This window comes from Flavobacterium ovatum, assembly GCF_040703125.1.
In the GTDB taxonomy this organism is placed as follows: Bacteria; Bacteroidota; Bacteroidia; order Flavobacteriales; family Flavobacteriaceae; genus Flavobacterium; species Flavobacterium ovatum.
The window spans coordinates 3,671,371-3,786,713 of the sequence record NZ_CP160035.1; the positions used below are offsets into that span (position 1 = coordinate 3,671,371).

At 34.9% G+C, this 115,343-nt stretch carries 79 protein-coding genes and 1 tRNA gene (2 of these 80 only partly in view); 24 read left to right on the forward strand and 56 right to left on the reverse strand.

The features are described 5' to 3' along the window. The 9 genes from ABZP37_RS15305 to ABZP37_RS15345 all read left to right on the forward strand — a co-directional run. Positions 1–224, forward strand: the final stretch of a protein-coding gene (locus tag ABZP37_RS15305) for a response regulator transcription factor (RefSeq protein ID WP_366183962.1). It extends 457 nt beyond the left edge of the window; the window shows 224 of its 681 coding nt (coding positions 458–681); its start codon lies beyond the left edge, outside the window; its stop codon occupies positions 222–224. After that, on the forward strand, positions 221–1,582 hold the full coding sequence (locus tag ABZP37_RS15310; protein ID WP_366183963.1) for a HAMP domain-containing sensor histidine kinase: 1,362 nt from the start codon (positions 221–223) through the stop codon (positions 1,580–1,582). Before ABZP37_RS15305 ends, ABZP37_RS15310 begins: the two co-directional genes overlap by 4 nt. A 73-nt stretch (positions 1,583–1,655) precedes the next feature. Continuing rightward, positions 1,656–2,903, forward strand: coding sequence for a TolC family protein (locus ABZP37_RS15315; RefSeq protein WP_366183964.1), 1,248 nt, complete (start codon positions 1,656–1,658; stop codon positions 2,901–2,903). An 11-nt stretch (positions 2,904–2,914) separates the two neighbouring features. After that, complete coding sequence (locus ABZP37_RS15320) at positions 2,915–4,000, forward strand: efflux RND transporter periplasmic adaptor subunit (protein ID WP_366183965.1); 1,086 nt, start codon at positions 2,915–2,917, stop codon at positions 3,998–4,000. Between the two features lie 2 nt (positions 4,001–4,002). Beyond that, positions 4,003–5,274 carry a carbohydrate porin gene (locus tag ABZP37_RS15325; protein ID WP_366183966.1) on the forward strand — a complete coding sequence of 424 codons (1,272 nt, stop codon included), beginning with the start codon at positions 4,003–4,005 and terminating at the stop codon, positions 5,272–5,274. A 14-nt stretch (positions 5,275–5,288) separates the two neighbouring features. Then, positions 5,289–8,387 (forward strand): CusA/CzcA family heavy metal efflux RND transporter, encoded by a 3,099-nt coding sequence (locus ABZP37_RS15330; RefSeq protein WP_366183967.1) that lies wholly within the window; start codon positions 5,289–5,291, stop codon positions 8,385–8,387. 107 nt (positions 8,388–8,494) lie between these two features. After that, positions 8,495–8,968 (forward strand): DUF1801 domain-containing protein, encoded by a 474-nt coding sequence (locus ABZP37_RS15335; protein WP_366183968.1) that lies wholly within the window; start codon positions 8,495–8,497, stop codon positions 8,966–8,968. A gap of 10 nt (positions 8,969–8,978) precedes the next feature. After that, complete coding sequence (locus ABZP37_RS15340) at positions 8,979–9,518, forward strand: SRPBCC family protein (protein ID WP_366183969.1); 540 nt, start codon at positions 8,979–8,981, stop codon at positions 9,516–9,518. Between the two features lie 43 nt (positions 9,519–9,561). Beyond that, on the forward strand, positions 9,562–10,173 hold the full coding sequence (locus ABZP37_RS15345; protein WP_366183970.1) for a DUF2238 domain-containing protein: 612 nt from the start codon (positions 9,562–9,564) through the stop codon (positions 10,171–10,173). 64 nt (positions 10,174–10,237) lie between these two features. Here the strand turns inward: ABZP37_RS15345 and ABZP37_RS15350 are convergent, their stop codons facing one another. The 4 genes from ABZP37_RS15350 to ABZP37_RS15365 all read right to left on the reverse strand — a co-directional run bounded on the left by ABZP37_RS15350 (position 10,238) and on the right by ABZP37_RS15365 (position 14,043). Beyond that, positions 10,238–11,188, reverse strand: a complete 951-nt coding sequence (locus tag ABZP37_RS15350) for a phosphoribosylaminoimidazolesuccinocarboxamide synthase (protein ID WP_366183971.1) — start codon at positions 11,186–11,188, stop codon at positions 10,238–10,240. 115 nt (positions 11,189–11,303) lie between these two features. Beyond that, positions 11,304–12,125, reverse strand: a complete 822-nt coding sequence (locus ABZP37_RS15355; protein WP_366183972.1) for an HAD family hydrolase — start codon at positions 12,123–12,125, stop codon at positions 11,304–11,306. Positions 12,126–12,184: 59 nt separating this feature from the next. Further along, positions 12,185–13,000 carry an SDR family NAD(P)-dependent oxidoreductase gene (locus ABZP37_RS15360; RefSeq protein ID WP_366183973.1) on the reverse strand — a complete coding sequence of 272 codons (816 nt, stop codon included), beginning with the start codon at positions 12,998–13,000 and terminating at the stop codon, positions 12,185–12,187. 92 nt (positions 13,001–13,092) lie between these two features. After that, positions 13,093–14,043: a PhoH family protein gene (locus ABZP37_RS15365; protein ID WP_366183974.1), complete on the reverse strand. Its 951-nt coding sequence runs from the start codon at positions 14,041–14,043 to the stop codon at positions 13,093–13,095. 194 nt (positions 14,044–14,237) lie between these two features. Between ABZP37_RS15365 and ABZP37_RS15370 the strand changes: the two genes are divergently transcribed. The 4 genes from ABZP37_RS15370 to dnaN all read left to right on the forward strand — a co-directional run bounded on the left by ABZP37_RS15370 (position 14,238) and on the right by dnaN (position 18,732). Next, a complete protein-coding gene (locus ABZP37_RS15370; RefSeq protein ID WP_366183975.1) occupies positions 14,238–15,065 on the forward strand; it encodes an SAM-dependent chlorinase/fluorinase in 828 nt (275 codons plus the stop codon). 28 nt (positions 15,066–15,093) lie between these two features. Further along, positions 15,094–15,819, forward strand: coding sequence for a gliding motility-associated ABC transporter permease subunit GldF (gene gldF, locus ABZP37_RS15375; protein WP_366183976.1), 726 nt, complete (start codon positions 15,094–15,096; stop codon positions 15,817–15,819). After that, positions 15,819–17,504 (forward strand): gliding motility-associated ABC transporter substrate-binding protein GldG, encoded by a 1,686-nt coding sequence (gene gldG, locus ABZP37_RS15380; protein WP_366183977.1) that lies wholly within the window; start codon positions 15,819–15,821, stop codon positions 17,502–17,504. Before gldF ends, gldG begins: the two co-directional genes overlap by 1 nt. A 109-nt stretch (positions 17,505–17,613) precedes the next feature. Then, entirely contained in the window at positions 17,614–18,732 is a 1,119-nt protein-coding gene (gene dnaN, locus ABZP37_RS15385; protein ID WP_366183978.1) for a DNA polymerase III subunit beta, read from the forward strand. Positions 18,733–19,687: 955 nt separating this feature from the next. Here the strand turns inward: dnaN and ABZP37_RS15390 are convergent. Beyond that, the gene (locus ABZP37_RS15390) at positions 19,688–21,172 is read right to left on the reverse strand and encodes a sulfatase-like hydrolase/transferase (RefSeq protein WP_366183979.1); all 1,485 of its coding nucleotides are present in this window, start codon (positions 21,170–21,172) and stop codon (positions 19,688–19,690) included. 467 nt (positions 21,173–21,639) lie between these two features. Between ABZP37_RS15390 and ABZP37_RS15395 the strand changes: the two genes are divergently transcribed. Further along, positions 21,640–22,569 (forward strand): GDSL-type esterase/lipase family protein, encoded by a 930-nt coding sequence (locus ABZP37_RS15395; RefSeq protein ID WP_366183980.1) that lies wholly within the window; start codon positions 21,640–21,642, stop codon positions 22,567–22,569. Between the two features lie 311 nt (positions 22,570–22,880). Here ABZP37_RS15395 and ABZP37_RS15400 read toward each other — a convergent pair whose 3' ends face one another. Beyond that, positions 22,881–23,591 (reverse strand): hypothetical protein, encoded by a 711-nt coding sequence (locus tag ABZP37_RS15400; RefSeq protein ID WP_366183981.1) that lies wholly within the window; start codon positions 23,589–23,591, stop codon positions 22,881–22,883. Positions 23,592–23,989: 398 nt separating this feature from the next. Between ABZP37_RS15400 and ABZP37_RS15405 the strand changes: the two genes are divergently transcribed. The 6 genes from ABZP37_RS15405 (at position 23,990) to ABZP37_RS15430 (ending at position 29,794) form a co-directional block, all read left to right on the forward strand. Continuing rightward, entirely contained in the window at positions 23,990–24,376 is a 387-nt protein-coding gene (locus ABZP37_RS15405; RefSeq protein ID WP_366183982.1) for a RidA family protein, read from the forward strand. Between the two features lie 40 nt (positions 24,377–24,416). Beyond that, a complete protein-coding gene (locus tag ABZP37_RS15410) occupies positions 24,417–25,670 on the forward strand; it encodes a voltage-gated chloride channel family protein (RefSeq protein WP_366183983.1) in 1,254 nt (417 codons plus the stop codon). Positions 25,671–25,738: 68 nt separating this feature from the next. Continuing rightward, positions 25,739–26,761 carry a bifunctional oligoribonuclease/PAP phosphatase NrnA gene (locus ABZP37_RS15415; RefSeq protein ID WP_366183984.1) on the forward strand — a complete coding sequence of 341 codons (1,023 nt, stop codon included), beginning with the start codon at positions 25,739–25,741 and terminating at the stop codon, positions 26,759–26,761. Then, complete coding sequence (gldI, locus tag ABZP37_RS15420; protein WP_366183985.1) at positions 26,751–27,425, forward strand: gliding motility-associated peptidyl-prolyl isomerase GldI; 675 nt, start codon at positions 26,751–26,753, stop codon at positions 27,423–27,425. The genes ABZP37_RS15415 and gldI overlap by 11 nt, the downstream gene beginning before the upstream one ends. A 14-nt stretch (positions 27,426–27,439) precedes the next feature. After that, positions 27,440–28,549 (forward strand): peptidylprolyl isomerase, encoded by a 1,110-nt coding sequence (locus tag ABZP37_RS15425; protein WP_366183986.1) that lies wholly within the window; start codon positions 27,440–27,442, stop codon positions 28,547–28,549. 27 nt (positions 28,550–28,576) lie between these two features. Beyond that, positions 28,577–29,794, forward strand: coding sequence for a peptidylprolyl isomerase (locus tag ABZP37_RS15430; protein ID WP_366183987.1), 1,218 nt, complete (start codon positions 28,577–28,579; stop codon positions 29,792–29,794). A gap of 141 nt (positions 29,795–29,935) precedes the next feature. On the opposite strand, the gene ABZP37_RS15435 is transcribed toward ABZP37_RS15430, so the two are convergent. From ABZP37_RS15435 to ABZP37_RS15450, 4 genes are all read right to left on the reverse strand, one after another. Next, positions 29,936–30,011, reverse strand: a tRNA-His gene (locus tag ABZP37_RS15435). A 73-nt stretch (positions 30,012–30,084) separates the two neighbouring features. Beyond that, positions 30,085–30,801 carry a bacillithiol biosynthesis deacetylase BshB1 gene (gene bshB1 / locus ABZP37_RS15440; protein ID WP_366183988.1) on the reverse strand — a complete coding sequence of 239 codons (717 nt, stop codon included), beginning with the start codon at positions 30,799–30,801 and terminating at the stop codon, positions 30,085–30,087. Between the two features lie 63 nt (positions 30,802–30,864). Further along, a complete protein-coding gene (locus ABZP37_RS15445; RefSeq protein WP_366183989.1) occupies positions 30,865–31,932 on the reverse strand; it encodes an isochorismate synthase in 1,068 nt (355 codons plus the stop codon). A 39-nt stretch (positions 31,933–31,971) separates the two neighbouring features. Further along, a complete protein-coding gene (locus ABZP37_RS15450; RefSeq protein WP_366183990.1) occupies positions 31,972–32,403 on the reverse strand; it encodes a hotdog fold thioesterase in 432 nt (143 codons plus the stop codon). A 138-nt stretch (positions 32,404–32,541) separates the two neighbouring features. On the opposite strand from ABZP37_RS15450, the gene ABZP37_RS15455 reads away from it, so the two are divergent. Both ABZP37_RS15455 and purL read left to right on the forward strand, forming a co-directional pair. Then, complete coding sequence (locus ABZP37_RS15455) at positions 32,542–34,062, forward strand: hypothetical protein (protein ID WP_366183991.1); 1,521 nt, start codon at positions 32,542–32,544, stop codon at positions 34,060–34,062. A 77-nt stretch (positions 34,063–34,139) separates the two neighbouring features. Next, positions 34,140–37,805, forward strand: coding sequence for a phosphoribosylformylglycinamidine synthase (gene purL / locus ABZP37_RS15460; protein WP_366183992.1), 3,666 nt, complete (start codon positions 34,140–34,142; stop codon positions 37,803–37,805). A gap of 301 nt (positions 37,806–38,106) precedes the next feature. On the opposite strand, the gene ABZP37_RS15465 is transcribed toward purL, so the two are convergent. Further along, the gene (locus ABZP37_RS15465) at positions 38,107–38,943 is read right to left on the reverse strand and encodes an alpha/beta hydrolase (protein ID WP_366183993.1); all 837 of its coding nucleotides are present in this window, start codon (positions 38,941–38,943) and stop codon (positions 38,107–38,109) included. A gap of 330 nt (positions 38,944–39,273) precedes the next feature. Between ABZP37_RS15465 and ABZP37_RS15470 the strand changes: the two genes are divergently transcribed. Further along, on the forward strand, positions 39,274–39,468 hold the full coding sequence (locus tag ABZP37_RS15470) for a hypothetical protein (protein WP_366183994.1): 195 nt from the start codon (positions 39,274–39,276) through the stop codon (positions 39,466–39,468). 379 nt (positions 39,469–39,847) lie between these two features. Here ABZP37_RS15470 and ABZP37_RS15475 read toward each other — a convergent pair whose 3' ends face one another. The 7 genes from ABZP37_RS15475 to ABZP37_RS15505 all read right to left on the reverse strand — a co-directional run bounded on the left by ABZP37_RS15475 (position 39,848) and on the right by ABZP37_RS15505 (position 50,384). Beyond that, positions 39,848–40,309 (reverse strand): OsmC family protein, encoded by a 462-nt coding sequence (locus ABZP37_RS15475; protein WP_366183995.1) that lies wholly within the window; start codon positions 40,307–40,309, stop codon positions 39,848–39,850. A gap of 179 nt (positions 40,310–40,488) precedes the next feature. Beyond that, positions 40,489–41,931 carry an arylsulfatase gene (locus tag ABZP37_RS15480; RefSeq protein ID WP_366183996.1) on the reverse strand — a complete coding sequence of 481 codons (1,443 nt, stop codon included), beginning with the start codon at positions 41,929–41,931 and terminating at the stop codon, positions 40,489–40,491. Between the two features lie 21 nt (positions 41,932–41,952). Next, entirely contained in the window at positions 41,953–43,848 is a 1,896-nt protein-coding gene (locus ABZP37_RS15485; RefSeq protein WP_366183997.1) for a right-handed parallel beta-helix repeat-containing protein, read from the reverse strand. Positions 43,849–44,175: 327 nt separating this feature from the next. Beyond that, positions 44,176–45,324 (reverse strand): hypothetical protein, encoded by a 1,149-nt coding sequence (locus ABZP37_RS15490; RefSeq protein WP_366183998.1) that lies wholly within the window; start codon positions 45,322–45,324, stop codon positions 44,176–44,178. Positions 45,325–45,414: 90 nt separating this feature from the next. Continuing rightward, entirely contained in the window at positions 45,415–46,425 is a 1,011-nt protein-coding gene (locus tag ABZP37_RS15495; protein ID WP_366183999.1) for an FAD:protein FMN transferase, read from the reverse strand. A 398-nt stretch (positions 46,426–46,823) separates the two neighbouring features. Next, positions 46,824–48,764 carry an FAD-dependent oxidoreductase gene (locus tag ABZP37_RS15500; RefSeq protein ID WP_366184000.1) on the reverse strand — a complete coding sequence of 647 codons (1,941 nt, stop codon included), beginning with the start codon at positions 48,762–48,764 and terminating at the stop codon, positions 46,824–46,826. 18 nt (positions 48,765–48,782) lie between these two features. Beyond that, positions 48,783–50,384 (reverse strand): sulfatase, encoded by a 1,602-nt coding sequence (locus ABZP37_RS15505; protein WP_366184001.1) that lies wholly within the window; start codon positions 50,382–50,384, stop codon positions 48,783–48,785. Positions 50,385–50,556: 172 nt separating this feature from the next. On the opposite strand from ABZP37_RS15505, the gene ABZP37_RS15510 reads away from it, so the two are divergent. Further along, positions 50,557–52,173 (forward strand): hypothetical protein, encoded by a 1,617-nt coding sequence (locus tag ABZP37_RS15510; protein ID WP_366184002.1) that lies wholly within the window; start codon positions 50,557–50,559, stop codon positions 52,171–52,173. A 692-nt stretch (positions 52,174–52,865) separates the two neighbouring features. Here the strand turns inward: ABZP37_RS15510 and ABZP37_RS15515 are convergent. The 38 genes from ABZP37_RS15515 to ABZP37_RS15700 form a co-directional block, all read right to left on the reverse strand. After that, positions 52,866–54,896, reverse strand: coding sequence for a beta-L-arabinofuranosidase domain-containing protein (locus ABZP37_RS15515; RefSeq protein ID WP_366184003.1), 2,031 nt, complete (start codon positions 54,894–54,896; stop codon positions 52,866–52,868). Positions 54,897–54,928: 32 nt separating this feature from the next. Then, positions 54,929–55,945 carry an L-rhamnose/proton symporter RhaT gene (locus ABZP37_RS15520; protein ID WP_366184004.1) on the reverse strand — a complete coding sequence of 339 codons (1,017 nt, stop codon included), beginning with the start codon at positions 55,943–55,945 and terminating at the stop codon, positions 54,929–54,931. 30 nt (positions 55,946–55,975) lie between these two features. Further along, positions 55,976–57,430 carry an NAD-dependent succinate-semialdehyde dehydrogenase gene (locus ABZP37_RS15525; protein WP_366184005.1) on the reverse strand — a complete coding sequence of 485 codons (1,455 nt, stop codon included), beginning with the start codon at positions 57,428–57,430 and terminating at the stop codon, positions 55,976–55,978. Positions 57,431–57,446: 16 nt separating this feature from the next. After that, on the reverse strand, positions 57,447–58,601 hold the full coding sequence (locus tag ABZP37_RS15530; protein WP_366184006.1) for a mandelate racemase/muconate lactonizing enzyme family protein: 1,155 nt from the start codon (positions 58,599–58,601) through the stop codon (positions 57,447–57,449). Between the two features lie 129 nt (positions 58,602–58,730). Beyond that, on the reverse strand, positions 58,731–59,369 hold the full coding sequence (locus tag ABZP37_RS15535; protein ID WP_366184007.1) for a bifunctional 4-hydroxy-2-oxoglutarate aldolase/2-dehydro-3-deoxy-phosphogluconate aldolase: 639 nt from the start codon (positions 59,367–59,369) through the stop codon (positions 58,731–58,733). Positions 59,370–59,383: 14 nt separating this feature from the next. Beyond that, complete coding sequence (locus ABZP37_RS15540; protein ID WP_366184008.1) at positions 59,384–60,340, reverse strand: 2-dehydro-3-deoxygalactonokinase; 957 nt, start codon at positions 60,338–60,340, stop codon at positions 59,384–59,386. A gap of 397 nt (positions 60,341–60,737) precedes the next feature. After that, positions 60,738–63,971, reverse strand: coding sequence for a glycoside hydrolase family 2 TIM barrel-domain containing protein (locus ABZP37_RS15545; RefSeq protein ID WP_366184009.1), 3,234 nt, complete (start codon positions 63,969–63,971; stop codon positions 60,738–60,740). A 313-nt stretch (positions 63,972–64,284) separates the two neighbouring features. Beyond that, complete coding sequence (locus ABZP37_RS15550; RefSeq protein ID WP_366184010.1) at positions 64,285–64,638, reverse strand: hypothetical protein; 354 nt, start codon at positions 64,636–64,638, stop codon at positions 64,285–64,287. Between the two features lie 53 nt (positions 64,639–64,691). After that, positions 64,692–65,045: a hypothetical protein gene (locus ABZP37_RS15555; protein WP_366184011.1), complete on the reverse strand. Its 354-nt coding sequence runs from the start codon at positions 65,043–65,045 to the stop codon at positions 64,692–64,694. A gap of 36 nt (positions 65,046–65,081) precedes the next feature. Continuing rightward, a complete protein-coding gene (locus ABZP37_RS15560) occupies positions 65,082–66,089 on the reverse strand; it encodes a family 16 glycosylhydrolase (RefSeq protein ID WP_366184012.1) in 1,008 nt (335 codons plus the stop codon). Between the two features lie 2 nt (positions 66,090–66,091). Continuing rightward, the gene (locus ABZP37_RS15565) at positions 66,092–66,412 is read right to left on the reverse strand and encodes a hypothetical protein (protein WP_366184013.1); all 321 of its coding nucleotides are present in this window, start codon (positions 66,410–66,412) and stop codon (positions 66,092–66,094) included. Positions 66,413–66,429: 17 nt separating this feature from the next. Next, a complete protein-coding gene (locus ABZP37_RS15570; protein WP_366184014.1) occupies positions 66,430–67,878 on the reverse strand; it encodes a sulfatase-like hydrolase/transferase in 1,449 nt (482 codons plus the stop codon). 194 nt (positions 67,879–68,072) lie between these two features. Continuing rightward, a complete protein-coding gene (locus ABZP37_RS15575) occupies positions 68,073–69,071 on the reverse strand; it encodes a family 16 glycosylhydrolase (RefSeq protein ID WP_366184015.1) in 999 nt (332 codons plus the stop codon). A 267-nt stretch (positions 69,072–69,338) separates the two neighbouring features. Continuing rightward, the gene (locus tag ABZP37_RS15580; RefSeq protein WP_366184016.1) at positions 69,339–71,303 is read right to left on the reverse strand and encodes a sulfatase-like hydrolase/transferase; all 1,965 of its coding nucleotides are present in this window, start codon (positions 71,301–71,303) and stop codon (positions 69,339–69,341) included. 407 nt (positions 71,304–71,710) lie between these two features. Then, positions 71,711–72,568: an AraC family transcriptional regulator gene (locus tag ABZP37_RS15585; protein ID WP_366184017.1), complete on the reverse strand. Its 858-nt coding sequence runs from the start codon at positions 72,566–72,568 to the stop codon at positions 71,711–71,713. A 340-nt stretch (positions 72,569–72,908) separates the two neighbouring features. Further along, a complete protein-coding gene (locus ABZP37_RS15590) occupies positions 72,909–73,430 on the reverse strand; it encodes a hypothetical protein (protein ID WP_366184018.1) in 522 nt (173 codons plus the stop codon). Between the two features lie 17 nt (positions 73,431–73,447). Beyond that, positions 73,448–75,286, reverse strand: coding sequence for a RagB/SusD family nutrient uptake outer membrane protein (locus ABZP37_RS15595; RefSeq protein ID WP_366184019.1), 1,839 nt, complete (start codon positions 75,284–75,286; stop codon positions 73,448–73,450). An 11-nt stretch (positions 75,287–75,297) separates the two neighbouring features. Then, positions 75,298–78,423 (reverse strand): TonB-dependent receptor, encoded by a 3,126-nt coding sequence (locus ABZP37_RS15600; protein WP_366184020.1) that lies wholly within the window; start codon positions 78,421–78,423, stop codon positions 75,298–75,300. Between the two features lie 620 nt (positions 78,424–79,043). Beyond that, positions 79,044–81,128 (reverse strand): hypothetical protein, encoded by a 2,085-nt coding sequence (locus ABZP37_RS15605; protein ID WP_366184021.1) that lies wholly within the window; start codon positions 81,126–81,128, stop codon positions 79,044–79,046. Positions 81,129–81,324: 196 nt separating this feature from the next. Continuing rightward, positions 81,325–83,685 (reverse strand): glycoside hydrolase family 2 TIM barrel-domain containing protein, encoded by a 2,361-nt coding sequence (locus ABZP37_RS15610; RefSeq protein WP_366184022.1) that lies wholly within the window; start codon positions 83,683–83,685, stop codon positions 81,325–81,327. After that, positions 83,678–85,198, reverse strand: a complete 1,521-nt coding sequence (locus ABZP37_RS15615; RefSeq protein WP_366184023.1) for a sulfatase — start codon at positions 85,196–85,198, stop codon at positions 83,678–83,680. Before ABZP37_RS15615 ends, ABZP37_RS15610 begins: the two co-directional genes overlap by 8 nt. Before the next feature lie 9 nt (positions 85,199–85,207). Continuing rightward, positions 85,208–86,566, reverse strand: a complete 1,359-nt coding sequence (locus tag ABZP37_RS15620; RefSeq protein ID WP_366184024.1) for a sulfatase — start codon at positions 86,564–86,566, stop codon at positions 85,208–85,210. A 29-nt stretch (positions 86,567–86,595) separates the two neighbouring features. Further along, a complete protein-coding gene (locus tag ABZP37_RS15625; RefSeq protein ID WP_366184025.1) occupies positions 86,596–87,483 on the reverse strand; it encodes a sialate O-acetylesterase in 888 nt (295 codons plus the stop codon). 4 nt (positions 87,484–87,487) lie between these two features. After that, positions 87,488–89,071, reverse strand: a complete 1,584-nt coding sequence (locus tag ABZP37_RS15630; protein WP_366184026.1) for a sulfatase — start codon at positions 89,069–89,071, stop codon at positions 87,488–87,490. A 299-nt stretch (positions 89,072–89,370) separates the two neighbouring features. Further along, on the reverse strand, positions 89,371–90,288 hold the full coding sequence (locus ABZP37_RS15635) for an alpha/beta hydrolase (protein WP_366184027.1): 918 nt from the start codon (positions 90,286–90,288) through the stop codon (positions 89,371–89,373). Between the two features lie 11 nt (positions 90,289–90,299). Further along, on the reverse strand, positions 90,300–91,700 hold the full coding sequence (locus ABZP37_RS15640; RefSeq protein WP_366184028.1) for a sialate O-acetylesterase: 1,401 nt from the start codon (positions 91,698–91,700) through the stop codon (positions 90,300–90,302). A gap of 105 nt (positions 91,701–91,805) precedes the next feature. Next, complete coding sequence (locus ABZP37_RS15645) at positions 91,806–95,939, reverse strand: two-component regulator propeller domain-containing protein (protein ID WP_366184029.1); 4,134 nt, start codon at positions 95,937–95,939, stop codon at positions 91,806–91,808. A 175-nt stretch (positions 95,940–96,114) separates the two neighbouring features. Beyond that, on the reverse strand, positions 96,115–97,689 hold the full coding sequence (locus tag ABZP37_RS15650) for an arylsulfatase (protein ID WP_366184030.1): 1,575 nt from the start codon (positions 97,687–97,689) through the stop codon (positions 96,115–96,117). 466 nt (positions 97,690–98,155) lie between these two features. Next, complete coding sequence (locus tag ABZP37_RS15655; RefSeq protein ID WP_366184031.1) at positions 98,156–99,568, reverse strand: sulfatase; 1,413 nt, start codon at positions 99,566–99,568, stop codon at positions 98,156–98,158. Positions 99,569–99,777: 209 nt separating this feature from the next. Continuing rightward, the gene (locus ABZP37_RS15660; RefSeq protein WP_366184032.1) at positions 99,778–101,151 is read right to left on the reverse strand and encodes a sulfatase-like hydrolase/transferase; all 1,374 of its coding nucleotides are present in this window, start codon (positions 101,149–101,151) and stop codon (positions 99,778–99,780) included. Between the two features lie 426 nt (positions 101,152–101,577). Further along, complete coding sequence (locus ABZP37_RS15665) at positions 101,578–103,011, reverse strand: carbon starvation protein A (protein WP_366184033.1); 1,434 nt, start codon at positions 103,009–103,011, stop codon at positions 101,578–101,580. Positions 103,012–103,319: 308 nt separating this feature from the next. Further along, a complete protein-coding gene (locus tag ABZP37_RS15670) occupies positions 103,320–105,257 on the reverse strand; it encodes an FAD-dependent oxidoreductase (protein ID WP_366184034.1) in 1,938 nt (645 codons plus the stop codon). An 850-nt stretch (positions 105,258–106,107) separates the two neighbouring features. Beyond that, a complete protein-coding gene (locus ABZP37_RS15675; protein ID WP_366184035.1) occupies positions 106,108–107,520 on the reverse strand; it encodes a sulfatase in 1,413 nt (470 codons plus the stop codon). Positions 107,521–107,695: 175 nt separating this feature from the next. Beyond that, positions 107,696–109,501 (reverse strand): right-handed parallel beta-helix repeat-containing protein, encoded by a 1,806-nt coding sequence (locus tag ABZP37_RS15680; protein ID WP_366184036.1) that lies wholly within the window; start codon positions 109,499–109,501, stop codon positions 107,696–107,698. Positions 109,502–109,532: 31 nt separating this feature from the next. Further along, positions 109,533–111,011 carry a sulfatase gene (locus tag ABZP37_RS15685; RefSeq protein ID WP_366184037.1) on the reverse strand — a complete coding sequence of 493 codons (1,479 nt, stop codon included), beginning with the start codon at positions 111,009–111,011 and terminating at the stop codon, positions 109,533–109,535. Between the two features lie 724 nt (positions 111,012–111,735). Next, complete coding sequence (locus ABZP37_RS15690) at positions 111,736–113,007, reverse strand: sulfatase (protein ID WP_366184038.1); 1,272 nt, start codon at positions 113,005–113,007, stop codon at positions 111,736–111,738. Between the two features lie 146 nt (positions 113,008–113,153). After that, the gene (locus ABZP37_RS15695) at positions 113,154–114,689 is read right to left on the reverse strand and encodes an alpha-L-fucosidase (RefSeq protein WP_366184039.1); all 1,536 of its coding nucleotides are present in this window, start codon (positions 114,687–114,689) and stop codon (positions 113,154–113,156) included. Between the two features lie 68 nt (positions 114,690–114,757). Continuing rightward, positions 114,758–115,343, reverse strand: partial view of a family 43 glycosylhydrolase gene (locus ABZP37_RS15700; RefSeq protein WP_366184040.1) — the final stretch only. It continues 707 nt past the right edge of the window; 586 of the gene's 1,293 nt are visible here — the last part of the coding sequence; its start codon lies off the right edge, out of view; it ends in the stop codon at positions 114,758–114,760.

Sequence of the window (115,343 nt, forward strand, 5' to 3'; positions counted from 1 at the left end):
CACCCAAAGAATTCAAACTTATTTTGATGCTTGCCAATGCCAATGGAAAAGTACTATCTAAGGCAACGATTGCAGATCAACTTTGGGATTATCATATTGAAACCAACCAAAACACTATTGAAGTTTATATTAATTTTTTGAGAAAAAAAATAGATAAAGACCGCGAGATAAAACTCATACATACCAAAATTGGATATGGATATTACTTAAGTGAAACTGAATGACATTAAAAACTAGAATTTCTCTATTGGTAAGTATTTTATTTGCTGCTCTTTATGGAATAGCATGTGTTTTTATATTTGTTCTGGCTTCCAATTTTAGAGAAGAGGAATTTATAGACCGTCTTGAAGTAAAGGCGCTCAAAACCTTGAAGTTTTTATCTGACCATAAAAATCCAAACTATGAACTATTGCGTACAATAGACAATAATTCGGTTTATAAATTAAATGATGAAAAAACATTAATTTTTGATTCGAATTTTAAACTTATGTATAGCAATGTTGAAGGAAAAAAAATAGACTGGAATGGTGCTGATTTAAAATATTTAAAAGTTCACAAGTCTTTTTTAAAAAAACAGGGGCAAAATGAGTTTTATGGGATTTTTATAGATACCCATGCAAAAGATTACTATGTTTTGATCTCTGCAAATGACCGATATGGAAATCGTAAAATGGTATATCTACAATACATTTTAATAATTTCTTACTTTGCGTTTACTTTAATTTGTTGGTTACTTACTTCCTGGATGGTACATAAAGCAATACTACCATTGGGATTATTTCATCAAAAAATAAAAAAAATTAACGAAAACAATCTTGACACGCGAATTGAGTCCAAAAGCAGCAAAAACGAAATTGACTTAATTGCTAATGAATTCAATTTTATGATGGATCGAATTGAGCTATCCTATCAAGGTCAAAAGGATTTTACCGCTCATGCTTCTCATGAACTACGCACTCCTCTGTCTAGAATTACATCACAAATAGAAAATAAAATAAGTGATCAATCTACAACTGATGACGCAAAGAAATTCCTTTTGGTAATTCTATCAGATATGAATCATTTAACAGAATTAATTCATTCTCTATTAATTTTATCAAAAACAGAAATTAGTAGAACGGCTGAAAAAGAATTAATAAGGATAGACGAGGTTTTATTCAGCTCTATCGAAAAAATCAATAAATCTTATCCTGATTTTAAAATTTCTTTTGAAATTGAAGATAGTGAACATCTTGAAAATGCACTAGAAATAAGAGGAAATAGAAATTTACTCGACATAGCCTTAACTAATGTGCTTAAAAATGCTTGTGTTTATTCTACCAATAAACAGGCTGAAGTAATTATAAGTTGTGATGAAAAAAGTCTAATTATTTCGGTCTCAAATATTGGAAAAACCTTAAACAAAAAAGAACAACTACATCTTTTTCAGCCTTTTATGCGTGGCGAAAACGCAAATGGCACGACAGGGTTTGGACTTGGCTTAATTATCGTACAACGCATTTTGAACATTCATCAAGCTCAAATTCATTATAGTATTCCTAAGGAACATACCAACCTCTTTCAGATAAACTTCCGGTTTTAAGCCTTTTTTAAGCCTTGAATTAAGGTGTCTTAAAGTGGACTGACGCCATCTTTGTATCATAAAATAAGATACAATGAAAAAACAATTAGGACTCTTACTCCTACTCTTTGGTTTACAATGTCTGCAGGCTCAAACTTCACTTACGCTTAAGGAATGTGAAACTCAATTTTTGAAAAATAATTTAGTTTTACTTGCACAGCATTATAATATTGATGCGGCACAAGCATTAACTATTCAGGCTAAAATATGGGACAATCCAATTGTAAGCGCTGACTTAAATGCTTACAATCCTGAAGCTCAAAAATATTTTGACAATGGGAAGCAAGGTGCAAAAGCATTTAGTATTTCACAAATTATCTATTTGGGTGGCAAAAAAGCTAATGAAGTAAAATTATCCAAGGCTAATGAGCAAATTGCTGAAATAGAATTCAATGATTTACTTCGAAATCTTAAATTACAATTAAGAAAGAGTTTCTTCACTATCTATTACAATCTTAAGAAAATTGAAACTACAGATAAACAATTAGTTCATATTGAGGACTTGGTCACGTCATATTCTGCACAGGTGAAGAAAGGTAATTTACCCCTTAAAGACCTAATACGTTTACAATCTTTATATCTAAATTTTAAAAATGAAAGATTAGAGGTTCTCAGTACTAATTATGAAGAACAAGCCAATCTAAAATTATTATTAAACAAAGTAGAACGTGTTATTCCTGTATTAGAAAATTCAGAATTTGAAAAATACAATAAGGAAATGCTTTTTGATGTAAAAAACCTAAAGGATATCGCAGTTACTACAAGACCTGATTATTTGTTGAGCAAAAAGAATATCGAAGCCACTGAACTCAACATCAAATTACAAAAATCACTTGCCATACCAGATATAACATTAGGAGTAGGATATACTCAAAGAGGCGCTGCATTTGATAACCAAAAAAATATTACTCTCGCTATCCCGTTGCCTTTATGGAATAAAAACAAAGGAAATATTCAATATGCCAAGACTCTTTTTGAGCAATCAAAAACAGAACAAGAAAAAACTACTATTGAATTGGAAACTGAAATCATCATGAATATCAATAAATGGGCTGATGCAAGAAAGAGCTACAATCAAATAGGAATGAGTAATCCAGATGAATTTGAACAAGTGTACCAAGGTGTAGTCTCCAATTTTAAAAAAAGTAACCTTAGCATATTGGAGTTTACTGATTTTATGGAAAGCTATAATCAATCCATTATCCAATTGAATGAATTAAAGAAAAAAGTAGTTCTTTCAGCCGAAGAGCTTAATTGTACTATCAACAAAGATTTATTTTAAAACATTATAATATGAAGACACGTTTAATATTGGCCATAGGAATAGTTACCCTTACGTTCACAAGCTGCAAAAAAGAAGTCGAAAACCCCGAAGTAAATACCACTTTTGCATTAAGCGATAGCATGCTTAAAACTACAAAAACTGCTGCAGCTTCGACTGAAATCGTAAAAAATGAGTTGAGTTTTTATGGGAAAATTGTAGCCGACAACAACAAATCTATAGATGTATATCCGCTTGTTGGTGGTAATGTTCTAAAAGTGAATGTTGAGTTGGGTGATTATGTCAAAAAAGGACAAGTACTAGCCACCATACGAAGTACAGAAATTGCTGATTTTGAAAAACAAATGATTGATGCTAAAAGTGACTTGATGGTTGCCAAGAATAATCTAAAAGTTTCCAAAGACTTATTTGAAGGGAAATTAAATTCTGAAAGAGATGTTCTCCAAGCCAAAAGCGAAGTAGATAAATCCAACTCACAATTAAATCGAGTTCAAGAAATTTACAAAATTTACAACATAAAACCAGGTTCTATTTATGAAGTAACTGCTCCAATAAGTGGATTTATCATTCAAAAAAGTATAAATCAAGATATGTTACTGAGAAATGACAGATCTGAAAACATCTTTGATATAGCTGAGATTAGTGAAGTTTGGGCCATTGCAAATGTTAATGAAAGTGATATTGAAAAAGTTAAATTGGGGCAAAGTGCCTCAGTAACTACTTTAAGTTATCCAGATAAAATTTTCCATGGCAAAATTGATAAAATCTTTAATATCATAGACCCAGACACCAAAGCGATGAAAGCTAGGATAAAACTAGCCAATAGAAGCTTCTTACTAAAACCAGATATGAATGCAACTATCAAATTATCTTTTAACGAAGATAAATCTATGGTAGCAATCCCAAATTCGGCGGTTATATTTGACAAGAGCAAAAATTTTGTCATGATTTACAAAGACAGAAATAATATCGAAACCAGACAAGTAGAGGTTTACAGACAGGTTGGTGATACTACTTACATTTCGAGTGGACTAACTGATAGCGAAAAGGTTATTACTAAAAATCAATTATTTATTTACGATGCCTTAAACGATTAAACATGAAAATAGTTAATTCTCTATTTATACTCTACTGTTTCATTAGTACTACATTTTTATTTGCTCAAAATCCAAAGAATGACACTATTGAGAAATACAGTTTAAAGTACCAAATGACTTCAATTTACCAATACCATCCTGCTTTTAATGCTAAATATTCTGGAGATAATAGTTTGAAAAATGTTGAAGAAAGAGCATTGTCTCTGACCTCAACACTATATTTTGACCTGCCTGTTTGGAAAGGAGCGAAAATCAGTTTAAATCCTGAAATGTCTGGCGGAGAAGGTGTTTCGGGTGCTAAAGGACTAGGTGGATTTGCAAATGGAGAAACCTTTAGAATTGGTCAAACAAAACCAGTGGTATATATGGCTCGAATGTTATTAGAACAAAACTTTGATTTTGATAAATTACATAATTTAAAAATTGTCCTTGGAAAGTTTGGTTTGTCGGATTATTTTGATGGTAATAATTTTTGTCATGATCCCCGTACTCAGTTTTTGAACTGGTCACTTATGACTCAAGGAGCTTGGGATTATGCTGCCAATACAAGGGGGTATACTGATGGGATTTATGCTAATTACCAATTTAATAGCTGGCAAATAAGAGCCAGTATTGATGCTTTGCCAACGGTAGCCAACGGGCCAAATGTTTCGTTTAGCTTTAAGAATTCAAATGCTATAAACATTGAATTAGAAAAAGAAGTTCATTTTGCCAACAATGATACTTCAATTATAAAATTATTAGGTTTTAGGAATGTAGCTGCAATGGGGAATTACAATTTAACCAACACCATCTATATAGGACAACCCGATATTACATCGACCAGAGCAGATGGTAGAACTAAATACGGAATAGGCTTAAATGCAGAATATGGGCATGCTGACAAATGGGGTGCTTTTACAAGATTTAGTTATAATGATGGTAAAAATGAAACTTGGGCATTTACAGAGATTGACCAATCTGCAACATTAGGAATCAACTTAAAAGGAAAAATGTGGAACCGTCTAAATGATTTTGGAGGAATTGCATTAGCTTCAAATGGTCTTTCTGCTTCGCATCAAAAATACCAACAATTAGGAGGAAATGGATTTATGATTGGGGATGGGAACCTTAACTACGGTACAGAAAAAATTGCGGAAGCATTTTATTCTTTTGCTATTCCAAAAACCAATTTTACCCTTTCGCCAGATTATCAATACATCATAAATCCTGGGTATAACAAAGACCGTGGACCTGTGCAATTTTTATCATTACGTTTTCATACTGAATTCTAAATTCCCCTATCCTCATGAACAAATTCATTAAAAATATCATTGCTTTCTCTTTAAAGAATAAAGCTTTCACCTTCTTTTGGGTTGGATTACTTTCTGTAGCTGGTTTTATTGCATTTAAGAATATGCCTATAGAAGCATTCCCTGATGTAACCAATACTCAGATTATCATTGTAAACCAGTGGAATGGCCGTAGTGCCGAAGAAATTGAGCGTTTTGTAACCTCTCCAATTGAAATTTCGATGAACTCTGTTCAAAAGAAAACCAGTGTACGAAGCATTACGATGTTTGGTTTATCGGTAATCAAAATCATATTTGATGACGGTGTTGATGATGCTTTTGCACGTCAACAAGTCAATAATTTACTAAAAAACGTGTCTTTGCCTGATGGTGTAGATGTCGATGTACAACCTCCCTATGGACCAACAGGTGAAATCTTTAGATATGTGCTAAAAAGTAAAAATCGTGATTCCAGAGATTTATTAACTATTCAATCTTGGACAATAGACCGTCAATTACGAGCGATTCCTGGAGTGGCTGATTTAGTCGCTTTTGGTGGTCAAGAAAAAACGTATGAGGTAGGTGTTAATCCAGCAAAATTAGCGCAATACAACATTACACCTTTGCAAGTTTATGACGCCATAAATGGCAGTAACTTGAATGTAGGTGGTGATGTTATCGAAAAAAATGGCCAAGCCTATGTAGTGCGTGGAGTAGGTTTATTAAAATCAATTCAAGATATCGAAAACATTATAGTTGATGATGCTAATGGCAATCCTATTCTAATCAAAAATGTGGCCGATGTTTACGAAAGTGCAATGCCGCGAGTAGGTCAAGCAGGACTAGACGCTAATGACGATGTTGTAGAAGGGATTGTCGTAATGCGTAAAGGTGAAAATGCAAAAGAAGTTCTTGCCTTAGTAAAAGCAAAAATTGATGATTTGAATAACAACATCTTGCCAAAAGATGTAAAAATGGAGACTTTTTACGACCGTGACCGTTTGATGAATTTCACTACCGAAACCGTAATGCACAACTTGTTTGAAGGAATTGTGCTGGTTACTTGTATCGTTTTCCTATTTATGGCAGATTGGCGTACTACTTTTACGGTTTCTATTGTTATTCCGTTATCATTGCTTTTTGCTTTTTTATGTCTAAAGCTAATGGGCATGAGCGCCAATTTACTGAGTTTGGGAGCGGTGGATTTTGGTATTATCATCGATGGCGCCGTCGTAATGGTCGAAGGATTATTTGTAGTACTAGACAAAAAATCCCATGAAGTAGGTATGTACAAGTACAACAAATTGGCCAAAGGAAGTTTGATTAAACGAACAGGAACCGAAATGGGTAAAGCTATTTTCTTTTCAAAATTAATAATCATTACAGCCTTGCTACCTATCTTTTCTTTCCAAAAAGTAGAAGGAAAAATGTTCTCTCCCCTAGCCTACACCCTTGGATTTGCCTTGATTGGAGCTTTGCTATTTACACTAACATTAGTCCCTGTGCTTTCTCATATTTTATTGAATAAAAATGTGAAAGAAAAACACAATCCTTTTGTCAATTTCTGGGATAATTTGGTCGAAAAAGGATTTGGATGGACTTTTAAACATAAAGTAAAAGCATTGATGATTTCATTTATTTTATTAGTATCTGTTTTCTTTTCAGCGAGCTTCTTAGGAACGGAATTTTTACCGCAATTAAATGAAGGTGCTCTTTGGGTAGAAGCCAAATTACCAATGAGTACTAGCCTAACCGAAACTGTAAAAACTACGGCAGTACTTAGAAAAGAATTACAGTCTTTCCCCGAAGTAATTGGCGTTCTGTCCCAAGTAGGTCGTAGTAATGATGGAACAGATCCTAGTGGATTTTACTATGTGCAAATGCAAGTAAACTTAAAACCAAAAGAAGAGTGGACACGCAAAATTACAATGGACCAATTGGTGGATCAAATGGACAAGAAACTAACCAAACATCAAGGGATTGGTTATAATTATTCACAACCAATTATTGATAACGTTGCTGAGGCTGTTGCTGGAATAAATGCTTCTAATGCAGTAAAAATTTATGGTGACGATTTGGATGAACTAGATGAACTAGCCAACCAAGTAATCAGTAAAATCAAGGATGTTCCTGGTATCAAAGATGTAGGGATTTTGAGAAATGTTGGTCAACCTGAGCTAAGTGTAGTTTTGGATCGTGAAAAAATGGCTGCTTACGGCGTTACTCTAAAAGATGCACAAGCTGTTCTTGAATTGGCTTTTGGAGGAAAAACAGCTACCGAAAAATACGAAGGAGAAAAGAAATTTGATGTACGTGTGCGTTATGCCAAAGAATACCGTAAGGATGAAAAAGATATTAGCGAGTTAAAAGTACCTACAATCCGTGGCGCTAAGATTCCGTTAAAAGAAATATCTGAAGTTAAAACCGTTACAGGGCCAGCTTTTATTTATAGAGATAATACCAAACGTTTTATTGGAGTAAAATTCTCTGTGCGTGACCGAGATTTAGGAAGTACTATAGCCGACGCACAATCTAGAGTAAAAAAACTCAAAATGCCTACCGGATATAGTGTGGGTTGGACAGGAGAATTTGAGAATCAAGTGCGCGCCAGCGCCAGATTAGGTCAAGTGGTTCCCATAAGTTTGATTGGAATATTTGTTTTACTTTTTATCCTATTTGGAAATATTAAGGATTCCTTATTGGTTTTGGCAAATGTACCTTTTGCTATCATTGGCGGAATTATTGCGTTGCATTTAACTGGAATGAATTTCGGAATCTCCGCAGGAGTTGGTTTTATTGCTTTGTTAGGAATCTGTATTCAAAACGGGGTAATTCTAATATCTGAATTTCATCACAACCTTAAAGCAAAAATGACACTTGAGGAATCAATTTTTAAAGGGGTAAAAGCTCGTACAAGAGCAGTTGTAATGACGGCATTAATGGCTTCGATTGGCTTATTACCAGCAGCTATTTCTACAGGTATTGGATCTGAATCACAAAAACCATTGGCTATTGTAATCATCGGTGGCTTAGTGACAGCTACTATTTTGACATTATTGGTTTTCCCAATTATTTTTTGGGTATTCAATAGAAAAAAACATGCTCCTATAGTGTAATTAATTTAGTCCTAATCAAATACCGCCACTTTTTTAGCTAAAAGACCGCTGTTCAAAATCAAGAACAGCGGTTTTTTTTATTAAATTTACGTTATAAACCATTTTCCATGCAATCAAAAGCGCTAACAATTGATGACTATTTAATGGAGCTTCCTCAAGAAAGAAGGGAAGTGATGGTTAAACTTAGAGAAACTATTCTTGAACATTTACCCGATGGTTTTGTTGAAGAAATGAATTATGGAATGATAGGCTACGTTGTTCCACATCTATTATATCCTGAGGGATATCATTGTAATCCAAAACCCCCGTTACTTTTTGTAAATATTACCTCTCAAAAAAACTTTATCGCTCTGTATCACATGGGAATTTATGCTAATCCTGATCTTTTTGAATGGTTTGTTAGTGAATTTCCAAAATATTCAAATGCCAAACTAGATATGGGGAAAAGTTGCATTCGATTCAAGAAAGTGGATCAAATCCCTTTTGAATTAATCGCAGAATTAGTTCAGAAGATGACTGTTCAAAATTGGATAGCTTGCTATGAAATACAATTTAAAAATAAAACATTCAACAACCTTTAAATTAAAAAACATGAAAATCATCAAAAAAATTCTATTTGCGATATTGGCAATTATTGCAATTGCACTTATTGTTGCTCTCTTTATGCCTAAGGATTATGCTGTAGAAAGGGAAATTGTTATCAAGCAGCCAAAGGATTCTGTTTTTAATTACATAAAATATTTGAAAAACCAAGATGACTTCAGTGTCTGGGCTAGAATTGATCCTGATATGAAAAAAACTTTTTCTGGTGTTGATGGGACGGTTGGAGCTATTGCAGGATGGGAAAGCCAGAATGATAAAGTTGGCGTAGGTGAACAGGAAATAATAAAAATCACAGAAGGAGCTAGAATCGATTTTGAATTGCGCTTCAAAATTCCTTTTGAATCCAATGATAATGCCTATATGAGTACTGAAGCTATTACTGTTAATGAAACCAAAGTAAAATGGGGTTTCAAAGGAATTATGCCCTATCCCATGAATTTAATGTTTCCTTTGATGAATATGGAAGAAATGCTGGGCAAAGATTTACAGCAAGGATTAGATAATCTCAAAGTAGCACTGGAGAAATAACTATATTAGCAGCATTATCAATTATATCATGGTTAATTATTAGATGAAGAACCTATTTATAATGCTTTCCCTTTACTTTATCATATTAATTTGGTCAGCAATAAATCCGAAGGAAATATTTACTTGGTTTCTAGAAATAATACCTGCCATACTTGGGCTCATCATATTGGCTGTTACTTTCAAAAAATTTAGATTTACAGAGTTCACTTATTCTCTAATACTACTTCACTGCATCATACTGTTTATCGGAGGTCATTACACTTATGCAGAAGTTCCATTTTTTGAATATATCAAAGATGTATTTCAGCAAAGTCGAAATAATTATGACAAAGTTGGTCATTTTGCACAAGGATTCGTACCTGCCTTGATTACAAGGGAATTATTTATTAGAAAAAATGTAATCAACAATCAAAGCTTTTTCAACTTCATCATTGTATGTATTTGTCTCGCTATTAGTGCTGCTTACGAATGGATTGAATGGGGAGTTTCATTGGTTACTGGAGCAGGCGGAGATTCCTTTTTGGGTACACAGGGAGATATATGGGACACACAATCGGATATGCTTTTTGTTACGATTGGAGCTATTGTAGGATTGCTTATGTTTTCTAAAATTCAAGACAAACAAATAGCCGCAACTCTAAATATTTTGGTTTAATTCATAAAAAAGCCGCAACTCAATTGGAATTGCGGCTTTTACTTTTTACTGGAAAATTAATAAATTACTTAGCTAAATAAGCTAATACATTTTTTTCTATTCTTTCATTGATGTTAGAAATATCAGCCTTCACAAATTTCTCACCAAGGATATTTTCATATAACTCAATATATCTTTCAGATACTGTTTCAATATATTCTGTGGTCATTTCTGGAATTTGTTGTCCTTCTTTACCTTGAAAACCATTTTCGATCAACCAACGACGCACAAACTCTTTTGACAATTGTTTTTGCTCTTCATTTTTATTTTGTCTTTCTTGGTAACCTTGGGCGTAAAAATAACGCGAAGAATCTGGAGTATGAATTTCGTCAATCAAAACGATAACTCCTTCTTTTGTTTTACCAAATTCATATTTAGTATCAACCAAAATCAAACCTCTACTTGCAGCGATTTCTGTTCCTCTTTGAAACAAAGCACGCGTATATTTTTCTAATACGATATAATCTTCTTCTGTAACGATTCCGTTTGCCAAAATAGCTTCTCTCGAAATATCTGCATCGTGTTCTCCGTTATCTGCTTTTGTAGTAGGCGTAATAATTGGTTCTGGAAACTTATCGTTTTCTTTTAAACCTTCTGCCATAGGCACACCACAAATACTTCTTTTTCCTTCGGCATATTCACGAGAAGCATGTCCTGATAAATATCCACGAATTACCATTTCTACCTTGAAAGGCTCACACAAATGCCCTACAGCAACACTTGGATCTGGAGTAGCAATCAACCAGTTTGGTACAATATCAGCAGTCAATTCCATAAATTTAGTAGCGATTTGATTCAAAATTTGTCCTTTATAAGGAATTCCTTCTGGCAAAACTACATCAAAAGCTGAAAGTCTATCCGTTGCAACCATCACTAATAGATTGTCGTTGATATTGTAAACTTCTCTAACTTTACCTCTGTAAACCGATTTTTGATTTGGAAAATTAAAATTGGTCGTTGTTATTGTATTGCTCATTTGTAAAAATGTTGTGTTGTTTTTTGAAGGCACAAATTTAAGACTATTTTAGAAAGAAACACAAGAAATCCTTGATTGTTATTTGCAACTGTTCTTATGATTGGGGAAAATAATTCTAAATATTGTTATTCAAAATAGTATCAGCTAAAAAATGTGCCACACCATCTTCTGAATTAGCTGGTATAACTTGCAATTTCGATAATTTATTTTTTAAACTCTCCGGTGCATTTCCCATTATGAATCCTTTATTAGTAGCTATTAACATCTTTTCATCATTATAGCCATCACCAAAAGAAATGGCTTGATCAAAGCGATACTTTTCTATTTCTAAAATTTTGGCAATTGCTACACTTTTATCCACTGTGATATCCATAAATTCCAAACACCACGGCAAACTAAAAGCATGCGACAAAAGCTTGGAATGTTTTTCTAAAATCCGATCTTGTAATTCTACTAATTTTGAATGTTTTTCATGAGTGATAAACATTTTAATAGTACTTAAATCGGCAACGTTTTTATAATTAACGACTTCAGGCATATAATTCAAGGTAGGCTGAAAATCATTTATTTTTTCATTATATTTATTAGTCAGCCATACCGACTCTTTGTATAACACAATTGTAAATTCATCAGAAATTCCAATATCCAGAACAGATTTAACGGTAGCACTTGGTATATCGAATGAATAAAGTAATTCTTTTGCAGGCGAATGAATTCTAGCTCCGTTTGAAGTAACTAAATACACTGGAAAACCTAAAGGTTCTACAAGTGGCATTGCATCAAGGTGATGTCTGCCTGTTGCAACAATAATTAAATAATTCTTTTCGTGAAGTGCTCTAAAGATAGTTTTAGAATATTCAGATATTGCATGTGAAGGATTTAGCAAGGTTCCGTCTAGATCTGTAATAATCACTTTAATAGTATTCAATGCGCTCATCCTTTGTTGTTTGTTGCAAATTAATTCTATTCTACTTTGACTTGAAAACTAATTCTATTTTATTTAAAAATAGAACGACGTATCAATCGTGCAAATATTTGATAGCCTAATCTTTTTCGAATGATATTAAGAAAATTAGCATCAAATCCAATCGTATATCTTTTGAAATTTTTAGGTGGATTCTCTGCAATTTGGTACAATTCCTGAATTATAGAATTTTTTAAATCTGAATTTTTTATCGTCTTTTTAGCTAAAACTACACCAATTTTATTCATTAAATGTTCGTAAGACGGAATGGAAGATGTATTAGATTTGACTACATTTTTTTGAAAATTTGATGGTGTATTCCCAAACTGAACAGTTGCAACACTAATTTTAAAATCTATCAACTCATAAGCCATACATTCTGAAAAACTCTCTACGGCATGTTTTGTAGAATGATAAAAACTTCCTAATGGTAAATTTACTAATCCCGCAATAGAAGTTATATTTATGAATTGCCCTTTATTTTGTTTTCTAAAAACAGGAATAAAAGCACGGCAAACTTTGACAACACCCAACCAATTGATTTCTACGATTCGTTCAATCTCCTTATCCTCTGCTAATTCTACAAAACTTCTATATCCTACTCCTGCATTATTTATAACTAGGTCAATTTTTGAATACTGTAATAGAATTTCATTTTTGCATTTCTCTATACTTTCAGTAGAAGAAACATCTAAGACAAAACATTTAATATTGGCAATGTTATCAAATTCTTTTCCTTGTTCCAAGCATAGCATTGTAGCAATTATAGACCATCCTTGTTCAGCAAAATATAAAGCCGTTGCTTTACCAATTCCTCCACATGCTCCTGTTATCAATACTGTTTTCAACCTTTAATTCTTTATATTATAAATGCATTCAATAAAAACGACCTCAATGGAGGTCGTTTCAAAGATAATATTCCTATTTGTAATTTGATTATTTAATCTGTGTTTTCGGTATATTTATAAGCATCGATCACCTTTTTGACTAATTTATGTCTCACAATATCTCGATCATCAAGATAAATAATTCCAATACCTTCAATATCTTTTAAAACCAAAAGCGCTTCTTTCAAACCTGAAATAGTTCTTCTTGGTAAATCTACTTGTCCAGGATCTCCTGTAATCATGAATTTAGCACTTTTCCCCATTCGAGTCAAAAACATTTTCATTTGAGAATGAGTCGTATTTTGTGCTTCATCCAAAATTACAAAAGCGCTATCTAATGTTCGACCACGCATAAAGGCTAAGGGTGCAATTTGGATAATTCCCTTTGCAATATAATCTTCTAATTTTTCATTAGGAATCATATCACGCAAAGCATCATAAAGCGGTTGCATATAAGGGTCTAGCTTATCTTTCATGTCACCTGGAAGAAATCCTAAATTCTCACCTGCTTCTACAGCTGGACGTGTCAAAATAATACGTTTTACTTGTTTTTCTTTTAAAGCTTTGACAGCCATAGCAACTCCTGTATAGGTTTTACCCGTTCCGGCAGGCCCAACGGCAAAGACCATATCGTTTTTATTAATGGTATCTACCAATAATTGTTGATTGGGCGTCAATGCTTTGATCATTTTGCCACCTACGCCATGCACCAATATTTTGTCATTGATCGTAGTTCGTTTATCTTCTTCACCGTTTCCTAGAATAACGCGCTCAATTACATTATCATCAATATTATTGTACCTTGAAAAATGCAATAGAAGTCGTTGGAAACGTTTTTCAAATTCGTCTAAAATATCTTTTTCTCCAAAAGCCTTCAACGTTGTGCCTCTCGCCACAATTTTTAGTTTCGGGTAGTACTTTTTGATCATTTCAAGATGAGTGTCTTGAGCGCCCCAAAACTCTTTTGGTGCGATGTCTATGAGCTCGATGATTCTTTCGTTCAAATTGTTCCGTTTTAAATTAACATTAAGACAACTAATTTTCTAATACTCTAGGAAATAAATCTTAATCTATTTCCTAATTAAGTGGAATTTGTTTTTTGTTTTCTTGCGTTTTTGAGATTACTATTATTAGCTTTGCACTTCTCAAATTTAATAAAAATTAGTTTTAAAATCCACTAATAGTTATAAACAAAATTATGTCAATAATTACCCTTACTACCGATTATGGCTTGAAAGATCACTTTGTCGGTGCGTTGAAAGGGAAACTATTATCTGAATTTCCAGAAGTCACTATTATTGACCTTTCGCACGACATTGACCCATTCAACACATTTGAAGCAAGTTACGTTATAGGCGCAGCTTATTCGAGCTTTCCAAAAGGGACAGTGCACATCATCGGAGTCGATTTGGAACTAAATAAAGAGAACCAACATATAGCGATGCAATGGAACGATTCTTATTTTATTGCTGCCGACAACGGAATTTTAAGTTTGCTTTCGCAAAAAATTGTTCCGCAAAAAATTGTAGCAATCAATATCCACGACCGTTTGCCAAATGACGCCACCGATATGGATGTTTTTGTAAAAGTCGCTTGTCATATTGCTCGTGGTGGATCACTGAGTGTGGTTGGAAAAGAGATAACAGCTATCAAAGAAGTTACAGATTTGCAAGCAACTATATCTGCAGACAATAATTTACTACGAGGTCATGTTATCTATATTGATCACTTTGGCAATGTGGTTACAAATATTAGCAAAAAGCAATTTATCGAAGTTGCTAAAGGACGTCCGTATGAAATTGTGATGAAAACAAAAAACATCAAAACCATCTTACCTCGTTTCTCTGATATTGCTAATTCTGAGAAATATTCGATAAAAAACTATGAAGGAGAAAAATTAGCGATTTTCAACGAAGCTGGTTATCTCGAAATAGCGATTTTTCGAGGAAACCCCTACTCTGTTGGTTCTGCCAAGAGTTTATTGGGACTCAATTACAGAGATGTTATCACCATTGAATTTAAATAAAAACCGAATAAAAACAAATACAACATAAATGAAATCAATTGCATTACGAGAACTAAAATCCTTTTTTGGTTCGCCAATAGGATATTTGGTCATTGCACTTTTTCTTATTCTCAACGGATTGTTCCTTTGGGTTTTCGAAGGTGATTATAACATTCTCAGTTCAGGATTCGCAGATATGAGTCCGTTTTTTACTTTATCACCTTGGATATTACTTTTTCTAATCCCTGCAGTAACCATGAGAAGTTTCTCTGACGAAAAAAAACAAGGAACATTAGAATTATTATTGACCAAACCCTTATCAATTTGGGAAATCGTGAATGGAAAATTCTTAGGGGCTTTTCTTTTAATTCTAATTGCTATTATTCCCACTTTTATTTATGTGTTTGCTATTTCGAATTTGGGAGCACCTGAAGGAAACATCGACATGGGCAGCACGCTAGGTTCTTACTTTGGACTACTGTTTCTTATTGCCAGTTATTCAGCAATCGGAATCTTTACTTCTTCCTTGTCCGATAATCAAATTGTGGCATTTTTGATTGCTGTATTTGTATCCTTCTTTTTCTATTTTGGTTTTGATGGTATTGCAAGTCTAATTCCGTCTTTCTCGAACTTTATTAGCGCTATCGGAATGCAAGAACATTTTAAAAGCATGAGTCGAGGAGTTCTAGATACGCGAGATATTATTTATTTTGCTAGTATCACCACTGCCTTTTTATCATTTACCGTTTATAAACTTAAATCCGTTCAATTGTAATGGGGAATTCTCTAAATAAAAATAGCAAATCAGTATTGATTACCATCGCATTATTGTTGGTTTTGAATGCCGTGGGGAGTTTCTTTTTCCACCGATTTGATTTAACCAAGGACAGTCGCTACACACTTTCTGAAACTTCGCTTAAAATTGTTAACCAAGTCAACGAGCCTTTATATATCAAAGTATATATGCAAGGAGATCTGCCAGCAGAATTCAAGCGTTTACAGCAAGAAACCAAACAATTACTGGAAGAATTCCAAGCATACAACAAAAACATCAGCTTTGATTTTATCAATCCGTTGGAGAATGAAGATTCGAGCATGGACAACATCAAAGCGCTTTACACCAAAGGACTCACACCTGTAAACATAACGGTTGACGACAAAGGAAAACAATCCCAAGCCATGGTTTTTCCTTGGGCAATTGCTTATTACAAAAACAAAGAAGTCAACATACCGTTGCTAAAAAACATCATGGGAGCCTCTACCACTGAAAAAGTGATTGGTTCTGTGCAACATTTAGAATATTCGATTGCAGATGCATTGAATAAAGTTACGGTCGATAAACAAAAGAAAATTGCTGTAATCAAAGGAAACGGTGAATTGAAAGATATTATGATGGCTAAATTTCTTTTGCAAATAAGAGAAAGCTACCACATAGGCCCGTTTACCTTGGATTCGGTTTCCCAAAACCCTACCAATACTTTAGAAGCACTCAAAAAATACGATTTGGCAATCATTGCCAAACCTACCGAAACTTTTTCTGATGCTGAAAAACAGGTTCTAGACCAATTCATCATCAACGGCGGAAAAAGTCTGTGGTTAATAGACCAAGTAACTGCCGAAATGGACAGTTTGTACAATCCTGCTGGCGCTACGCTGGCCTATCCAAAAGATTTGGGATTGAATGATATGTTCTTTAAATATGGCTTCCGCATTAATCCCGATATTGTAAAAGACGAGCAAGGAAGCCCAATAAAACTAGCAACTGGCGAGCAAGGAAGCGCAACCCAATACCAAGATTTCAATTGGAAATTTGCTCCTTTGGTGTATCCAGAAAGTCATCATCCGATTGTAAAAAACTTGGGGGGAATCAAATTTGATTTTGCCAATCCAATCGATACTTTGAAAAACGGAATCAAGAAAACGGTTTTACTAGAATCGTCTAAATATTCGAAAAAAATCGGAACTCCTGTCGAAGTCAACCTCAATATGGTCAGCGAAGAAACGAGTCCAAATCACTACGTTAATTCGGGTAATATACCGCTTGGCGTTTTACTAGAAGGCGATTTCAAATCTGTTTTCCAAAACCGTGTCTTGCCTTTCGAGCAAAAAGATTTTAATGCAATCGGAAAACCCAACAAAATGATCGTTATTTCAGATGGCGATTTAATCAAAAACCAATTGGACAAAAACGGTTCTCCAGTCGAATTGGGCTTTGACCAACGTTCCGGAAATCTATACGACAACAAGGATTTTATGCTCAATTGTGTCAATTATTTATTGGATGACACAGGACTTATTAACATTCGGTCAAAAGATTTGGATTTGCCTTTATTGGACAAAAACAAAGTATTTGAGAATTACACACAAACACAACTCCTAACCATAGGACTTCCCCTTGTTATACTAGCTATTTTTGGTTTTCTGTTTACCTACATTCGAAAAAAGAAATACAGTAAATAGTGTTAATAAAAAATTTTCAATACTAAATTAGATTACGATATATTTGTAAAATGTATTCCATTTTTACAATGAATAATGAAATACTTACCAAAAAAATAAAACATAACAGATGAAATTTATAGTATCGAGTTCGTACTTATTAAAACAATTACAAGTTTTAGGAAGTGTTATCAACAGCAGTAATACCTTGCCAATTTTAGATAACTTCCTTTTTGAATTAGACAACAATGAATTAAACGTTTCTGCTTCGGATTTAGAAACAACCATGTCCGCTACTTTAGCTATTGATTCTACCAGTAAAGGAAGTGTTGCTGTACCAGCAAAATTACTTTTGGAAATCCTTAAAACTTTCCCTGAGCAACCGTTGACATTTACAGTTGAAGAAAACAGTACGATCGAAATTAGTTCTAACTCTGGGAAATACGCTTTAGCTTATGCACCAGGTGAAGAGTTCCCTAAATCAGTCAACCTAGACGAACCTTCAGTGACTCTAGTGCCAGCAGATGTTTTGGCGACTGCCATAAGCAAAACTATTTTTGCTGCTGGAAATGATGATTTACGTCCAGTAATGTCTGGTGTGTTTTTCCAATTTTCTCCAGAAGGATTGATATTTGTTGCAACAGACGCTCATAAATTAGTAAAATATGCTCGTACAGATGTAAAAGCATCTGAAGTAGCCGATTTTATTATGCCAAAGAAACCTTTGACAATCTTAAAAAATATCCTTTCGGCATCTGACGCAGAGGTAAAAATAGAATACAACGATTCAAATGCTACTTTCTCTTTTGACAACTACATCTTAATGTGTCGTTTGATTGACGGAAAATATCCAAACTACGAAGCGGTTATTCCAAAAGAAAATCCAAACAAATTGATGATTGACCGTTCTCAATTTTTGAGTTCTGTACGTCGTGTTGCGATTTTCTCAAACAAGACTACGCACCAAATTCGTTTGAAAATCGCTGGAGCAGAGTTGAACGTATCTGCAGAGGATATTGATTACTCTAACAAAGCCGAAGAAAGATTGACTTGTGACTATCAAGGTGACGATATGCAAATAGGATACAACTCTCGTTTCTTGACAGAGATGTTGACCAACCTACAATCAGACATGATTATGCTTGAAATGTCTTTGCCTAACAGAGCAGGAATTTTAACGCCGGTTGATGGTCTTGAAGAAGGTGAAACGGTTACTATGCTAGTAATGCCAGTAATGCTGAATAGTTAATTTAACCTAAAATTAATATTAATTTACTGTTTTATTGGGAATAATTTTGTTGGAACAATAATTATCCCTATCATTGTAGAACAAATGCGCTATTAACCAACCATTTTTTTATATTTAAAGAAACCGCTATTTCCTTAGGGATAAGCGGTTTTTTTTTTGTCTTAGTATTTCCTTGGTTCTGAGATTTGGTTGTAGCTTTTAAGCACCGTAAAACTCCTAAATTTCTTGTTTTGGGCGAGTCCCTCCGTAAAAACTTCGGGCCGGGCTATGCGTTACAAGTCCTCAACAAGTTCCGCTATCGCTCCACTTGTTTGCGGGCTTTCCTCTTCTATCCCTCACGCGGGACCATGGAATTAGTTGGATTTTAGCCTTTATTAAAAAGACGGAAAATACTTTAGTGGATGTTTTGATGTTTGAAGAAAAACGGTTAAACTTGTGGAAATTTAATAGTTGGTGGAAAACTCAACCTGGTGCTCGTTTGCAACGAGTACCTATTTACTTTAAAAACGAAAACATAGCATTTGCAATGCGGTTCAATACTCAACAAAAAATATCTCATTAAAACAACACAGCACATTTTATGGTAGCTAATTATCGGCAAACTATGCGTGCTTGTAGTTACGTGATTGCTTCCTTCGTCGCAATGACTTTGGCGAGTTTGTTTGCGCAATTGGACTTATATGCTCTTCTATTTCTTGCAGGGTTTAAAAACTTACTGCAAAGTGCAACTTCTCTTTTGCGTTTTAAAGGTAACGAAAAGCTTTTTTGCCTTTTGTGTTTAAAAAAACTTTGAGAGTCACTGCGTAACTTTAGATTCTTTCAGAATGAAAAATTGAGAAAATACTTTGACACTGGAAGATTGCGGCATGCTCAAAAAAACTTTATCACAAAAAAAAAGGGTACTCGAAACGGCTTACCGCTTTGAATACCCTTGTATAAAAGTAACAAATTGTCCTTATTTTGCTTTTTGCTCTTCCCACTCTATAGGAGACATTCTTAGTTTTTCAACTTCAAATGTGTCGTCAAAATTGGGTAACTGACCCGATTTCCAGTACTCCGCATCCTTTTGAGAATAGAACCATAAAGGTCTGATATGAGTTTTTGTCCATTTTTGAGTCTCGGTAATCATCTCTTGTACACGGCCTGGAAACTGACCTGCCATATCATGCTTTTCGCCTATATCTTTAGTGATATTAAACAACTGCCAAGGCTCGTTGGCCATTCGTACCAATTTCCAATCTTCTTTTCTAGCCGCCACATCAGTATATCCTTCACGGTAACGATATGCAAAAATCATTTCGTCTTTGTGCGGACTTGTATTGGCGGCCAAATCTGCCCAAATATTTTTTCCGCTTACTTTCTTCCCTTTAGGCAAATTGGTATTGGCAAGATGCGCAAAAGTTGGGTATAAATCCAAAGCCGAAACGGGGTGATCAAAACGAACACCAGCAGCGACTTTGTTTGGCCAATGCCAGAACATTGGTACACGGAAACCACCTTCAAAAGTATCTCCTTTGGTTCCTTTTAATGGGTAATTGTTGGCACCGTGGTCAAAATTACCACCATTATCACTCAAAAATACGATTAATGTATTTTCGTATTGGTTGGTTTCTTTCAAGCTTTTTACAATCTCACCCACTCCTCTATCTACAGCATACACCATAGCCGCGTAAGTTTGACGGTCTTTATCTTTGATATTTGCAAAAACCTTCATGTCTTCAGCTTTCGCTTCCAAAGGCACGTGAGGCGCATTGTAGGCTAGGTACATGAAAAACGGTTTTTTCTTCTTATTCGACTCCTTAATCACACGAATTGCTTCTCTAGAAAAAGCATCTGTGATGTATTCTGTTTCAACGACTTCTTTTGTGTTATGCAATAAAGGCGTGAAGTATACATTGATAGGATATGCTCCCGCTTTCTTTTGTTTTTCGTAATAGGGTTGAAAAAGGTTCGGAAAATATTTATGTCCACCTCCCAAGAAACCATAAAAATCGTCAAATCCACGGTTGTTCGGTTGAAATTCAGTATTGTCGCCAAGATGCCATTTCCCGATGCATGAGGTATAATAACCTGCATCGTGCATCATATTACTCATGTATGTTTCCTCTACAGGCACTCCGCTTGTAGTTGCTCTACCATCGTCACGCAAGTTGTAGGGTGCACCAATTTCCGATGGATAACGTCCAGTAAGCAAAGCCGCTCTACTTGGCCCACAAAAAGTGTGCGCTACATAAGCCGATGTCATAATAGTTCCTTCCTTGGCCAATTTATCCAACTCGGGCGTAATGATATCTGGAGAACCATTAAAACCAACGTCAGCATAACCTAAATCGTCACATAAGATGACCAAAATATTGGGTTTTGAAGTTGGTTTTACCTGCGCACCACATCCCGTAGCGAGCAAGACTATTAATCCCCCTAAAGCAAATTTAATTTTCATTTATTTTAATTTTGTATTAAACGATATTGCTGAGCTAGAAATAAATTATTTATAGGTCAACAACCCTATATCACAAAGTAACAACTATAAACAGCATTTTTCTATCTGTATATTACCTTTAAGTTAGCGAATTTTAACTGAAAGTAACCTAAAATTACGAATTCCAAATTAATTCCAGTATTCTATTTTGGGCGTGACCCGCAAAAAAACGGGTCGGACTCCCGCGCTTCGGGACGCTTCAAGTCCTCAACAAGTTCCGCTATCGCTCCACTTGTTTGCGGACTTTCCTCTTGATACTTCGGGGCTATCACTCACGCGGGACTTTGGAAATATTTGGATTTGGAATTTTATTTGGGATAATTCAAAGCCTAAAAATGAATTGAAACGATTTGGTCAAATGAAAAAAGTTGCATAAACTTGTCGATGAATAAGAGTTTTATTCAAAAACAACCAAAGCTACACCAACAATGACAATACTGAATAATTACAACAACAAAATGATTAGACTAACCGCACTACTGTTATTATCTTCAACCTTTTCGACCTTCGCGCAAGAAAACACTAAAGTTGACAACGACAAAAAATACATTGCTTTCCTAACGAATTCTATTGAAAACACCATCGTTAATAAAGAATCCCGAGCCATTTTTGTAAAGGAATCAAGAACTTATTGGCACAATCAAAAACTTGACTACAATTTGCATCCTGAGAATTACGCTAAAGCAATCTCTTTATACCATCAAAACCAACTGAAATTTAAACAGAACAAGGAACAAATAGACACTATCCGAAAGATTAGAATAAATAAAGCAGTTGAAAGTTTTCAGAACTTTGATGATAGAAATTCATTTCCCGAAAAATCAGTTTTATTTATAGGTAGCTCCAGTATTGCAGGCTGGAAAACGTCCCTTTCATTTCCTGAATTCCCCATCATAAACCGAGGAATTGGAGGCATGAATATGCTAGAAATAATTGAAAACTATGACCTACTTGTTAAAAAATATGCTCCATCAATTATCGCTATTTATTGTGACATTGATATTGAAAACGGTAAATCACCAAAAGAGTCGGTAGACGTTTTTATAGCATTAGTTCATAAAATTAAAAATGATTTCCCGAAAACAACTGTACTCCTACTTTCAATGAAACCAGTAATGATTGATGATTTTATAGGAAAAGATATTCGCAAGAATAAAATGGCTGCCAATAAACAACTTTTAAAATTTAGTATAAATGAAAAAAATGTAGATTTCATTGACCTTGCCTCACCCATGTTAAATCAAGATGATAAGTTAAAAACAGACATTTTCATTGAAGACGGCATGCACCTGAACGCATTAGGCTACACCATTTGGGACCCAATAATTAGAAAAAAAATAGTAGAACTTACTCGATAGATAGTAGTTATAATTTGAGATTCTTTCAGAATGACAAAGTTGGTGGATTTGGTTTATGCAATAGTACTTGTGATTTTCGTCTCATTGCAAGGCAAAGCCCGTCCTGATTTTTCGGGAAAGCCATCACGCAAACACCATCAAATGATGGAAAATTGGGCAGTGATGTAGCGAACGTGATTGCCGCGCTTCGCTACACAACTTAGCTGAGTTTGTTTACGCGACAGCACTTATATGAGTTTCTATTAGTCCTATGTTTTAAAAACTTTACGAGTCTCTGTGTTTTCCCTACTAATCTCTGCGAAACAAAAAACTTACTCCTTCACGATGATAAACTTCCCTTTCACCCCAGTATCCCAGTTTTCCCAAAAGTCGGAGCGCACTAATTTACCTGTGTCATCGTAAATTTGGAATTCAGCGGTGTTTCCTCCTAGAGCACCACGGTTTAAGGCTTCTAGTTCGAAAATATTAATTCCTTCCTTGAAGGTGATTTTAAACGTTTTGTATTCGTTTTGAAGTAGTAAACGACTTTCAACGTCTTGATTATTGAGTGTTGCTTTAATTAAATCGCCATCAATTTGTCCAAAATCACGGCATTTGATAATGAAGAACTTAGATTTCGTTCGGATATCTCCAAAATTGACATCTATTTTTACTAGTAATCTCGAATCTTCCTTCAAGCCTTGATTAACTAGGGAGCGATCTAAACTCTTACTTAATTTATCTTTTAAAACTTGACCAGGATCGTTAAAATCTGGTTTTTTTACCACCATCGAAAAAGGCTCTGGTTCAATTCCGTTAGAGTATGTAGCGTCTTCAGTAATGGGTTTTACATTTTTGGGATCTACTTTTGGAATAATAGCAAAAGGGTCTTTATTATCGGTTTTTATAGGCGCTGGCTGTTTTTTTGCAGTAGGCGATATTGTTTTGGGAGGAATTACCTTGAAGGTTTTGCCTAACTCAAACTGTGAATAACCCGTGGTGGTTATCCCCAACATAAAAATAAAAAAAAGAAGCTGCTTCATATCTTATTATTAATGACTCAATCTGTTGTTTTTTTTTTCAAAAATATAAACTCCAGTTATATAAATGGTATTTTGGACTTTACTTTAACTTTACTTTATTAACCTACTTGCTTAAAACATCTTATTTAAACACATTGAAAAATAGACTTCCTTTATCCTCTTTATCTATATTTTAGGTGTTTTACTCACACAGCAAACATAAGTCACTGTATGTTTAGCTACTGATTAAATTATTATTTTTTATTTCTAATATTTCATTAATCTGAGTATCCAAAAAAATGCCTTTTTTAAAACAAAATCGACCGTTTGTTATTTGACATTTTTTTATAAATTGCAAAAAATATACCAAAGTATATTTTAAAACATAACAGACTAATAATCAAGTCAAAACAAACAAAATGAAAAGAGAAAACATACTTACTGGTTCACCTTGGGAAGATAAAATGGGATATTGTCGTGCGGTACGCATAGGAAACATCATTGAAGTTTCGGGTACTGTAGCAATCATTGATGGCGATAAAGTAAAAGCAGACGATGCTCATGCGCAAACACTTAATATATTAGAAAGAGTTGAAAAAGTATTAGAAGATTTGAATGCTAGCATGAAAGATGTTATTCGTACTCGTATTTTTACTACTGATGTAAGTACTTTTGAAGCGGTTGCAACAGCTCACGCTACATTTTTCAAAGATATCAAACCAACTACTGGTTTTTACGGAATCAACCAATTGGTTGCTCCTGAATATTTGGTTGAAATTGAATTAACAGCTGTTCTTACTGAATAAACTAATCTTTAGACTTTCATTCGTACTTTAAAACAAATTAATGTTAGAAAAAGTCAATAATACACTGCCTATCATGTTCAAATGGATTTTCATTTGTGTTTTGATAGGCTTTTTTTCTGGTTCGACCTCCGCATTTTTCTTGGTTACCTTAGAATGGGTTACCCAAATTAGAATCCATAATTCTTGGATTATTTGGTTATTGCCTTTGGGTGGTTTAGTAATTGGACTAGGGTATCATTATTATGGAGCTTCTGTAGTCAAAGGGAATAATTTATTACTCGAAGAATACGATAAACCCACAAAATTGATTCCATTCAAAATGGCTCCTTTTGTGCTCTTTGGAACTTTAATCACGCACCTTTTTGGAGGTTCTGCGGGTCGTGAGGGAACAGCCGTACAAATGGGCGGTGCGATTGCCGATCAATTTAAAGTAATTTTCAACTTAGAGAATCAAGAGCGAAGAACGTTGATCGTCATGGGAATCAGTGCGGGTTTTGCATCTATTTTTGGAACACCTTTAGCAGGAGCTATTTTTGCTATTGAAGTATTGTATTGTAGCAAAATTAATTTAAAAACCGTTGTCCTTTCGTTTATCGTAGCATTTATAGCGCATTATACAGTGGAGCTTTGGGCGGTCCATCATACCCATTATAATATTCCAGAAACTCCTGCTTGGAACGGAATCATTTTATTATGGTGTTTATTAGCTAGTATTCTTTTTGGATTAGCCGCCATGACATTCTCTAGAACTACGCATTTTTGGGGACGAATATTTTCAAAATACGTTTCATATCCACCGTTTCGCCCTCTTATTGGAGGAACTATATTAGCAATAGCTATAGCCTTTTTGGACATTCAAAAATTCGTTGGATTGGGAGTTCCCGTGATCGTGGACGCATTTACTCACCCAAGTGAAAATTTTGATTTCTTATTAAAAATACTATTCACAGGCTTTACTTTAGGTTGTGGCTTTAAGGGTGGTGAAGTTACTCCGTTATTCTTTGTGGGTGCTACTTTAGGAAGTGCTTTGTCATTAGTGATTCCGCTTCCAATTGCTTTGTTAGCAGGAATGGGATTTGTAGCTGTTTTTTCAGGTGCAACCCATACTCCAATTGCCTGTACTGCAATGGGAATAGAACTTTTTGGACTTGAAAGTGGACTTTACATTGCTCTTGCTTGTGGTATTGCTTATTTAGTATCAGGCTCTGTTGGAATTTATAGTGCTCAAAACTCAAAAGGCACTAAATACCAATTGTATGAACGTTTTAAGAGAAAAAATTTCAAAATTTTATAATTTTTAAAATGATGTTAATTTTATAAACCATTCCTATTTTACATTAAAAAAATGTAAATTCGCACACTATGAAAATACAAGACATTCAAGCCATACAGCTATTATTAGCGACTCCAAAAAAAATTGCAATCATCCCACACCGTGGACCTGATGGAGACGCTATGGGTTCTACCCTAGCCTTATACCATTTTTTATTGAAATTCAATCACGAGCCTATTGTTATTGCCCCAAATGATTTTCCTGATTTTCTAGCTTGGTTACCAGGTTCTGAAACCGTTAAAATTTTCGAAAAAGACAAACAAAATTGTACTCGAATTCTAAACGATGCCGACTTAATTTTTACATTAGATTTCAATGCTTTACACCGTGTAGGTGATGAGATGGAGAAAGTTTTAGCTAGTTTAACAAAGACTTTTATCATGATTGATCATCATCAAAAACCAGATGATTATGCCGCTTATGTGTATTCTGACACCTCAATTGGATCAACTTGTGAGATGATTTTTAATTTTATTACATTATTAGATAAAAAAGAAGCCATTAATATTGAGATTGGAACCTGCATTTACACAGGAATCCTAACCGATTCAGGTTCCTTTAAATTCCCAGGAACAACTGGAAATACGCATAGAATCGTAGCTGAATTAATCGACTTAGGTGTACCAAACACTCAAATTCCAAATTTACTTTTTGATAATAGTTCTTACAGCCGTTTGCAATTACTGGGCAGAGCGTTGCAAAACATGAAAATTCTAGAAGTACATAAAGCTTCTTATACTACTTTAACACAAGAAGAATTAGATACTTTCAATTACATCAAAGGAGATACAGAAGGTATTGTAAATTATGGTTTGAGCATCAAAGGAATTCATTTGACCGCTATTTTCATCGAAAATAAGGAAGAGAAAATAATTAAGATTTCATTCCGTTCTCAAGGAGGTTTTGATGTAAATCAGTTCGCGAGAGACCATTTCAACGGAGGAGGACATCGGAACGCAGCTGGAGGAAAATCAGACGTTTCTATGCAAGAAACCATCAAGAAATTTGAATCAATTGTTAGCCAATTAAATAAGATACCACATGAAAATTAAGATAGTATTAGGAGTTGTTTTTTTATTACTATTGATGAGTTGTAAACACAATCAAGAAGTGCGACGACCTATTTCTCATTCTTCAGGGACTTTTATGAAAAAATCCATTGATAGAAATAAAAAGTTGGTAGCAGGCGAAGAGGAACAAATTAAAGCTATCATAAAAAAAGATACCAAAACTAAATACATTGCCTCCGATAAAGGTTATTGGTACAATTATAAAACCATAAATACTCTTGATACCATCACTCCTAAAAAAGGAGATGTTGTATTTTTTACTTATGAAATCAAAGATTTAAACGGCAAAATCATCTATTCGGAATTAGAATTAAGACCTCAAACCTATTATGTTGACAAACAAGATATCCTAATTGGATTGAGAGATGGAATCAAATTAATGCATCGAGGTGAAAAAGTAAATTTCTTATTTCCTTCCCATAAAACCTTCGGGTACCGTGGAGACACAAAAAAGATTGGTACAAATACTCCTTTATTAATCACTGTTAATCTTAGAGATTTCAAACCTGAAGAAGTGTACAAAAAAGAAACAGAAGCCAGAAAGATTGCTAATGAACTAGCTGTCAAAAACGCACTTAATGACAGTTCTAATTCATCTGAAAAAACAGGAATAAAAATTACTAAAAACCCAAAAGACAGTCTGTAAAACAACCAAAAACAATGAAAAGAAACATTTTATTTTTGCTGCTTATAATAGCTACTTGTATTTCTTGCAAAGAAGAGTACAGTAATTTACCTGATGGTTTATATGCCAAAATTGAAACTAACAAAGGAGAAATCATAGTCGAACTAAACTATACCAAAGCTCCAATCACTGTTGCTAACTTTGTAACATTAGCCGAAGGTAAAAACAAATTTGTCACCAATGATCACCTTAAAGACAGACCCTTTTACGATGGCTTAAAATTCCACCGTGTCATCAAAGATTTTATGATTCAAACGGGAGACCCATTAGGAACAGGTTCAGGCGATGCAGGTTACAAATTTAAAGACGAAATCACAGATTTGAAATTTGCTGACGCTGGAGTTTTAGCCATGGCTAATAATGGTCCAGCTACAAACAGTAGCCAATTTTTCATTACTCACCTTCCTACTCCATGGTTAGACGGAAAACACACTATTTTTGGTCATGTTGTTGATAAAGGAATGGATGCAGTAAACAAAATCGAACAGAATGATTATATTAATAAGATCACAATTATCCGTAAAGGGGAAGCTGCTAAAAAATTTAACGCTGAAAAAACTTTTTACGACTATTTCTCTATCGAAGCCGAAAATCAAAAGCAAAAACTAGCTAAAATTTCTGCTTATGATGCAAAATTCAAAGAAGTTAGATTAGATAAAACTAACTATTTCAATGCTTTAAAATCAAAAGCCACTAAAACTTCAACAGGGTTAAAATATGTAATTACAAAAAAATCTGGAGGTAAAAAACCATCCAAAGGAACTGATGTCTACATTCATTATGCAGGTTTTCTTGAAGATGGTAAGCTTTTTGATACCAGTATTGAAAACGTAGCACAAACTTTTGGAAAATTTGATCCAGCAAGAGCCGAAGCTAAGCAATATCTACCTATACCTTTTCAAGCGGGAAGAAAAGATGGCATGATTCCTGGTTTCATTGAAGGGCTTGAGAAATTATCATTTGGAGACAAAGCCGTTTTATTTATTCCGTCTCACTTAGCTTATGGAGCTGGAGGAGCTGGAGATGTAATTCCACCAAATGCCAATATCATTTTTGAAATTGAATTATTAGAAACCCAACCATAACACACAAAAGACTTTAAAACTATTACAATGAAATTAAAATTTTTATGCCTAGTTTTCTTGGGAATATTAAACCTCCAAGCACAAACAACAAAAAAAACAGTAGTAAGCACAAAAAAAACTACCACAGCAAAACCAGTTGCTAAAAAACCAGTAGTAACAGACGGGGTTTTTGCAACAATAAATACCCCTAAAGGAAATATTGTCCTTGAATTAGAATACAAAAAAACACCCGTTACTGTAGCCAATTTTATTTCTTTGGCCGAAGGAACAAACACATTTGTTAAGGATGAAAAACTGAAAGGAAAACCGTTTTTTAACGGATTAAAATTCCACAGAGTTATCAATGACTTCATGATTCAAACTGGAGACCCACAAGGAACAGGTGCTGGAGATCCTGGATTTGCTTTCAAAGATGAATTTGTTCCTGACTTAACATTTGATAAAGGAGGAATATTGGCAATGGCTAATTCTGGGCCTAAAACTAATGGAAGCCAATTTTTTATCACCCATAAAGAAACACCTTGGTTGAATCAAAAACACACTATTTTTGGCCATGTAACCCAAGGAATGGACGTTGTAAATACTATTACACAAAATGATATTATTACCAAAATAACAATTAGTAAAATTGGTGCTGAAGCTAAGAAATTTGATGCTGCAAAAGTATTTTCTGACTATTTCAACAACAAAGGAGAAGACGAAAAGAAACAAGCTTTAATTGACGAAGAAAACAGAAATAAAGAAATAGCAGCACAAGAAGAGCAAAAAAGGGCTTATTTTGAAAAATACGCACCAGTAATTGCTGCCAAGAAAGCATATATCAATGATGTCAAAACAAACGCAACTACCACACCTACTGGATTATCTTATAAAATCATCAATAAAGGAACTGGAGTAAAACCTACAGCAGGTTCAACAATCTATTTTCATTATGCTGGTTATTTAGAGGATGGAACTTTGTTTGACACAAGTTATGAAGAATTAAGCAAAGCTTATGGTCAACACAATCCTAATCGTGCGGCTCAAAATGGATACCAACCTTTTCCTTATGAAGTAGGCAAAAAAGACAGCATGATTCCTGGTTTTATGGAGGCAATGGACCTATTGACTATAGGAGAGAAAATGATCGCTATAATCCCTTCAAAATTGGCTTATGGTGAAAGTGGTGCTGGCGGAGTAATTCCACCCAATGCAACGCTTATTTTTGAAATTGAAATGTTTCAAAACAAACCTGAAGTAAAATAATATTTCTGTTTATAAAAAAACTCCCATGATTTCATTATTAATGAAACCATGGGAGTTTTTTTACACCCTTAAATTAGGGCAGAAAATGTTCACTTAAGTCCACAAAAAAAGCCTTGAATTTCTTCAAGGCTTTTACTTTCTGGGTGGAAGACGGGACTCGAACCCGCGACACTCGGTACCACAAACCGATACTCTAACCAACTGAGCTACAACCACCATTTGTATTGCGGTGGCAAAGATACAACTTAACTTCAGTTCTGCAAACGTTTTTCTAAAAAAAATAGAAAAAATTACATCAAATCCCCTAAGCTATTGACTGCCAAATACCTTTCTACCGTAAAACCTTCCGCATGTTCTACGCCTGCTAACCTTCCTAGGTCTCTAGAGCGATAACTAATACTTTCTAAAAAGGTTTTGGAGCTTATTGGAGACTCTGGTTCTTTTGAATTCGGGTCGTAAAATTGTGATTTATACGCCAAGATAGAGGCTTCTTTCATTTTGTTAAAACCTGTGATATCTACAACAAAATCAGGTACAATGTTTTTCCATTGAATATAATGATAGACTAATTTAGGCCTCCAAGCACCTTGTACCTTACCATCTACTTCGCTTTCGATCATTCTTAATCCCGATAAGAAACAAGCATCTGAAACTAATTTACTTCCTTTTGCATGATCTATATGTCGGTCATCAATCGCATTACACAACACAATTTCTGGTTGGTACTTGCGAATCATTTTAATAACTTCCAATTGGTGTTTTTCATCATTAACAAAAAAGCCATCACGCATTTCTAAATTTTCACGTACAGCAACACCCAAAACTTTGGCGGCAGCCGCAGCTTCTTGATCCCGAATCTCAGCCGTACCACGTGTTCCTAATTCGCCTCTTGTTAAATCTACAATACCAACTGTTTTCCCAAGTGATATCTCTTTTAAAATTGTTCCTGAACATCCTAATTCCACATCGTCAGGATGAGCGCCAAAGGCTAATATGTCTAATTTCATTTTTTTTATTTTTATTCCCAACAATCATTGGAAACCATTCTAACTAATTACTTTTTACAATCATCACAAAACTTTCTTCATAGTCTGTGCTTTATTTACACTTTCATTCCACTCTTTTTCAGGATTACTATCTTTAGTAATTCCGCATCCTATATACAAATGCGCCTGTTTTTCTTTTATTTGCATACAACGTAAGTTCACATACAGATCAGACTTCGCTCGATGTTTATCAAATTCTTTTACATTTAATTCTCCCAGAAAGCCAGTATAGTAACTTCTATCATACCCTTCATGGGTTAATATAAAATCTTTAGCTACTTTTTTGGGGAGACCGCAAACCGCAGGCGTTGGATGTAAAACTTCCACTACTTGATTCAAGTTTGACTGTTTGTTAATCACTCCCTCAATGTCGGTAATAATGTGTAGTAAATTACCTGCTTGTAAAGTATAGGGGCTTGAAATAGCTATTTCTGAAGTTATATTCTTTAAGTTTTCTAGTATAAAATCAGTTACAATCTGTTGCTCTTCCTTTTCTTTTTGGTTCCAAATTGCATTTTCAACATCATCTCCTATCTTAGTACCCGCCAAAGCCATGGTGTAAAACCGATCTTTATTGGCTTTCAATAATCGTTCTGGGGTTGCCCCCATCCACAACCCAATTTTAGGATGAAACCAACAATAGCAGAAACCAGTGGGGTAATTTTCAATCAATTTCTTAAATACTTTAACCAAATCAAAATTAGGCACAGATACAATCTCTTCCCGCGACAAAACAACTTTATTAAAAACACCTTGACTTATTGCATCGATCCCTTTCTGAACTAATGCTTCAAAACGTGCTTTCTCTAAGGGGTTTTCATCATTGTCCCTATCTATTCCTGAGTTCAGAGAAGCATCATACAAAGGCATCCTTGTTTCCCATTTAACTGATTCCTCTTTAGGTATTAAAATCATTTGACTCCCTTCAAACGGTGCAAAAACGAAGCCACGCTCTTTAAAATTCTCTGCAAAATACAAATGATCATTCTTTTGAAAAAAACCAATTAATTTTTTCTTGTTTGGTTTTTTAAAAATTACGAATGGCAAATGTTGTGCTTCTTGCTGTTTCACTTTTATAAAAAAATCAATCATACATTATCTATTAAATGAAAAATTAATAAAGTTTACTTTTTATTTCGTGTTATTTCTATCTAAAACAATATTAGACAATTTACACAATGAAATCAAATTTCCGCTTTCATCTGTAATTTTTATCTCCCATAGATGTATCGTTCTACCCCTATGAATAATTCTTGCTGTACCATAAACAAACCCTTCACGAATACTTTTAAGATGATTCGCAGAAATTTCGATTCCTCTGACTTCTTGCTCTTTAGTATTAATAAATAAATGTGAAGCAGTACTTCCTACACTCTCAGCCAATGCTACTGAAGCACCACCATGTAGCAACCCCATAGGTTGATGCACTCTGGAATCTACAAACATTCTAGCTACTAAAAACCCCTCGGCAACATCAACATATTCGATACCCAATGTTTCCATCAATGTGTTTTTGGTAATGGCATTACAAGCTGCTAATGCCTTTTCTTTATCAAATATCATGGTATTTTATTTAATGATTGTAAAAATAAGTAAAACTAAAGTAGCAAATTAACAAATAGATTTGGATTTCAATCCTAAAAAGTAAAAATCATATCTAAATAGATTTAGTTTTTTCTATTTTTACAAAAAACTAAATCAATGCGTCAATTTACCTTTTTAGTATTAGTTGGAATATTCATCTCTATTTGCTCTTGTCGTTCCGATTTTGAAACGGTGGCTAGTAATGGAGATTTAGCTTTTTCTAAAGATACTATTTTTCTCGATACGGTTTTTTCAACCATTGGTTCAAGTACCTACACTTTAAAAGTATATAATAACTCTAAAAATGACGTTAACATTCCAACTATAAAATTAGGTGAAAGATTAAATTCTAAATACCGAATGACAGTGGATGGCATGACTGGAAAGCAAGGAAAAGAATTTGAAAATATCACTCTTTTAGCCAAAGACAGCATCTATATTTTTATTGAAACTACAGCTACAACTGCAGACGCTAACCCCACCGATTTTCTATACACTGATAACATCGAGTTTGATAGCGGTACAAACCAACAAAAAATCGCCTTAGTAACCTTAATTAAAGATGCCGTATTTTTATATCCTCAAAAACTCAACAATGGTACTACCGAAACAGTGACTCTTGATGGAGAAGAAACTTATGGTTTTTTTCTAAATGAAAATGATCCTATCAATGGTAACGAACTTAAATTTACCAATCAAAAACCATACGTGATTTATGGTTATGCCACTGTTCCAGAAGGTAAAACCGTCACTTTTGACGCTGGCGCACGTGTTCATTTTCACGCAAATTCAGGGCTAATTATCTCCAAAGATGCCACTTTAAAAATCAACGGAACTACATCAACCACAGAAACACTCGAAGGAGAAGTAATTTTTGAAGGAGACCGTCTAGAACCTTTATACTCTGATATTCCTGGGCAATGGGGAACAATTTGGCTAAGAAATGAAACCAAAAATAACAGCATCAATCATCTAACGCTTAAGAATGCAACAGTAGGTTTACTGATTGAAAACAATCTAGTGACTACGATGCCAATCAAAAATACCCAAATTTATGATTGCACGAATTATGGGATTTTAGCTAAAAACGCGAAAATTGAGGGAGAGAACATCGTGATCAATTCCTCAGGCGTAGCCAGTTTAGCTTGTAATTATGGCGGAGATTACAAATTTACACATTGTACTTTTAACAACAATTGGAACGGAAACAGTCCAACTTCTGTTAGTGTAAACAACTTTGAATTAGGTGAGACACCCGAAGCAAAAAACCTAACAAAGGCAACCTTCAACAACTGTATTATCTATGGTTCGTATTCAAATCATCTGAGTTTAAGCAAAAAAGACGGGGCCACTTTTGAATATATTTTCAACAATTGTTTGATTAAATCCTCTGATTCATCAACCAATCCGTTATATAAAATCACGACTGACCCAGTACATTACAATGCTATTATTTTAAATAAAGACCCTGGATTTTACAAACCAACTTTTAACAATTTCAATATTGACAATAGTTCTAGCGCTTTCGCAAAAGGAAATACTACTTATTTAATCCCAATGGATATTAATGGTGCAACGCGAACTTTACCACCCGATCTAGGCGCTTATCAAAGCAAAGATTTTCCTAAAAAATTATAAAAATACTTTTGTTTTGATTCTTGCCGTTACTACTTTTTTAAACTAAATTTGCACCGTAATTCATCAAATACAATACAATGATTCATTTCTTTGAAAACCAAAGCAAAACCGTTTTTACCGTACAAACGCATCCCGACACTTCGGGAGAAATTTCGGCTCAAGACATATCAAAATTAAACTGGCTTTTTGCAGATGCAAATAAAATAGAAAAATCCGCATTGACGGATTTTTTTGTTGGTCCTCGTGCAACGATGATCACACCGTGGAGTACCAATGCTGTCGAAATTACTCAGAACATGGGGATTACTGGAATCATCAGAATTGAAGAATTCCAACCATCAACCCTTGACTTTAATGATTTTGACCCTATGTTGTCTCAAAAATATTTTGAATTAAATCAAGATATTTTCACCATCAACGTCGAGCCAGAAGGAATTTTAGAAATTGATGATATTGCAGCTTACAACAAACAAGAAGGTTTGGCTTTGAGCCCAGAAGAAGAAGGTTATTTGAATGATTTAGCTACTAAATTAAATCGAAAACTAACGGATTCAGAAATTTTTGCTTTCTCACAAGCGAATTCAGAGCACTGTCGTCACAAAATTTTCAACGGAACTTTTGTAATTGATGGCGAAGAAAAAGAAACGTCTCTTTTCAAATTAATTAAGAAAACATCACAGGAATTTCCTGGAGGAATTGTTTCCGCATACAAAGACAATGTGGCTTTTGTAAAAGGTCCAAAAGTGCAACAATTTGCACCAAAAACTGCCGACAAAGCCGATTTTTATGAAACTAAAGATTTTGACTCTGTTATTTCGTTAAAAGCAGAAACACACAATTTTCCAACCACTGTAGAGCCTTTCAATGGTGCTGCAACCGGAGCTGGAGGTGAAATTCGTGACCGTTTAGCAGGTGGACAAGGTTCATTACCTTTAGCAGGAACGGCTGTTTACATGACATCATACTCACGCCTTGAAGAAAACCGTCCTTGGGAAGATGCTATGACCGAAAGAAAATGGTTGTACCAAACACCAATGGATATTTTAATCAAAGCATCCAACGGAGCATCTGATTTTGGAAATAAATTTGGACAACCGTTAATTACAGGTTCTGTGCTTACTTTCGAACATGAAGAAGACGCTCGCAAGTTAGGTTTCGACAAAGTCATCATGCAAGCAGGTGGAATTGGATACGGAAAACTAGAACAAGCAATCAAACATAAACCACAAGTAGGCGACAAAATAGTTATTCTTGGTGGAGAAAATTATAGAATTGGAATGGGTGGAGCTGCGGTTTCTTCTGCAGATACAGGTGCTTTTAGTACTGGTATCGAGTTGAACGCGATTCAACGTTCGAATCCAGAAATGCAAAAACGTGCTGCCAACGCTATTCGTGGTATGGTAGAAAGCGACATCAACCCTATCGTATCGATTCACGATCATGGTGCTGGTGGACACTTAAACTGTCTATCTGAACTAGTAGAAGATACTGGAGGTTTAATCGACCTTGACAAATTGCCTGTTGGTGACCCTACCCTTTCGGCTAAGGAAATTATCGGGAATGAATCTCAGGAAAGAATGGGATTGGTCATTGGTAAAAAAGATATTGACATTTTGCAACGAATTGCAGACCGTGAACGTTCGCCAATGTACCAAGTGGGTGATGTAACCGATGATCACCGTTTTACATTCGAATCAAAAACTACCGGTGCAAAACCTATGGATTATGCCTTGGAAGATTTCTTCGGAAGTTCACCAAAAGTGGTGATTACAGACAAAACAATTGATAGAAAATATACTGAACTTGAATATAGCGTAAGAAACATTTCTACTTACCTAGAGCAAGTATTGCAATTGGAAGCTGTTGCTTGTAAAGACTGGTTGACAAACAAAGTGGACCGTTGTGTTACAGGAAAAGTTGCCAAACAACAATGTGTTGGTCCATTGCAATTGCCATTGAACAACTGTGGTGTAATGGCTTTGGATTATTTAGGTAAAGAAGGAATTGCAACTTCAATAGGGCACTCTCCTATCGCTGCTTTGATTGACCCTGTAGCTGGAAGTAGAACTGCCATTGCAGAATCACTTTCGAATATTGTATGGGCGCCTATCAAAGATGGTTTGGACGGAATATCACTTTCGGCAAACTGGATGTGGGCTTGTAAAAACGAAGGGGAAGACGCTCGCTTATACGAAGCTGTAAAAGGTTGTTCTGACTTTGCAATCGAATTGGGAATCAATATTCCGACTGGAAAAGATTCGCTTTCTATGAAACAAAAATATCCTAATGATGAAGTAATTGCACCGGGAACGGTAATTATTTCGGCAGCTGGAAATTGTACCGATATTAAAAAAGTGGTAGAACCTGTTTTACAAAAAGACGGTGGCTCTATTTACTACATCAACTTATCACAAGACGACTTCAAATTGGGAGGTTCTTCTTTTGCACAAACCTTGAACAAAATTGGAACTGAAGTACCAACTATCAAAGACGCTGCTTTCTTCAAAAAAGCATTCAACAGCTTACAAGAATTAATTGGTGACAACCAAATTCTAGCAGGTCACGATATCGGAAGTGGTGGTTTGATTACAACTTTATTGGAAATGTGTTTTGCAGATGTGAACTTAGGAGCAAAAATTGACTTCTCCGTTTTCGCTGAAAAAGACATCATCAAATACCTTTTTGCCGAAAATATCGCAGTGGTTTTCCAAGTCAAAAATGATGCTACTGCCGAAGCGCTATTGAATAAAAACGGTGTGGAGTTCTTCAAATTAGGAACAGCAACTACAAACGGAATTTTAGATTTCGGTCCTTGTGGATTAGACATTGCGAAATACAGAGACATCTGGTTCAAAACTTCTTTCCTTTTAGATCAAAAACAAACTAAAAACGGAACGGCGCAAGCACGTTTTGACAATTATAAAAACCAAGTATTAAAATACACTTTCCCTGCGCATTTCACAGGAAAGAAACCAGTAATCGACGGGTCAAAACCACGTCCTATTGCAGCAGTAATTCGTGAAAAAGGAAGTAATTCTGAACGTGAATTTGCAAACGCAATGTATTTAGCGGGATTTGATGTAAAGGACATTCACATGACCGACTTGATTTCAGGTCGCGAAAATTTGGAAGACATTCAATTCATTGGTGTTGTTGGAGGTTTCTCTAATTCAGATGTTTTGGGTTCTGCTAAAGGTTGGGCGGGTGCTTTCTTGTACAACGAAAAAGCAAATTCTGCCTTGAAAAACTTCTTCAAAAGAGAAGACACCCTTTCAGTAGGGATTTGCAACGGTTGTCAATTGTTTATGGAATTGGAATTAATCAATCCAGAACACGAAGTACACGGAAAAATGCTGCACAACGACAGTCATAAACATGAGAGTATCTTTACCTCGGTTACGGTAAACGAAAACAAATCGGTAATGTTATCGAGTTTGGCAGGAAGCACTTTGGGTGTTTGGGTATCACATGGAGAAGGGAAATTCAATTTGCCTTTAGCCGAAGAAAACTATAACATCGTTGGTACTTACGGTTATGACAGCTACCCAGCCAATCCAAACGGGTCTGACTATAACACTGCAATGCTATGCGACACAACAGGTCGTCACTTGGTGATGATGCCTCACATTGAGCGCTCTACTTTCCAATGGAACTGGGCAAACTATCCAGCCGATAGAAACGACGAAGTTTCGCCTTGGCATGAAGCCTTTGTTAATGCTAGAAAATGGATTGAAAACAAATAATTTCAAGATTCAAAAATACGAAAGCGGTAAATTTAGGTTTACCGCTTTTTTTTGTGGCTATAATAAAAATTTGGGCGTGCCTCCATCCCCAAAAAAGAGCTACGTTGTTTGCGCTAAGAGGCTCTTTTTCGGGCATGCAGTCGGGCTGTACGCTATATCTTTTTGGTCAGGCAAAAAAGCCTAACCAAAAAGGATGTCGCTCCCATCCCTCACGCAAATTGGGATAGAATTGAATATTGGTTTTTGAAAAGGCAATGACATGATAAAACTTTTTGTAAATCTCTGCTAAAACAATATCACTTTACTTCCCGTGAAGCTTCATAAAATCTATCACCTCATCAAAACGATCGCTCCAAGGCCAGAAATACTGAGTTGCCATTGGAACATGTTTTTTATTCAAATAGATTGGAGTTACTTTCGGTTGAAAAGGATGTAAAGCTTCCAGAAAACGATCATTAGTCACTTTTATAGACGGATAGGTTTTCTCTCCCATATAAATCAATAAAGGAGGCGTATTTTTATCTATAAAATAAATAGGAGAAGCAGCTTTCCAAACTTCTGGATTTTTGGTCCAGGTTGCTATGTAGTCATGCTCTTCTGTTGGTAGATTTTCTTGTAGATAATAATGCATATCCAATCCTGCAGCATCATTGAGTATGATTCCCGAAATTGTTTTTGGGTCAATTCCATATTTAGGATTCATAACCGCAAGTGCTGCTAAGTGCCCGCCTGCTGAATGTCCAGTTATAAAAATTTGTTTGGGATTTCCTTTGTATTCCTGGGCATTGGCTTGCACCCATTTAATGACAGCTGCAATTTGTTGGGTCATTTCTTCATAACTAGCGGCTGGGCTTAACGTATAATCCGGAATAACGGTAACAACACCTTTACTAGCAAAATTACGTCCCATCAAATCGTAGGTGCCTTTTCGACCGCTGTTCCAGTAACCTCCATGAACAAAAATTAAAACTGGAGCATCACTCTTTATCTTTCTTGGTATAAAAACATTTAGCTTGGGTGAACTAATTTCTGTAGTTACTGAAGAAGTCAAATAAGACTTGTCTTTTACTTTTATGGAACTGCAACTCACAACTAAAAATGTAAAAACTAATACTAGGAAAACAAAAAAATGACGCATATTTTTTTATTACAAATATATTAATTTAATAGCGCATTGGCTTTAAGGCAAATTAAACACTATCGCAAAAATTAATCAAAAAAGAAATAATTTCAAAGTGACAGTAATTACGCTTCGAGCGATAGAAGTCAAGGAAGTAATGAGAGCTCTAAAGTACAACCTTCCTGTTTTTTCAGATGAACAGCGCAAGTTGCGTCTCTATGTAAATTATTGTAAATTAATTATGTGCGCAAAAACACCTATTTAAAATCATACAACTATTAAAGCTAATTCTATAAGACAAACCACTATATAAAACGTAACTTTATCATAACTTAAAAACGTATAGCCATGAACTCACAGAATCAGAATCCGCAAAAACCTAATCAAAAAGGTTCAGATCATAGAAGTGATATGAGAAAACACGAATATAAAGACTTTGAAGATGTATTAAAAAACGATAAAAATTATGATGAAGATACTCAAAAATTTAAAGGAGAGAAGCCCGACTGGGATGATCAATTAAACAATGAAGAAAAGAAATAAATATATTAAACAAAACGTCTTATTTTAGTCAAGTAAGACGTTTTGTTTTACTAAGAGCACTCTCTAAAAAAGTATATCAGTTGAAAACTCAGTACTTCTAGTATATATATGGAGTATTTATTCAAAGTAATTTCCTTATTTTTAATGGATATTGGTCATTATTTTGCTACTCCTTTTAAAATAAAAAAAAAGATTTCAGAACCTTATGATCTATAGGTAAAGCTAATTTATCCGGTTTTTTTTATGTAGGTTTTCGATTAAATTTGTGGTGTAAATGATTTTCTCATTTCAATTGGACAGTCAAAAAAAGTAGTAAGGTACTCCGTTGATAAATCAGGTAACATATATATTCCATTATACGAATTGTCGACAAAAAACTTCACTCTCCCACTTCGCAATGTGCTTCGTGTACTATTGAAAAATTACAAGAATTGGCAATAAAACACAACTCATTTGCTTTGGTATGCAACTCATTCGCCAATGCTATTTTATCTTTCTGAAGAATGATAACCTTGGGAAACAACTTTACTTCTATAAATCTACCTGAACCATTTTCGATCACTTCTAATGTCGCTTCGGCAGTATCTGAATAAGAGACAACGTCAATTCCGTTTTGGCTACATACATACAAATAGGACATCATATGACAAGAAACGACACTACTTAACAATAAATCTTCGGGATTGAATAAACTCGGATCTCCCTTAAATACTTTGGCTGCCGAAACATTCAAAATTTCCTTACCTTCGATAGCAATAGTGTGGTTCTTTACAAACCTGGTCGTTTCTTTTTTATACGAAAACCAGTTTAATTTGGCTTTAAAAAGATGTTTGAATGACATAAATTATAGTTATAACTGATTACCCAAAATTAGTGTTTTTTTTGCCGCTGATTGAAAGTTTAATTTCCGACTTCCTTACCTTGAAATTTCTAAATCTGTATTCTATAAAACAAAAACGACCCCGAAGGCCAAAGCCAACAGGATCGTTTTAAAGAAACCAAACTACTAATTTCTAACTTTTATTTGAATGGGAACAAAGGAGAATCCGTATGTTCATTCTTCATGATTGCCAACATTTCGTCCACAATTTTTGGGTTGTCCTTCGCTAAATTCTTTGTTTCAGCTTGATCATTAGCTAAATTGTATAATTCAAACTCTGGTTTGTCTTTTTTAGCAATATCATAAATAACCCCTTTCCAATTCCCTAAACGAACAGCTTTACGACCACCTGCTTGTGGAAATTCCCAATACATATAAGGGTGTTGCTTTTGATCTTTTGTACCCAAAAAAGTAGGTAATAATGAAACGCCATCGGTAACTCCAATTTTCTTTTCACCAACGATCGCTGCAAAGGTTGGTTTCATATCCCAAAATGCCGAAATAACATCTGAGGTTATTCCTGCTTTAATTTTATTTGGCCAAACGGCAATAAACGGAGCGCGAATTCCACCTTCGTATAAATCTCTTTTTACCCCTCTTAAACCAGCAGTTCCGTTAAAGAAATCTGGATCTGCTCCCCCTTCATTTGCTGGACCGTTATCACTTGTAAAAATCACTAAAGTATTATCAGCGATTCCTAATTCATCCAATTTGGCCATGATTTCACCAACATAAATATCCAAACGAGTTACCATTGTGGCATAAACAGCGTGCGGTGCCAACTGTGAAGCATATTTCGTTTCATCAATATTTGGTCCATAATCAGACAAATAATTGTGAGGTAATTTAAAAGGTTTGTCTTCTTTAAACTTCCCTTTGAACTTATTAAAGACAGCATCTTCTGGCGAAATGATTTCTGCATGTGGTAATACAAACGGCACATAAGCAAAGAATGGCTTCTTTTTGTTTTTAGTAATAAAATCCAAAGTTGCTTTCTGAATTTCATCAGGTGCGTACGTTACTTTCTGTATGTAATCATTTCCTTTCAAGAATACTTTTTCTTTATTGTGCCATAAATAAGGGGGGAAATAACGGTGTGCTTTACGTTGACAATTATAACCATAAAACTCATCAAAACCTTGATTCAATGGATCTCCTTCTGAATCTATAAACCCTAATCCCCATTTTCCAAAAGCGCCCGTGGTGTAACCTGCATTCTTGAATACATCGCCAATCGTCACTACACTCCCGTCCATTGCTACTTGCCCTTCAAGATCTTCACCTCTTTCTACATTTCCTCTTATCGAAGTATGTCCTGTATGCTGACCAGTAATCAAAGTAGAACGTGAGGGTGCACAAACCGCAGAACCGCTATAATGCTGCGTAAATTTGATTCCTCTAGCCGCTAGTTTATCAATATTGGGTGTGTCAAATTTCTTTTGTCCATAACAACTTAAATCTCCAATACCCAAATCATCTGCCAAAATATAAATAACATTCGGTTTAGATTTACTTTGTGCCTGCGTTGTAACATTTGCGACAGATAGTGTCGCAATCGCAATCATTTGTAATAAAATTTTCATTCTATTTTAGTTTTTAGTTCACTATTTAAATTTCAAACCTGGAACAGATCCATCTGTTCTCAAAATCTCTTTGGCTTTGCCTTGGTATTTATTTTTTTCGAAAATGATATTCTTTGATGTTTTAATCGAAAAAGCTGGATTCTCAGGAAACAAGATTTTATAGGTTCCCGAATTGGTAATCGTATTTCCAGTAAATTTCAGCCCATCTGTATTATTGACTTCCAGTATCCAGTTATCAAAATGGTTGATTTTATTATCTGCGATTACAATATTTTTGAAGGCAATATTATGACTTTCATCATCGGTTTCAAAACGAATAATTCCACGATTCAATCCACTAATATTACAATCTTGGAAGGTATTGTTTCGAATAGTCAAATCCAATGCACTTCCTGATTCGTACCAATAACCACTTTCTACAGGAACTAAAATCGCTTCCATTTCGGTACTAAAAGTACAGTTCTCCACCACAATTTTTCGTGGAGTCGAAAGCAATAATCCTCTCGCTCTGTTTCTTGTAATAATACAATTTTGAACCAATAATTCTGGATAGGCAGTAAGATTTTCAATATAATCCCCCACTTTTAAACTTGCAGGTACTTTTTCATTAAACGTAATAATCTGGTAACGACTATTGATTTTTTCGATAGATTTCAATGTCAGCTTTCCATATTCAAAAAAAGAATGATGCAAGTTCACCAATCCAATTTCATCATTGGGAACCCCAATACTAAAACCTTGTTGTTGGTAATGTCCCACTTTAATTCCGATTCTATTATCTCCCAAAAGGTCAACAACTTCTTGATACGTACCATGTACATTTACCGCATCGTCTAGTTGATTATTGAAGGTACTATTCTTGATTTCGATTTTTCCTCTACAGCCTACAAAGTGTGTAGCATCGGCCGTGGTCGAAATAATTCTACCGTTTGATGGCGTAATATTAAAGTCATCCAAAGTGATATTCTCACTGTTTTCGACAATAATTCCCATTCCACCAGCATGATGTACATCCACATTTGTAGCTACAAAATTCTTAGTAGAAACGACATGGAACGCAGGTGCCAAACGGTTTTCTCCCTGTTCCCCCTTCATAGTCATGATATTTCCAATTTCAGGAATTTTTTTGGTATGTCCAGAGACTCTAACCAATCCTGGTTTTAATTGTACCGTAGTCAATTTATCCTCCATTCCTACTCTAGAATTCTCTGGAGATCTAGGATCAACTGCATATTTATGTTTAATGTCTTTAACTCCATTTTGAAGTTTTGTTCTCGTTCTCGTAGTCAATGAAGTATAGGATTCGGTGTCATAAGTAACCCCTTTTGTTTTCGGGTCAAACAGGATCGATTGCCCTATACTGTGCTCATAATAATCCTTAATAAAAACCAACTGACCATTTCTTATTTCATAGGGATACTCATTTGAAATTTGCATATCAAAAGTCTTTTTAGCAACATCATTTGCAACAACCAAACCTTCACTATGAAAAGCCATTCCCCAGTCAATAGACAGATTTACAATCTTAATATTCTCTGAGTTCTCAACAGAAAACGGAATAATAATTCCATGAAAAATAAACGTAGAACCCTGACCATCAATAGTCACATTTTTCATATTGAATATCGGGAAAGCCGTTTTGGCCAAACCATTATTATGATTAGATAACTCCGCATATATTTCGAACCCTTTATCAGGGTAGAAATGATAGGTTCCTTTTTCAAATTTTATTTCAGAAAAAGGATTGTTTTTTGCTGCCATAAACTGTGCTAAAACTACTGGCGTAGCATCAGCAGCGATACTACTATCAAAGTAAAGGGAATTTCCTTTTCTAGTTTGACTTGTACCCATTAATGAAAAGGTAACTACAAAAAGAAAAACTAAGGATGTTGCAAATAATGAATTCTGCTTAATCATAAAATCTGAGGTTAATTTATAGAATTGTAAAGATTTAACAATACCATACAAAACATGTGTTCATCAGTAAATATGTTGTCTCTTATAGTACAAAAGGTATTTTCTAAATACAAAAACAGGAAACACAACCAAAATCAGCTTCATTTTCCTCTTTCAATTTACAAATTAAAAGAGACTATTTCTAATTATTAATCCGAAAGCAACCACATGATCTTAATTTGGGCGTGCCCCGCTAAAAAACGCAGGTCGGGCATTCCGCTATATCTTTTTAGTCTGGCAAAAAAGCCAGCCCAAAAAGGATACCGCTCCAATCCCTCACGTAAAACCCTACAAACGTTCCCCATTTTTTTTCTGGAAAAGATCCAGTTGCGCTTTTTGACCTTCAGTTACTATTTTATTTTGTAGAAAATAATAAGACGAACGAGCCAATAAAAACTGTGCATGGTCTAATAATTTGACCGTGTTCTCAATGGCATTGGTGGAAAGTGGTTTTTGTTTGTCTAATATTCGAAACAGCAATTGCAACTCTTGAAAAGAATCAACAGCCGCTAATTGGTTGGTAGCCCATTCAAAATAAGGAACCGAATCAGGTTTCACAAAATCAAGTAACGAACTCAAAAAAATCACTCGATAAGATTTGTCCGAGCTAACATATAGTTTCTTGATAGCATCAAAATAAACGTCCGAAGGGGCTTTTTCGATATAATCCATCAACAGCCTTGACAACGACGGAACATTGCCTATTTCTTGCAAAACCACCGAAACAGTTTTGGGGTCATAAGCCTTTCTGTTGATCAATTCATTAATGATAAAACGACGGTACTTTTCATTTTCCTGACGCAAGGATTGCACCAAGGTTTCGGTTGCTAGTTCTTTGGCGGTTTGTTTTCTTATTACCTCAAAAATCTCACCATTGGCCCAATGCCAAAGCGTGCAACTCGTCCAGGCTGCTCCTTTGACAATCGAATTTTCATCAATGCCAGAAGTTGCTCCTGTGGCGCCATCAAGTTCAATTAATCCTTCGCTTCCGTGAGCAGCAAGATGCCTTTGGTTTTGATAATATTCTTTCAAACCGGAATCTCTATCCGCCAATATTTTGTCTAGCTTTTTATAGTCGGCTTCAGTAAACGAAATTCCATCTGTCTTTTCTAATACAATGCCTTTGGCCATTTCATACCGATTGTAGAATCCTAATTTGTCCCAAAACAAGCGTACTTGCACTATTTTGCATTTATGATCCAAACAAATCACCGATTCGACATCCATATAATACTGAAACGCCAAACCGTTTGCATCTTGCAATTCAATCAATTTGCCTTTTTGTTTTTCGGTAAAACTCAGTCCTTCGTGAATAATCGCAATATCGTGTACGATTTCCTTAGTGATAGGCGTTTGCGCACGCAAAGCCACTCCTAGTAAAACAAAAAGGAATATAAAAAATGATTTACAAGAAGTATAACTGTTAGTTTGAAACATATTTAAAAGGGTATTGCGAATGATTTTTTAAAATTAGAATAGAAATTTGCTGTCTTTGTCTGTACTCATATATAAAATGTCTCTTTCTATTCAATATTCATTTTTATCTATAAAAGAATAAAAACCTGTTGTAGCTGTATCTTTCACCACGCCATTTTCATCTTTGTAAATAAAATAAGACTCTAACTTCTTTCTTTTCGAAACAAATTGAAACGCTTTTTTCAATCCCATTGCCATTAGCGCATTGTCATAACCATCGGCCGTAATAGCATCTGGGGCAAAAACGGTCACACTTATCAAATCATTCTGAATAGGATAACCTGTTTTTGGATTCATTAAGTGAGCGATTTTTTTTCCTTTGTTTTCATAGAATTTCTGATAATTCCCAGAGGTCGTAATCGCACCTTCTGGAATGCTAACTATTTTTTGATAGGATTTTGGCAAATGCTCGTGATTTGTTGGCGATTCAATTCCGATTTTCATTAACTCGCCACTGGGTTGTCGTTTACCTTTTATTCGAATCTCACCACCTATTTCGACCAAATAATTTACTATTTTCTTTTGTTCCAAAAAATCAGCGACCACATCTACAGAATAACCTTGCGCAATACCGTTGACATCAATTCTTATTTTCAGGTTTTTCTTCCAAAGTGAATTGCCTTTTATTTTCAAAAGATTAGTGCCTATGTTTTGCTGCACTTCTTTTATCAATTCCACATTTGGCTCTGTTGGAACAATTCCTTTTTTTCCAAAACCCCAAGCTTCCATTAATGGCAAAACGGTAATATCAAACAATCCATCGGTATCCTGATAAATTTCCTGAGAACGCTGGATTACATTTTTAAAATGCGAATCCATAAGTACGCAATCATTCGAATTATTGAATTGACTGATCAAAGATTGCTGATCATAAATCGACAATGAGGCATCTATTCGATTAAAAATACTATCCAATTGACTTTCATTCACGCTACTTTCCTGCGCATAGTAGGTAACAGAATAGGTCGTGCCTTGCGTAAACCCATTAATCTGGTATTTGTTCCAGACTACTTGCGAGCTTGGAGGAAACAAAAGAGCGATTATGAGGTTTATAAAAATCATGTTTTAAAATTATGGATTCTTTATATAAGACTTTGCATTCTAATAAAAGTTTAAGATGAAGACTAACTGCAAACACAGATTTCACAAATTATAGAAATCGCAGCAATTTTCACAGCAATATAAATCAATGCTCTAAATAATTTTTGGCACACGTCAGTTCGAGTGCTTTTTCATCCAAATGCGATAGCTTTTGGATAAAAAAGTGTATCGAGAACTTTTGCGGAAACAAGACGCCTTCTCGATACATTTTTATTCCGTTTCACTACATAAAAACACTCGAACTGACGGATTCGAGAATAAACGCTGCTCACATTCCAATCCATGTGTACTCTGAAAGTGAAACGCCTTTTTTATGCGCAAAGTAAGATCTATGAATCTATGTGTTTCAAAAAAACATCCTAAGCATAGCAACGAACTTCAAACAGCTTCACCGTTTTCTTTCCATAGGTTTCTTTCAGTTTTAATCGAATAGCCGTTGTTTTAACGCTATCAAATTTGAACTTAATCAATCGCCTTTTATTATTATCTAATGTTCCCAATTTAATCCAAGAACCGTTTACTCTTGCTTCCAAATCGGCTGCTTTCAACATTTCTTCTGGAACTGTATTGGTGTAAATTTTATCATGACGCTGGTCTTTTCGCATCATAATATTTCGTTTCACATTGGTATCGCACTTAATTTCAACTGTGGATAAATCAATTGGATTTTCCCATTCCATTTGCAGCTCGGCATTGAGTCCGTCTGATTCCCAATGATGAATTTTGTTATTGATATCACGAGACCAACCATTATTCAACAATTTGGCATCACCTGAAAGTGTTGAAGAAGCAAATATTAAACTTGCTTTTTTGGCCAAATCTAGTGCGTCATTTGCAGGACGCATCGGAATAAAAGCATCGTCTCGCAACAATTGCTCTTGTAATTCATTTATAAACTTATTCGAAATATCTCGTGGACTTACGTTTTTCTGTACACAAATAGTAGCAGCTGTTCCCACCGCTTGTCCCATCAAAGCGCAAGTTGCCATAATGCGTGAGGACGAAAGTGCAATATGCGTTTGACTCACGTTACGACCTGCAAATAGTAGATTATCAATATTTTTTGAATATAAAGAACGAAACGGAACTTCATAAATTTCTGTAAAATCTTCGTGAAAATAACTTGGCGGCTCCGATGGATTTTCGATTCCACCCGGATTGTGTTCGTCTAATGACCAACCTCCAAAAGCGATGGCATCTTCAAAATGTTTGTGCCCTGTCATATCTGTTTCAGACAAAATATGATCACCTATAAAACGACGAGATTCTCTACGACCCGGCAACGTTCCTACCCAATCCAATGCGTAGTTTATAGACTCCGGATGATTACCAGAATTTTTTATGTAATCCCAAACACCGTGTAAATAGCCCATTAATTTATGGCGATTGATTTCTTGGTCAGCAATAATATCGTGCTCGCTTCCTACTTCTACCCACCAAATGCCTTCATCAAACCCTTTGATGTATCTTTTTTTATGAGCAATTTCGGCTTTGTACCGAATGGCGTAAGAAGGTGGAGAATAAGGCATAGGTTTTCCCATATCTTTGGACGACATCAATATCGAAGCTCCCATTTGCCAACCATCGGCTACTTTTGGCGCATATTTTTCACCAAATTCAGACGATGCTTCACGACCAGTACGGTATTCTGCTCCTGCAGTTGCTGCCAATAAACCATCACCAGAACAATCAATAAAAATTGGAGCTTTAATAGTAATCTCCGTTTCGGTATTGGATTGCCAGCAACGGGCACTTTTTATCTTATTTCCAGACATTTTTGCTTCTACCGCTTGGGTGTTCAGCATTAATTCTAAATTGGGTTCTCGTACCACAAAATCATACATCACATGATCAAAAACAGGAAACGAAGCTTGCGGATTATCAAAGCGGTTGAGCAATAATAATTCTTCTATAATTCCGGTTTCACGTTCTGGCAAGCCACCCTTTAGATGGTTTACACCGTTCAAATGCACTCGGATTTCACTAGAAGCATTACCTCCCAAAACCGAACGGTCTTGCACTAATACTGTTTTGGCTCCATTACGAGCTGCAGCAACTGCGGCACAAATACCAGCAGCACCACCGCCAAGAACAACCACATCAAATTCTTTGGTTATTTTGCGTTGGGGTTTTATTTTTTTTCCACTCCCTACGTCTAGCCAATTGTCTTTTTTTCTATCGCCTAAATCATCTACTTGCAAGGGGCTTTCTGTTGGAGTTGCACTAACTCCTAGCGGAATTAATGCCGCAGCCGCAATAGCACCTTGTGTTCCTTTGGTTAAAAAATCTCTTCTTTTCATAATCGTAGTTTGGTTAATTTATTTTGCTTGGTTTCCTTTCCAACCTTTTTCAAATTGTTTCAAAAGTTGGTTTACTTCTTTAGGATTTGCAGTAGCAATGTTGACTGTTTCTGTTGGATCTTTTTTATGATCGTACAATTCTACATACAAGGGTTTTTCTTTGGGATGTTTCGTGTCTTTCCAAACAATTAGTCTGTACCGTTGGGTTCTCATGGTATATCCCATTAAGTCATTTTCGAATAATTCTCTATTCCATTTTTCCTTTTGCTGGTCTATTATTCTTTGCTCCACTTTCTCGATCAAAGGTTCAAAAAAAGTTTGTCGCATTCCGTCACGCAAAGGATAAGCTCCCCATTCGCGCAAAGCGGGATCCGGAAACTGACTAAAAGCAGCCGCTTTCCATTTTTTATTCGGTTGTTTCAACAAGGGAACAAAACTTTGTCCTTCTACGTGTTTTGGTGTTTCAATTCCGGCCAATTCACATAAAGTAGGATACATATCTACCAATTCAACCAAAGCTTCGGAGGTTTTCCCTCTACTTCCTTTCGGCATATCGGGTGTCCAAATCATAAGTGGTACTCTAGTGGCAATTTCATAATCGGTTGCTTTTCCCCAAATACCCATTTCGCCCAAATGCCAACCGTGGTCACTCCACACAATAATAATGGTGTTGTCACGAACACCTGCATCCTCCAATGCACCAATCATTTTTCCGATTTGCGCATCTACATAACTCACACAGGCTAGGTAAGCATGTTTTAATTTGATAGCTTGTTCCGGACTTATATCCCCTTCTTTCGGAATATCATAACGGGTTCGCAATTCAAAAGAAGCATGCAATCCCATCGCAGCACCATCTTTTGGTCCGTTAACTTGTGTACTCAGATGAATGTTTTTTTCATCATACAAATCCCAGTATTTCTTAGGAGCAGTCCAGTTCAAATGCGGTTTATGAAATCCCAAACCTAAAAAGAAAGGTTTGTCTTTGTTCTTAACTAGCTCTTTTAACTGTCCAATAGCTAGATTGGTATTAAATCCATCTCCATAACCATCATCTGGAACATCCGCAAACTCATAAGCAGGACCACTACCCAAACCTAATTTCGCTTGGGCGCCATACTTTTCAGTCATATCCTTAAGATTTTTTTTCGACAACGCTATGTTTTCAGCCAACTGATAACCACCTGGTCCTCTTTCTTTGCTTGGAGGAATACTCCACGATAGCTGATCGTCTAGATCGCCGTGATGAAATATTTTACCAAAATAAACAGTTTCGTATCCATTGTTCTTAAATTGCTGTGGAAGCGTAATCACATCGGCATTCGCTTCCCTGAATTTGATATAATTATGAAAAACACCACTTGTTTCAGGTCGATAACCTGTTAATAAACTAGCCCGTGAAGGTCCACAAATGGCTTGCTGACAATAGGCTTTATTAAACAACAAACCTTGAGTTGCCAAATGATCTAAATTTGGACTAATAGCCTCATCAGAACCATAGCAACCTAGTTCTGGTCGGAGGTCGTCTATACCTATAAATAAAATGTTTGGTTTTTGTTGTGCCTTTATCGTAATCGAAAAGCAACATGAAAAAGTAAAAAGTAAAACAGCTAATTTCATTTAGGTTATAATTAAAAATGGTTGTTAATGCATTACAAAACTACACACAACCATACCATTTTCATAAAAAAAATGGCTTACAAAAACTTAACATCAAGCAATTTTAAGCTAAAAAAATATTAACTTATGACTTATTTTGTAATTTCGCCAAACAACCAACAAAACCTTATTTATGAAGACCTTAAGTAGTATTAAAAACCAATACATCTATCTTTATATTACATTACTTACCATTTTCAATAACCTTACATGGGTAAATGCACAACAATTTAAAAGCTATACTGCAGAAGGATTAATTAGCTATCAATCGAATCCCAAAAATGCGATTGATTTACTAAAAAAGAAACATAAAGAAGCACTTATAAAGAAAGATACCAGCCTTATCATTAAAACTTTAATTTCATTAAGTGCTGCGGATCGAGCAGGTTTAGCCTACAGAGATTCTTTTGTCAATTCTGGAGAAGCATTGTTTATTGCTCAGGAATTCAAAAACCCTTTATTGATTGCCAAAGCGCATGAAGAGTTTGGTACCCTTCATTTTCTGTTCAAACAAGATGAAGAAGCTGGAGAACATTTTAAGAAAGCACATGACTATTATTCAAAAGTTAATGTGAAAGATTCGGCTAGTCATGTTCAATTGTATCGTTCTCATTACAATTTGGCGATGTATTATCAGCGAATAAAAAATGTATCGGAACTAAAAAAACAAATTGCAATTTGTGAATCACTAGCTAAGAAATTTAAAATTGATCCGATTTATAAATTGTACTTGGATGAAAAAGTAGTTTCCGAATTGGAATTTAATTCGCAATTTAAAGAAGCTTTGGACTTACTTGTGAACCTCTGCAACCGTATGGACGCTTTGAAAGCCAACGGACAACTAGGCGTTACAGACAATAGCTTTTTTATGATTTTGTATTGTAGAACGGCTATTAATTATGAGCGACAAAACAATCATTCAGCAGCTAAGAACTATTTCGAAAAAGCCCTCCAAATAAAAGATAGCAATGGTGAGAACACCTTTTACCGTTCTTTTATCTTTTTACGTTATGCTGATTTGTTATCTAAAATGAACGATTATAAAAATGCTTACCTCAATTTGCAAGAATCTAAATTGATAAACGATACTTATCTGAACCCTAGAAATGAAGATACTCAAGGTTTTTTGACTATTAAAAACAGGTATAAAGATCAGTTGCAAAACAAAAATAACCAACTTCGAGATCAAAATTTAAAAATAGAAAAACAGAATCAAGCTTTGTTTCGTTTCCGATTTTTCTTTTTTGGAATTATTCTAGTTGCTATCATCTTAGGATTGATTTTTCGTAGCAAATTGAGAACTATAAAACATCAAAAAGAGGAGCAAATCACCAAAAAACAAATCGAACTTAAAAATAAGGAACTGACTGCCAATATGCTTCAATTAATCGAAAAGGAAGAAATCATTCAGACCTTGAAATCCCATCTTGAAAATGCAACTACTGACAACAATACCAAAAAAGTGATTCAGCAACTCGAAAAAAATTCGGTTAGTTTATGGGATTCTTTCAACAATCAGTTTATGGAACTGAACGAGCATTTCTACGATAGACTTCAAGAACAATCACCTGATTTAAGCGCTGCAGACTTAAAAGTATGTGCTTTGATCAAGCTGAACTTTTCGGGCAAAGAAATGGCTCATTTATTAGGGATTTCGCTAGGGAGCGTACATGTTGCTCGCCATAGATTGCGCAAAAAGATGAACTTGGAGCGGGATATTAATTTGACCAATTTTATTAATTCCATTTAGAACTTTTCACCGCAAAGACGCTAAGGCGCAAGGTTTTAAAATAGTAAGTTTCCTAGCAGGCTTTTTGGAACACGGATTAGAGAAATTGTAGGGATTTTAATCCAAATAAAATTTACTATTAAAACTATACTCAAAACACTTTTTGGCACACGTCAGTTCTAGTGGTTTTGTCTTCAAATGCGATAGCTTTTGGAGATAAAAGTAGATCGAGAACTTTAGCTGAAATAATACGACTTCTCGATACATTTTTATTCCGTTTCACTACATAAAAAGACTACCATTGACTTTTTACATTAAATAATTAATTTACAAATACTTAAAAAAACACACCCATAACCCCTCTCAAGAAGGGAACTAAAAGTATAAACATATAAATAACTTCATTTTATATTACGTTTTTTGAAAAAAAATCATACCTCAAAGTGACGAACTCGTTATTCATAATTTCAATTTATAAGCTAATCTTTAGTTCCTTTGAATGTGGTACACTATTTTTTTGCGTGAGGGATAGAAATGGAAAGCCCGCAAACAAGTGTAGCGATAGCGGAACTTGTTGAGGACTTGTAATGTATAGCCCGACCCGTAGTTTTTACGGAGGGTCACGCCCAAAATAGTATAAGGATATGCAAAAAAAAACGTTGACAGTATTGCTACTATCAACGTTTTAAAAGTTAAACCAACTTTAAAAAATCTTATTTCCAGATAATTGGTAAGAAAACTGACATTTCAGAATCACCTCTGTTTGACCAAGTGTAATACGGTACTAAAGAAACTTTAGTGCTTTCTAAAACTGGTTTTGAAACTGCGTGATACATATCATTTGATTCTTTGTCTTTACGAATCATCATGTCTGCGGTGATAGAAGTAACTCCGCCTAATAATTCCGGACGGTATTTTACGTCAAATTTATTGTCTCCAGAAAGATAAACATCCAAGATACTTGTTCCTTTTGGTAAATCTGTAGATTCAGCACAGTAAACAACTGGACCTCTTTTTACAGCTACTTGGTTACGAACTTCTTCGATACGTCCGTTACCTTCCATGTACGTAACTTCCATTGGCATTTCAAGAGTAACTACGTCACCTTTTTTCCATTTTCTGTCAATTTTAGCAAATTCACCTGCTACAACTTCAACACCTGCATCAGCACCATTTACCATTACTTTACTTCCTTTGGCCCAATTTGGAATACGTAACAACATTTCGAATGCTCCTTTTTTACATTCGTTAACGGTCAACTTTACATTACCATCCCAAGGATAGTTGGATACTTGCTCTAATTTTAATTTAGAACCATCTACCAGTTTAGTATCCAAAATATTTCCACCATATAAATTCACAGAAACACCATTGTCAGATAAGCTATACGCCCATCCTGATACTTGTGCAATTGTACGCACTAAGTTTGGAGGACAACAGAAACACTCTAAGTACGATTGGCGTTCTGGGTATTCTGTATTCATTTTGGTGTAATCTCTAGAACCATGAATTTTACGCAATGGGTTTGAATAATAATATTTATCCCCTGCAAGGTTAATTCCTGAAAGTGCACTATTGAACAATACATTTTCGATTACATCGGCATATTTTGACTTTCCGTTCAATCCCATCATACGGTAACTGAACATGGAGTTACAAATATTAGCACAAGTTTCGTTGTAGGCTGTCATATTTGGCATCATGTATTCGTCGATGAAACCTTCTTCAATCATTTGTCTGTTAGTCGAAGCTCCGTAGTGCGTTTGGCCTACCGCTCCAGTAACATACATTTTCTTTTCGGTAACATTTTCCCAAAGTCTGTCTAAGGCATCAACTAATGCTTTTTCACCTGTTTCTGCAGCTACATCGGCAGCACCAGCATAGTAATACAATGCCAATACGGCGTGTCCTACTGCTTCTGTAGATTTACGTAAAGGTGTATATTCTTGAACCATGTCTCCTACTGGATATCCTTTGGTAGTTGAGTTCTCTTCGATTCCATTAGTACCTCTACGGTTGATAAATTTCTCTGCTAATTCTAAGTATTTTTTATCTTTTGTAGTACGATACAATTCTACTAACCCCATGATTTGAGTTTGGTTGAATCCAAAACGAGCATATTGTTTCGTGTCTTGAAAGAAAACAGAATACAAATTGTCTGCATGCTTTACAGCAATATCCAAGAAGTTTCTTTTTCCTGTAACTCTGTAATGAATACAAGCACTGGTGTACAAGTGACCACTGTTATACATTTCGTGGTACTTACGATTTTCGAAAGGATCAATCTTATTATCGCTTAATTGAATCGTTGTTTGTAAATATCCATTTGGCATTTGTGCTTTTGCAATAATCGCAATGATATCATCCAATTGCTTTAGAATTTTTGGATCTTTGTTTTGTGCATACACATAAGAAGATGCTTCCATCCACTTGTAAAAATCACCATCATGCCAAGCAAAACCTTTGTGCTTTCCTTTCTCCAGACCAGCGGTATATTTGAAGTTATTCAAACCATGACCTACGTCTCCCATCAAAACTTCACCCATATAAGGCAACATTTTATCTTCACAAATTTTAAATTTATCTGCCCAAAAACCTTTGGTCCAATGACAATCTCCGATGTTTATACTCTTTAACTTTACGTTTGGACTGTTTGTATTATCAACGATTCCTTTGTTTTGAGCAAAAGAAACAGATGACAACAAAATAGCACCAAATACTATTGCTGTTTTTTTCATTTTCATATACTTAATTTTTATACGGATTTTTACGAATCCTAATTATTTAACGTTCCAGAATACCCTGTAATAATTACGGCGATGATCAATACAAACACCCCAAATAATAGGATTTTAAAAGGTTTTTTAGCGCCTTCCCATTCGTTGTTGGTATAAGCCCAAACATTACCCACAATAAGTGATAATCCAAGCATTATAGGCCAAGCGATAATTTTACCAATATCCCCCATTAATGTAGCACCTTGTCCATAAATCCCAAGAGCTCCAAACCATAATAATGCAGCACCTATTGACCATAAATAAGCTTTATTAGCATTAGGTGTAGAGAAAGAGTTCCAAGTATTATTTTTAGCTAATAAAAACAAAGAATAGCCTGCATTTACTACAAAACCACCCCATAAAACTACTACCCAAATAGCTAAACTACCGTTACGAGCAATAGCTCCAGATGCTTCAGCTAATTTACCAATAGATTCCCCTTTACCAAAACCAATAGCCAATGCAGCAGATAATAAACCACTTAAAACCGCGATTATTAAACCCGCAGTAAGATTTACTTTCTCTGTATTTTCGTCTGCATGTGTCAATTTATCTTTTTGAATACCTGCATAAGCGGTAATAGCAATCGCTACTAACATGATTAGTACTCCAACCATGATATAAGGAAAAGAAGGCTTGTCAGTTTCACCAGCATTCATAAACAAAGGAATTAAAGCTCCGGCTGCAGAACAAACACCCATCACGATTCCGTAGGTTAATGAAATACCAATATAAGGCACACTTTTACCAAAAAGAATTCCACCTATCCCCCATAATCCACCATAAATCATGGCTTCAATAATAACGTCTGAAGGAGCGCTAGTTACCACTTCAAACAAATCTGGCACAACCAAATACGCCCATGTAGTAGGAAGAATAATTAATGCAAATGTAGAGTGTACTAGCCACCAAGCTTCCCATTTAAGAGGAGCCATAAATTTCATTCCTAGTCCAAAAGAACCTTGAAAAATACTTGCAAAAATGACAAGTAAAAAAGATAACGTTAATGTATCCATTATGTATAATTAGTTAATAGTTAATTTTAATTAAAGTGCGGTTGACACTCTTTTCTTTACTAAATAGTCTTCTAAGGCTAAGTGCGAACAATCATGTCCGATACCGCTATTTTTAATTCCACCGTGAGGCAAGTAAATAGCATACTTCACACCATTGATCTGAATTTCTCCAAAATCTAAATCCTCAGTAAAACGTTGAATTCTTTTATGGTTATTTGTAAAAATGTAAGATGCTAATCCGTATTCAGTATCATTAGCCAAAGCTAAAACTTCATCATCTGATTCGAAACTCATAATTCCAGCTACTGGTCCAAAAGTCTCTTCTTTAAACAAACGAGAATCAGTTGTGATTCCTGAAACTACAGTTGGTTCCATCCAGTTTCCTTTTTCTGGAAAACCAGCAGGTATTTTTCCTCCGTATTCTAATTTAGCTCCTTTACTTACGGCATCTGCAACTAAATCAAACATTCTGTCTCTGTCTCTACGTGCCACTACTGGTCCCATATCTACAGTTTCATTTGGATCGATACTAAAACCTAATTTTATTTTAGAAGCTCTTTCGATATAAGCCGCTAAGAATTTATCATAAATATTTTTGTGAACAAAAATTCTGTTGGCCGCCACACATATTTGTCCTGAGTTACCAAATTTCAATCCAATCGCTAAATTAAGCGCTGTATCAAAATCAGCATCTTCAAACACAATAAACGGAGCATTTCCACCCAATTCCATTCCTAATCTCTTGATAGATGTTGTACTATCTGCAATGATTTTCTTCCCTGTTGCCGTAGAACCAATCATGGTTAAAACCGCTGGAATAGTACTCGTTGTCATAGTTGTCGCTACTTCAGCAGAAGGCCCCGCTAAAATATTAACCACACCTGCAGGAAAATCAATGCTGTGTAAAATTTCCCCAATCAAATAAGAGGATAAAGGCGACATTTCAGATGGTTTGATAATCAAAGAACATCCAGCAGCTAGTGCAGGTCCGATTTTGAAACCTACATTCAACAAAGGGAAATTCCAAGCTAAATAAGCAACAGCTACACCAGCTGGTTGCTCTATCATTTTATGTGTATGTGTTTTTTCGTAATCTGGAATTTGCTCTTCTCTACGGTTTTTCATAGCAGCAGGATACCATTCCAAAGCATTGGTAATCGCTTCAATATCTTCAGCTGAACCTGCATAAGTTTTTCCCATTTCATGAACCATAGCCGAGCGTAATTCCGCTTCTCTATCAAGAATAGCAGTTCTTAATTTGGTCATCCAAACTGTTCTTTCAGCTAATGATAATTTAGACCAATATTTAAAACCTTTTTGAGCAGCAATTAATGCTTTCTCAGCATCTGCTTTTCCTGCCAATGCAATTTGAGCAATAGATTCGCCAGTAGCTGGACAAATTACATCTCCTTTTTTTCCACTTTCAGCATCAACTAACTGACCGTCAATATATAATTTCTTATATCCAAAATTTTGTGTATTCATGGTATTTATTTTTTATTTACAGGGTTAACTTAACTCTGTCTTTTGTAATTGCATACTCTCTTAGAACGTCTTCATCAACATCAATTCCTAAACCTGGACGATTAGGAACCTCGATATAACCATCTTTCATGACAATTGAAGGAAAAGTTAACTTTTCTCTAAGTCCATTTTCAGTTTGATCGAATTCCATCAAGAAATTAGGTCTATACATTCTTCCTGGTATGCATTCTAAATTAGCAATAAAATGCATTGCAACGTGAATTCCTATAGCTGTCCCCCAAGTATGAGGTACAATTTCCACACCATTAGCAGTTGCTAAAGCCGCAATACGTTTTGCTTCAGTAAGTCCACCACTAGAACAAATGTCCGGCTGCAAAATATCCACAGATTTGTTCTGAATCAATTGTTGGAAACCAAAACGCAAGTACTCACACTCTCCTCCTGAAATTGGAATAGAAGTTTTTTGTCTCAATTCATTATACTGACCATAAAATTCTGGTGAAATTGGCTCTTCAAACCACGAAATATCATAAGGCTCAATCAATCTACACAATTCAATAGCTTCTCTCAACGTATAAGCGTGATTAGAATCTACCATCAATTGAATATCAGGACCAATGATTTCACGCATCTTTTTAACATTTGCAACGTCTGCTTTGATCCCTAGACCTACCTTCATTTTCATTGCTTTAAAACCTTGAGAGATATACAATCTCGCTTCGGCTTCAAAATCTTTACCTGGATTTTCATGACAAGTGAAATACAAGCCCGTTGCATACGGTTGAATTTTAGTTCTATGTGCTCCACCTAACAAAGTAGAAACAGATTGCCCTAAAATCTTTCCTTTCAAATCCCAAATCGCAATATCAATTGCACTCATCGAAGCTACTAAAATTCCTCTTCTTGCATAATCTAAAGTCCTGCGGTACATTCCGCTCCAAATCACTTCATTTTCTAAAGGATTTTGACCAATAACCATTGGTTTTAAGAATTCAATTCCAGCTTCTAAAACAGCTGCTGGACCATACCCTTCTCCCCAACCATGAGTTCCGTCAGAACAGGTTATTTTTACAACACAGATACATCTTTCGGAATACTCCCATTGTGAAAAGAAAAAGCTTTGGGAAAGCACATCTTTCAATACAAACGTTTCAATTTTTTCAATTACCATTTTATCTCTTTATTTAAAAAAAAAACAGCAAAACACTGCTTTTATATTTGATTAATTCATGTCTAATAAGTAAAATTAAACCAATACTACATTTTTATTAGTACTAACTTACCCAATAACAAGCTTATGTTATCTAATCGCATTTACCTTATCACAAATCGCCTTAAAGTGTTCATATAAAGCATCATAATTCTTAGCTTCGATAAGTTTTTTATCAAACAATGAACCTCCCATACCTACCCCAATGGCACCAGCTTGAAAAAAGGATTGTATGTTATTTACATCAACTCCACCTGTAGGTAATAATTTGATCGTGTCTAGTGGCCCCAAAATGTCTTTCACATACCCTGATCCTAATTGTGTTGCTGGAAAAATCTTAACTGCTGTAGCTCCCAATTTATTTGCATTGTAAATCTCCAGAGGTGTAAAAGCACCCGGAAAAATTGGAATATTGCGTTCGCTACAATACTTCATCACCTCGATATCCATAATTGGAGTTACGATAAAGGTTGCCCCTGCATCCAAAGCCATCATCAAGTCGGCCAATGTACATACAGTACCAGCACCTACATTAATTTCCGGATGACTCTCAGCTACCGCTTTAATAATTTCACAAGCATTATCTGAGTTCATCGTAATTTCAAGCGTTGTCAAACCTGCTTTTTTATAATGAGGTAATATCTCTTCAATTACTTCCAAAGAAATATTTCTTATAATACCAACAATTGGCATTTTCTCAAACAATTCTGTTTTATAATTAGTTCCCATTTTTTTTTTTAGTTTTATAGTTGGTTTTTTATAATATTCCATTGTCCTTTCACAACCGATAAATCCACAACGGTACTCTTTATGATTTTAGTTTTGGATTCTAATCCTAAAATTTCAATTGCTTTATGGTACAGTTCAAAAAGTTTCCCCCCTGCACATAATTTTATGTAATCACATTCCAATTCGCGCAATGATTGTAATTCCTCACCAATCATAAGCCCACTCAAATAGTAGTAATTCTCAACATTGGTTTTCTCTTTGAATAAGTTATTGGTACGTACTTTAAAAAGCGTATTAAGCAACGATTTCCCTTCCATTGCTTTTTGAACTCCTTGTTCGAAGGCGTTCAAAACTGACTCATCAAAATCTGTTTTTTCAATTGAAGCTTTTAAAATAGTGTTTTCAGAGATTACACTAAAAACTTCTCCAGTCATAAAGGTAAAAAAATTGGTAATTACACCTTTTTCGCACAACACATGCTTACTATGTGTTCCTGGCGTTATAAAAACGATTGATTGATTTACATCTTCTTCATTCACCAAACCAATAATCTCCACTTCCTCCCCACGAATTACATCTGAATCAGATTTAACTCCAGAAATCAATTGAATTGTATTCGGAATAATATCAGATTGTATTGTTTCTATATACAATGTTTTTCCGTCCGTTTTAAAAGGTAAATCAGCATACGGAAGCTCTCTTAAACCAATACTAGAAGATGCCATTCCAGAAATTACAATCGTAACATCACTACTGATATTAGTTACAAAAAAAGCTAATTGTTTTTTTAAAAAGTTCAAGAAATACGTTTCTTTATCGCCTCCAAAATCCAACCATTCGTTATAAATAGTTTTAATCCCTTTTGGCGAAACAACTTCCTCAACAATCTTTAGACTTGGAACCTCTACTAGTCTCAAACGTAGATTTGTAGTTCCCCAATCAACACTCACAAAAGTTTTAATACTTGTCATTTTTAATCCGATTAATAGATTCTTACAAATTTAATTGGAGTCTCTAATTTTTTGTATTCAAAATTTACCAATTAATAGACCATATTTACCCTAAACAAAGACAGAGAACACAATCTAAGATAAAATAAGACTAAAATCTCGTTTTAAAATCCAAAAACAATAGTCCTGTTTTGGGCGTATCCCGCTAAAATTCCGAATTATCGAAAGCGGGTCAGGCTATTCCTTTCAATCTTTTTTCGGGACAAAAAAGTCCAAAAAAAGGATTTCCTCCCGACGCTTCAGGAATATCCTTCGCTTTATACCAGTAAGATACAACAATACACTTCACAAAAAAAATCCACCCAATAAAGGAGTGGATTTTGACAATTTTAAAACTAAAAACAACTTACTCTAACAACTATTTTCTCAATGAACTCAAGTAGAATTCAAAATTATATTTTCCTGATTTTAAATCATATTCCGGCAATCTATTAGACAACGTACCTCCCAATGATAATTGAACCAAATCCAAATTCAAAGTATAAAACCCTTGCGGTTTTAAATCATACGGATGTCTAGCTTTATCAATGTTATCTGCTGCAAATTTCCAAATAGAGAAACCAAACAATGGACTTCCTGTAATTTGCAATCCTGCATTTCCTTTATCGGCAGAAAGCTTTAACCATCTGGTATCAGTACGATTTCCGTTTTCCTGAGGGAAAATATAATTATAAAAAATACCATCTGTTTTCAAACTATACTCATCAACTTCAGCTGAACGCTTGCGATCACTATAACTTTCCCAAGGTCCATTACCGTAATAAGTAGTGTTTTTATAAGTATCAGAAACCCCCATGGTTACTCCAAAACGGATTAAGTTAGGCAAGGAAGCATCTGCATCCATTACTACATTTACTTTGACTGTTCCGTCATTGGAAATCGTATAAATTTTATTTAAACTTAATTTTTTATCTATAGCTTGTCTCACAACAACTTGTATTCCTTGCGCTTCTTCGGTAACATTTACCGCATTCGTTTTAAGCAAACTATTAACCGTTGACCAAAAGCTTTTTGATTGTCCAAAAGGTTTTGAATTGGCGCCTCTAATATCATTATCAACTACAGGTCTAGTAAAATTCAATTGTAAAGGAGCCGCCATTTGCTCCTCACCTTTTATGGTGTAAGATGTTAGATTCCCGTTTTCTTTAGCAATTACAACCACTACATCTTTCGAACTAAGCCTAACTTCTGCTGCTGTTTCAGAAACCGAAACTTTATCTTTTGAAGCAGAAACGATTGTTGTTATCGCTTTTTTAGCTTGCAATTCAATTTGATTACTGGCTACTTCAAATCCTTTCTCTGCCCATAAACGATTTGTTTTCTCATGCATACTCATTCGAATCCAATAATCAGAACGGTCATCAAACTTGATATTCTTTATAGGTAAATTCACTGTCTTCGATGCTCCTGCCTCCAATTCTACTTGCGGTAAAACCCCAGATTGTATGGTCTTTCCGTTTTCTGAAACTTCCCAACGAATCTCATACTGGTCTAAGTTTGAAAACGAAAAACGGTTGATTACACGTATTGAAGATTGTTTCAAATTTGCCACTTCAAAAACCACAGGTTGAAAAACATATTTCGCTTCAAAAGCATGTGGATTTGGACTTAAATCTGGTGCAAAAACTCCATTGATACAGAAGTTTCCATCATTTGGCACATCACCAAAATCACCTCCATAAGCATAATACTGTTCTCCTTTGGCATTTTTAGCTACAATACCTTGGTCTTTCATGTCCCAAATAAAACCACCAATTAAGTTGGGTCTTGCTCTTATTTGATCCCACATATCAGCAATTCCACCCATAGAGTTCCCCATTGCGTGCATGTATTCACACATAATAATTGGACGTGTAATATGTGCGTTCTCAGACATATTAACCAATTGAGCCAAATCTGGATACATTCTACTCAATACATCTACATAATTTTTATCATCAGGATTAGCGTATGTATCCCATTTATTGATTTCATTCGCCACTCCTTCAACATATTGAGGATCTTCTGGATCTCCCTGTGCACCTTCATAATGTATGAAACGAGAAGGATCAAAATCCTTAACCCATCCTGCTGCTGCCGCAAATGCCGGACCTGTTCCACTTTCGTTACCTAAAGACCATGAAATTATCGAAGGATTATTTTTATCTCTTTCGACCATACGAATGACTCTTGTCAAAATAGGTGCTGCCCAAGTAGGTTGTTGTGGAATATAACTTCCTAAGTGATGCGCTTCTATATTCGCCTCGTCCATTACGTACAAACCGTATTCGTTACATAATTCGTAGAAATAAGGGTCATTAGGATAATGGGAAGTTCGCACTGCATTAAAGTTGAAACGCTTTAAGGTTTCAATATCTTTACGCAAATCTTCATGACTTAGAGCCTTTCCTTTGGTTGGGTGATGATCATGACGATTCACTCCCATAATTTTCACGACTTTACCATTAATAAGTAATTCGTTCTTTTTACTAAACTCAACTTTTCTAAAACCTACTTTTTGACTACGTGATTCCACTACTTCTCCATTTGCATTGGTTACATTAAAAACTAATTTATACAAATAAGGATCTTCTGCAGACCATTTTCGAGGTGATTTAATAGTAGCTTCCATAAAAGCAAACTTGGTAATATCTCTAGCCGGCCATCTTTCTTTGTACACTTTTTCAAGATCTACAGAAAGAGGTGCAGGCAATACTTTATTATTTTCCGCATCATATAATTCGGCCGAAATTTTATACCCTTTTAGTTTTACCTCATCCTCTTTGACCCATAACAAAGGGCGGATTTCGAGCTTTGCATCTTGGTAATTTACATCCAATTTTGTTTTAACAAAAAAGTCATTCAAGGCGATCTTAGGTTGCGCCATCAAGAACACTTCACGATGAATACCGCTCAAGCGCCACATATCTTGGTCTTCTAAATAACTTCCGTCGCTATAACGAAATACTTGAAGCGCTACACGATTTTTACCAGCTTTTAAATATTTTGTAATATCAAATTCGGCTGCCAAGCAACTTCCTTGACTGTACCCTACTTCTTGACCGTTTACCCATAAGTAAAACGCTGAAGTAACGCCTCCAAAATGCAGAATAACCGATTGGTCTTTCCAGTCTGTGGGAACTTCAAAATCTCTATAATAACTTCCTACTGGATTGTCTCTATAAATTTTTGGAGGCAATGGAGGTTGTGGTCCTCTCCAATCGTATTTTAAACTAGAATCTAAAATGTTTGGCGTAAACGGATACACGATATTGGTATAGATAGCTTGACCATATCCTTTCATTTCCCAGTTTGAAGGAACTTCAATATCATTCCAATTAGAATTTCCATTGTAGTTGGCTCCCATAAAATCTGTTGGACGATTTTCTGATTTATCAACAAAATTAAATTTCCAGGTACCGTTTAAGGACTTTAAGCGAGATTTATCTCTATTGCCTTCTAATGCGTCTTTTTCATTTTTGTATGAATACGTTGGAACACGGGACTGCATTTTATTCTTTTCAAATACCAATTCATTTTCCCAATCATTTTGAGAAATAATCAATTGTGAAAACAACATTAAAAAACCAAAAAAAAGAAAACCTCTTTTCATATCAATAAAATTTAATAACAATTAAAAGACAACACTAAACCTTTTTATCTCGATTCCTATATAATAACACAAGAAACAAAAAATACTTAAGGCTAGCTAACAAAATTATATCAAATAAAATCAATTACTTATTTATTTATTATCCTACACTTGCTCAATCTTACCCTTAGTAAAACTTAATAATAGATTACTGCTGACAAAAAACAACTCAAACACAACAACTGTAAATATCAAATACAAAAAAACCAGTATTGTCATGATAACAATACTGGTTTTCAACAAATAAAATAAAATTTTACAAATAGAAACTTTATTAAATACTACTTAGTTCTTCACGCATTCTTTCAAAAAATGGTTTAAGCTCACTCGCTGATTTCCCTGTGATTTTAGAAAACTCAGAGTTAAAAGCACCATTTACTTCATTCATTTTTTCTTTCTTATCATCTGCAGAAATTTCGCCACTTTTTGCTTTACCAATTACATCCATAAAGTTTGTGATATAGGTATTTCTAGCGTTTAAAAGTTCTTTAGATTTTGATGCATCCAATTTAAACTCTGTTGTTGCAGCGTCTACAAAATACTTAATCTTCTTCTCTTGTGATTTGTTTTGAGCAAAAACTCCTGAAAACGAAACCATCATCATCAATACTAATACAATTTTTTTCATCTTTTTTAATTTTAAAGTTAGTTATTATAGTTAATTATTTATTTTTTGAAACACTAAAACCCTTTAAGTTCTTCACGAATTCTATCATTAAACGGTTTTAATTCGTCCCAAGTTTTCCCTGTTAGCTCATTGAAGTATTTATTAAATTTATTGTTTACTTCACTTAATTGTGTCTTTTTTTGGTCTTCAGAAATCTCACCATTTTTTGCGGCACTAAATGCTTTTTGATAATCATTAAAATAGGCTGTACGATTATCCAAAAGTTCCTTTGTTTGATTTTTGTTCAAACCAAATTCTTTTTGAGCTGCATCAACAAAATAGTTAATTTTTTTCATTTGATACTTGTCTTGACCAAATGACATTGATACTGTAAAGAATACTAATAACGTTAAAATAATTTGTTTCATGATTTGTCAATTTTATTGTTAAAAATTCAAACTGGCTTATTTACTTTTCTTTTGCCAAACACGTACATACTCGATTTCAAAATCAACAACTCCATCGTCTTTTTTACCTTCTGGACTATTTAATTCCAAATCTTCTTTAGAATCTGGAACTCCATGCCAAGGAAAAGTTTCTTGATCTAACCAAATTGATAGTGGTTTTGTAGCAACATATCCTTTTTCAAATCCTTTTTCCTTTGCCCATGCATCAATTTTTTCTTTTGAAGCTTCAGTAAAAAGTTTTCCGTCAATAAAATATTTAATGCCGTTTTCGTCCCATTCTACTCCATAGGTATGGAAAGCATCCGCTACTCTAAAGTCTAAAATATGATGTTCTGTATAAACACTATTATTCCCTTTAAGAGTCCAATCATGAATAGACCACCACAATTCTTTATCTAGCTTTAACTTATTAGGTTGTCTATGATCACCAAAATGCTCAAACATATCCAACTCTAAACCTTTTCCCATTGCCCAAAAAGCACTGGTAATTTCAGCATCAGCAGCTTTACTTTTGATTTCCATATAACCATATTGAAAAAATTTACGTCCAATTAAACAAGCTGTTGTAAGATTTTCAAATTTACTTCTAGTATTATCCTTACCCCATGGTTTGTCTGGCTCTTGACTAAATGGAAAATTAGGTTCCCATCGTGTTTCAAGCATTAATTTACCGTTTTCCAATCTATAGTTATTTCCCGAAAATTGAGATGGCGCACGACCAATCCAAACTTTCTTATTTGGCAAATCAGGGTGTTTGTAAACTGGTTTCCCGTTTTCAAACTTCCCAACTACATACCATTTTTCTTCATTTAAGGTTGGCGCGTCAAATTCATCACTTACCTCTGTATTCAAAACCCATTTTCCAGTATTTGTTGGATCTGAAAGGGGTAATACTGCAGTTGATAATTTTCCTTTATTCTCTTTCTTACTATTGGAAACGTTTGTTTGTGCTTCCAAATGCAAAAAAGAAATTAACGCTAAACCTACACTTATATATTTTTTCATATTTACTCTCTAACTTCCATAAATTCAACTGGAGAACCGTTATGCACAATAAATGCTACACGAACGCCATCAGCAGGAGAAAAAGTCTCCACCAATATTTCTTTTCCCTCTAGAGCTTCTTCCATATTATCTACCAAATAGGCTACGTGAGGAATGGTACGCATCATTTCTGGCATGGGGCTATCAGCGTCAAATTTGACCCATTCTACTCCGTATTCATCTTTTGAAAAATCAGTGAAATGAATTTTTCCTGGCTCATAAAAACCATCCCAATTTTTCTCTTCTGTAGTAGGAATTCCGATGTGACTAAATGCGTATTTCATGTTTTTTGGTTTTTTGATTAATTATCTAATTTGAATGCTTTATCGTAGTTTGGCATGTTGGTATCTTTCCACATTTTTTCTACTTTATCGTTGTCATACCAAAGTGGTGTTATGTGTGATTCACTCCATTTTTGAGTTTCTTTTACCATTTTCTTCACTACATCTGGATACTGAGCACTTAAATCTTTGGTTTCGGAAACGTCATTTCGAACATCAAACAATTTCCATTTGTTGTTTCCTGCTTTGACGATTTTAAAGTCCTCTTTTCTTGCTGAAACATCAGAGAATCCGCTTCTGTAACGTACTGCATAAATCATATCGTCTTTATGAGTATTTTTTCCTGATAAGAAATTTGCCCATATATCTTTACCGTCAAGAATCTTACCTTTTGGAACTACACCACCAGCTAAATGAGCAAAAGTTGGATAAAAGTCGATTGCCGACACTGCATAATCAAATCTTTTTCCTGCTGGAACGTTCTTTGGCCAATGAAAGAACATTGGAACTCTATAACCTCCTTCGTAAACATCTCCTTTAGTTCCTTTTAAGGGGAAGTTGTTGGCCGCATGTTCAATATTCCCACCGTTATCACTCAAGAAAATGATTAGGGTGTTTTCAAATTGTTTGTTTTCTTTTAAAGTTTTAACAATCTCGCCAACTCCTCTATCCACAGCATAAACCATGGCAGCATAGGTTCTTCTATCTTCGTTTTTGATGTTTGCAAAAAGTTTCAAATCTTCTTCTTTAGCTTCAAGAGGTACGTGAGGCGCATTATATGCTAGGTACATAAAGAAAGGTTTTTTCTTTTCTTTTGCTACTTTTAATACACGAACAGCTTCTCTAGAAAGTGCATCAGTCATGTATTCTGTTTCTTCAACTTCTGTATTATTATGTAATAAAGGTGTTAAATAAGCATGAATATGTTTGTTTCCGTTTTTAACTTGAGCATCATATTGTGCTTTGTATTCTGCTGGAAAATATTTGTGTCCTCCACCAAGAAAACCATAAAAATCATCAAATCCTCTATTGTTTGGCTGAAACTCTGAACCATAACCTAAGTGCCATTTTCCAATTGCACTAGTGTAATAGCCCGCATCATGCATCACATTACTAATGAAGGTTTCCTTTACCGGAATTCCATCCTGTAAATTCATCCCTACATCAGGTAAATTATAAGGAGCTCCAATTTCATGCGGATAACGCCCCGTCATCAATGCAGTTCTAGAAGGGCCGCAAAAAGGATGCGCCACGTATGCAGAAGAAAATATAGTTCCTGCTTTGGCTAATTTATCCAATTCGGGCGTAATAATATCTTTCGAACCATTAAAACCTACATCAGCATAACCTAAATCATCAGCAAGTATTACCAAAATATTAGGCTTAGCTGTTTGCGCCATTGCTGGCAAAGCTGAAAGCAACAATAGTCCTGCTACTGCAATTTTTGTATAAATAAATCCTTTTTTCATATTAGTTTGTAGTTGAATAATTAGTTTATAGTTAGTTTTTGGTTTGTTTTGACAACTTTAATTTCTTTAAGACTAAAAGCTACACTACAAATTAAATAAAATATTAGACTTCAAAACGAGTGTTTTTTACCCTATACAAACGTTATTTTATCTTTAACAAATCTTTACGAGGGTAATATAAGACTAATGGATACTTATTTTTTTTTTTGCCAAAGTCTAAAATATTCGATTTCAAAATCTACTTTACCCGTTCCTCCCACTTCCTCTTTCGTGTCTGGAACACCATGCCAAGGAAAAGTTTCTTGGTCGAACCAAATTTTTATTGGTTTTGTAATAACAAAATTTTCATTAACGCCATTTCCTCCCTTTTGATAAAACACATCATCATAGGCATTAATCGTAGTTCTAGAAACATCTCTAAACAACTTACCGTCAATATAAATCTTAACTCCATCAACACTCCATTCAAATCCGTATACATGAAAAGCGGCTGCTACTCTAAATCCTAAATCATGGCTTTCAGTATAGGTTGTATTACCACCACCAGCTGAAGTCCAATCATGAATAGACCACCAAAGCTCACGTTCTTTACCAGCTGCTTCTTTACTAGGCTGCTTGTGATCCCCAAACATTTCAAAAAAATCAAATTCAGTTTTCCCTCCAAGGGACCAAAAGGAACTAGTAACTTCACAATCCGCAGCTTTTGACTTTACTTCCATATAACCATAAGTAAATTCATTTTTAGAAATAATTGCTGCTGTAGTTATATTTTCAAATTTCGTGCCATTGTCTAATTTTGTCGAAAAATTAAAAGTCGGATCCCATCTGGTTTCTAATTTTAATTTTCCGTTTTCAAGCCGAACATTATTCGTTGAAAATTGAGATGGAGCACGACCAATAAAATTAGACTGATACACTCCTTCAGTACCTTGAATAAACCATTTATCCTGATTTAATACAGTCGCTTCAAATTCATCACTCAACTCCCCGTTCAAAACCCATTCACCAGCATTTAATTGATCGGACAAAGGCAATTGCGGATTAACATCCACAGGAGGAACTATCACAGGGGAAACAACTACAATTGGCTCTATCACTTTTTCATCTTCTTTAGAAGAACTACATCCAACGAAATTAGTAACGAATACTCCCAAAGACAATAACAAAAAGGATTTACTTAAACTCTGAATCATATTATATTTTTTATTAAAAATCACCTCAATCGTTTCTTTACATAAACAAGCACACTACTAATCAACAAAAAACCTACTATTCTATTAAACAGTATTTTACAAAAAAAACAGCCCACAAAAAAAGAAAAATAAAGGATTGATTTAATATGGAAAATTACCCAAAAATGAGTCAATTTTATCTTTAAAGTTTAATAGACTAATTGTTTTACAAAAAAAGGCAGTCTGAGAACAATTCTTAGACTACCTTTTTCAATTATTAAAATGACTTTATACTTTAATTATTTTTTCAACCGATATTTTACTGTCAGCCCTTATTCTTAATATATAGTTTCCAGTGGGTAAATTTGAAATATCAATACGTGGTTTGTCTTTATTGGTACCCCTAATTTTTCGCACAACTTTACCCGACATCGATAAAATTTCGAGTTCTAATTTATTAATAGGCTGATCAAAGTCTAAATTCAAATAATCCATTGTAGGATTAGGATACAATTTATAATTAGATTTTTTAATATCGTTAAGTCCAAGCATCAACTCTGAACTTTCAAACAGTCTATCATAACCCGGTAATACTCCATCATCCCATGAAGCTTGGTGTGGATGACCGGTGGGACCATCTGGACCATCATCACCATCGTTATCATACCAAGCAGGTTTCACATCCTTGAATTCTTTTACCCATGCCACAGCTTGATCTAATAATTTTTGTATAATATCCTCCGCATTAGCTTCTGTTCTTCTTACATCGTTTGTTTCTCCTGGGTCATTTACAATATTGAATAATTTCCATTTTCCACTCCCACCTGTTTTGACAATTTTCCAAGGGTAGGACATTATTGCTCCATTATGAAACCCGTTTTGAGGCCTCATGATATAAAGAGCCTGTCCATCTGGTCTAACATCAGTGCCTAAAAGTAAACTAGGCATAATGTCTTTTCCATCAATGGTCTTTGCACTAGGTACTGTTGCTCCTGCAAGATTTACTATCGTAGGATATAAGTCTAATGAACTTACTTGAAAATTATAGATCGCTGGAGTTGTAATCTTATTTGGCCAGTGTACAAACATTGGTACTTTATGACCTCCTTCAAGTACACTTCCTTTCAAAGCAGCAAGCGGAAAGTTCACGGCACCTTTACTATAGGTATAACCACCATTGTCACTCAAAAATATAATAACCGTATTGTTATACACATCCATATCTTTCTTTAACTCGGTCACTACTTTACCAATATTAGTATCCATATTAGTCACCATCGTTGCATAAGTGATACGATCTTGCACAAATTCTTCTATTTTAGCTGCACGGGCAGTAGGGTCAGTAATCTTCGTTACAGGGTTGGACTCTGTTATATAAGTACTATTTCTAACTAAATTTTCAAAATCGGGATTGTCTTGCTTGAATTGAGCAATTTCATTCGCAGGTGCTTCAAGAGGTGTATGAGGTGCATTATAAGCTAAATATATAAAAAATGGATTAGGTTTATTCGCATTTGCACCAATGTAAGAAATAGCATCATTAGTAAGCACATCTGTCAAATAATCTTCATTTTCAACATTGCTAAATTCATTTCGATCGACATAATTTCTATTTCGTTGCAATGGATCTTGGTATTCATTAGTTGTCGGATTACTACCTCCAAGTCTTCTATAAAAAAGATCTTCATAACCGCTTTCAAAATAGCCTTTTCCTCCACCTAAAAATCCAAAAAAGTAATCAAACCCCCTATCCAATGGCTGATACAATCCTTCGGAAAATCCTAAATGCCATTTACCAAATGCTGCTGTATTGTATAATTTATTACCTGCAGCATCTTTCTGAATTAATTGAGAAAAAAAAGTTTCATTGGTAGGAATTCCTAAAGTAGAGGTAATATCATTAGGCAAATTGTATTGAGCTCCTATCCTATGTGGATACATCCCAGTTAATAATGCAGCCCTACTAGGACCACAAAATGGATGTCCTACGTGAGCATTTTTACAGATAATACCTGCGTTAGCCAAAGCATCAATATTAGGAGTTGGTATAATCCCTCTATCCGCAGGGAATGGCTCGCTATTAGTAGCACGATTAAAACCTACATCTCCATAACCTAAATCATCCGCTAGAATTACTATAATATTAGGTTTTGTTGCTTTGGTTTCAACAATTTTGGAAGTTTGAGCATAATTGTTTCCTGTTATTAACAGGACAAATAATGATTTAAAAATGGTTGGTAAACTTTTCTTCATTTTATTGGTTTTAATTAATAGTCGACTATAGTAACAAAAATTGTATCTCCATGAATATTCAAAATAATGTTCCTTAAAAAATCTTTAAACGACACTAAAACGACATTAAACACCTGACATACAGAAAGTAGAGATGATCACATTATAAACTCTCAAAACAATTTTATAAGGAGATCAAAATGATTAAATATGTAAATTACAAATTCTTATATTACAAATTTAACGAATAAAGCTACTTAAATACCCCTAAATATTACCCCTCACTAACTCTAATGTAACTAACCGGAATAAAATAAAGCATCCTAAAACAGATATTAGTCGCTTCCATCTACTTTTACAAAAAGAATGAGACAAAAAAAAGAGGCTAAAATTAGCCTCTTTACTTCTTAAAATATTTATAATAATTACTACAAACTGAATTTATAACTTTTTGGAGTACTACCCATAATGTGTTTGAATTGTTTGTTGAAATTAGTAATAGACTTATACCCTACCATGTGACTAACTTCAGACACTGGCAAATTTTCTTGAACCAATAATCGGGAAGCATTACGAATACGAACTTCATTTAAAAACTCAGTAAACGATTTATTTGTCATTTTTTTAAAAAAACGACAAAAAGAATTGGTTGTCATACAAGCAATATCAGCTACATGAGTCAAACTAATATAATCCGCATAATTATCTGAAATGAATTTAATAACAGTATCCAGCCTTCCAGAATCATCCGTCGCCAATTGACTCATATCTGATGAAGATAGAACTTCTCTTTCACCAGCCAATGACAATCTTCGCAATAAGTCCAATAACTTAATCGACTGCTCTGCAGGAGATAAATCCACAATATCAATTAGATCAGCGTGTACATTTTCACTCACGTTTTTACCAAAAGAAACACCAAATTTAGACTGCTCTAATAGATGATTAATACTTGAAAATTCAGGATTATTAAACGTTCCTTCTCCTAAGAAGTTCTTAGTGAATTTTAAAATAATTGTTTTAACATGTGCATCTTCATCCTCGTCATAATAAGAAGGATCGTTACGCCAAAGATGAGGTAAAAAAGGACCTACTAGTACTAAATCCCCCGGTAAAAAATGAGAAACATTATCCCCCACAAACCGCACACCACTACTCTCAGATATGTACAAAAGTTCGTATTGTGAATGATAATGCCAAAAAGAATCTTTACACGGCACCAACTGTGCTCTGATGTTCAATCGAGCATTCACAAAGCTATCTGTATTTTTTAAAACTAATTTCATAAAAACATTGGTACTATATTACTAATAGAACATTGCATACTATTAACTTATCAATAATTATTCCAAAAAAAACATTAACATTGACTATCTAGATAAAAAGAAAATCATATTAACGAAAACTCAAAGTTAAACAATTAAGATATTTAAAGCCCTACAAAATACAAAATAGAATGCATTTTTCCTTTTAAAATTTATTAAAAAATACACATATCATAATTTACAGCTAAGTATATCAAAAAAATCAGATGTTTCAACTGTAGCATTCTATAAAAAAAAGAGGCTACTCCAAATAAATGGAATAGCCTCAAAAAACTAACTACAAAAAATCTTTATTAATTCATTAAGGAACGATGGTAGTAACCGCCTTAATTTGGAAAACTTGTTCAAAAACCCATACACCGTCTATCAATACTGCATCCACTGGGATAGACCCATTATAAGTTACTTTTTCCTTAAAAGTGTTCCTTAAAGTTATGGTATAATCTCCAACTGTTGGAAACAAAATAAAAACAGTTGTATCCGTTGTTGACAAACCTTTTGAAGCATCAATATAAGGGGTTAAATCATTAACTGTTCCTGTGGTACCACTAGCATTTTTAAAGCCTGGCAATAAAAAACTTGCTCCAGTACTAATTTTCCATTCGTGAGTCAATGCACCCTGTGAAAGATCATAAATAGATATTGCCTTACCTGCTACGATTTGCGTTGGTGCAGGTGTATAAGTTGGTGTTGTAACTTTTAATGCGTTACTAGCATACCAAGTAACATCTGAGTAATTTGGCGTGCCCGTTATTGGGTCTTGATCACAACTTGTAAAAAAGAAACCAATAGCAACTATTACTATTATTAGTATTTTTTTCATCTTAATTTATTTTTATATTATTTAAGTATATTCGGATTTCTATTCAGCTCACTATTAGGTATAGGTAAATAGTCATTAGTAACAGGTTTACCAAGGGATATAATATAACGATCTCTAGGTATAGTGAATTCATTTGGAATTTCAGTTGTACCAGTACCTGGAGCATTTAAAACAGACGCATTAGTTTTAGTTGCTGTACCACCTGTTGATTTAGTATAGGTGAAAGTTTTAACATAGTACTTTGTCGCTGCTAACTCTTCGAAACGAGATCTTAATTTACCCCATCTTCGTAAATCTGAAAAACGAGAAGAACATCCTTCCGCAGATAACTCTAACGGTTTATCCACAAACATTAGTTGATTCATTAAAACAGTTGGATTTGTAAAATCTTTTGAAATATCGTACGTTTTACCAGCGAACTCGCCCATACCTGCAGGTCCTAATAATACTAGTCCCCAACGCTCACGTATTTTATTTATTAATTTTAATGCCCCTGGAACATCTCCTGTTTTAATCAAAACCTCCGCTTGCATTAAATATACTTCGGACAATCTATTAACAACAACATTCTTAGATGATTTTTGACTTCCATAAGGAAGTGAATTCTCTCCGCTATAACCAGTTTGATCTGTATTTAAATATTTTTTATAAAGACTGACATTCCCAAAAAACGAACCCGCAGTAGATGCTATTGGATTTAAACCTAGATTCAAACTTGGAGATGCAGAATTTGGAGCAGCTGCTTCTATACCATTTGCAAATTTATAAACAGGAGTTTCCAAATCTTCTGCAAGAATCACCATTGCCGAAGCTCTTAAAGGTACCCCTCGAAGGTTAGCAGGTTGAATAACCCCTCCTTTGTAATTTCTACTATCTAATAAATCCATTTTCTCTGTTTTATAAGCATAAGCTACCCAAGCTGGTGGAGAAAACATATTATTTGTACTAATTGATAAAAACCCTAATCTGTTAGTTGTTGATTCTTCATCAAAAAGACCTAAATCTGATCTAACAGCAACATCATAAATCACTTCAAAAATAGACTCTTTGTTGAATTCCCCAGCAGTTGTAAACATTTTTGACATATCTCTTTCTAAACTATAATTAGAATTTCCAATCACTAGATTAAAATTAAACTTAGCCAAATTAAGATCATCTCCCTCATTCAAATAACTAGTTCCTAAAATTGTAGCCGCAGTTGCTTGATTTACGTGTCCTTTTTCGGCATTGATACCTGGAAGTAAATTATCTACTGCATATTGTAAATCTTTTCTAAAAAACTCAATGACTTTAGCAGAAGGTGATACTGATGCAAAAAAATCATCCTTAGTTACAGGTGTATGATCTACAATAATTACATTACCATTATTATATGAATTATGTAAATAAAAGTGGAATAACCCTCTAAAAAAACGAGCCTCCGCCATCTGTTGCTTCCAACGAACAGGCTCAGATGTAGCTTGAATTCTATTCAGCGCTTCAATCACTTGATTTGCTCTGTAAATTCCTTTGTAACAACCGTCCCATTTTTGAAATACAGCTTTAACATCACCATCAAAATCTTGAGTCCAAAATTTAACTGATTGATCTCCTACAGATGCATTTGCGTAAGGGCGCGTAGCAGCATAATACCCCATATCTGAACGCACCGTTTCTTCTCTTACATTAAATATTGTTGTATTTAATAAAGTTACATAAAGTGCCGTAACACCTTGATTAGTCTCATCTAGATTCTTCCAATAAGAAGCAGATGTGGTAAAATTTGGATTTACCTCAGTCAAGTCTGGATTGCAAGAGCTTAATGAAAGCCCTGCAACTAAAACTAATGATATATATTTATAAAAATTTTTTTTCATCACTAAATAATTTAAAAATTAAAATTCAATCCTACTAAATACGATTTAACAAAAGGGTAATTACCTTTATCCAAACCTCTTCTGATTACATTACCACCTACTTCAGGATCATAACCTGTATAATTAGTAAATGTGAATAAATTCTGTCCTGTCAAATAAATTCTTAATTTATCAATCCCCATTTCTTTCAGCCTTTTTTTAGATAGACTATAACCCAAAGTTATATTTCTAATCCTTAAATAAGAACCATCTTCAATGAACAAATCAGATATTGGTAAATAATTATCATGCGTTAAAAAAGTACCTCTATACGCTGGAAGCGTTCCTGTTGGGTTTATAGCTGAGTAAGAATTTAATAATTCAGTACTTCGACCTAAACCAATCGCAGTTGCTCTAGAACCATTAACAATCTCCTGACCTAAAGCAGCATACGTATTAACATAAAAATCAAAATTATTATAATTTAAACTTAAATTGTACCCTATTTCAAATTTAGGTAAACCACTACCACCATAAACTCTATCTTGATCATCAATTTTTTTATCATTATTTTGATCGATATAAATTAAATCACCCATTTTAGCTCCAGGTACTATTAATTGATAAGCAGCTAATTTTTCTGGAGTATTAGCAATACCATTTGTTTTTCTGATGAAAAAAGCACCCGCTTCATATCCTTGCGCTATTGCAGTAATACTAGTTAAGGTAGAGTTAGCACCAGCTCCTGGAACAATTCCAGAATCAGTTGTTAGACTATAAGGAGTATCAGTAGCTGTATTAGTTACAACATTTTGATTAGTAGTAAAAGTTCCATTCATTCTGTAACTAACTTTACCTATTTTATCGCGGTAACCCACTGCTAATTCAAATCCTTTGTTTGTCATATTTCCAACATTCAAAACAACCTGATTATTATTAGAAAGTGGTCTTACAGAACCACCAGCACCATTTGAAGTATCATTGAATCCTGCTGAACCAGGAAGAGATAATTGAAACAACATATCGTTTTTATTTGTTTCATAGTATTCCGCACTAATGGTCAATTTATTTTTAAAAAAGCCTAAATCAATTCCGAAGTTCTTTTGAACTGATGTTTCCCATTTTACATCTGGATTTCCTATGGCATTCTGAATTGAAGCAGTAGAATTAGTAGCAAAAGGATATACAAAATCTCTATAAATTGTATTAGTATAAGAGTAATCATCAAAAGATTGATTTCCTACAGTACCATTACTTATTCTGACTTTAAAGTTGTTGATTACATTACTCAATGGTTTAAAAAACTCCTCATCGGACACATTCCATGCAGCAGAAACAGAAGGAAATAATCCCCAACGATTTTGAGGTGCAAAACGAGAAGAACCATCTCTACGAATACTAGAGCTTATCAAATAGCGACCTTTGTAGTCGTATTGCATTCTACCAATATAACCGGCTAATCTTGTAACGTAATCAGGTCCAGACGTAATATTTGCTACACCAGTGGTACCGTTAAAAACTTCAATGTCATTATCAACAACTGTTCTTTTGTTTGCCGTAAATTGAGTATTGTCATAACGCTCTCTTGAAGTTGCTAGCGTTAAAGTCAAATGATGATCTTTATTAATTCTTGTTTCATAATTTAAAGAAGCATCCCAATTGACAGAAGTACGTCTCTGATCTTGATTTTCAACATAACTAGATATTGGATTATTAACCGCTACCCCAGTTTGTGCATTAACAAATGTTTGAAAAGGGATAAATCGAGTACGATTAGAATAAAAATCGTTAAAACCTGCTCTAGTAGTAAAGTTCAAACCTTTTAGTAATTCATAACCTAAGCTTATATTACCAAAAGACCTAGTTGATTTAGTTAAATCTTTTATATTTAAACTATTTACAATACTAGTATTTGTATTTTGATCCGCACCACCAAAAGTATCTACTTGATCAGCATTTATGTCTAATAGAGGTTGTGTAGGTTGGTAACGAATTAATTGTTGAATAGTATTAGCTGCTCCTCTATTATTAGATTCCTTTGTTATACCTATTCCTAAATCAATCGTCAGTTTATTCTTTTTATAATTCACATTTGATCTAGTATTAAAACGATTGAAATTAGATTTTAAAATAACTCCGTTTCTATCATAAAAACCAGCGACCATTGAATATTTTAAATCAGAAGATCCACCACTAACATTTACGTTATAATTTTGCGTAAAAGCATTATCTATAAATAATAATCTTGATATATCATTATCATATTGAAATCTGTCTGGACTATTGGTAAAATTTGAAATACCTATAGCATTATCTTTTGTTCCGTCATTTCTTTGAAGCAACACATCCGTATACGTTTGATCCTTTGCATTAAGTAATGGAATTGCCGAACCTAAACGATCAAAACTACGACTTGCATCCATTCTAACACTCATAGAACCAGCCTTCCCTTTTTTGGTAGTAATCAAAATTACACCTGCAGCACCACGAGTACCGTAAATAGCTGCTGATGCTGCATCTTTCAATACATCAATAGTCTCCACTTCACTTGGCGCAATCCCAGGATCACCTTCTTGAGGAATACCATCGACAACATACAATGGAGTATTAGCACCAATAATAGAGGTCACCCCTCTAATTAAGATTTCAGAAGGCGTTCCTGGCTCACCTGAACTCACCACGTTGACACCAGAAATCTGACCTTGTAATGCGTTACCCAAATCAGATGTTACGATGTTTGCTAAATCCTCTGCTTTAACACTCGCAACTGCACCAGTAATTTCTTTCTTCTTTTGAGTACCGTATCCAATTACTACCACCTCAGAAAGATCTTGAGCAACTGATTTCATTTTTACTGTCATTCCTTTGCCAGCCTTCATGTTGACTGTTCTCATCCCTACATAAGTAAAGATCAACAAATCGCCTTCATTTGCCTTAATCGCAAATTTACCATCAAAATCAGTTGCTGTTCCTTTAGTCGCTCCCTTTACAACAATTGAAACTCCTGGAATAGGAAAGCCGTCTTCGTCTCCAACTACTTTTCCTTGTACAACGCCAACTTGGGCATGTGCCGCAACATTAAAAAATAATGTTAGTAGCGTAAGAAACAAAAAACGCCCTAATACATTTTTTTGTTTAATAATTTCTCTAATTTTCATTTGGTTAATTTTAGTTTATTTTAATTCCTACTTTCAATTCAATTCTAAATCTTATTCAAATTTTGCGACTTTAGTTTATTTTTTCTTAAAAAAGTTTTCACCCCTCACACAAAAAAAAGTCTTATCACTAAACAACATTTAGTTTTCACTATTACTAACAGTTCAATGTACTGTTAGTGTATTCTCATTAACCTGATTTGTTTTTAATTTTATTCATATAATTGAGTTTAGTTTGGTTTAATAATTATCAGCTCCATAATACCATTTTCACAAATGTTCTACTCAGTTAATATACTGTCAATAAATTAACAGTTATTAAATGGCCTCCTGTATATTTACAATCAAAAAAAAAGACAAACAAGAGTAAGAACCTTAACAAAAACACACATTCATTGTTATATCAAAAAAAATATTTAGCCATTTTTACGATGTCCATAAAATAACTAAAGAACGATTATACAAATTAAGCCCAATAAGTAAAATAGTATTCTACCAAAATTACCCTCTATTAACACTTTTTTACCTTTAAATTACAAATTAAATAACATTTGACATAAGGCAAAAAAAATGCTACACCCCAAACTAGAGATGTAGCATTTATATTTTTGATGTTTTATTGATTAATTTTTATAACTAACTTGAAAACTTCCTTTAGTTATTTTTCCGCTTTTATAAGTTACTTGGTAACCAAAACCTGGTATTTCTAGTCCCTCTTTAGTTTTTTGCATTACTGGCCCTAAGTTAGCGATCACTTCTGTCCCTGATGAAAATTTTGATTTTTGAAGGTTAAAATCAGGACTTAAATATTCGTGTGATACCAATTCAGCAAAAAACGTTTCTTTATTTACTGGACTCACTACTTCGTTGGCCATTTTTATCATGCCTTTCATTCCATCAAACTCATAAGGCGAAAAGAAAATAGTACTACCTATTCCAAAAAGCATGTTACGGAGCGATTTCACTGCAAAATCACCATTTTCAGAAATTTGATTGTCTGGATCTTGTATTTTCCCAAAAACACCAATCGCATCATGAAACACCAAATTAAACAAAGGTGCTCTGTGCGAAATTTGATCCAAACTAGAATTCAAATAGGTCATTCCTTCAAACATATCAAAATACGGAATGTATTGTTGTTGACCGTGTTCTGTTCCGTTTACTAAACCTTTAGAATCAAGGTATTTTGCTAAATTATAATACCCTGTATTGTCTTCGTCTGCAAAATATGAAAAAGAAATATCCGTAATATCTGCCTGTAGACCCAAGGCTGCAATTTCTTTATCTAAACTTTTTTGCGCCAAAGCCAATTGTTTATTTTGATCAATATTTGCCCAACGACTTCCTGTGTTTTTCAATTTACCTTTATCATCTGTAGCAAACAATCCCGTGTCAAATTTAGGATCATTTTCCAATGTTGCCGAATATGCATGATAGGAAGAATACAAATAGCCGTACTTTTTGGTCAAATCAACTGCTTCTTTCAAACCTGAAACGCCACCTAAGTTTTCATTGATAGGCCAACAGTTCGGAACAAAATTAGAGAAAACTCCCCAAGCATGAAAAAAGGCCTTATCTACTTTTAACTCGTCGTGAGTCGTTTTGATCATTTCTGATAATTCCTTGAAAGTAAAAGTCATTCCTGGCATTTCTACATAATGTGGATATGCACCATAAACTCCCATATAAATAGCACCTGCCAACTTGTTAACATTCGGATCTCTTTTGGCTTTATCCTCCAATGACACAAAAAAGCCTCTCTTGATCGCTTCTTTTCGATACACTTTTGCCATATCTACATAAGTCCCTTTTGGAATAAATTGGTAACTCATTATTTTGGCTTGTTTCTCTTTTTTTAGATTCCAAATAGGTTCTAAATAAGCAATTCGCTTATTAGGAGACATCTTCCCCTCAGCATTATATAGGTACTGGCCATTGTTGTTGATGTTGTAAAACATCTTTGGTCTAGAAGCCTCATCTACTATTCCAATAACTGCTGATTTTTCATTATATGTTCCCCACCAAGGCATAGACAAACCAGATGCATTGAACAAATCTAAAGAACCCGATGATTTTGCCGTATAAGTAGCATCATCCCACATACAAAAAGACCCACCATTCATAGGGAAAATATAGGAAGGACAGATAACACCTTGTTTTTGCGGAATTACTGCTGCACCTTTATCTACATCTGTTTCCAAACTAAACGCTCTGGCTGGATATCTTAAATCTGCTAATTTGTATTTTCCTCCTTTACAAGATAGCACCTCGACATCTAACTTTGCCATGGTAGGATCAAGACGTAATTCAGTTTCTATAGTTATTCCTTCAAGTGTCTGGTCATCCAAAACTGGATTTGCAAACGAAATTGTCACGACTTGATTTGATTTCTTAACTACAGTAATAGTTTTACTTTTCGAAATATTCAACGATTCTGATTTACCATTGACCGTTACACCTAGAGTTCCTGCAGCTTGTTCCCACGGATCAGGATTCCACAATTGACCAGACATTTTCTCTAGAACTGAAAAACAACCGTTTTTCTCGTCCACAGTTACTTTTATCCATTTATTTTCTAAAACTATTGCCGCTACTTTCACTTTGACAACAACTTCGCTCTTCCCTCCAGAAAAACTAGAAAACAGCAATATACCAAATGCCGCAACCATTAGTCTCATCCCATTAATCATTTTATTATTTTTTCTCATATCCAAGTCTAATTTTTACAATTTAATCTAATACATAAAAGTAGCTAATGCTCAATTAATAGCAACAGTTAATTTTACCCTTGTTTTACTCATTTTTACCTTTTTGCTTTAAAACTATAAAGTAAAAAAAGCAGCAATAAATTTATATTTATCACTGCTTTTTTAAAATAACCAACACTACTATATTTTCATTCACCTACTTTATAGGCTTTAAACAGGACTTTCCTTTTAAGTTAGCACTCACTCCTTCAAAGGTTACCTTTCCGTTTTTGGAACCAATTCTCACCAAAGCAGTTGCAATTCCTGCCTCAGCTTTTATTTCCCCAACGTTCATTAACTGAGCATCACCTTTAATAGAAAAATTGATTTTATCTTCGAAAGTAGGAACCACAGTTCCATTTTTATCTACTGCAGCGATGTACACAAAAACAACATCATTTACATTAGCTTGTGGTTTTTTTCCGCTTTCGTCTATCCAAATTTTTAATTTTTGAGCCGTTTCTGGCGTTTTCACAAATGCTTTCGCTACTTGTTTCTTACTGATATAACCTACAGCCTTCAACTCGCCTGCTTGAAAAGATGGAATTTTAAACGTAAACGGTGCGTGACTGATTTTGGTTGTATTCTTATTTACATCTGGCTTTTGCAAACCAAGGCTTTGCCCATTTAAGAACAATTCGACTTGATCGCAATTGCTAAAAACCTTTACATTCAAATCAGAATCGGTATTCCAGTAACTAGCGATTTTCAATTCTACTTTTTCATTTGGATTTCTTTGACTTGCATAAAAATCAAATCCAAATTTTGGCAATCTAAAGATATCCATAATTCCCGAAGACTCAATTTCATCATGGTACCCACGGTTGTAATCATACATTACCCAGTATCCATCGCCCATCACGCCTTTTTCTAAATTGTCATTATGCGATTCTTGAAGATTATAGGCTTGTTGCAACAATGCTTTTTCGCCTTCTGCTCTTAAGTGACGGCTAGATTTTTCAAGACGCATTCCTTTTGGCATTTTGTCTTGATTCAATCCTCCATTGGACGAATAATACTCCCAATCTCCGTATTCTGAAACAAAATAAGGTTTGTTAGTATGATTTTCATCACCGTGCAAAATACGGTGTTGTCTCGATTGAAAATAAATATCATATACTTCTGGCATCCATCCGCATGAAAAAGCTTGACTTCCTGGATATTCCTCATGTACTCTTCTATCTAATTCTTTCATGAAGAAAATTGGCATTTTAGTTTCGTTCAATGAAACTTCCCAAGAAACAACCGATGGATGGTTGCGGTCTCTTCGAATTAAATCGGTAGCTGCAGTATAACAGAAATTTCTAAAAGCATCTGTATCTGCATAATATTGCCATCCTAGAATAGCATCAACAACAAAGATTCCTAACTCATCACAAGCTGCTAAAAAGGCAGGTGATTGTGGGTAATGTGACAAACGAATACAATTAAAACCTGCATCCTTAATCTTTTTTGCATCACGATATTGTGCATTATCAGATAAAGCATAGCCCACAAATGGATATTCTTGATGACGGTTCACTCCTCTTAAAAAGGTTTTTTCGCCATTTACATAAAGTAGGTTGTCCTTAAATTCTATAGAACGAATTCCGAAGGTGGTTGTCTCAACATCTTTCAACTGCCCGTTTACCAAAACTTTTGTTTCTAACTGGTATAAATTGGGTTCCGCTGGAGACCATAATTTAGCATTGTTAATGCGAATCAAAGCATTCGTTTCTACCGATTTATTTGAAGCTACAGCATTGCTAACAGATTTATTTTCTGCAACTTTTTTTCCTTTATAAAAAACGGTTTGCACGCATTCAATATTTTGTGAAGCATTGGTTTCATTCACCAAATCAGTTTTTATAGCTACAGTACTTACGGCAGTAGAAACTTCAGGAAAAGTGATAAATATACCTCCCCCTGCAATTTTATTAGCCAATAATGGATGCGAGATATATACTTTCTCTTTATAAGTGATCGAAGTACCACGATACAAACCACCGTACATATTAAAGTCTAATATTTTTAATGGTTTTGGCCCAGAAACTACATTGTCTGTATTATCTAGTTTTACAGCAATAGTATTATTTTGACCCACTTTTACAAATGAAGTCGCATCTATAACCACTGGCATATACCCACCTAAATGATCTGCTGCCAATTTTCCATTGATCCAAACTTGCGCATGATTCATGGCACCTTCCAGCTCAATGATTACTTTTTTATCATTGTATTGTGCGGGCACTTCAAATTGTTTTCTGTACCAACAAATCCCTTGCCACTGGTCATTTACTACCAAGGGTTCGATATTTGCCGTATGTGGCAAACTCACTTTTTCCCAACTCGCATCATTGAAATCTGCTTTTGTTAAAGCTTCATCGGAATTGGTCTTTGTATTAATTTTTGAAAATTTCCAATCGTGATTGAAATTCAATTTTACGGTTGGCGATTTTTGTGCCATTGCAACACTAGTTACCAATAGGAAAGCACCTATTACCGACTGTTTTATAGTATTTAAAATAAACTTACTCATCTGACTTTTTGGTTTTTTTTGTTTGTTTATTGGCTGATCTATATTCTTTAGTTATTGTTTTTAAACCAATTTCTACACCATTTTGCATTTGTTGGTATAACTCTGGTTTATCTTTTTTAACCCATTCTAAAACTTGAACTGCATCTGCTTCTTCTGGTTCGTAAACATCACTTACAGGTTTCATTTTTTTATCGTACCAAAGTGTTTTTTTACGTAACTTCTTTAGAACTTTAGTATATTTTGAATCGAAAGCTAAATTGTGCAACTCCTCTGGATCTTTTTCTAAATTGTACAATTCCTCAACAGGTTTAGTTGGTGCAAAGAATTGTTTTTGAACTTCATTCAATTTTCCTTCTTCGTTTAACTTCCGCATGATATGCACTGCGGGTCTGTAAAACTCTAGATACGCTTGATGTGCATCATAGGGGATTTCAGGTTTGTCGTTTCGAATGTATTTCCATTTATCAGAAGTTATCGCTCTAGATTTCTCTAGAATTTCGTCCCATAAATCACGGGCTGCATACACATAATCATTTTTAAATCCTTTTTCCAAGATTGATTTTCCAGTCATAAAAGAGGGTACTTTTACACCTGCTAAATCTAAAACTGTTGCCGTAATATCTACTGATGAAACAATCTCTTTACTCACATGCGGTCCTGTGTAATTTTTAGGATAGTGAATTATAAACGGAATACGTAATCCTGGATCTTCCAGATATCCTTTTCCTTTAATGTTGCATCTACCATTGTCTCCAATAAAAATAACGATGGTATTATCTGCCAATCCTTTAGCTTCTAATTCTTTAAAAATCATTCCGACTTCATTATCAAGAAATTCGATTTGATCCAAATATTTAGCCCAGTCCAAACGTATCGCTGGTTCGTCTGCTAGATACGATGGCAATTTCACTTTGGCTGGATCTACAGGATGTTTCGATTTGGCTCTTACTTCATTCCACCAATCTCCTCTATGGCTGGCAAGCAACTGGATTTGGGCAAAAAATGGTTTTCCGTCATTTTCGAAAGTATCGTATTTATCGAATAAACCGAATTGCGTTTTTCCATCCCAGGGACCAATTTGTTCCGATTTGAAATTCATGTCTGTTTTACGACCTAATCCCATCACAGCATGATGTCCCAAAATCGTGGTATATCCTGCATCACGCAACAATGCGGTAAAGGGTTTGTATCTTGAATCCAAAGGAACTTCACGATTGCTACGGTGGTGTTGTGCATTTATTTTTAGCTGGTGCGTTCCTACCATCATTGACGACCGACTTGGCGAACAAATAGGATTGGTTACAAAACAATTATCATAACGGACTCCTTCGGCAGCCATTTTATTAAGGTTTGGTGTTTTTACAGCTTCCATACCGTAACATTCCAAATCTATACTCATGTCCTCGGCCATAAGCCAAATAATGTTGGGTCTTTTAATCTCTTTCTGGGCTATAGCAGACACCGTCAATAAAGACACGACTGCAAGAGCTATTGTTTTTCTTAAATTCATCATTTTTTGAAATTATTTTTTATTGAAAGCAGGAACCGCTTTTTTCTCCCATTTTGCTATATCTTTTTTCAATTTGTCAGCTTGTTTTAATTCGATAGTAATCAAATCTTTTTGTTCTGACATATCATTTTTGATATTGAACAATTGAAATTTACCACTATGGTATTTAACCAATTTCCAGTCTCCTGCAATAACGGCAGCATATTGATCCTCATAACTACGGAAGAAATACAAGCTTCTATCCTCTTTAAATTTTTCGCCTTTTACAATTGGCAACAAACTTTTACCGTTTACCTGTTTGTCTTTACACACTTTTCCTCCAGCGATATCCACTAAAGTTGGAAAAACATCTGTCGTTTGAATTGGAATAGCAGAACTCGTATTGGCTTTGGTTACTCCAGGATAATACATTAAAAATGGAACCCTTGCTCCACCTTCACCTAGAGTATTCCCACCCGTTTTTCCACCGCTCAAAGGAGCATTGCTAAAAAACCCACCTTGATCTGATGTGAAAATAATTACTGTATTGTCTGCAATTCCTTTTTCAATAAGTGCTTTCCTAACTCTCCCTACTGATTCATCAACTGCAGAAATCATTGCAGCATATTCAGCATCTTTTCCTTTTAAACCTTCTTTTTTATATTGTTCCACCCAGTCTTTTCTACCAATTTGTGGCCCATGCACATCATAGTGAAAGTACGATAGCATAAATGGTTTGTCATTTTTATAGTTCGAAATAAAATCTATTGCTTTATTAGCCAAAACTGTTTCTAAATACAAATCGCTTTTATCAAAACTAGCAAGCGGATTTACATCTTTGAAAAATGGTGGATAATAATTCTTTGGGTGTCCATAATTACAAACACCATACTCTTCATCAAATCCTTGTTTAGTTGGAAAATATCTAGCGTCACCTAAATGCCATTTCCCTAAGAAAAAGTTGTAATACCCTAATTCTTTCAACCTTTCGGCATAAGTGATTTCCTTAAGTGGCAACATATTAATCGATGGCATTTGCACAGGATCATTAGGCCATAGACTAAAATCATTTATAGAATTCCCTTTGTCGTCAAAATCAATTCCGTTACCATCATCAACATGTCTTACCATCTGGAAACGTACTGGTTCTCTACCTGTCAAAATAGATGCTCTACTAGGACTACAAGTGGGCGTAGCGATATAAGCACGACTAAAATCCATTCCGTCTTTTCGCAATTGATCAATATTGGGTGTGTGGAATTTTGCATTGCGATATCCAACATCTGCCCAGCCTAAGTCATCCACAAAAAAGAGGACTACATTTGGTTTCTTTTGTCCAAAACTGGTTTGCAATGCCATCAAAAACACTAAAGCAACAATTGATTTTTTCATTTTATTATCTCTTAATTATTCTATTTCTTTTATTGTAATTTTAGTAATGCTTCTGCAAAAGCATTCCCTAATCGGTATTGTCCTTCGGCATTGTAATGCACATTATCCGAATGTTTTGGGTAATCATCAAAAGGTTTATCAGCTATTGTTTTTATAGTCACTACTTTTTTCAAAAGCTTGTTGCTATTCAATTGTGCTGTACGAACGGTTTCTGGTCCAGCAGGAAAATTTCCGTAGTGTGAATTGATTTGTCCCAACACAAAAGGCATGTCTTTTACATTCAAATCAGTACGAACACGGTTGATCAGATTGACCAAATTAGTTTCATAACTCAAAGCCGAAACTTCTTTGGCAGCATCATTTTCACCTTGCATCCATCCCATTCCGATAATTTTATAAGTATTGCCTTGACTTTCGATTCTTTTTATATTTTGCTTGACGTCATCAATAAAGTTAGCATATAATTTTAAGTCTCTTTTGAAACCCTCTGCTTCTACTTCATCCGTTTTTTCGGCAGTCCAATCGGGATTCCAAGCTCCGTATAAGGCAGTTCCACCTTGCGCTGTTTTGATTAGTAAAAACTTTTCTTTTGGGAATTTTTCAGCCAGTACAGTTCCAATCATTAATTCTGGACCAAAAGCTTCTTCAAAACCATATTTTGTCTTGTGCCCTTTCGATAAATAAAAGGATAATGGTGTTGGTGTTTTTCCAGCATTACTTATTTGAACACGGTCTTTAACTTTATATAAACGCTCTTTTACTGCAGCATCCAAAGCTGTAAAATCACCCGCTCCAGCCATATTCGATTGTCCTGCAAGCAACACTATGCTTATAGTCTCTTTTGCAACTTGCGCTTTTGCATTTCCAAAACTGAAAAGCAAAACAAGAATTACCAAAAATTGATGCGTTTTTTTCATCTTCTTATTTTTTATCCATCATATCCATATCAACATCTTCTTGATTGATTCTTTTTGGATCTTTTAATTTCCCACTCATATAATCATTATATAAATTTTGGTTGTCACCAAAATATTTATAATGATCAAAAACATCCCCTTTACCTACAATTCTTGGGTCATGCTCTTTGATTAATCTCTTGGTCAATTCTTTGTTCATCTTCGCCAACAATTTTGAATATTGTCCTTCTGAGGCTAAGTTAGTGACACAATAAGGATCTTTCTTGATGTCATACAATTCATAATCACCTCGCTTACCAAAATTCAAATCCCAAAATTTCATGATTCCGTCTTTTCTTCGAGACTCCAAAACAGCTGTTTTTGTTGGACTCGAATCACAATTCAAATACCCCAATTCTGGATTCCCAACTGGCCATCTGTCAATTTTAAAATTGTGTAAGTATAAATAACCGTTTTTGATAATTCCGCGCACTGGATAACCTTCGTCATTAGGTCTTCCTACATCATGACGTTCTTTCCCTACCAATTGGTAATTACGTTTTTTGTTTACTATTCCTGATTTATTCGAAAATAAAATATCAGTCAAACTTTTACCTGACAATTTTTCCATTCCAGATTTCTTCTGAGAAATTCCTGCCAATTCCATATACGTTGGAGCAAAATCAATAAAACTCACCAAATCATCTACTACACGACCCGGACTTTTAATTCCGTTTGGCCACATAATTGCTAGTGGCATGTGGTTTGAATATTCATAAACCTGTCCTTTTACACGTGGAAAAGGCATACCGTTGTCTGAAGTTACGATTACGATTGTGTTTTCAAGTTCACCCATTTCTTGTAATTTGTTCAACATATTTTGAAGATGTTTATCAAAATATTCAACTTCAAAAGCGTAGTCCAACATATCATTACGTACGTCTTCATTATCAGGCCAAAAGGCAGGCACTTCATTGATTTCGTCAATGGTTTTCCCTCCAACCTTAGCACCCGAACGAAATTCGTAAGCACGGTGTGGTTCTTTACCTCCGTACCAAAAACAAAATGGCTCCCCTTTTGGTCTCGCTTTCAAGAAAGCTTCAAAATTTTTGGTGTAATCTATATTTGCAATTCCTTTAGTAGGTGGTTTCAATTTAAATTCATTGTACTCAGGCCCTGTCAAATCGCGGTCTTTCCCGTTGATTTGTCCTTGGTTTCCTGGGCCCCAACCTTTGCCTGTAAAACCGACAAAAAATCCGTTTTCAGCCAAAACATCCGAATAGGTTTTGAATTTTGTTGGGAAATCTGGAGAATGGTTTGCTGCTTCTTCTAGCTGCCAGCTGTTACGTCCTGTGATAATACAAGAGCGTGATGGCGCACATTTTCCATTTGGAGTATAGGCATTATTGAATAAAACACCGTTTTTAGCTACTTGATCGAATGCTGGAGTTTTTACCCATTTGCATCCGTAAGCGCTAAAGTGTTTCCAACCTGCATCATCTGCAATTGCAAATAAAATATTAGGTCTCTTGGTTATTTTTTCTTGAGCCAAAGTGATTTGACCAAAACCAAGAAAAGAAATGATTGCAATTAAAAATAGTTTTTTCATTTTATAGTAAATATAGTTGTCAATTTAGTTTAACAAATTTTAAAAATTTATCGGGTTTTGTTGTCTCTTCCCGTATTTGAATCGTCTCTCTGAGTAAATAATGCTGTTATTAAGGCTTAATCACTTACAAATCTCAGATCAAATACAATTTCAAACGAGTTTCTAGCATTATTCATTTGCTACTTTAATGTCCTTCTCGACGATTATAACTTTAGAAAAAAGCACAGAAATACTAAAGACATTAAAAAAACATTTTTAGCATCTTGAATTTTTCCGAAAAATCGTATATATATTTCCGCCTACGGAATCATCTTATTTCCTTCAAGCCAAGTAATCATCGAGTCAAACCAAGAAGCTTTAGTCGTTTTATTATTCAATCCAAAGCCATGACCGCCTGCTTGGTAAATATGCAATTCACCCTTAACTCCTTCTTGAATTAATTTGGAATAAAACAACATACTATTTTGATAAGGAACCGCTTTATCATCTGCAGCATGAGCTAGAAACGTTATTGGAGTTTCGTTGGTAACCTGCAACTCATTCGAATATAATTTCACCAAATCATCAGATGGACTGTTTCCAATAAGGTGAGTTCTAGTTCCTTTATGTTGAAATTCACCAAAAGAAATTACAGGATAAACCAAAACCATAAAGTCTGGTCGTAAACTGGTATTCTTAGGATTATCTATCACCACTTGATTGAAATGTGTTCCTGCCGTAGAAGCCAGATGTCCTCCTGCCGAGAAGCCCATAATTCCCACTTTTGTGCCATCAACATGATGTTCCGAAGCGTTTTCACGAATCATTTTTAGTGCTTGTTGTGCATCTTGCAAAGGACCAATTGTTTTATCAATCATAATTTGGTCAGATGGCAAACGGTATTTTAAGATAAAAGCGGTTATTCCGTTTTCATTTAGTTTTTCTGCTATCGAATATCCTTCGTTTGTCATCGAAACAATTCCGTATCCACCTCCAGGGCAAATCAATACTGCTGTTCCGTTAGCTTTATTCTTCTTGGGATAAAACACTAACATTTCGGGATCGGTGATGTTTTTTATTCGAATATTTCCATCTGTTCCAGTTTCAGCGCTTTCCTTATAATCGGTAGCTACTTTGCTATTTGGGACAACGTCCTTATACAATTTTATTATTTTGTTTTGTCCCATCATGCAAAAAAACGAAAATATCAATGATAAAGTACAGTATGTTTTTTTCATGTTTTTAAATTTTATTTCTCCCAATTATCTGTTCTAAACGAAGAAGCAGGTAGTCCTGCCGTATTAAATAAACTTGCTGTAAGGAAGTTATTCCAAGCATAACGCACTGCTACTGGTTTTGTAATGGTCTCGCTCCATACTTCTAAATTCCCTTTGACGATCTTTGCTTTTGCAGGATAAAAAACTTTATTTTCTCCTGCTATTTCAAAATTCTCAATATCTCTAGAAGGTGAAAACAATCCGTTTTGTGCGTAATCAAAAGCTAAGTAAACTTTTCCCTCCTTAATCCCCATACTCTTGTAAACAGGTCCTGAAAATTCAATTCCATTCATTTTATAGGTCTTGGCCAATGACCAATAAGCCAATCGTTCTCCTATTTTCTGTTTTTCGGCGGGATGTATGCTGTGTTCTTCACCAGCATCCAAGCTTACTGCCATACCCGTATTCTTAGTATTCAACATCGTTTTCAACTGAGTTTCTCTCAAAAAAGCTGAATTAATTTCTTTCGAATAAATGTAGGGAGCTATTTGCACAAAATAAAATGGCATATCTGCTTGCTGGAATGCCGTTCTCCAATTGCCAATCATAGCCGAAAATAATTTCTCGTAATTTTGATATCTATTTTTGTTGTTTTCACCTTGATACCAGATCACCCCTTTGATCCCAAAAGGTAGCAAAGGATGAATCATTCCGTTGTATAATCCAGATGGTGAACCTTGATTTAAATTTCCCTTAGTCACTGCAAGATTCATGTCTGGAAAATTACTAGCAAGTGTTTCCTTTGAAGTCCAACCTTCCGCAGGCGTTCCTCCCCAACTACTACAAATCAATCCTACAGGGACTTTTAGGGTTTCTTGAAGTATCTTTCCATAAAAATAGGCTACGGCACTTACATTTGGTGTCGTTGCAGGCGATGCTATTTCCCATTTCCCTCCGGCTATTTTATCTATTGGCTCAACACCCAATTGTCTTTTTACATCAAAATAACGCAATTGCGAATTGGCACTTTTTAGAATAAAATCATTGCTATTATTAATCGGTTGTCCAGTGAAACCTTTCATTGGCATCTCCATATTAGATTGACCAGAGCACAACCAAACTTCACCCAACAAAACATCTTTTAAAACTATTTTTTGAGACCCAGTAACGTTTAACAAATAAGGCCCACCTGCTTTTATCGTTTTAATCTTTACCTGCCAATGTCCCTTTTTGTCTGAAGTAGTTTTAGCTACTTGTCCCCAACTAGATTGGATCGAAATAGAAGTATTGGGTCTATCAATCCCCCATACGGCCACATCTGAATTTTGTTGTAATACCATATTATCACCAAATATTTCAGCTAATTTTGTTTGACTATACATTGGCAAACAACAAACGAATAATATAAATTGAACAAAAAATATTTTTTTCATTGCGGTTTATTTGTTTTTCAAAGAAACTATTTTCTTTTTTTGGTTAATGAACTGAATTTATCTTTTTAGCGTATAATTTTACCCTTCTTTCTCATGGTAATTGCTTTAGGTGTTTTTATCTGAATATTTATTGACCATTTCAGCAGCATATTTCCCTGGTGTTACCTCGTATTTTTCTTTGAATAATTTACTGAAATGCGTTCGACTCTTAAAGCCAGTCATCATATACACCTCATTGACCGACAACTTTCCTTCGACTAAAAATTCTGCTGCTTTTTTCAAACGATAAACTTTAAGTAATTCAAAAGGAGTGCAGTTGGTCATGGTTTTTACTTTTTGGTAAAAGTGCGTTCTATTCAAATATAAATCTTTAGCAAAATGGTCTAAATCTAAATCTTGATTATCTAAATTTTCAGCCATTAAACTATACAGTTTTTCCAGAAACACTTTGTCATTGCTGTTATCCTTAGTATTTAATGTCAATGGAAGTTCAATTTGGAAACGTTCCCTCAATTGTTTTCTATTGCGTAAAATAGACTCAATAGTAGTAATTAAAAATTGCATATTGAACGGTTTTTGAATATAGGCATCAGCTCCGTCAATCAAACCTTTTACTTGATCGTCAATAGTAGTACAAGCGGTCAACAAAACCACTGGAATATGACTAGTTTTTATATCTGATTTAATACGCTTGCATAAATCAAATCCATTCAATTCAGGCATTAATACATCACTCAGAACCAAATCTGGCCAACTATTATCTAAGACATCCAAAAGTTCTTTCCCATTCACGAAAACTTCAACATTCATAAACTTGGATAGCGTGGTAGAAATATAATTTCTTAAATCCGGATTATCCTCCGCAATAAAAATTTTAGCATCGGCAAACGTACTATCAAATTGTAACGACTGATAATCTACAGTATTAATTGATAAATTTTCTTTGACTGATTTTTCTGCTTTTAATACTTCTTTTTCAATTTGTTCCTGGTCTTCTGTGTACTCAGTATGAACAATAGGCAACTTCATCTTGATACTTGTTCCAATACCTACTTCACTTTCAGCATTGATGTAGCCGTAGTGCATTTCGACCAATTGTTTTGAAAATGCCAATCCTATTCCTGAACCTCCAATATAGATGTTTTCTTTTTTCTTAGATTGATAAAAACGTTCAAAAATATGAGGCAAATCCTCAGTATCAATTCCTTTTCCTTTGTCAATTACTGAAATAAATAAATCGTTATCTGCAGTATGATATTCGATACGAATAGAGTCATTTTCTTTGGTGTACTTGAAAGCGTTAGTTAACAAATTATTGAAAATTTTCTCTAATTTATCTTTATCTGCATAAACATATATTTTATCGCTTACTCCTGGACCCTCAATAATTTTATGCTCCATTTGGGCTAAAAACTGATATTCTGAAATCAATTCATTTATAAAATCATCAAAACTAAAGTAGGAATAATTCATTTTCAGCAAATTAGCATCTGCTTTTTGAAAATCATGAACCTGATCTAGAAGTTTAGCAATCTTGTGTGATTGTTTTTGAACAATTTTAAGAGTATTACCTACATCGGGATTGTTTTTAAAACGTTCATAAAGCGTTTCTACCGGTCCAGATATGAGTGTTAAAGGCGTTTTTATTTCGTGCGAAATATTGCTAAAGAAACGCAGTTTGGCTGCATTAATTTCTTTTACATTGTTTTTCTCCAATTGTTCTATTTCAATGTTGTGATTCAAAGCTTGCATCCTAACAACAAAAAACACAATTAAAACACCTAAAGCAAGAAATAATAAAACATACAGAAAGTACGCTATTGAAGTTTTCCAAAAAGGTGGTTTAATGGTAATTTTGAGCGTTTTGGATTGCGTCCACTTATTCAAAGTATTGGATGCTTTTACATTCAAAATATAATCCCCAGGAGGCAATCCATTAAAATAAATATTACGTTGATCTGAAGGGATTTCTATCCAGTCCTTATTAATAGGTGATAATTGATATTTTATGAAATGATTATTTTGAGAGGAAAAATGCAAAGATGTAACTCCAATTGAAAATACATTTTCATTATATTTTAGCGATAATTCGTCTAAATCACTAAGACGTTTGTCCATTACCACTCTATCATTAAGCGTGTCTCCTGCTCTAATACTACTATTGAAAACCTTTAATTCTCCAAACTCTAATAGGGGTAATTTTTCTGAACTTGGCAAATCTTCAGGATCAAAATAACAAAAACCATCAAAACCACCTAAAACTAGCAAACCATTATTCATTTTGGCATACCCGTAATTGAAATCTTCAAAAGGCAAACCATCCGATGTACTAAACTTCTGAAAACGTTGTTCAACTATATTAAATTTATTTAAACCGATGTTGGTGGTTACCCACAATGATTTTTTGCCATCGTAGATAATGCTTTTGACAACATTATTAGAGAGTCCTTGCTTCTCCGAAAAGGAAACAAAAGTAGGTTCTTTATCGCTATTGAGTACTTTACAAATTCCACCACGCTCTGTTCCTAACCATAATTCCTTATTTGGTAATCTTACAATTGAGGTAACAAAACTACTAGAAATGGAGTTTTTGTTATTTTTATCATTGGTAAAACGTTCAATTTTGGCTTTATTTAGTGATTTATTTTTGGAAAAATCAATTCGAAACAAACCATCAGCATTCGTTCCAATCCATAGGAAGTTTTTATACAATGGATCTGGATAAATAGATCGTACTAATGAAATTTTATTATTCTTAAAAAAAGGATTTTCATTTATTTTTTCGACCTTGATGACTTCTTGATTTTTATTCAAATTTAATCTATAAAAATCGTCAGCCCCACCTATTAATATATTTCCAGAAGCATCCTCAATAATTAGTCTTATAGCATCGTTAGAAAAATTTAATGTGTCAGAAGAAAACATTAACTCTAATTTGGTCGTATTTTGTCGTACTCTAAACAATCCCTTTCTAGCTATTTTGAACCATAAATTCTTTTTGGAATCAAGATAAACAGCTCCAACTGAGTTAAGATCACCCTTGTCTAAATTAAAAGGCAGAGGCTCAAATTTATTAGTTTTTGTGTTAAATAAACTTAGTCCGCCCTGTATCGTTGAAATATAAACTCTATTGTCATCAATTGGACTAACACTCAAAATTTCATTTGAAGTTAATCCATAGGCTTGGCTCTTACTTTTATTATAATGTTTAAAAGGATTTTCGTTTAAATCAAATTTAAAAACACCTTTATTGAAACTCCCAACCCAACAACTATTTTTTAAGGGAGTCACACAACTCACTCTTAACAAACTGGGAGACAGATTAAAATCTGTAACCGTATAGTCTTTTTTATCAACCAATAAAGAAGCATTGTTTATTCGAACAAACCCTTCTTTGGATGTCCCTAACCACAAATTATTAAATCGGTCAACTGCTGCTACTACAAATTCATATTTGCTTAAATCGGTATGGGAAATTTTAAAAAAAGACGATTGTCTATCCGCTTTATAATTTATAATTGCAATACCTTTTTCCAGGGTTACAAGGAGTTTATTCTGTTCTAGCTTTACTATTGATTTACTAAAAGTGATCCTAGAACCCAAAACTTTTTGAAATTTTTTAGTCGAAATATTAAAGGTAATTAAGCCGACAGAAGTAGCAAAAATGTAGTTATCATTGTCTAATGCAATTCCGTCAAAAAAAGACACATTTGCACTTTCCTTTTTAAAAACTGGTATGTATTGGTGGTTAAAACTATAATCATCATTAAAAACTAAAATACCTTTGCGTTCCGTTGCACAAACTACTATTTTTTTTGTGGTATTAAAAAGTACCTTTCTAATGATAGGGCCAGTTGTTCCTTTTTTAAATAAATTATTAGAAAATAGTGTCGTGAATTTTTCTTTGGTATAAGTATAAATAGAAATTCCTTCATCAGTTCCTATCCAAAGATTTCCTTTTTTATCTTCTGCTAAAGTTCGGATTCTATTGTTGACCAAAACCTCTTTATCTACAGAGTTTTTAAAAACTGAAAAATCATATCCATCATAACGGTTTAACCCATCATAAGTACCAATCCAAATGTATCCTTTTGAATCTTCCAATATAGCAGTAACTCCGTTATGGGCTAAACCATTTGAAATTGAAATATTTTTGGAATAGGATAACTTATCCTTTTGCGCAATTACATTTGTTGCAAAGAGGAAAAGTAAAATAAATTTTATGATTTTATAAAACATCTGGTTCAATAGTGTGGTTAGTCTCTTGGTAACGGTAAATATAATGAAAATGAATTTATGACAGTTTGTAATTAAATAAGAAAAAGGACTACAATAGAACATAAAAAAAGCAACTCTCTTCAAGTACTTTACTTTTAGAGAGTTGCTTATTATAAATTAAATCTTTTATATGTAATTATTGCAATTTAAGTTCCTGCACATTTTGGTAATCACTTCCTCTTAATTTTTCAAAAGTTTCTTTCATCTCTTTCAATTTATCTGGAAATTGCTTGGCAACATTATTTTGTTGTCCAATGTCTTTTCTAGTATTGTACAACTGATAATCATTATCAGGTCCCATTTCGATATTTACCTCAGTATTCATTTTTGAAGCCCCTTTGTATGGAGGAATCATTATCCAGTCACCTTTGCGCAATAATGTTTTTGCATTAGCTTCTAATACTAAAGCCTTACGTCCTACAGTGCCTTTACCTAGCAATTCATTCATTAGGTTTTGACTATCGCTTAACTTTGTTTCTTTACTTCCTACCATGGAAGCTAAAGAAGCTAATAAATCCATTTGACAAACTATAGCATCAGAAGTCCCTGGTTTGATTTGTCCTTTCCAGTACGTCACAAAAGGCACTCTTGTTCCACCATCAAACAAACTATATTTTCCACCACGTAAAGCTCCTGCTGGTCTGTGTGTTCCTAGTTTCTCTACAGCATCATCATAATATCCGTCATTTAAAACAGGACCATTGTCACTAGAAAGTACTATTAAGGTATTTTCTAACAATCCTTCAGCCTCTAATTTCTTCATTAATTCACCAACACACCAGTCAGCCTCAACGATTACATCTCCTCTTGGTCCTAAACCAGAAGCACCGACAAATCTAGGACTTGGTGTACGTGGAACGTGTGGTTGTTGTAATGCATAATACAAGAAAAATGGTTTGCTTTTATGAGATCCAATATATTTTTTGGCATCGTCTAAAAAAGTATCGGCCATATCTTCATCTTTCCATTTTGCTGCTGTACCGCCTTTCATATATCCAATTCTAGGAATTCCATTTACAATACTTTGATTGTGTCCATGGTGCCATTTCATTTTCAATAATTCTGGATTTTCAGTTGCTGTTGGCTCTCCCGCAAAATTCTTTTTGTAATCAACTTGAATAGGATCTTTTGGATCAAGTCCCACTACTTTTCCGTCACGAATGTAAACTGTAGGAACTCTATCTTGAGTCGCAGCCATAATAAAACTATAGTCAAAACCAACTTCGTTTGGTCCTGGGCTAATGTGTTTGTTCCAGTCTACATCACCGGTACCTAAACCTAAATGCCATTTACCAACAATTCCTGTATCATAGCCTTCTGCTCTCAACATTTTTGGAATCGTCATTTGCTCTGTATCAATCAACAACGGAGCTGTACCTGGAAGAATCTTAGCATCTGAATTACGCCAAGGATACGTACCCGTCAATAATCCATATCTACTAGGTGTACAAGTTGCCGATGTAGCATAACCGCTGGTAAACACAATTCCGCCATTGGCCAATTTATCAATATTCGGCGTTTTTATTCCAGTTGCTCCATACACTCCTAAATCTCCGTAACCTAAATCATCTGCATAGATAAAAATTATGTTTGGTTTTGCTTTCACAACACTTTCGGTGTGTTTTTTGGGAGTACTTCCACATCCAATAAAGGCAAAAACCGCCATTAAAGCAACAGGGAATTTCAAAGCGCTAATTCTGTTAGTCATCATTTTAATATTTATTTAGTTATTCAGTTCATTTAATTTTTAATAAAATCTAAACAGATTTTGTAGGGTATTACAATATTACAACAATTAAAAAAACTTTTTAAAGTCAAAAAATCTATTCAGTATCACATATGTCTTTTTTACAAAAAACCACAAAACAACTATTGTCATGTTTTTTTAGACTTAAAAAGTCTCACGAAGTTTAATCGATTTTTTCATCAAATTAATTTTTAATCAGTTTAAAATTGGCTATTTCATTACCTCTTTTAATCTTCACAAATAAACTCCCTCCTGATATTTTTTTAGTTCTAAAAGCTATTTTTTCTTTGATAATAGTACTTCCATACGTGTCTAATTAAAGTATTAAATAGTCTAGGCCCATACTTCTATCTTGCGGTATTTGTACTGAAATAGTAAAAAAAAATACCGATCTATGTCAAACTATTTAAAATCCTGTTATTGATAATCTTTATTTTTTAACTTTAGCTAAAACAGCTTCCAATTCCTTTCTAAAATTTGAAACAACCGTTGTATTAGCCTTATCTTTTGCAATATTCTTCCATTCCATAGGATCTATTCGATGATCGTATAGCTCTTCAAAACCGTCACTGTATTTGATATAACGATAGTTTTCATTTCGCAACGAATGGATATTATCATTCTTAGAAGTCAAAGCCATGTTTTTCCAATCCCCTTTGGAATTAGTCAATACACTTTTAAAACTATTACCATCTAAATCTGCTTTTGCTGGTAAATTGCATAAATCTAAAAGTGTCGGATATACGTCAATTAGTGACACAATTTTGGCACTTACGCCTTTGTTTCCATTTCGTGGGTCAAAAATCAATAAAGGTGTTTTGGCTGATTCTTCCCAAACCGTACTTTTTGTCCAATGCGTTTTTTCCCCCAAATGCCAACCATGGTCTCCCATGATTACAACGATTGTATTTTTATTGAAAGCACTTGTTTCTAAATTGTCTAACAAATGCCCTACGCAAGCGTCAGCATACGATAAATTAGCCAAATAGGCTCTTACCGCTTCTTTCCATTGGTTCTTTTTTACAATTTCTTCATGAAGACTTGTAAAAGCAATCTTTTTACCCATTGGTCCAACATCATCCAAATCATTCGCAATCACCTCTGGTATCTTGATATCATCGATATTGTACATATCAAAGAATTTTTGTGGTGCATACCAAGGCAAGTGCGGACGGAATATTCCACAAGCCAAAAAGAAAGGCTTGTCGTGTTTTTCTTTTAAAAATCGAGCCGCATAATCGGCTGATTTCCAATCTGCTGTTTTTTCGATCGCTACATCAACTCCTTTCCAGTCAAAGGTTCTAGTAATGTGACTGTCCTCATTCAGATAGCTAAAATCGAGTCCGTGAGTAAACTTATCTTTTTCATCAGGAAAAGTAGAACCCAATCCTCCTTTGTCTTCCATTTCAAAAGAACCTGGATCACTCCCTGGTTTAGGTTTAGTTCCTGTTCCTCTCGGACTATGGAAAATTTTTCCTGCTGCTGCTGTTGTATAACCATTTTTATAGAAATACTGTGGTAAGGTCACCACATTTTTATACGCTGGTATATCCCTAAAAACTTCACTATTACCATAAACGCCTGTTCGAGCAGGCAAATAACCCGTTAGTAAACTAGTTCGTGAAGGATTACACAAAGGAGCCGAACAGTAGGCATTTTTAAAAATTACTGATTTCTTAGCAAATTTATCTATGTTTGGAGTGATTGCTTGAGGGTTTCCTCCAAAAGCCCCTACCCAATCATTCATATCATCGACCATGATCAACAAAACATTAGGTTTTTCCTGAGACGAGGCAACAGTATACTGCAATAGCATTGCAAACACAAGTAGTTTTAATTTCATCTTAAAGTGATATTTGGTTTAGTTTTAGTTTCAGTCTACCAAAATAAAGGAAAAACTAAAGAATGTTTGTCTTTATCCATTCATCAAATGTCTTTTGGGGTAAATAAACAATTGTAGCCCTAAAATCTTCACTGGTAAAATGAAAAGCTTGTGTAAATCATTTTAAGCAGTGAAAAAAAAACCATAAACTAAAGTGTAAAGAGTAGTCGTTACTTAAAAATTCCACCTGAAAAAGGATAATGTTCAATTACTACACTTTCTTTCTTCAAGATGGCATTCATTTCTTTTACGATCTCAGGATATTGTCCTGAAACATCCTTTTTTTCAAACGTATCTTTAGACAAATCATACAATTCTGTTTTGTTTGAATCAGCAACACGAACCGCTTTCCAATTCCCCATTCTTGCTGCTTGTTTAAATCCTTTGGCAGCTGCTCCTTCTTGAATTTCCCAATAAAAATGGTCGTGTTGTGGTTGTTTCTTTCCTAATAAAGTAGGTAAGAACGAAACCCCATCAGATTGTTTAGGGGTTTTCACACCTGCGATTTCGGCGATTGTCGGCATGATATCATAAAAAGCTGCTGGTTGATGCGTTTGTGAACCCGCTTTTACTTTTCCTTTCCAATAAACCATGGCCGGTACTCGAATACCTCCTTCATGTAAATCGCGTTTATGTCCTTTTAAACCTGCTGCACTATCAAAAAAGTTATTATCATGGCCGTTTTCACTTTGAGGCCCATTATCGCTAGTAAAAATGATAAAAGTATTGTCTAGTTCGCCTGTTTGCTTTAGTAAATCAAACAATCTCTTGATTTGAGCATCCAGCATGGTGATACGTGCGGCATGTGTACGCTCAATTTCTGGCCAACCTTTGTCAGCATACATTTCGTTATGTTTTACCAAAAATTCATGAGCATGAGGTGTTCTGTACGACATGTAAAGGAAAAACGGCTTGTCTTTTTGTTTTTTATTTTTTAAATAATCCAAAGCAAAATTGGTTCGAAATTCATCCAAACAAGAGTATTTTGTATAATCGTATGTAATTGAATCTTGGTCGTTATTTACCCAATGAATGCGTTCATCAATTTCGTTTCCTTTACTTGATTTGCCCCATTGTTCTTGAACGGCGTAATCAAACCCTCGTCCTTTTGCCCAAGTGGACATATCTTCAGCAACACCCAAATGCCATTTCCCGATCATGGCCGATTGGTAACCACCAGATTTCAACATCTCAGCGATGGTTATTTCCGATTTTTTTAATGGCACACGATCCCATTTATCAGGATATTGTCCTTTGTTTCCACGAATGCTCAAATGGCCTGTATGTATGCCCGTCATCAAACTCGCACGAGAAGGCGAACAAACGGCAGTTCCTGTATAAAAATCAGTAAAACTCATTCCTTGGCTATAAAAATAATCCAAAAAAGGCGTTTTTATTTCTTTCTGTCCGTAAGCACCTAGTTCACCATAACCCAAATCATCTGCTAAAAGAATGATAATATTGGGCTTTTGGGTCTTTTGTGCCAATGTGCTATTGAAACTCAAAAAAGGGATTACAAGAGCAACAATTAGTATTTTTTTCAAAATAGATGTGGTTTAGTTAATGCTTAATTATGATTTCCAAAAGAATGACAATATCCAATAGTTAATGTGCTTATCAGTAAAAGGATTGTATTTTGGAGTAAAAAAAACACCAAGTAGACGAATCTACTTCGCATTTTTTGACTAACTCAAAACTTGGGTTTTCTTTATTAATAAAATTATTTTTGAAGTAAAGCAAGGAGATTTTCTCGTCAACTTTGTAGCAGTAAACCACACCTTCCAATTCAGATTTTCACAAGGCATTTGCGCCTTTAAATTAGACAGTTTTTAATACCAAAATGCTATTTTATTCGATACAAAAAGCTGACCTATAATTTTTTAACTTACAGATATTTATTAATTAAACATGTATTAGTAAAAGCAATATTTATAACAACAGTTTAATTTCACTTAAAACACGTTAATAAATTAAACATTCTTATCTTTTGAAACACCCTCTTTTTTCGAAAGAACAAACCAAATTGATAATAGCAACGCAACTACAATTCCTGTGCAATAAGATAAAGTATAATCCAATTGAAACCCTTCGGGAGCTACCAAAATATAGGTTACCACAACAGCAGTCATAAATGCTGCAGGGGCTAACACAAACCAAGCGGTCTTTCCTTCTTTTTTAATATAAACTGCGGCTGCCCAAAGTACCACCGTTGCCAACACTTGATTGGACCAACCAAAATACCTCCAAATAATTGCAAAATCTATATTGGTCAACGCAATAGCAATGGCAAAAATCGGAATCGAAACCATCAATCGTTGGCTTAACTTTTTTTGATCTAATTGCAGCGAATCGGCAATGGTTAATCGAGCGCTTCTGAAAGCAGTATCACCCGATGTTATTGGTGCTGCCACCACTCCAAAAATGGCCAGAATACCACCCACTTTTCCTAGCATGGTATTGCAAATGATATTTACCACCCAAGCGGCATTATGACCTTCCTCGGCCATAGTCGCTCCTAGTTCTTTTACACCACCAAAAAAAGCCATAGCCACGGCAGCCCAAATCAAAGCTACAATTCCCTCGGTAATCATAGCGCCAAAAAACACTTTTTTTCCATGCGCCTCATTGGTGATGCAACGTGCCATCATAGGCGATTGCGTGGCGTGAAAACCAGAAATCGCACCGCAAGCTATCGTAATAAACAATAATGGAAACAGCGGATAATCAACAGGATTGCTGTGCATGTTTCTGAAAGTATCAGTAGTGATTTCGGGAATCGTATAGCCTTCTAAAAGTAAAGCTCCAAACAAACCAACGGCCATGATTAATAGTGATAATCCAAACAAGGGATAAATTTTCCCGATTAATTTATCGATCGGTAATATGGTCGCAAGCAAATAATAAATAAAGATAATGACAATAAGTATTGAAGTATCTGTACCTGTTAATTCTTGTAAAATCGTGGCGGGTCCAACTACAAAAACGACTCCTACTAAAATTAATAAAAGCACTGCAAACACACGCATGAATTGCTTAACCGACTTCCCTAAATATACTCCTACAATCTCTGGAATCGAATCTCCGCCATGACGTACTGATAACATTCCGGACAAATAATCATGAACCGATCCCGCAAAAATACTACCAAAAACGATCCATAAAAACGCAACTGGTCCCCACAGCGCTCCTGCAATGGCCCCAAAAATAGGCCCCAATCCTGCAATATTCAAAAACTGAATTAAAAAGATTTTTCCCAACTTTAGCGGAACAAAATCTACGCCGTCTTCTTTGCTGATTGCTGGCGTTTCTCGACTGGAGTCGGCACCAAACTTTCTTTCGACATAATTACCGTAGATAAAATAGCCCGCCACCAAAATCAGAATACTAATTAGAAAACTTATCATATTATTTTATTGTTAGAACTATTTTGGGTTATGTACTTTATTTTCGTCAGTTCGAGTGCTTGTAATTCAAAATGCGACAGTTTTTGGAATCACAAGTGTATCGAGAACCATTGTTAAAATCTATAACGAGTTCTCGATACGCTTTTATTCCGCTACGCTTCATAAAAACACTCGAACTGACGGTAAACGACAAACGTCAGTTCGAGTGCTTTTACATCCAAATGCGATAGCTTTTGGAGGTAAAAGTGTAGCGAGAACCTTTGATGGGATCGACAACACAATCTAACCATCAAAAATCACTTATTTTATTAAGAATAACAACGAATCTCAAACATTTTCACGTTTTTGGCACCATGAGTATCTGCTAATTTCAATCGAACTGCAGTTGTTGACACTTCTGGGAATTGTGTTTTCACCAAACGGGTTTTGTTATTAGTTACTTTCGCTACTTCTACCCATTTTCCGCTTACACGTGCTTCAACAGTAAAATTCTTTATTAATTCTGGCGGAACACCTGAAACCTGACCCAATTCTGTCGCTTTATCTGGATTTTTATGCATCATGATACGGCGCTGCAAATTGGTATCAAACTTCATTTCGACTTTCGTCAATTTTATAGGACTGTCCCATTCTAGTTGCAATTCGGCATTCAGTCCGTCAGATTGCCAGTGGTGAATTTTTTCCACTTCGTCCCTACCCACACCATCCAATAACAATTTGGCATCACCAGAAGTCGTCGAAGAGGCAAAAATCAAACTTGCTTTCTTTGCCCAATCGTACAAATCATTCGCAGGACGATTGGGGAAATATGAATCATCACGAAGCAATTGCTCTTGTAATTCGGTAATATGATTGGTTGCTAATTTTCGAGGCGTAATTCCTTTATTGATGCAAAGCACCGAAGCCGTTCCAACCGCCTGCCCCATCATAGCACAGGTACTAATGATACGAGTGGATGACAGCGCCATATGACTGACACTTACATTACGACCTGCAAACAACAAATTGGAAATGTTTTTCGAATACAAACTTCTAAAGGGTACTTCATATATTTGTTTAAAGTTCGAATGAAAGAAACTCGCGGGTTCGTCCAAATTTTCAATTCCACCCGGACAATGCTCGTCCAAAGACCAACCGCCAAAAGCGACTGCGTCCGGAAAATGTTTGTATTCTTCCAAATCTTTTTGATTTAAGATATAGTCCCCCATAAAACGACGTGATTCTCTACGGCCAGGTAAAGACCCCACCCAGTCCAAAGCAATATTTTTGGATTCTGGAAAATCTCCCGAATTCTTGATATGATCCCAAACCCCATAAAAATATCCCATCAATTTATGACGATTTTCTTCACGAGTATCAATAATATCGATATTACTGCCGACTTCAATCCACCAATAGCCTTCTTTGACATTCTTTATTTTTCGATGCTTGTCCTTAAATGCTTTTTTAGCATCAAAAGGCAACATGTATGATGGCGGATAAAAAGGCACTGGTTTCCCCATATCTTTTGTACTCATCATAATACAATCTCCCATCACCCAATTGTCTGGTTGGTCTGGTGCGAAAGATTCACCAAACTCGGCTTTGCCTTCACGTCCCGTACGGAATTCTGCTCCAGCCATTGCCGCCATCAATCCGTCACCAGAGCAATCGCAAAACATTTTGCCTTCCAAGGTATATTCTGTTTCGCTGGTTAATTGCCAACAAATTACTTTTTTTATTTCGTCACCACTCATTTCCACGTCTACCGCTTGAGTGTTCAACATCAAAGTCAAATTGGGCTGACGAACGACAAAATCATATAAAACGTGATCCCACACATGATAGGATTCTTGTGAGTTGTAATATAAATTTTCGATCATGATCTCCTCAATGATTCCCGTTTCTCGGTCAACTTTAAACTTATTTTGTAAACTCTGAACGCCATTTACGGTCACACGAACTTCACTCGAAGCGTTTCCTCCCAAAACGGGTCTATCTTGCACCAACACCGTTTTTGCACCTGTTCTTGCCGCTGCCACTGCGGCCGATATTCCTGCCATTCCAGCTCCTACCACCACGACATCGTAGCTCATGTTTTTTTTCTTTTTGGTAGGGCGTTTTATTTTTTTATTAGATTCATCCAAGTCAAATAACTGTATGTCTTCTACTTTAATAGGAGCCGCACTGATATCGCCAAATAATGGCAAAAAACTTGCTGCAATCGCTCCCTTAACTCCGGTTTGAAAAAACTTTCTGCGTTCCATAATTTCGTAATAGTTTTGGTTTTGGTTCTTGTAAAGCTAATCACTCACTCTAGAACTTTTATAGTTAGACGTAAATCAATTGTATTCACGGGTTCATATTTGTTGCAATTTTCTTAAAAAACCACCAAAATACCAAGAAAACGACCTTACAAAAACATTACATTCCAAATAAAGACATTTTTAAGGTCCTGAAGGACGGACAAATACAAATTATTGGGGAGGATAATACTAGCTTGGGCGTGTCCCTTCGTCATCCCGAAGTTTCGGGACTACGGGCCGGGCTTTTCGCTATATCTTTTTGGCCCCGAAAAAAATTGGGACCAAAAAGGATGCCGCTACAATCCCTCACGCGAACTGTGGTACGAATTATGATTTGACTTTCGAAAAGAAAAAAGCAGAATACAGCTACTATTAAATCCTCAGCTAAAACAAGAAAAAGAACTCCAACCCCAAAATAATCAGGGCTGAAGTTCTTTTTGTTTTTTATATATTAATCGAAACTATTACTTAATCACAATCTCATCAATGGCGAAAGTCGAGCCATCAGCGGGTTCGATTTTGTAGCTATTGGCACCACGACACAATTTGATTTTGACTTTTACGATATTCCAATTGGAGCCTAGATTTTTGGTATTGGGTAATTCAAGTTTCTCGTTCAGTACTTTTCCGTTTACGGTGAGTTTTATAGCACTTCCTGTTTTACCTTCATCTTTGGCACTGTAACGAATCCAAATTTCGGCTTTGGCTTCTCCCCCATCATTTTCTTGGTACCATTTTACCGAAACGAATTGTTTTTTGAAAAGTACAAAAGCTACATCCAGAAGTTATCAATACATATATTTTGCCACTTTTAATACGCCTTTTTTTTATCGACTTTGGCAGGATCATAATTGGGATTTGGGGTAGGCATTTGAGCATCTACTGATTTTCGCCACGCTTGCAATTCTTTGAGCAATTGCTTCGCTTTTGACTTTTCTGTGGTGGCCAAATTATTTTCCTCCTTTGGATCAACTTTTAGATTGTATAATTCTAATGCTCCATCTTCATAAAATTCGATCAATTTCCAATCACCGTGACGAACTGCTCCATAGGGATTGGTTCTGTGGTAATGCGGATAATGCCAAAATAAAACATCACGTCCTAGTTTCGAAAATTCGCCCGTTAAAACAGGCAAAATACTAATTCCATCTTTATGTTCCTCTGGGCGCAACGAAAGTCCTGCCATGTCCAAAATAGTTGGGTAAATATCTGTTCCTATTACCATTTCATCTGATTTAGTTCCTGCTTTGATTTTATTATTCCATTTTACCATAAACGGTTCTCTTACGCCTCCTTCATACGAAAGGCCTTTGTATCCTTTTAATCCTCCAGTTGTTTTTGAATTGTCTCCACCATTATCTCCAGTTAGAATGATAATGGTATTGTCTTCGATACCCAATTCTTTTAGTTTATCCATAATTCGACCAACACTTTTATCCAAGCTTTCGACCATTCCTGCTCTAGCAAAATTTAAGAATTCGTCTTTTGGATTCTCGAAGTTCTCTGCTTTTTTCTTGTACTTTTCCACTAATTCTGGCGGCGCCATTAATGGACCGTGCAAGGTGTAATAAGAGAAATACAATAAAAACGGTTTGTCCTTTTTGGTTTTATCCAAAAAGTCCACGGCAGCATCTGTCAATCTATTGGTCAAATAATCGCCTGGTTTACCGTCTGCTAAATTTGGCATATCAAAAGGTGAAAAATATTTTCCTGGACCTTTGGGTTGTCCCCAGTCTCTTCCTCCTACATTGGTATCAAAACCGTGGTCGGTTGGATAATGCTGGTCAAAATCAGCTTGCCCTTCAGGCATTAAATGCCATTTCCCAAAGAAAGCTGTTGTATAACCCGCTTCCTTCATCGCTTCGGGAAGTACGGTTCTTTCATGGTCAATTTTCATTTTCCAATCTGGAACGGCAAGTTTATCGTAAGGTCTTTTGTGTCCTGCAATCCAATCGGTCAAGTGCAATCTTGCTGGATAACAACCCGTCAAAATAGCGGCTCTACTCGGGGAACAAACGGTGCAAGCCGCATAAGCATTGTTAAATAACATTCCCTGACTGGCAAGTTTATCAATATTTGGCGTTTCGTAAAACTGAGATCCATAACAGCCAAAATCGCCCCAACCTACATCATCTACTAATAAAAAAACAACATTGGGTTTTGTGACTTGAGCGTTAAAAACAAAAGGAAAGCATAGCAGGAAAAGGAATCTAAATAATTTCATTTTAATGGTCGATTTTGAATGCCACAATTTACATAAAATACCCTGATTTAGAAGCTTTATTACACACTTTAGAATCGAACTTTTTCCATAAAAAACAAAACCATTACCAAATTATTAGCATAGAGAACTAATACTATTTCATTTGGTAATGGTTTACAAAAGGTAATTCTATAATTTAAAACCCTTTATTCCCCTTTACTTTTAAATTCTTCTTAGAAGTTTCATCAGCTTTCAAAATATTTTTATTTTCTCCTTTATAAGTGTTTTTTGAAATCTCTATGTTGTTGCAATTAATCAAATCAAACATAGGAGAATTTGGATATAAATCTGTCGCTTCCTTAGTTTGGGTAATTGTATTTCCAGTGATTTTCAATCCATCTACACGGTCGGTCCAAATAATGCGACTACCGAAAGTTTCTATGGTATTGTTTTCGAAAGTAATATTTCGATCAAAAAAAGCTTTATCATCAAAAGTTTTTCCTAGTCTTGGTGTTACATACAAAATAGCGGATTCAGCACCACCGTAAGCACAATGTACAAAACGGTTGTTACGTATAGTGACATCTGCTACTGCTCCAGATTCGAACCAATAATAATTATCACCGCGCAATTGAATAGCAGACATCATAGACGAAAAATCATTGTTTTCGATAATAATTTTTAATGGTGTTTTGATAATCACATTTCGTGCACGATGGTCATTAATAGTGCAACCACGCATGGTAAATACAGGATTCCATGTTTTGTTTTCTAAATTATCTCCTTGTTTTAAATTCGAAGGAAGGTTGTTTTCGAAGGTAATTTGAATGAAACGATCGTTGATTGTAAGTACTTCAGCAACTTTATTAACAGAAGCACGGTCTGGACTTGGCTGTTGAATGAACCACATTTCGTCCCCTATTCCAGCAAATTCAAATCCTAACTGCTCAAAATGTTTCAACTCGACAATCACTGTTTTCGAATCAACAATTTTATTGATTTCTACATAAGTTCCGTGAACGTTTGTACCGTCGTCTAGCATGTGTTGAAACTTACAGTTTTCGATCAAAATATTTCCTTTACAGTTGCTAAAGTGTGTAGCATCGGCAATCGTAGAAACGACTCTATCCGAACCTGGACGAACAAAAATGCCGCATTTTGAAATTACAATTTCTTCAGATCTTTCGAATAAAAATCCCATTCCTAAAGCATGGTGAATCGTGATTCCTTCGAACAGAATATTTTGAGAATTTAAGGTTTGAAAAGCTGGTGCATATCGATTTTGCTCACTTTCGCCTTTTGAATTCAAAACATTCCCTACTTCTGGCGTGTATCGTTTTAGTTTTTCGTGGATTCTTAAAATTCCGTTTGGTCGTTTTTCTACCCAACGCGGGCGGCTTGACATATCATACGCCCCTTGAGCAACACGTTTTAATTTTGGGTCGAAAGCCAAAGTACTTCCCATTTCAAAAAACGAAAAACCATCGATATCAGGGAAATAAATTTGTTCTCCAACTAATTTCCACGAAAAACCTTTGGTAAATGGTCTCACTTCGATCCAATCTTCGGCTTTGTTGACAGCGGTTACTTCACTTTGAAAAACAAAAGGAATATCCCAATCAATAGTAAAGTTTTTGGCTGTTACTTTCTTGCAATTTTTAATTTGAAAAGGAGCTACTTGACCATGAAAAATAAATTCAGATCCGTTCCCTTCAATCGCAACCGAATCATATCCTTCTAATAAAAAAATGATTTTTTTGAGTCCGTTTCCGTGGTTGGTAATGTAACTGTATTTATCTACTGCATAATCGGGCAGAAAAAGATACTTTCCTTTTTCGAATACAATAGTAAGTTCCTTATCGGTATTATCGGCAATAGCTTTTCGCACTATTGCAGTCATGTCACCTTCCTGATGCTTGATATTAATTACCGATTTTGCAGTCGATTGAAAAGATACAAACAGCACTAATGCAGTCATGATTTTTAAAAAAGATGGATTCATATTATTAGTTTAAAATGTGTGTGTTTATTTTTTAAAGATGTACTCCTGTTCCTTGAAAACTATTGTCGTGGTCACCCCACATAATAATCCAAGGATCTTGCGTATTCTTTTGAAATTCTCTAAGTCTCGATTTCATGTCATTCAAAACAGGTAGAAATTTACTATCAGTAGCCAAATTGACACTCTCATTTGGATCTTTTTTCAAGTCGAATAATTCAAATTGTGGGTGGTGCAAAAAGTCTTGAATTTTACGTTTTCCATAAAACTGCGCTTTGTTTCTGTACACCGCTTGCCAAGTAGAAGAATCCCATAAATCAGATGCAAATGGATATTCTAACGGATAGGCAATATTCCAAATCAATTTGTAATCTCCCTTACGCACCACACGCATTGGGTAATACATGGTGATTTCATGAAAGGTATGTGAGGCATTAATTTCGTCCCAACCTTTTGGATTTTCTTCGCCAATAATTCTCTCAAAAGAATGACCATGGAACTTGTTTTTTCCTGCGTCTACTCCAGCCATTTTTAAAATCGTTGGCGTCATATCTACCCACGAAATCATCGCATTATTTACAGAACCTTTTTTAGATTCGAAGGGATCTTTGATGATACAAGGCAATTTAATTCCGGGTTCGTAAACCGTAGTTTTAGCACCTGGAAATGCCATTCCGTTGTCAGATATATAGATTACAATCGTGTTTTTGTCCTTTCCAGTTTCTTTCAACATGGCCATTAATTTTCCAAAACCTTGATCAATTCTAGAAATACTTTGGTAGTACTGCGCAATTTCCTCTCTACTTTGTTGGGTATCGGGCATAAAATCGGGTACTAAAACGTCTTTAGGATCGTAAACTATTGTTTTTACACCTGGGTAACCATCGGCTTTATTTCCAAAACTGTTTGGTGTTTTCCAATCTACAGGACGAAAAGGTCCACCACGGTGAGGATCATCTGTACAGAAATACAAGAAAAAGGGTTTGTCTGAATTTAAAACGTCTTTACATTTTTCAGCCATTTCGAAAGTACTTCGAGGATCAGCTTCTAACACCGTTTGAAAATGATAAACTGATTCTGGAGCTACATGGTATTTACCAATTCTAGCGGTTGTATATCCTGCTTTTTCTAATAAAACTGGTAATGATTTGATGGTATCATAGGTACTAAAGTGATGGTAATCATGCACGTGACCATAAGAACCCGTAGCGTGACCAAATTTACCTGATAACAAAACCGAACGACTGGCCGCACAACTCGCACTGGTACAATAAGCATTAGTAAAACGAGTTCCTTCAGCCGCCAATTGGTCTAAGTTTGGGGTTTTTATCACGGGATTACCGTAACAACCCAAAGCATCAGCACCGTGATCATCGGCTACGAAAAGGATGATATTGGGTTTACTGGATGATGTGTCTTCTTTATTTTCTTTCTTATCCGCACAAGACGTCACTACTAGCGCCGTACATGCGAGTAGAATAGCAAAACGAAGGATGTTGATTTGATTTTTCATTATAATTATCTTTTATTATTTTCGACTTATAATAAAAAGAGAACGCAAGCTACATTAAAACGCACCTACTTTTCTCTTCATATTTACCCAAGATTAGGCTGTATTTAACTTTTAATTATTTTTATACCTGATATCTATTAAATACCAAGCATTGCATTACTATTTCGCATTACAAATGTAAAGTAATATTACACCAAAGTATTCTTTGTGAGTTTATCTACTGTCTCTGTGAGTAAAAAAGAGCAACATTTAAGAGTGTTTTCGATAAATTTCAATAAAAAAAGTGATCTTACTTAATTTATTTTAATAAAAGCATCACTGTGCTTTTTTTATAAAAACAAAATAGGCTAGTAAAAAACTAGCCTATTCACTCAATATAAAATCGACAAATTAATTAATTAATTAATTATGGCTAAAATCAACTTTTCATAAGCTATATTATTGTACAACTACAGTTATTAACGCAGCGTCTTTGAAAAGCAATTGGACCTAGATCTTTTTTGAAGTGATACTTTAATCGTATAAACAATCCTTCTCCTTAAGCCTATTTATATTGCAAAAGATATTTCCAAACTACTTAATTTGAGTTAGATACCCATTGTTCTGCTTTTTTAGCAAAGGCAATAATTCAGCTATAATTTTGGGACTTTCCTCTGCTATGTTTACAGTTTCATGAGGGTCCTTTAGATGATCATACAACATCATTTTTTGCTTTTTGCCGTCATTAAATTGCTAAGCGATACCTATCTGTACGCATACTAACAACATCTTTCCAATAACTAAGTACTTCTGTTCGAGTTTCATTTTTTGGATTGTCAAGAATAGGAGCAAAGCTGGTGCCATCTAGTCCTTTGGGTTTTTGAATTCCTGTTAATTCGCATAGGGTAGGATAAATATCTACCGAAGCAATTAGACTATTTGACGGAATTCCTGCTTTTTTCATCTGAGGTGTTTTGACAATCATGGCGCTATTTAATGCATTTTCGAAAGCACTATGTTTTCCCCAAATAGTTTGATCTCCCAAATGCCAACCGTGATCTCCCCAAACTACGACAATCGTATTTTTGTCCAGTCCCAATTCTTTTAGTTTATCCATCACTTTGCCCACTTGTGCATCTACAAAAGAAACTGCAGCGTGATTGGCATGAATAATTTGTTTGGCGTAAGCATCTGAAATGCGTTTACGAGCACCTCCTTTTTCGGGAGAATAATACTGTCCAAAAAATTCTTCACTATTGTGTAAAAACTCATCAGCTACATTTTTTGGAGCATCGGGATTGGGTGACAAATTCATTTTCGATCTATCATACAAATCCCAGTATTTTTTTGGAGCAGAAAAGGGCAAATGTGGCCTAAGGAAACCTACTGCCATAAAAAATGGTTGTTTGGCATTGGCTCTTTTTTCTAATTCTTTTACTGCAAATTGTGCTACTCTACCATCAGGATATACCTCGTCGGCAACGTCCAACATTTCAAAAGGGGGTGTTTTCTTTGCGTCTCGATGCTCGCCACCAGCATACATTTGAAAAGCATCTGGATTAGTGACAAAATCATTCCAACTATGAGGTAATTCTAATTCTTTGCCTCTTCTTCCGCTGATACTATGGCTGATTTTTCCCATTCCCACCGTATAATACCCATTCCTTTTTAGATGATGAATAAAAGTTTCTGGATTGTCTGTCTCTGGTTTTCCTGCTAATCTATTTCCTAAAAGAGGGTGTGAAATTTCATCACTCGAAGTTAAATTTTTTCCGGTTAACATTACCATTCTCGATGGTCCACAAGTTGGGACTTGTGCATAATGCCTCTTGAACAATCTGCCTTGTGCTGCGATGGCATCCAAATTGGGAGTGATCATATCTGCAACACCGTAAGCATGTAGTTCGGATCTTAAATCATCTATTGAAATAAATAGAATATTAGGTTGCTTATGCTGTGCATTTAAAGTTATGATATTGGCAAATAACAACATCATTATAAATCTACTTGATTTCATTCGTTTGTTTTTATAAATTAGTGAATACCCATTTAGGATTCTAAAATAAATCTTAATGGGTATTCTAACTTTCCAAAACTACAGAATCAAATCAAATTGTTGTCCTACAAATGTCCTTGATTAGAGATCATATGAGTTTTTTTGTTTTATTCTAATTCAAATTTAAACACAGTTGCCAAGTCATTCATTGGAGTATCTGGCATAGTCAGGAAAAAACTTTCGGTGGTTAGTTCCCATTGCACTTTGGCATTCGATCCTAATAATTTTACATTTTTTATTGGAGAAGCTGGAATATTACGATGATGTCCTCCAATAGCTCTCATATCAATTTTTTTCCCTTTTTGAGGTTTCCCTAAAAAGAATACATACATGGCTTTTTTATCTTTTGAAATGGTAAATCGTACATCGTCTTCGGTATAATTTACAGTAGCAGATTGTCCTCCATGATGCCCATCACCAGCACTTGCGGTTCCGTAACCAAAAATAGTGTGTGGGTGAGTTCCGTAAACCGCTTCACCGTGTACTTTCATCCAATCGCCAATTTGTTTTAAAATAGTTCTTTGTTCTTGATTGATAACGCCATCAGCACGTGGTGAAACATTCAACAATACAATTCCGTTTTTACTCCAAACATCAATCATATTTCGAATAACCAAATCTGCCGTTTTATAAGGATGCCCTTCTACATACATCCATTTACTTTCTCCAATAGTAATATCAGTCATCCAAGGAGATGGCCAAGAATCTCTTCTTCCTCCTTGTTCGTAATCCAACACGCTATATTCAAGCGGTAAATCTTCTTGTTTATGCGCCAACATTACCTCTTTATTGTTCTTGATACCATTATTAAAATGATGCGCTGCCATTTCCATTCTTTCTTTTTCTGGAATCAAATTCAACCAGGAGTCGTACCATAAAATATCGGGACTGTATTTATCAACAACTTCATTTACTTGGTCTAACCAATATTTGTTAAACTCTTCAATAGTTTCAAAATTACCAAACAATTTACGTAGCAACGGATCTTTGGTCGCCGTTGGTAGGTCTGGATGATAGGGATAATGGCTGTTGTAACCCGTCTTCCAATTTTCAGGAATATTGGCATTACGCTGACCATTTCGAGCATGATGAAAAGTGGCAATCGTTTTCATGTCACGCTTTTTTAAAGCTGCAAAAAGTTCTCCCAAAATATCCCTTTTGGGGCCCATATCTTTGGCATTCCAAGGATTTATTTTGCTATCCCACATGGCAAATCCATCGTGGTGTTGCGCTACTGGACCCGCAAATTTTGCGCCAGTAGATTGAAATAATTCTGCCCATTCCTCTGGATCAAAATGCTCTGCTTTGAACATCGGGATAAATTCCTCATATCCAAATTCATTAATTTTTCCAAATTTTTCTTCGTGAAATTTTTGATCTCTTGAACCTTCGATATACATATTTCTAGGATACCAAGCGCTTCCAAAAGCGGGAACGCTGTAAGGTCCCCAATGAAAATAAATCCCCAATTTGGCGTCTGCAAACCATTCTGGCGCCGACCCATGTTTGGAAAGGGATTCGGAATTGGGTTTGTATTTTTCTACTTTCTTAGAAGCAATGGCACTCCCTGATTTACAAGCTGAAAACAACAGCGCTAATCCTATTGTAGTACAAGCGAGCGTTCTATTTCTATATATTTTCATGATTTAAATTTTATTTTTTATCGAATTCTTTTAGAAATGGGTAAGTGTTTTTTCCTAATTCTGTAAAGCTAGTTTTTTAAATTATCCGTTTGTTGTTGGATGCGTTCCAGCTGTTTTTCACTTAATTTATGGGTATAATGAAATTCTGGACTATAATTATAATGATGTTCTTTCATTTGTTGATCGTCTATAGTTTGACTTAAATCACAATCAAAACGAGCTAGAATTGTATGGTTCCAATCGCCTCCAGCATTAATAAAATGTGAAATCCCCCAAGTAATTCCTTGTCCGTTTTTGGTATCTGTAAAAGCATCAGGTACAAATGGCCCTGCTGCGACTGGAAGTAATTCTGTGATAGAAGCGATTTCAAAATTGACCCAGTCTTTTGCGTATTGAATGGTATTGTGTTCCATTCCGTCTTTAATAATTAAGGCCGCTACGCCTTCTTTATACGGGAACAAAGTGGTTTCGTGACCCGAATTCAATACTGGATTTAGTGGATGTTTTGTAAACGGCCCCAATGGATTATCGGCAATTGCCAAACCTTGCATTCTTATTTTTGAAGGATTCAATTCTGGTTTTTTATCGAAATCTCCTTTATAGTACAAATAAATCTTCCCATCATGTACAAGAGGATACGGATCATGGATAGAA

Coding starts and splice junctions, on each gene's coding strand:
- ABZP37_RS15310 (WP_366183963.1), top strand. CDS start 221: ATGACATTAAAAACTAGAATTTCTCTATTGGTAAGTATTTTATTTGCT.
- ABZP37_RS15315 (WP_366183964.1), top strand. CDS start 1,656: ATGAAAAAACAATTAGGACTCTTACTCCTACTCTTTGGTTTACAATGT.
- ABZP37_RS15320 (WP_366183965.1), top strand. CDS start 2,915: ATGAAGACACGTTTAATATTGGCCATAGGAATAGTTACCCTTACGTTC.
- ABZP37_RS15325 (WP_366183966.1), top strand. CDS start 4,003: ATGAAAATAGTTAATTCTCTATTTATACTCTACTGTTTCATTAGTACT.
- ABZP37_RS15330 (WP_366183967.1), top strand. CDS start 5,289: ATGAACAAATTCATTAAAAATATCATTGCTTTCTCTTTAAAGAATAAA.
- ABZP37_RS15335 (WP_366183968.1), top strand. CDS start 8,495: ATGCAATCAAAAGCGCTAACAATTGATGACTATTTAATGGAGCTTCCT.
- ABZP37_RS15340 (WP_366183969.1), top strand. CDS start 8,979: ATGAAAATCATCAAAAAAATTCTATTTGCGATATTGGCAATTATTGCA.
- ABZP37_RS15345 (WP_366183970.1), top strand. CDS start 9,562: ATGAAGAACCTATTTATAATGCTTTCCCTTTACTTTATCATATTAATT.
- ABZP37_RS15350 (WP_366183971.1), bottom strand. CDS start 11,188: ATGAGCAATACAATAACAACGACCAATTTTAATTTTCCAAATCAAAAA.
- ABZP37_RS15355 (WP_366183972.1), bottom strand. CDS start 12,125: ATGAGCGCATTGAATACTATTAAAGTGATTATTACAGATCTAGACGGA.
- ABZP37_RS15370 (WP_366183975.1), top strand. CDS start 14,238: ATGTCAATAATTACCCTTACTACCGATTATGGCTTGAAAGATCACTTT.
- gldF (WP_366183976.1), top strand. CDS start 15,094: ATGAAATCAATTGCATTACGAGAACTAAAATCCTTTTTTGGTTCGCCA.
- gldG (WP_366183977.1), top strand. CDS start 15,819: ATGGGGAATTCTCTAAATAAAAATAGCAAATCAGTATTGATTACCATC.
- dnaN (WP_366183978.1), top strand. CDS start 17,614: ATGAAATTTATAGTATCGAGTTCGTACTTATTAAAACAATTACAAGTT.
- ABZP37_RS15390 (WP_366183979.1), bottom strand. CDS start 21,172: ATGAAAATTAAATTTGCTTTAGGGGGATTAATAGTCTTGCTCGCTACG.
- ABZP37_RS15395 (WP_366183980.1), top strand. CDS start 21,640: ATGACAATACTGAATAATTACAACAACAAAATGATTAGACTAACCGCA.
- ABZP37_RS15400 (WP_366183981.1), bottom strand. CDS start 23,591: ATGAAGCAGCTTCTTTTTTTTATTTTTATGTTGGGGATAACCACCACG.
- ABZP37_RS15405 (WP_366183982.1), top strand. CDS start 23,990: ATGAAAAGAGAAAACATACTTACTGGTTCACCTTGGGAAGATAAAATG.
- ABZP37_RS15410 (WP_366183983.1), top strand. CDS start 24,417: ATGTTAGAAAAAGTCAATAATACACTGCCTATCATGTTCAAATGGATT.
- ABZP37_RS15415 (WP_366183984.1), top strand. CDS start 25,739: ATGAAAATACAAGACATTCAAGCCATACAGCTATTATTAGCGACTCCA.
- gldI (WP_366183985.1), top strand. CDS start 26,751: ATGAAAATTAAGATAGTATTAGGAGTTGTTTTTTTATTACTATTGATG.
- ABZP37_RS15425 (WP_366183986.1), top strand. CDS start 27,440: ATGAAAAGAAACATTTTATTTTTGCTGCTTATAATAGCTACTTGTATT.
- ABZP37_RS15430 (WP_366183987.1), top strand. CDS start 28,577: ATGAAATTAAAATTTTTATGCCTAGTTTTCTTGGGAATATTAAACCTC.
- bshB1 (WP_366183988.1), bottom strand. CDS start 30,801: ATGAAATTAGACATATTAGCCTTTGGCGCTCATCCTGACGATGTGGAA.
- ABZP37_RS15445 (WP_366183989.1), bottom strand. CDS start 31,932: ATGATTGATTTTTTTATAAAAGTGAAACAGCAAGAAGCACAACATTTG.
- ABZP37_RS15450 (WP_366183990.1), bottom strand. CDS start 32,403: ATGATATTTGATAAAGAAAAGGCATTAGCAGCTTGTAATGCCATTACC.
- ABZP37_RS15455 (WP_366183991.1), top strand. CDS start 32,542: ATGCGTCAATTTACCTTTTTAGTATTAGTTGGAATATTCATCTCTATT.
- purL (WP_366183992.1), top strand. CDS start 34,140: ATGATTCATTTCTTTGAAAACCAAAGCAAAACCGTTTTTACCGTACAA.
- ABZP37_RS15465 (WP_366183993.1), bottom strand. CDS start 38,943: ATGCGTCATTTTTTTGTTTTCCTAGTATTAGTTTTTACATTTTTAGTT.
- ABZP37_RS15470 (WP_366183994.1), top strand. CDS start 39,274: ATGAACTCACAGAATCAGAATCCGCAAAAACCTAATCAAAAAGGTTCA.
- ABZP37_RS15475 (WP_366183995.1), bottom strand. CDS start 40,309: ATGTCATTCAAACATCTTTTTAAAGCCAAATTAAACTGGTTTTCGTAT.
- ABZP37_RS15480 (WP_366183996.1), bottom strand. CDS start 41,931: ATGAAAATTTTATTACAAATGATTGCGATTGCGACACTATCTGTCGCA.
- ABZP37_RS15485 (WP_366183997.1), bottom strand. CDS start 43,848: ATGATTAAGCAGAATTCATTATTTGCAACATCCTTAGTTTTTCTTTTT.
- ABZP37_RS15490 (WP_366183998.1), bottom strand. CDS start 45,324: ATGTTTCAAACTAACAGTTATACTTCTTGTAAATCATTTTTTATATTC.
- ABZP37_RS15495 (WP_366183999.1), bottom strand. CDS start 46,425: ATGATTTTTATAAACCTCATAATCGCTCTTTTGTTTCCTCCAAGCTCG.
- ABZP37_RS15500 (WP_366184000.1), bottom strand. CDS start 48,764: ATGAAAAGAAGAGATTTTTTAACCAAAGGAACACAAGGTGCTATTGCG.
- ABZP37_RS15505 (WP_366184001.1), bottom strand. CDS start 50,384: ATGAAATTAGCTGTTTTACTTTTTACTTTTTCATGTTGCTTTTCGATT.
- ABZP37_RS15510 (WP_366184002.1), top strand. CDS start 50,557: ATGAAGACCTTAAGTAGTATTAAAAACCAATACATCTATCTTTATATT.
- ABZP37_RS15515 (WP_366184003.1), bottom strand. CDS start 54,896: ATGAAAATGAAAAAAACAGCAATAGTATTTGGTGCTATTTTGTTGTCA.
- ABZP37_RS15520 (WP_366184004.1), bottom strand. CDS start 55,945: ATGGATACATTAACGTTATCTTTTTTACTTGTCATTTTTGCAAGTATT.
- ABZP37_RS15525 (WP_366184005.1), bottom strand. CDS start 57,430: ATGAATACACAAAATTTTGGATATAAGAAATTATATATTGACGGTCAG.
- ABZP37_RS15530 (WP_366184006.1), bottom strand. CDS start 58,601: ATGGTAATTGAAAAAATTGAAACGTTTGTATTGAAAGATGTGCTTTCC.
- ABZP37_RS15535 (WP_366184007.1), bottom strand. CDS start 59,369: ATGGGAACTAATTATAAAACAGAATTGTTTGAGAAAATGCCAATTGTT.
- ABZP37_RS15540 (WP_366184008.1), bottom strand. CDS start 60,340: ATGACAAGTATTAAAACTTTTGTGAGTGTTGATTGGGGAACTACAAAT.
- ABZP37_RS15545 (WP_366184009.1), bottom strand. CDS start 63,971: ATGAAAAGAGGTTTTCTTTTTTTTGGTTTTTTAATGTTGTTTTCACAA.
- ABZP37_RS15550 (WP_366184010.1), bottom strand. CDS start 64,638: ATGAAAAAAATTGTATTAGTATTGATGATGATGGTTTCGTTTTCAGGA.
- ABZP37_RS15555 (WP_366184011.1), bottom strand. CDS start 65,045: ATGAAACAAATTATTTTAACGTTATTAGTATTCTTTACAGTATCAATG.
- ABZP37_RS15560 (WP_366184012.1), bottom strand. CDS start 66,089: ATGAAAAAATATATAAGTGTAGGTTTAGCGTTAATTTCTTTTTTGCAT.
- ABZP37_RS15565 (WP_366184013.1), bottom strand. CDS start 66,412: ATGAAATACGCATTTAGTCACATCGGAATTCCTACTACAGAAGAGAAA.
- ABZP37_RS15570 (WP_366184014.1), bottom strand. CDS start 67,878: ATGAAAAAAGGATTTATTTATACAAAAATTGCAGTAGCAGGACTATTG.
- ABZP37_RS15575 (WP_366184015.1), bottom strand. CDS start 69,071: ATGATTCAGAGTTTAAGTAAATCCTTTTTGTTATTGTCTTTGGGAGTA.
- ABZP37_RS15580 (WP_366184016.1), bottom strand. CDS start 71,303: ATGAAGAAAAGTTTACCAACCATTTTTAAATCATTATTTGTCCTGTTA.
- ABZP37_RS15585 (WP_366184017.1), bottom strand. CDS start 72,568: ATGAAATTAGTTTTAAAAAATACAGATAGCTTTGTGAATGCTCGATTG.
- ABZP37_RS15590 (WP_366184018.1), bottom strand. CDS start 73,430: ATGAAAAAAATACTAATAATAGTAATAGTTGCTATTGGTTTCTTTTTT.
- ABZP37_RS15595 (WP_366184019.1), bottom strand. CDS start 75,286: ATGAAAAAAAATTTTTATAAATATATATCATTAGTTTTAGTTGCAGGG.
- ABZP37_RS15600 (WP_366184020.1), bottom strand. CDS start 78,423: ATGAAAATTAGAGAAATTATTAAACAAAAAAATGTATTAGGGCGTTTT.
- ABZP37_RS15605 (WP_366184021.1), bottom strand. CDS start 81,128: ATGAGAAAAAATAATAAAATGATTAATGGGATGAGACTAATGGTTGCG.
- ABZP37_RS15610 (WP_366184022.1), bottom strand. CDS start 83,685: ATGAGTAAGTTTATTTTAAATACTATAAAACAGTCGGTAATAGGTGCT.
- ABZP37_RS15615 (WP_366184023.1), bottom strand. CDS start 85,198: ATGATGAATTTAAGAAAAACAATAGCTCTTGCAGTCGTGTCTTTATTG.
- ABZP37_RS15620 (WP_366184024.1), bottom strand. CDS start 86,566: ATGAAAAAATCAATTGTTGCTTTAGTGTTTTTGATGGCATTGCAAACC.
- ABZP37_RS15625 (WP_366184025.1), bottom strand. CDS start 87,483: ATGAAAAAAACGCATCAATTTTTGGTAATTCTTGTTTTGCTTTTCAGT.
- ABZP37_RS15630 (WP_366184026.1), bottom strand. CDS start 89,071: ATGAAAAAACTATTTTTAATTGCAATCATTTCTTTTCTTGGTTTTGGT.
- ABZP37_RS15635 (WP_366184027.1), bottom strand. CDS start 90,288: ATGAAAAAAACATACTGTACTTTATCATTGATATTTTCGTTTTTTTGC.
- ABZP37_RS15640 (WP_366184028.1), bottom strand. CDS start 91,700: ATGAAAAAAATATTTTTTGTTCAATTTATATTATTCGTTTGTTGTTTG.
- ABZP37_RS15645 (WP_366184029.1), bottom strand. CDS start 95,939: ATGTTTTATAAAATCATAAAATTTATTTTACTTTTCCTCTTTGCAACA.
- ABZP37_RS15650 (WP_366184030.1), bottom strand. CDS start 97,689: ATGATGACTAACAGAATTAGCGCTTTGAAATTCCCTGTTGCTTTAATG.
- ABZP37_RS15655 (WP_366184031.1), bottom strand. CDS start 99,568: ATGAAATTAAAACTACTTGTGTTTGCAATGCTATTGCAGTATACTGTT.
- ABZP37_RS15665 (WP_366184033.1), bottom strand. CDS start 103,011: ATGATAAGTTTTCTAATTAGTATTCTGATTTTGGTGGCGGGCTATTTT.
- ABZP37_RS15670 (WP_366184034.1), bottom strand. CDS start 105,257: ATGGAACGCAGAAAGTTTTTTCAAACCGGAGTTAAGGGAGCGATTGCA.
- ABZP37_RS15675 (WP_366184035.1), bottom strand. CDS start 107,520: ATGAAATTATTTAGATTCCTTTTCCTGCTATGCTTTCCTTTTGTTTTT.
- ABZP37_RS15680 (WP_366184036.1), bottom strand. CDS start 109,501: ATGAATCCATCTTTTTTAAAAATCATGACTGCATTAGTGCTGTTTGTA.
- ABZP37_RS15685 (WP_366184037.1), bottom strand. CDS start 111,011: ATGAAAAATCAAATCAACATCCTTCGTTTTGCTATTCTACTCGCATGT.
- ABZP37_RS15690 (WP_366184038.1), bottom strand. CDS start 113,007: ATGAAATCAAGTAGATTTATAATGATGTTGTTATTTGCCAATATCATA.
- ABZP37_RS15695 (WP_366184039.1), bottom strand. CDS start 114,689: ATGAAAATATATAGAAATAGAACGCTCGCTTGTACTACAATAGGATTA.